The sequence below is a fragment of the Citrobacter amalonaticus genome (assembly GCF_037053465.1).
GTDB lineage: Bacteria > Pseudomonadota > Gammaproteobacteria > Enterobacterales > Enterobacteriaceae > Citrobacter_A > Citrobacter_A amalonaticus_H.
The window spans coordinates 1-115,343 of the sequence record NZ_JBALIF010000011.1; the positions used below are offsets into that span (position 1 = coordinate 1).

The 115,343-nt window shown below is 54.1% G+C and carries 104 protein-coding genes and 2 pseudogenes (1 of these 106 running past the window's edge); 35 read left to right on the forward strand and 71 right to left on the reverse strand.

Annotated features, from left to right (window positions below):
* Both WB371_RS17125 and WB371_RS17130 read left to right on the forward strand, forming a co-directional pair.
* The coding region (locus WB371_RS17125; RefSeq protein WP_336221242.1) for an RHS repeat-associated core domain-containing protein at positions 1-887 on the forward strand (887 nt) is incomplete at its 5' end.
* Positions 888-1,412, forward strand: a complete 525-nt coding sequence (locus WB371_RS17130; protein WP_336221243.1) for a hypothetical protein — start codon at positions 888-890, stop codon at positions 1,410-1,412.
* Positions 1,413-1,521: 109 nt separating this feature from the next.
* Here WB371_RS17130 and WB371_RS17135 read toward each other — a convergent pair.
* The 4 genes and pseudogenes from WB371_RS17135 to xapA form a co-directional block, all read right to left on the reverse strand.
* Positions 1,522-2,514 (reverse strand): annotated as a pseudogene (locus WB371_RS17135) (IS630 family transposase).
* Between the two features lie 698 nt (positions 2,515-3,212).
* Positions 3,213-4,097, reverse strand: a complete 885-nt coding sequence (locus WB371_RS17140; protein ID WP_336221244.1) for a LysR family transcriptional regulator — start codon at positions 4,095-4,097, stop codon at positions 3,213-3,215.
* Positions 4,098-4,194: 97 nt separating this feature from the next.
* A complete protein-coding gene (locus tag WB371_RS17145; RefSeq protein WP_336221245.1) occupies positions 4,195-5,451 on the reverse strand; it encodes a nucleoside permease in 1,257 nt (418 codons plus the stop codon).
* A gap of 64 nt (positions 5,452-5,515) precedes the next feature.
* On the reverse strand, positions 5,516-6,349 hold the full coding sequence (gene xapA, locus WB371_RS17150; RefSeq protein WP_336221246.1) for a xanthosine phosphorylase: 834 nt from the start codon (positions 6,347-6,349) through the stop codon (positions 5,516-5,518).
* Positions 6,350-6,581: 232 nt separating this feature from the next.
* Here xapA and WB371_RS17155 point away from each other — a divergent pair, with 232 nt between their 5' ends.
* Positions 6,582-6,923, forward strand: coding sequence for a FlxA-like family protein (locus WB371_RS17155; protein WP_336221352.1), 342 nt, complete (start codon positions 6,582-6,584; stop codon positions 6,921-6,923).
* On the opposite strand, the gene WB371_RS17160 is transcribed toward WB371_RS17155, so the two are convergent.
* Entirely contained in the window at positions 6,914-7,840 is a 927-nt protein-coding gene (locus WB371_RS17160) for a LysR family transcriptional regulator (protein ID WP_336221247.1), read from the reverse strand. The genes WB371_RS17155 and WB371_RS17160 overlap by 10 nt on opposite strands.
* 89 nt (positions 7,841-7,929) lie before the next feature.
* On the opposite strand from WB371_RS17160, the gene WB371_RS17165 reads away from it, so the two are divergent.
* The gene (locus WB371_RS17165) at positions 7,930-8,928 is read left to right on the forward strand and encodes a bile acid:sodium symporter family protein (RefSeq protein WP_336221248.1); all 999 of its coding nucleotides are present in this window, start codon (positions 7,930-7,932) and stop codon (positions 8,926-8,928) included.
* Here WB371_RS17165 and WB371_RS17170 read toward each other — a convergent pair.
* The 3 genes from WB371_RS17170 to zipA form a co-directional block, all read right to left on the reverse strand.
* The gene (locus tag WB371_RS17170; protein WP_042317684.1) at positions 8,925-9,143 is read right to left on the reverse strand and encodes a DUF3820 family protein; all 219 of its coding nucleotides are present in this window, start codon (positions 9,141-9,143) and stop codon (positions 8,925-8,927) included. The two genes, WB371_RS17165 and WB371_RS17170, sit on opposite strands and share 4 nt — an antisense overlap.
* 1 nt (position 9,144) lies before the next feature.
* Complete coding sequence (gene ligA / locus WB371_RS17175) at positions 9,145-11,160, reverse strand: NAD-dependent DNA ligase LigA (protein WP_336221249.1); 2,016 nt, start codon at positions 11,158-11,160, stop codon at positions 9,145-9,147.
* A gap of 72 nt (positions 11,161-11,232) precedes the next feature.
* Positions 11,233-12,261: a cell division protein ZipA gene (gene zipA / locus WB371_RS17180; RefSeq protein ID WP_336221250.1), complete on the reverse strand. Its 1,029-nt coding sequence runs from the start codon at positions 12,259-12,261 to the stop codon at positions 11,233-11,235.
* A 230-nt stretch (positions 12,262-12,491) separates the two neighbouring features.
* On the opposite strand from zipA, the gene cysZ reads away from it, so the two are divergent.
* From cysZ to crr, 5 genes are all read left to right on the forward strand, one after another.
* On the forward strand, positions 12,492-13,253 hold the full coding sequence (cysZ, locus tag WB371_RS17185; RefSeq protein ID WP_336221251.1) for a sulfate transporter CysZ: 762 nt from the start codon (positions 12,492-12,494) through the stop codon (positions 13,251-13,253).
* A gap of 163 nt (positions 13,254-13,416) precedes the next feature.
* Entirely contained in the window at positions 13,417-14,388 is a 972-nt protein-coding gene (gene cysK, locus WB371_RS17190; protein WP_336221252.1) for a cysteine synthase A, read from the forward strand.
* Between the two features lie 382 nt (positions 14,389-14,770).
* Positions 14,771-15,028 (forward strand): phosphocarrier protein Hpr, encoded by a 258-nt coding sequence (gene ptsH / locus WB371_RS17195; RefSeq protein WP_000487600.1) that lies wholly within the window; start codon positions 14,771-14,773, stop codon positions 15,026-15,028.
* 46 nt (positions 15,029-15,074) lie between these two features.
* A complete protein-coding gene (ptsI, locus tag WB371_RS17200) occupies positions 15,075-16,802 on the forward strand; it encodes a phosphoenolpyruvate-protein phosphotransferase PtsI (protein ID WP_336221253.1) in 1,728 nt (575 codons plus the stop codon).
* A gap of 40 nt (positions 16,803-16,842) precedes the next feature.
* Complete coding sequence (gene crr, locus WB371_RS17205; RefSeq protein WP_000522253.1) at positions 16,843-17,352, forward strand: PTS glucose transporter subunit IIA; 510 nt, start codon at positions 16,843-16,845, stop codon at positions 17,350-17,352.
* 141 nt (positions 17,353-17,493) lie between these two features.
* Here the strand turns inward: crr and WB371_RS17210 are convergent, their stop codons facing one another.
* Together WB371_RS17210 and pdxK are read right to left on the reverse strand one after the other, a co-directional pair.
* Positions 17,494-17,733, reverse strand: coding sequence for a cytoplasmic protein (locus WB371_RS17210; RefSeq protein WP_336221353.1), 240 nt, complete (start codon positions 17,731-17,733; stop codon positions 17,494-17,496).
* A complete protein-coding gene (gene pdxK, locus WB371_RS17215; RefSeq protein WP_336221254.1) occupies positions 17,733-18,599 on the reverse strand; it encodes a pyridoxine/pyridoxal/pyridoxamine kinase in 867 nt (288 codons plus the stop codon). The genes WB371_RS17210 and pdxK overlap by 1 nt, the downstream gene beginning before the upstream one ends.
* Positions 18,600-18,681: 82 nt before the next feature.
* Here pdxK and ptsJ point away from each other — a divergent pair, with 82 nt between their 5' ends.
* The 3 genes from ptsJ (at position 18,682) to WB371_RS17230 (ending at position 21,152) form a co-directional block, all read left to right on the forward strand.
* Positions 18,682-19,974 (forward strand): transcriptional regulator PtsJ, encoded by a 1,293-nt coding sequence (gene ptsJ / locus WB371_RS17220; RefSeq protein ID WP_336221255.1) that lies wholly within the window; start codon positions 18,682-18,684, stop codon positions 19,972-19,974.
* Positions 19,975-19,986: 12 nt separating this feature from the next.
* Positions 19,987-20,706, forward strand: coding sequence for a type 1 glutamine amidotransferase (locus WB371_RS17225; RefSeq protein ID WP_336221256.1), 720 nt, complete (start codon positions 19,987-19,989; stop codon positions 20,704-20,706).
* 77 nt (positions 20,707-20,783) lie between these two features.
* Positions 20,784-21,152: a YfeK family protein gene (locus tag WB371_RS17230; protein WP_336221257.1), complete on the forward strand. Its 369-nt coding sequence runs from the start codon at positions 20,784-20,786 to the stop codon at positions 21,150-21,152.
* Positions 21,153-21,197: 45 nt separating this feature from the next.
* Here WB371_RS17230 and cysM read toward each other — a convergent pair whose 3' ends face one another.
* From cysM to WB371_RS17280, 10 genes are all read right to left on the reverse strand, one after another.
* On the reverse strand, positions 21,198-22,109 hold the full coding sequence (gene cysM, locus WB371_RS17235; protein ID WP_336221258.1) for a cysteine synthase CysM: 912 nt from the start codon (positions 22,107-22,109) through the stop codon (positions 21,198-21,200).
* A 106-nt stretch (positions 22,110-22,215) separates the two neighbouring features.
* Positions 22,216-23,310 carry a sulfate/thiosulfate ABC transporter ATP-binding protein CysA gene (gene cysA, locus WB371_RS17240; RefSeq protein WP_336221259.1) on the reverse strand — a complete coding sequence of 365 codons (1,095 nt, stop codon included), beginning with the start codon at positions 23,308-23,310 and terminating at the stop codon, positions 22,216-22,218.
* Positions 23,300-24,175, reverse strand: coding sequence for a sulfate/thiosulfate ABC transporter permease CysW (gene cysW, locus WB371_RS17245; RefSeq protein WP_336221260.1), 876 nt, complete (start codon positions 24,173-24,175; stop codon positions 23,300-23,302). The genes cysA and cysW overlap by 11 nt, the downstream gene beginning before the upstream one ends.
* Complete coding sequence (gene cysT / locus WB371_RS17250) at positions 24,175-25,008, reverse strand: sulfate/thiosulfate ABC transporter permease CysT (protein WP_336221261.1); 834 nt, start codon at positions 25,006-25,008, stop codon at positions 24,175-24,177. The genes cysW and cysT overlap by 1 nt, the downstream gene beginning before the upstream one ends.
* Positions 25,008-26,024, reverse strand: coding sequence for a thiosulfate/sulfate ABC transporter substrate-binding protein CysP (gene cysP / locus WB371_RS17255; protein ID WP_336221262.1), 1,017 nt, complete (start codon positions 26,022-26,024; stop codon positions 25,008-25,010). The genes cysT and cysP overlap by 1 nt, the downstream gene beginning before the upstream one ends.
* A gap of 159 nt (positions 26,025-26,183) precedes the next feature.
* Positions 26,184-26,975 carry an SDR family oxidoreductase UcpA gene (ucpA, locus tag WB371_RS17260; RefSeq protein ID WP_336221263.1) on the reverse strand — a complete coding sequence of 264 codons (792 nt, stop codon included), beginning with the start codon at positions 26,973-26,975 and terminating at the stop codon, positions 26,184-26,186.
* Between the two features lie 347 nt (positions 26,976-27,322).
* Positions 27,323-28,222 carry a porphyrinogen peroxidase gene (gene yfeX / locus WB371_RS17265; protein WP_336221264.1) on the reverse strand — a complete coding sequence of 300 codons (900 nt, stop codon included), beginning with the start codon at positions 28,220-28,222 and terminating at the stop codon, positions 27,323-27,325.
* A 95-nt stretch (positions 28,223-28,317) separates the two neighbouring features.
* Positions 28,318-28,893, reverse strand: coding sequence for an RpoE-regulated lipoprotein (locus WB371_RS17270; protein WP_336221265.1), 576 nt, complete (start codon positions 28,891-28,893; stop codon positions 28,318-28,320).
* A gap of 60 nt (positions 28,894-28,953) precedes the next feature.
* Entirely contained in the window at positions 28,954-29,403 is a 450-nt protein-coding gene (locus WB371_RS17275; protein ID WP_336221266.1) for a DUF2919 domain-containing protein, read from the reverse strand.
* Positions 29,390-29,815 (reverse strand): GNAT family acetyltransferase, encoded by a 426-nt coding sequence (locus WB371_RS17280; protein ID WP_336221267.1) that lies wholly within the window; start codon positions 29,813-29,815, stop codon positions 29,390-29,392. The genes WB371_RS17275 and WB371_RS17280 overlap by 14 nt, the downstream gene beginning before the upstream one ends.
* Positions 29,816-30,026: 211 nt before the next feature.
* Between WB371_RS17280 and amiA the strand changes: the two genes are divergently transcribed.
* Together amiA and hemF are read left to right on the forward strand one after the other, a co-directional pair.
* A complete protein-coding gene (gene amiA / locus WB371_RS17285) occupies positions 30,027-30,896 on the forward strand; it encodes an N-acetylmuramoyl-L-alanine amidase AmiA (RefSeq protein ID WP_336221268.1) in 870 nt (289 codons plus the stop codon).
* Between the two features lie 2 nt (positions 30,897-30,898).
* Positions 30,899-31,798: an oxygen-dependent coproporphyrinogen oxidase gene (gene hemF / locus WB371_RS17290; RefSeq protein WP_336221269.1), complete on the forward strand. Its 900-nt coding sequence runs from the start codon at positions 30,899-30,901 to the stop codon at positions 31,796-31,798.
* Between the two features lie 117 nt (positions 31,799-31,915).
* Here the strand turns inward: hemF and eutR are convergent, their stop codons facing one another.
* The 18 genes from eutR to maeB form a co-directional block, all read right to left on the reverse strand.
* Positions 31,916-32,968 (reverse strand): HTH-type transcriptional regulator EutR, encoded by a 1,053-nt coding sequence (eutR, locus tag WB371_RS17295; RefSeq protein ID WP_336221270.1) that lies wholly within the window; start codon positions 32,966-32,968, stop codon positions 31,916-31,918.
* A gap of 47 nt (positions 32,969-33,015) precedes the next feature.
* Positions 33,016-33,522 (reverse strand): ethanolamine utilization microcompartment protein EutK, encoded by a 507-nt coding sequence (gene eutK / locus WB371_RS17300; RefSeq protein WP_336221271.1) that lies wholly within the window; start codon positions 33,520-33,522, stop codon positions 33,016-33,018.
* A gap of 12 nt (positions 33,523-33,534) precedes the next feature.
* Positions 33,535-34,194, reverse strand: coding sequence for an ethanolamine utilization microcompartment protein EutL (eutL, locus tag WB371_RS17305; RefSeq protein WP_336221272.1), 660 nt, complete (start codon positions 34,192-34,194; stop codon positions 33,535-33,537).
* A gap of 9 nt (positions 34,195-34,203) precedes the next feature.
* Entirely contained in the window at positions 34,204-35,100 is an 897-nt protein-coding gene (gene eutC / locus WB371_RS17310; protein ID WP_336221273.1) for an ethanolamine ammonia-lyase subunit EutC, read from the reverse strand.
* 21 nt (positions 35,101-35,121) lie between these two features.
* Entirely contained in the window at positions 35,122-36,483 is a 1,362-nt protein-coding gene (gene eutB, locus WB371_RS17315; protein ID WP_336221274.1) for an ethanolamine ammonia-lyase subunit alpha, read from the reverse strand.
* Between the two features lie 11 nt (positions 36,484-36,494).
* Positions 36,495-37,898, reverse strand: a complete 1,404-nt coding sequence (gene eutA / locus WB371_RS17320) for an ethanolamine ammonia-lyase reactivating factor EutA (protein ID WP_336221275.1) — start codon at positions 37,896-37,898, stop codon at positions 36,495-36,497.
* On the reverse strand, positions 37,895-39,121 hold the full coding sequence (gene eutH / locus WB371_RS17325) for an ethanolamine utilization protein EutH (protein ID WP_336221276.1): 1,227 nt from the start codon (positions 39,119-39,121) through the stop codon (positions 37,895-37,897). The genes eutA and eutH overlap by 4 nt, the downstream gene beginning before the upstream one ends.
* A gap of 123 nt (positions 39,122-39,244) precedes the next feature.
* On the reverse strand, positions 39,245-40,432 hold the full coding sequence (gene eutG, locus WB371_RS17330; protein ID WP_336221277.1) for an ethanolamine utilization ethanol dehydrogenase EutG: 1,188 nt from the start codon (positions 40,430-40,432) through the stop codon (positions 39,245-39,247).
* A complete protein-coding gene (gene eutJ, locus WB371_RS17335) occupies positions 40,422-41,258 on the reverse strand; it encodes an ethanolamine utilization protein EutJ (RefSeq protein ID WP_336221278.1) in 837 nt (278 codons plus the stop codon). The genes eutG and eutJ overlap by 11 nt, the downstream gene beginning before the upstream one ends.
* A gap of 10 nt (positions 41,259-41,268) precedes the next feature.
* On the reverse strand, positions 41,269-42,672 hold the full coding sequence (locus WB371_RS17340) for an aldehyde dehydrogenase family protein (protein WP_336221279.1): 1,404 nt from the start codon (positions 42,670-42,672) through the stop codon (positions 41,269-41,271).
* A gap of 11 nt (positions 42,673-42,683) precedes the next feature.
* Positions 42,684-42,971, reverse strand: a complete 288-nt coding sequence (gene eutN / locus WB371_RS17345) for an ethanolamine utilization microcompartment protein EutN (RefSeq protein WP_042317652.1) — start codon at positions 42,969-42,971, stop codon at positions 42,684-42,686.
* Positions 42,972-43,045: 74 nt separating this feature from the next.
* Positions 43,046-43,339: an ethanolamine utilization microcompartment protein EutM gene (gene eutM, locus WB371_RS17350; protein ID WP_336221280.1), complete on the reverse strand. Its 294-nt coding sequence runs from the start codon at positions 43,337-43,339 to the stop codon at positions 43,046-43,048.
* A 36-nt stretch (positions 43,340-43,375) separates the two neighbouring features.
* On the reverse strand, positions 43,376-44,392 hold the full coding sequence (gene pta, locus WB371_RS17355; protein ID WP_336221281.1) for a phosphate acetyltransferase: 1,017 nt from the start codon (positions 44,390-44,392) through the stop codon (positions 43,376-43,378).
* Entirely contained in the window at positions 44,389-45,192 is an 804-nt protein-coding gene (gene eutT, locus WB371_RS17360) for an ethanolamine utilization cob(I)yrinic acid a,c-diamide adenosyltransferase EutT (protein WP_336221282.1), read from the reverse strand. Before eutT ends, pta begins: the two co-directional genes overlap by 4 nt.
* On the reverse strand, positions 45,189-45,878 hold the full coding sequence (gene eutQ / locus WB371_RS17365) for an ethanolamine utilization acetate kinase EutQ (protein WP_336221283.1): 690 nt from the start codon (positions 45,876-45,878) through the stop codon (positions 45,189-45,191). The genes eutT and eutQ overlap by 4 nt, the downstream gene beginning before the upstream one ends.
* A complete protein-coding gene (gene eutP / locus WB371_RS17370) occupies positions 45,856-46,335 on the reverse strand; it encodes an ethanolamine utilization acetate kinase EutP (RefSeq protein ID WP_336221284.1) in 480 nt (159 codons plus the stop codon). Before eutP ends, eutQ begins: the two co-directional genes overlap by 23 nt.
* A 12-nt stretch (positions 46,336-46,347) precedes the next feature.
* The gene (eutS, locus tag WB371_RS17375) at positions 46,348-46,683 is read right to left on the reverse strand and encodes an ethanolamine utilization microcompartment protein EutS (protein ID WP_336221285.1); all 336 of its coding nucleotides are present in this window, start codon (positions 46,681-46,683) and stop codon (positions 46,348-46,350) included.
* A 159-nt stretch (positions 46,684-46,842) separates the two neighbouring features.
* Entirely contained in the window at positions 46,843-49,122 is a 2,280-nt protein-coding gene (gene maeB / locus WB371_RS17380; protein ID WP_336221286.1) for an NADP-dependent oxaloacetate-decarboxylating malate dehydrogenase, read from the reverse strand.
* A gap of 274 nt (positions 49,123-49,396) precedes the next feature.
* On the opposite strand from maeB, the gene tal reads away from it, so the two are divergent.
* A complete protein-coding gene (tal, locus tag WB371_RS17385; protein WP_336221287.1) occupies positions 49,397-50,347 on the forward strand; it encodes a transaldolase in 951 nt (316 codons plus the stop codon).
* Between the two features lie 20 nt (positions 50,348-50,367).
* Positions 50,368-52,362, forward strand: coding sequence for a transketolase (gene tkt, locus WB371_RS17390; protein ID WP_336221288.1), 1,995 nt, complete (start codon positions 50,368-50,370; stop codon positions 52,360-52,362).
* 332 nt (positions 52,363-52,694) lie between these two features.
* On the opposite strand, the gene WB371_RS17395 is transcribed toward tkt, so the two are convergent.
* The 3 genes from WB371_RS17395 to aegA form a co-directional block, all read right to left on the reverse strand.
* On the reverse strand, positions 52,695-53,735 hold the full coding sequence (locus WB371_RS17395; RefSeq protein ID WP_336221289.1) for a DUF1176 domain-containing protein: 1,041 nt from the start codon (positions 53,733-53,735) through the stop codon (positions 52,695-52,697).
* A gap of 125 nt (positions 53,736-53,860) precedes the next feature.
* On the reverse strand, positions 53,861-54,436 hold the full coding sequence (gene nudK / locus WB371_RS17400; protein ID WP_336221290.1) for a GDP-mannose pyrophosphatase NudK: 576 nt from the start codon (positions 54,434-54,436) through the stop codon (positions 53,861-53,863).
* A 173-nt stretch (positions 54,437-54,609) separates the two neighbouring features.
* The gene (gene aegA, locus WB371_RS17405) at positions 54,610-56,580 is read right to left on the reverse strand and encodes a formate-dependent uric acid utilization protein AegA (RefSeq protein ID WP_336221291.1); all 1,971 of its coding nucleotides are present in this window, start codon (positions 56,578-56,580) and stop codon (positions 54,610-54,612) included.
* A gap of 212 nt (positions 56,581-56,792) precedes the next feature.
* Between aegA and narQ the strand changes: the two genes are divergently transcribed.
* A complete protein-coding gene (gene narQ / locus WB371_RS17410; RefSeq protein WP_336221292.1) occupies positions 56,793-58,499 on the forward strand; it encodes a nitrate/nitrite two-component system sensor histidine kinase NarQ in 1,707 nt (568 codons plus the stop codon).
* Between the two features lie 169 nt (positions 58,500-58,668).
* Complete coding sequence (gene acrD, locus WB371_RS17415; protein WP_336221293.1) at positions 58,669-61,782, forward strand: multidrug efflux RND transporter permease AcrD; 3,114 nt, start codon at positions 58,669-58,671, stop codon at positions 61,780-61,782.
* A gap of 91 nt (positions 61,783-61,873) precedes the next feature.
* Here the strand turns inward: acrD and ypfM are convergent, their stop codons facing one another.
* A complete protein-coding gene (gene ypfM, locus WB371_RS17420) occupies positions 61,874-61,933 on the reverse strand; it encodes a protein YpfM (RefSeq protein WP_001386977.1) in 60 nt (19 codons plus the stop codon).
* Positions 61,934-62,322: 389 nt separating this feature from the next.
* On the opposite strand from ypfM, the gene WB371_RS17425 reads away from it, so the two are divergent.
* The 3 genes from WB371_RS17425 to WB371_RS17435 are packed head-to-tail and all read left to right on the forward strand — an operon-like array spanning position 62,323 to position 64,037.
* Positions 62,323-62,679 carry an ArsC family reductase gene (locus tag WB371_RS17425; protein ID WP_336221294.1) on the forward strand — a complete coding sequence of 119 codons (357 nt, stop codon included), beginning with the start codon at positions 62,323-62,325 and terminating at the stop codon, positions 62,677-62,679.
* Positions 62,680-62,682: 3 nt separating this feature from the next.
* Positions 62,683-63,810: a succinyl-diaminopimelate desuccinylase gene (dapE, locus tag WB371_RS17430; RefSeq protein WP_336221295.1), complete on the forward strand. Its 1,128-nt coding sequence runs from the start codon at positions 62,683-62,685 to the stop codon at positions 63,808-63,810.
* 26 nt (positions 63,811-63,836) lie between these two features.
* Entirely contained in the window at positions 63,837-64,037 is a 201-nt protein-coding gene (locus tag WB371_RS17435) for a YpfN family protein (protein ID WP_012906607.1), read from the forward strand.
* Between the two features lie 37 nt (positions 64,038-64,074).
* Here the strand turns inward: WB371_RS17435 and ypfH are convergent, their stop codons facing one another.
* From ypfH to dapA, 6 genes are all read right to left on the reverse strand, one after another.
* Entirely contained in the window at positions 64,075-64,773 is a 699-nt protein-coding gene (ypfH, locus tag WB371_RS17440; RefSeq protein ID WP_336221296.1) for an esterase, read from the reverse strand.
* Between the two features lie 73 nt (positions 64,774-64,846).
* On the reverse strand, positions 64,847-66,856 hold the full coding sequence (locus WB371_RS17445; protein WP_336221297.1) for a tRNA(Met) cytidine acetyltransferase TmcA: 2,010 nt from the start codon (positions 66,854-66,856) through the stop codon (positions 64,847-64,849).
* A 14-nt stretch (positions 66,857-66,870) separates the two neighbouring features.
* Positions 66,871-67,737 (reverse strand): neutral zinc metallopeptidase, encoded by an 867-nt coding sequence (locus WB371_RS17450; protein ID WP_336221298.1) that lies wholly within the window; start codon positions 67,735-67,737, stop codon positions 66,871-66,873.
* Positions 67,738-67,862: 125 nt separating this feature from the next.
* Entirely contained in the window at positions 67,863-68,576 is a 714-nt protein-coding gene (gene purC, locus WB371_RS17455; RefSeq protein WP_103775493.1) for a phosphoribosylaminoimidazolesuccinocarboxamide synthase, read from the reverse strand.
* A gap of 111 nt (positions 68,577-68,687) precedes the next feature.
* Entirely contained in the window at positions 68,688-69,722 is a 1,035-nt protein-coding gene (bamC, locus tag WB371_RS17460) for an outer membrane protein assembly factor BamC (RefSeq protein ID WP_336221299.1), read from the reverse strand.
* 16 nt (positions 69,723-69,738) lie between these two features.
* Positions 69,739-70,617 carry a 4-hydroxy-tetrahydrodipicolinate synthase gene (gene dapA, locus WB371_RS17465; RefSeq protein ID WP_336221300.1) on the reverse strand — a complete coding sequence of 293 codons (879 nt, stop codon included), beginning with the start codon at positions 70,615-70,617 and terminating at the stop codon, positions 69,739-69,741.
* 145 nt (positions 70,618-70,762) lie between these two features.
* Between dapA and WB371_RS17470 the strand changes: the two genes are divergently transcribed.
* Complete coding sequence (locus WB371_RS17470; protein WP_336221301.1) at positions 70,763-71,335, forward strand: glycine cleavage system transcriptional repressor; 573 nt, start codon at positions 70,763-70,765, stop codon at positions 71,333-71,335.
* Positions 71,335-71,805 (forward strand): thioredoxin-dependent thiol peroxidase, encoded by a 471-nt coding sequence (bcp, locus tag WB371_RS17475; protein ID WP_336221302.1) that lies wholly within the window; start codon positions 71,335-71,337, stop codon positions 71,803-71,805. Before WB371_RS17470 ends, bcp begins: the two co-directional genes overlap by 1 nt.
* A gap of 87 nt (positions 71,806-71,892) precedes the next feature.
* Here the strand turns inward: bcp and WB371_RS17480 are convergent, their stop codons facing one another.
* A complete protein-coding gene (locus WB371_RS17480; RefSeq protein ID WP_336221303.1) occupies positions 71,893-72,957 on the reverse strand; it encodes an AI-2E family transporter in 1,065 nt (354 codons plus the stop codon).
* A gap of 223 nt (positions 72,958-73,180) precedes the next feature.
* Here WB371_RS17480 and bepA point away from each other — a divergent pair, with 223 nt between their 5' ends.
* The gene (bepA, locus tag WB371_RS17485; protein WP_336221304.1) at positions 73,181-74,644 is read left to right on the forward strand and encodes a beta-barrel assembly-enhancing protease; all 1,464 of its coding nucleotides are present in this window, start codon (positions 73,181-73,183) and stop codon (positions 74,642-74,644) included.
* A 12-nt stretch (positions 74,645-74,656) separates the two neighbouring features.
* Positions 74,657-75,016 (forward strand): arsenate reductase (glutaredoxin), encoded by a 360-nt coding sequence (gene arsC, locus WB371_RS17490; RefSeq protein WP_336221305.1) that lies wholly within the window; start codon positions 74,657-74,659, stop codon positions 75,014-75,016.
* Here the strand turns inward: arsC and WB371_RS17495 are convergent.
* The gene (locus WB371_RS17495) at positions 75,013-75,858 is read right to left on the reverse strand and encodes an XRE family transcriptional regulator (protein WP_336221306.1); all 846 of its coding nucleotides are present in this window, start codon (positions 75,856-75,858) and stop codon (positions 75,013-75,015) included. The two genes, arsC and WB371_RS17495, sit on opposite strands and share 4 nt — an antisense overlap.
* Before the next feature lie 157 nt (positions 75,859-76,015).
* On the opposite strand from WB371_RS17495, the gene WB371_RS17500 reads away from it, so the two are divergent.
* From WB371_RS17500 to WB371_RS17510, 3 genes are read left to right on the forward strand one after another with little or no spacing between them, the layout of a single operon-like run.
* On the forward strand, positions 76,016-77,335 hold the full coding sequence (locus tag WB371_RS17500) for a PTS sugar transporter subunit IIC (protein WP_336221307.1): 1,320 nt from the start codon (positions 76,016-76,018) through the stop codon (positions 77,333-77,335).
* A 3-nt stretch (positions 77,336-77,338) separates the two neighbouring features.
* The gene (locus tag WB371_RS17505) at positions 77,339-78,295 is read left to right on the forward strand and encodes a N(4)-(beta-N-acetylglucosaminyl)-L-asparaginase (protein WP_336221308.1); all 957 of its coding nucleotides are present in this window, start codon (positions 77,339-77,341) and stop codon (positions 78,293-78,295) included.
* On the forward strand, positions 78,295-79,728 hold the full coding sequence (locus WB371_RS17510; RefSeq protein ID WP_336221309.1) for a leucyl aminopeptidase family protein: 1,434 nt from the start codon (positions 78,295-78,297) through the stop codon (positions 79,726-79,728). Before WB371_RS17505 ends, WB371_RS17510 begins: the two co-directional genes overlap by 1 nt.
* A 47-nt stretch (positions 79,729-79,775) precedes the next feature.
* Here WB371_RS17510 and WB371_RS17515 read toward each other — a convergent pair whose 3' ends face one another.
* The 4 genes from WB371_RS17515 to WB371_RS17530 form a co-directional block, all read right to left on the reverse strand.
* Positions 79,776-80,477 (reverse strand): DnaA inactivator Hda, encoded by a 702-nt coding sequence (locus WB371_RS17515; protein ID WP_336221355.1) that lies wholly within the window; start codon positions 80,475-80,477, stop codon positions 79,776-79,778.
* Positions 80,478-80,570: 93 nt separating this feature from the next.
* Entirely contained in the window at positions 80,571-81,860 is a 1,290-nt protein-coding gene (gene uraA, locus WB371_RS17520; protein ID WP_336221310.1) for a uracil permease, read from the reverse strand.
* 88 nt (positions 81,861-81,948) lie between these two features.
* On the reverse strand, positions 81,949-82,575 hold the full coding sequence (gene upp, locus WB371_RS17525; protein WP_336221311.1) for a uracil phosphoribosyltransferase: 627 nt from the start codon (positions 82,573-82,575) through the stop codon (positions 81,949-81,951).
* A 182-nt stretch (positions 82,576-82,757) separates the two neighbouring features.
* Entirely contained in the window at positions 82,758-84,188 is a 1,431-nt protein-coding gene (locus tag WB371_RS17530) for a 6-phospho-beta-glucosidase (RefSeq protein WP_336221312.1), read from the reverse strand.
* Between the two features lie 270 nt (positions 84,189-84,458).
* Between WB371_RS17530 and purM the strand changes: the two genes are divergently transcribed.
* The 4 genes from purM (at position 84,459) to ppx (ending at position 89,935) form a co-directional block, all read left to right on the forward strand.
* The gene (gene purM / locus WB371_RS17535; RefSeq protein ID WP_336221313.1) at positions 84,459-85,496 is read left to right on the forward strand and encodes a phosphoribosylformylglycinamidine cyclo-ligase; all 1,038 of its coding nucleotides are present in this window, start codon (positions 84,459-84,461) and stop codon (positions 85,494-85,496) included.
* A complete protein-coding gene (gene purN, locus WB371_RS17540; RefSeq protein ID WP_336221314.1) occupies positions 85,496-86,134 on the forward strand; it encodes a phosphoribosylglycinamide formyltransferase in 639 nt (212 codons plus the stop codon). Before purM ends, purN begins: the two co-directional genes overlap by 1 nt.
* Positions 86,135-86,322: 188 nt before the next feature.
* Positions 86,323-88,389: a polyphosphate kinase 1 gene (gene ppk1 / locus WB371_RS17545; RefSeq protein ID WP_336221315.1), complete on the forward strand. Its 2,067-nt coding sequence runs from the start codon at positions 86,323-86,325 to the stop codon at positions 88,387-88,389.
* Between the two features lie 4 nt (positions 88,390-88,393).
* Positions 88,394-89,935, forward strand: coding sequence for an exopolyphosphatase (gene ppx, locus WB371_RS17550; RefSeq protein WP_336221316.1), 1,542 nt, complete (start codon positions 88,394-88,396; stop codon positions 89,933-89,935).
* A 6-nt stretch (positions 89,936-89,941) separates the two neighbouring features.
* Here ppx and WB371_RS17555 read toward each other — a convergent pair whose 3' ends face one another.
* Positions 89,942-92,182: a sensor domain-containing phosphodiesterase gene (locus WB371_RS17555; RefSeq protein WP_336221317.1), complete on the reverse strand. Its 2,241-nt coding sequence runs from the start codon at positions 92,180-92,182 to the stop codon at positions 89,942-89,944.
* Between the two features lie 349 nt (positions 92,183-92,531).
* Here WB371_RS17555 and WB371_RS17565 point away from each other — a divergent pair, with 349 nt between their 5' ends.
* Together WB371_RS17565 and WB371_RS17570 are read left to right on the forward strand one after the other, a co-directional pair.
* Positions 92,532-92,723, forward strand: coding sequence for a YfgG family protein (locus WB371_RS17565; RefSeq protein WP_336221318.1), 192 nt, complete (start codon positions 92,532-92,534; stop codon positions 92,721-92,723).
* A 792-nt stretch (positions 92,724-93,515) separates the two neighbouring features.
* Positions 93,516-93,722, forward strand: a complete 207-nt coding sequence (locus WB371_RS17570; RefSeq protein WP_336221319.1) for a hypothetical protein — start codon at positions 93,516-93,518, stop codon at positions 93,720-93,722.
* A 104-nt stretch (positions 93,723-93,826) separates the two neighbouring features.
* On the opposite strand, the gene vapC is transcribed toward WB371_RS17570, so the two are convergent.
* From vapC to guaB, 5 genes and pseudogenes are all read right to left on the reverse strand, one after another.
* Entirely contained in the window at positions 93,827-94,231 is a 405-nt protein-coding gene (vapC, locus tag WB371_RS17575) for a type II toxin-antitoxin system tRNA(fMet)-specific endonuclease VapC (RefSeq protein WP_336221320.1), read from the reverse strand.
* The gene (gene vapB / locus WB371_RS17580) at positions 94,231-94,461 is read right to left on the reverse strand and encodes a type II toxin-antitoxin system VapB family antitoxin (protein ID WP_336221322.1); all 231 of its coding nucleotides are present in this window, start codon (positions 94,459-94,461) and stop codon (positions 94,231-94,233) included. Before vapB ends, vapC begins: the two co-directional genes overlap by 1 nt.
* 507 nt (positions 94,462-94,968) lie before the next feature.
* Positions 94,969-95,091, reverse strand: a pseudogene (locus WB371_RS17585) (Arm DNA-binding domain-containing protein); the annotation flags it as partial.
* A gap of 213 nt (positions 95,092-95,304) precedes the next feature.
* Entirely contained in the window at positions 95,305-96,882 is a 1,578-nt protein-coding gene (guaA, locus tag WB371_RS17590) for a glutamine-hydrolyzing GMP synthase (RefSeq protein WP_336221323.1), read from the reverse strand.
* Positions 96,883-96,948: 66 nt separating this feature from the next.
* A complete protein-coding gene (gene guaB, locus WB371_RS17595) occupies positions 96,949-98,415 on the reverse strand; it encodes an IMP dehydrogenase (RefSeq protein ID WP_336221324.1) in 1,467 nt (488 codons plus the stop codon).
* 161 nt (positions 98,416-98,576) lie between these two features.
* Between guaB and xseA the strand changes: the two genes are divergently transcribed.
* Positions 98,577-99,956, forward strand: a complete 1,380-nt coding sequence (gene xseA / locus WB371_RS17600) for an exodeoxyribonuclease VII large subunit (RefSeq protein WP_336221325.1) — start codon at positions 98,577-98,579, stop codon at positions 99,954-99,956.
* 5 nt (positions 99,957-99,961) lie between these two features.
* Here xseA and WB371_RS17605 read toward each other — a convergent pair whose 3' ends face one another.
* The 11 genes from WB371_RS17605 to WB371_RS17655 form a co-directional block, all read right to left on the reverse strand.
* Positions 99,962-100,183, reverse strand: coding sequence for a zinc ribbon domain-containing protein (locus WB371_RS17605; protein WP_336221326.1), 222 nt, complete (start codon positions 100,181-100,183; stop codon positions 99,962-99,964).
* Positions 100,184-100,241: 58 nt separating this feature from the next.
* Entirely contained in the window at positions 100,242-101,714 is a 1,473-nt protein-coding gene (der, locus tag WB371_RS17610; RefSeq protein WP_042999836.1) for a ribosome biogenesis GTPase Der, read from the reverse strand.
* Between the two features lie 118 nt (positions 101,715-101,832).
* Positions 101,833-103,011, reverse strand: a complete 1,179-nt coding sequence (bamB, locus tag WB371_RS17615; protein WP_336221327.1) for an outer membrane protein assembly factor BamB — start codon at positions 103,009-103,011, stop codon at positions 101,833-101,835.
* 10 nt (positions 103,012-103,021) lie between these two features.
* Positions 103,022-103,642: a YfgM family protein gene (locus WB371_RS17620; RefSeq protein ID WP_336221328.1), complete on the reverse strand. Its 621-nt coding sequence runs from the start codon at positions 103,640-103,642 to the stop codon at positions 103,022-103,024.
* A gap of 13 nt (positions 103,643-103,655) precedes the next feature.
* The gene (hisS, locus tag WB371_RS17625; RefSeq protein ID WP_336221329.1) at positions 103,656-104,930 is read right to left on the reverse strand and encodes a histidine--tRNA ligase; all 1,275 of its coding nucleotides are present in this window, start codon (positions 104,928-104,930) and stop codon (positions 103,656-103,658) included.
* 110 nt (positions 104,931-105,040) lie between these two features.
* Positions 105,041-106,159 (reverse strand): flavodoxin-dependent (E)-4-hydroxy-3-methylbut-2-enyl-diphosphate synthase, encoded by a 1,119-nt coding sequence (gene ispG / locus WB371_RS17630; protein ID WP_206164453.1) that lies wholly within the window; start codon positions 106,157-106,159, stop codon positions 105,041-105,043.
* A 26-nt stretch (positions 106,160-106,185) separates the two neighbouring features.
* Positions 106,186-107,172, reverse strand: coding sequence for a cytoskeleton protein RodZ (rodZ, locus tag WB371_RS17635; RefSeq protein WP_336221330.1), 987 nt, complete (start codon positions 107,170-107,172; stop codon positions 106,186-106,188).
* Between the two features lie 287 nt (positions 107,173-107,459).
* Entirely contained in the window at positions 107,460-108,626 is a 1,167-nt protein-coding gene (locus WB371_RS17640) for a bifunctional tRNA (adenosine(37)-C2)-methyltransferase TrmG/ribosomal RNA large subunit methyltransferase RlmN (RefSeq protein ID WP_336221331.1), read from the reverse strand.
* A gap of 180 nt (positions 108,627-108,806) precedes the next feature.
* Positions 108,807-109,238, reverse strand: a complete 432-nt coding sequence (ndk, locus tag WB371_RS17645; RefSeq protein ID WP_336221332.1) for a nucleoside-diphosphate kinase — start codon at positions 109,236-109,238, stop codon at positions 108,807-108,809.
* A 135-nt stretch (positions 109,239-109,373) separates the two neighbouring features.
* Positions 109,374-111,686, reverse strand: coding sequence for a peptidoglycan glycosyltransferase PbpC (gene pbpC, locus WB371_RS17650; RefSeq protein ID WP_336221333.1), 2,313 nt, complete (start codon positions 111,684-111,686; stop codon positions 109,374-109,376).
* Positions 111,687-115,343, reverse strand: the 3' portion of a protein-coding gene (locus WB371_RS17655) for an alpha-2-macroglobulin (protein ID WP_336221334.1). Its footprint extends 1,284 nt past the window's final position; the window shows 3,657 of its 4,941 coding nt (coding positions 1,285-4,941); its start codon lies off the right edge, out of view — the gene reads right to left on this strand; it ends in the stop codon at positions 111,687-111,689.

The window sequence follows — 115,343 nt, forward strand, 5'->3', positions numbered from 1 at the left end:
TACCGTTTACGGCCCAGGAGTATGCGGACATGGAGCGTCTGGAGGAAGAGCTGCGGACAGGAAAGCTGTCGGAGAGAAGCCGCGGCTGGCTGGAATTTGCGAACATTCCCGCAAACCTGATGGCGGCGCAGCTTGACCCGCTGCCGGTGGTGAATATCCGTAACGTTCACCTTTACCAGTGTGACCACCGGGGAATGCCCGTTGCCCTCATCAACCAGGAGGGGCAGACAGAGTGGAAAGCCGAAGTGGACCCGTGGGGAAATGTGCTTTTCGAAGACAACCCGCATAATATTGAACAGCCGCTGAGGTTACCGGGACAGTGGTATGATGAGGAGTCGGGGCTGCACTATAACCGGCACCGGTATTATGATCCAGAGCAGGGGCGATATATCACACAGGATCCGATTGGGCTGGTTGGGGGATGGAACCCTTATCTTTATCCGTTAAATCCTGTCACAAATACTGACCCTCTGGGGTTAGAAGCGGTTCTTCCTGGTCCGTTCCCCTTCCCAATTCCATTGCCAAAAAGTCCTGTACAGCAGGAAGCAGATGCAAGTGCAGCAAAAACATTGACAAAATGGTGGAAAAACTTTGGAGATGCCATTAATAATCCACCACCTCCAGGTAATTGTTCTAATGATTATTATGAGCATCTGAAAAATCAAAAAGAAGCTATTTGCAACCAAAAAAGAAAGTGTTACCCAACCGATAGTTGTGAAATTATACTTCAGAAAGGTGTGAATGGTCTTGCTTGTGTATCAACAAGGAATAACATTATGAATCAATGTTTTAATGGAGGTGATTTGCGGCATCAGCTTGAAAGAGAAACGGTCAGGGGAACTATGATGTCATGTACTACATTGGCTGTAATAAAAGGATGTTTATAAATGGGAAAAGACGAGATCATAGATTATATTCAGAAAACGTTTTCTGAATATCCAGATTATTTGAAAAATGGGGTCGTTGATGAAGACAACATTGCATATTGCCATGACGCTATAAAGCTTTTTTCTGGAAAGAGTTGGATTGAATTAATGGCTAGTGATCTTTACCATTCTGAAGATGCTGTCATTTGTCTCACTAAACCAGCATTTTCATATTATATTGCAGCCTATTTAAAACTTTTTATTGAAAGTTATTACGAAGCTGATGCTTTAGTGGATACTATTTTAAATATGCTCACTCCTCCTGTTAAAAATGGTATCCCCAGCACTACTTGGATAGTAAAAAATCTTGATTGCTTTAGTTGTAATAAAAAGGCTATTATATCTTTTACATTTCAATATTTATGTAATGAATATAATGATCAAAATACTGAAAAGGCGTTAAATATATATTGGGGACAGTATCTGAATGAATCATTGCTTATTAAAAATGTACATAACTCTAAAAATAAATGTAAATCACAGTAAGACAGAACCAAGCAGAAATCGTGGGCGTGGTTCGTGTCTTGACGGAGGGTGTAGCGTACCAGATCACAGCGAGCGGCATCAAAGCCTGTCACGCTCTAAATAGCTGCGCCTAATACCGATACACTTTTGCCTGCCCATGTTGTCCTTCCGGGAATGGGCTGGTAGTTTCCATAAAATAACGAACCTTTTTCAGCAACTGCCACATTGAACGGCACTGATGATTACGGGTTATTGTGTCATGAAGTGCCTGCCATAACCGCTCAACGTGGTTCACCCACGGTGAGTAAACCGGCTGATAAATGCCCCTGAATTTTGGATTCGCTTTCAGCCAGCGCTGTGTTTCATGGCTTTTATGGATAATGTCGTTATCCACGATGAGCGTGATAGTTTTTGCCCGGCGATATGTGGCTTTAAGATTTTTCAGCAGGCTGATGAACAGCGTCGAACTATTGCTGTTGCCGCCCACGTAGCTGACTTTGCCCGTTCCGCAGTGCTCCGGCCAGATAGTATCTTTCGTTCTGTCCCGGCGTCACCACACGTTTTTGCTGCCCGCGTAGCTGCCAGTCCGCACCGATTTCAGGATTAAGATGGATATCCACCTCATCTTCATAAAATACCGGATACTCTGCGCTGCATTCGTCCAGTGCTTTGTGGATTGCCGCCATCTTTTCATCCTTATGCGGATCACGGATGCACAGAGTTGGCGCGCCCCTTCGCCACACAAGCCCCGCAGACGGCAACCAGCGGCGAACGGTTCCGGCATGTAACTGGCAGCCGGTTATCTCATTGATTTTTATTGCCCGAAGTTCTGTACTCCAGCGTGAACGCTGGTAGCCAAAATCACCGGAAGCATGTTTTACCAGCTCACGTAGTAACGTGCAGATATGCTCAAAAGGCCAGCGACGGGTTCGTCCGGCAGGTAATAATTTGAGTACTGCAACACCCGACAGCGTGAACCCGTTAATCCAGCATCCGATGGAGGAACGGGCACAGCAGAGCGTTCTGGCAACGTCGCTGACGCGGTCACCCCGGTGCAGCATCAGCATGGCAGTCAGCCTGCGGGCATGATTTTTATCACGCGTTTTATGGATAGTTTCTGCATCAGGCGTCTTTCGCCACGGGGAATAGGTGCTATGATCGACACCGCTCAGTCCGGTTGATGGTTTTGGTTAGTTTGGCGATTGAAAAGACTCGCACAATCCGGACTGAGTTCACTCAAAGTGATCTACTATTCCGCGCAGCTATTTAGAGGTGATTAAGAAACCAGGTGAAGGTACTTATGTTGGAACAGTGCTTTTCACTTACTCTAACGGTAAAGCGATGGCCGTTGATTTGCAATGATAATTGTGAGTGGAAAATCTACTCCTGCACCAGGAAACGCAGCGTCAGTATGCTGAGTATGCACTGACCTCGGCCTAGACCCCGGGCAGGCAGTTCCGGAACTAAAAACTTTCCAGGAACCGCAGGGCGGTTCACTAATCCTCATAGCTCTGACGTTGTTTGAAAATTGCGCACTTAAATCACCAAAATCAATTCCTGCTTGCAGCTTTCCAAAATGGGCCTATAGTTGGGCCCGCAGTGATGGTTGATTATGTTATATGTTTTTTTTCAAAAGGTTAGAGTCTGAAGTAGAATTCTGCACGACCCACCAATGTAAAAGAGGGCGCTGGCGGCGCCTTTTTGCTATGCGCAGAAATTAACGATTCGAACCTGCTTGCCTGATGGCGCGTTGCTTATCAGGCCTACGTCTTCTTGCAGGCCGGATTATACGTGAGTCGCCATCCGGCAATTCATCTCATGTCACGCGGTTAATGACGAAATCAACCTCTCAAGCGCGGGTGTCGCCTGCTGTCGGTCATACACCATGTATAAATCAGCCGGGATCCGTTCTTCTAACGGACGGAATACCACACCAGGCCAGTTCATCTGCGCATAACTATCCGCAATCAAGGTAATGCCAATGCCCATGCTGACCATCGCCAGCACCGTTTGCGGCTCCATAACTTCACGGATAATCATCGGCGAAAATCCGGCACTCTGGCAGACCCGCTGCAAAAAAGCCCAGTCGGTATGAATGGATGGCATCGTGACAAAGTATTCATTGCGTAATGCCTCAAGCGGCACCGCTTCATGGGAAGTCAGCAGGTGTTCTTCCGGCATCGCCACCAGAAAAGAGGACTCATGCAAGCGTAAACTGGAAAACCCTGGCGCAGGTTCAATCGCCATTCGCCAGATACCGGCATCCAGTTCACGCCTTTCCAGCATTGCCATCTGCATCGCGGGCATATTTTCGCGAAACAAGACCTCCACGTTAGGGTTTTCTTTGATGAAATGTCGCATCACCGGGCGCATCTTCCCCCACATTGCGGTCCCAATCACGCCCAGTTCAATTCTGCCTGCCTCACCACGGCCAATCTGCTCTACTCTCGCCAGTACCTGATTCGCACTGGAGAGCAGACGCCGTGACTCCTCCATCAGGATTTTCCCCGCATGCGTCAATGCCACACTGCGGGAATGACGGATAAACAGCAGCGTACCGAGCTCCTGTTCAAGCTCTTTGATATGAAGACTCAGTGGGGGTTGCGACATATTCAGGCGGACAGCAGCGCGTCCAAAATGCAATTCTTCCGCGACAGCCAGAAAATAACGCAGTAGCTTCAGATCGATACGGTGCGTGCGTTCCATGTGTAGTCCGCTCCAGCAGCAAGATAATGCGCCAAACTACCACATTGCATTGCAAAACGGGAAACGGCGGACATGCCCTGTCCGCCGCTGATGCGATCTAATGGGCCAGTGACTTCTGTACTCGTCTTTCAGGCTCATGTTTATATTTAAAACAGAGCGCGAAAATCACCGCCAGCGCGAACGCATATGCCGCAAAAACCAGCCAGATCGTTTGCCAGTCTTTTACGCCATCCACAGAGAAGTAATCAACCGCCATACCACTGAGAATCGACCCTACCCACGCTCCGACACCATTGACCATCGTCATAAACAACCCCTGGGCGCTGGCACGAATTCTTGCGTCCACTTCCTGCTCAACAAATACCGAACCTGAAATGTTAAAGAAGTCGAAAGCACAGCCATACACGATCATCGACATCAGCAGCAGGACAAATCCTGCTGGCGACGGGTCGCCGAACGCAAAGAAGCCAAAGCGCAACGTCCATGCCAACATGCTCATCAACATGACCGTTTTGATACCAAAGCGTTTAAGAAAGAAGGGAATCGTCAGAATAAAGCCCACTTCCGCCATCTGCGAAACGGATAGCAAAATCGAAGGATATTTCACCACAAAGCTGTCGGCGAATGCCGGATTACGGGCAAAATCATGCAGGAAAGGATTACCGAAAACGTTGGTGATCTGCAACACCGCGCCCAGCATCATGGCAAACAGAAAGAAAATCGCCATGCGCGGATTTTTAAACAGCACAAAAGCATCCAGCCCCAGCTTGCTGGCAAGCGAGGCCGTTGTTTTCTTCTCAGCCACCGGAATCTTAGGCAGCGTGAACGCATACACCGCCAGCAGCAGTGACGCGCCAGAGGCAATGTAGAGCTGTGCGCTGCTCAACTCCAGGCCCATCAGACTGACCGTCCACATGGCGACGATAAAACCGATTGTGCCAAACACGCGAATGGGGGGAAATGCCGTCGCCGGATCCTGACCGGACTGTGCCAGGCAAGCATATGAAACACTGTTTGAGAGGGAAATGGTTGGCATATAGGCCATCGCATTGATCAACATCACCCAGAACATGGTATTCGGGTCAGTCACCGTTGTCGCATAAAGCAATACGCCTGCACAAATCAGATGACATAGCATGTAGGCCCGTTCCGCGCGTAACCACTTGTCGGCGATAATCCCCATAATGCCCGGCATAACGATCGCCGCCAGCCCTTTAGAACTGTACACCATACCTACGTTCGCACCGGTAAAACCGAGCGTATTGATCATGTATGAACCCAGGGTGACCAGCCAGCTTCCCCAGATAAAATATTGCATAAACGACATGATCTTTAATCGGGACGCCATACTCATTTTTCTGTTCCTTGCCGTAGGGTACAACCCCCGCCGGGAAGCGGGGTGATTATTATTATGTGCTTCAGGCCAGCTTGCGCAGGAACCCGCAAATCAGGTTGATAAAGTTCTGTCGGGAAAGCTCAGCGGCTGCCAGGGTTTGCGCATGGGAGAGTTTTACATCCCCCAGCCCCTCCGCCAGGTTTGTGATCGCGGAGACGGCAACCACTTTCAGCCCACAATGACGCGCCGAGATCACTTCAGGCACCACCGACATTCCCACTACATCCCCCCCGATAATCTGCATCATGCGGATCTCGGCGGCAGTTTCAAAGTTTGGCCCGGGATAGGACACAAACACGCCTTCGCTGAGGGGAAAGCCCTCCTCGGAGGCAACAGTCTGTAAAATCGCGCGATAATCGGTATCGTAGGCATTCGCCAGCGAGAAGAAACGTTCACCAAAACGGTCGTCGTTAGGGCCAACCATCGGCGTACCCGGCATCGTGTTGATATGATCGCTCAGCGCCACCAGGCTCCCCGGCCCTACTTCCGGACGCAGCGACCCTGCCGCGTTGGTACAAAACAACAGTTCACAGCCCAACAGTTTCATCGTGCGGACTGCGTCGGTCATGATGGTCATACCGCGTCCTTCGTAAAAATGCCCCCGTCCTTTCATACAGGCGACAGGCACCCCGGCCAGGTCGCCCAATACGAGTTCCCCCGCATGTCCGTGAACGGTACTCACCGGGAATCCGGGCAGTTTTTCATAGGAGATCGCCACAGCGTTTTCAATTTGCTCTGCCAGCGCCCCCAGGCCAGAGCCCAGGATAAAGGCCACGCGTGGCGTGAAATCTGGTTTGTGGCGACGAATAATATCCGCGCTGGTCCACGGGTTCTGGGAAAAAGGGGTTTCGGTCATAAGATGTCCTTCAAATGGGCTAATCAGATAAACAGGGCCAAAAGAGGTTATAGCGAGAGTACGCAATCGATTACCAATACTGTTTTCCCTGATGATCGATAGCCAGTCGATATTGAAAGCGCGATTTAAAACCGTGGATAAAAAAGCATATCACTGCCAGAAATGGCAGGTCAGGCTGAAGGTCTGCGTACCTTTGCCGATATGATCGTTTTACTGGCTAAAGGAACGCATGATGACAACCATCAACGTCTCAACCCCCTCCGGACAAAGCGGTAACCCCAGAGCTAAAGCCGCCTCCGGTGATAGCACCTCGGCACAAATTGCGCAGATTGCGCAAAAAATCACGCAACTGACGCAGAAGCTAAAAGATGTGGCGAATGGCAGTGGCAGCACAGAAGAGAAGCAAAAGCAGCAGGAGCTAATTCAGACGCAGATCAAAATGCTACAGGCACAACTTGCACAATTACAGCGCCAGCAGGCCAAAGAGAGTGAACAAAAGCAGGAGCAAATGCAGCTCAAAGCAGAGGGAGTAAATCATCCTTCCGATGAGCATCAGATTGACGTCTATATCTGATAAAGCGGGTCCTGCCTGCGTAACGCCGTTAACTCACCGGCCTGGGTGCGCACCACATCCCACAACGCCTGGGCCGCCGTCGACAAAGAGCGATTCTTACGCCGTGCCAGCATAAGCTGGCGCTCGACCACCGGTGTCAGCCGCTTGACCTGCAAATGGCTTCCCTGCGGCAGCGGTAGCGCCAGCGCGGGAAGGATACTGATACCAATCCCGGCTTCCACCATCGGAAAGAGCGTCGCCGGATGACCAATCTCCTGCACAATCTCCGCTTCAATGCCGAAGTGCGCAAGCGCCGCATCAATCAGCGGTCGGCTACCTGAGGCGTAATCCTGTAGTACCAGACGTTCCTGCTGGAGTTCCTGCCAGCTCACCCATTCCTCCTGCGCCAACGGATGCGACTGATGACAAAGCAGGAGGAAAGGCTCGGAAAGAACCGACTCACACTGCAAATCGCTCACCGCGCCAGGGTCAATGACGATGCCGAAATCCACTTCCCCCTGACGAATGCTTTCCAGTACCCACTGCTGCGGCCGGTCATGCAGAACAAAATCAATCGCCGGGTAGTGCTGATTACTTTGTGCAATGCACTGTGGGATCAGATGCGCGGAAATCGTCTGACTTGCCGCCACGCGAACAGTACCGGTGAGTTGCGTGCCCACCCTGCCCGCTTCCCGCAGCGTAATGTGCAGCTCATCCAGCAACCTTTCCAGCCGACCTGCCAGTTGCTGTCCCGCATCTGTCAGGACCACTTCACGGGTCGTACGATCCAGTAATTTCACCCCCGTCTGGCGCTCAAGCTCTTTGATGCTGTGGCTAACCGCCGACTGGCTCAGGCCAATGCAATCACCAGCCCGGCTAAAACTTCGTTCCTGGGCGACGGTGACAAACACTCGAAGTTGACGCAGAGAATAATTCATCGATTCAATTCATATATAGATGCAATAAATCAATTTTATTTCTCAAAATGAAAAACGCAAAATGAAGGTACTGAATTCCTGGAGTATTTATGACTATTTTTCGCATCCTCGATCCGTTTACTCTGACCCTGGTTTCGGTCGTTCTGCTGGCGTCATTCTTTCCGGCTGAAGGCGATTTTGTGCCTGTCGTTGAGGGCATTACCACCGCGGCTATCGCACTGCTGTTCTTTATGCACGGTGCTAAACTCTCACGGGAAGCCATTATCGCGGGAGGCAGCCACTGGCGATTGCATCTGTGGGTAATGTGCAGCACCTTCGTCTTGTTCCCTGTCCTCGGTGTTTTGTTTGCCTGGTGGGCGCCGGTCAACGTTGACCCGATGCTCTATACCGGATTCCTCTACCTGTGCATCCTGCCTGCCACCGTTCAGTCCGCCATTGCCTTTACGTCGCTTGCAGGGGGTAACGTCGCAGCGGCAGTCTGTTCCGCCTCCGCCTCCAGCCTGCTGGGGATTTTCCTCTCTCCGCTGTTGGTCGGTCTGGTGATGAATATTCATGGCGCAGAAGGGAGTCTGGAGCAGGTCAGCAAAATTATGCTGCAACTGCTGCTGCCGTTTGTGCTTGGTCATCTTTCGCGCCCGTTGATCGGCAAGTGGGTCGCGCGAAATAAAAAATGGATTGCGAAGACCGACCAGACCTCGATTCTGTTAGTGGTCTATTCAGCGTTCAGTGAAGCCGTTGTGAACGGCATCTGGCACAAGGTCGGCTGGGGGTCGCTGCTGTTTATCGTGGTGGTCAGTATTGTGCTGCTCGCCATCGTGATTGCGGTGAACATGTTTGTTGCGCGTAAGTGCGGCTTCAGTAAAGCGGATGAAATTACGATTGTTTTTTGTGGTTCGAAAAAGAGTCTGGCGAACGGCGTCCCCATGGCAAACATCCTTTTCCCGACCCCCGTCATAGGGATGATGCTGCTGCCATTGATGATCTTCCACCAGATCCAGTTGATGGTCTGTGCCATGCTGGCGCGGCGTTACAAACGCCAGAGTCAACAGTTGCAGGCGCAGCAGGACAACCGCGCCGCAAAGGCTTAGAGCGGGCGTTTCAGGGGTTGAACCAACTGGCTAAGCCCCTCTGTTTTAATCAGAAGTGTGATTTGCATCAGTTCACCCAGCTTGCCCGCCGGAAACTCGTCCTTACGGGCAAACCACAGTAAATACTCTTCCGGTACGTCAATCAGCCGACGTCCCTTATATTTACCAAACGGCATCACCGTATTGGCGATCTCAACAAGTTGCTCCTTTTCCATCTCAGACACCCAGCAAGCGGAGCATTTCCGCTTCGTCAATAACCTCGATGCCCAGCTCCTGCGCTTTCGCCAGCTTGGAGCCCGCCGCTTCACCCGCAATAACCAGATCGGTTTTTTTCGAGACGCTGCCCGCGACCTTAGCACCCAGTTCAACCAGCCGCGCTTTGGCATCATCACGCGACATCTGGCTCAGGCTGCCGGTCAGAACGACGGTTTTCCCGGCGAAGGGACTGTCAATTTCTTCAGCATTGATAACCACAGGTGCCGGCCAGTGAATTCCTTCCGCCAACAGTTGTGTAATCACATCCCGATTACTCTCTTCGGCAAAGAAGTTGAACACATGCGTTGCCACCACGATGCCGACATCCGGCACTTTTTGCAGTTCTTCAATGGATGCCGCTTCCAGCGCGTCCAGGGTACCAAAAAAGGACGCCAGACCCGCAGCCGTGGCTTCTCCCACTTCCCGGATGCCCAGCGCATACAGGAAACGCGCAAAGGTCGTCGCTTTCGATTTTTCCAGCGCGTCGACCACGTTTTGCGCCGATTTCGGCCCCATACGGTCCAGGCAGGTCAGTTTACCCGCCGTCAGCCTGAAGAGATCTGCTGGAGTGAGCACATACTCTTTTTCGACCAGTTGGTCGATAATCTTGTCGCCCATACCATCAACGTCCATGGCGCGGCGGGAAACGAAATGCTTGAGGGATTCTTTACGCTGCGCGCCGCAAATCAGGCCGCCGGTACAGCGGGCAACGGCTTCGCCTTCCACGCGCTCAACGTCGGAACCGCACACCGGGCAATGTGTCGGAAACTCCACCGGACGCGTCTCTTGCGGACGCTCGGAGAGCACCACATTGACCACCTGCGGAATAACGTCGCCCGCACGGCGAATCACGACTTTATCGCCAATCCGTAAGCCCAGTCGTTCAATTTCATCCGCGTTATGCAGCGTGGCATTACTCACCAGAACGCCCGCAACCTGCACCGGCTCAAGGCGCGCAACAGGGGTAATCGCCCCGGTACGCCCCACCTGAAACTCCACGTCGCGCACAAAGGTCATCTGCTCCTGCGCGGGGAATTTAAAGGCCACCGCCCAGCGCGGCGCACGCGCGACATAACCCAATTGCTCCTGAAGCGCCAGTGAGTTGACCTTGATAACCACACCGTCAATGTCGAAACCCAGTGTCGGACGGTCTTCTTCTACCTTGTGGTAGAACGCCAGTACCGCTTCCGGGGAGTCACACAGCGTAACGCGATCGCTGACCGGCAGTCCCCATGCTTTGAACTGCAACAAGCGACCCAGATGCGTGTCAGGTAACGAACCGCCCTCCAGCACACCAACGCCATAACAGAAGAAAGTAAGCGGTCGCTTCGCGGTGATTCGGGGATCTAACTGACGCAGCGATCCCGCCGCCGCGTTACGCGGGTTGGCAAACACTTTATTACCGGTGCGCTTCGCTTCTTCATTAATTTTTTCAAAGCCAGCCTGCGGCAGGAAAACCTCGCCACGCACTTCCAGACGGGCAGGAATGTTGTCGCCATGCAGCTTCAACGGAATCGCGCGGATGGTTCGTACGTTTGAAGTAATGTCTTCGCCGGTGGTGCCATCGCCACGGGTGGCAGCACTGACCAGCACACCATTTTCATACAGTATGCTGACTGCCAGTCCGTCCAGTTTCAGCTCACAGCACCAGGTCAGCTTATCGCTGCTCTTCAGACGGTCCTGCACGCGTTTGTTAAATGCCAGAAAACTCTCTTCATCAAAGACGTTGTCCAGCGACAACATGGGCACTTCATGCCGAATCTGGCTAAAAGAAGCCAATGGCGCGGCTCCCACGCGCTGCGTCGGAGAATCCGGCGTGATCAATTCCGGATGCTGCGTTTCCAGTTCACGCAGTTCGCGCATCAGGCGATCGTATTCCGCATCGGGAATTTCCGGCGCATCCATCACATGGTAAAGATACTCATGATGGCGAAGCGTGGTTCGCAGTTCTGTCAGTTGTTGTTCGATTGATTCCATATCGCACCATCAATGATAAAAAACCCCCGACAGGCGGGGGTTCAGAAAGGAAGTTGTCGTACCTTGAGTGTATCAGGCGTTCGCGTCTTTCACTTCGCGGATACGCTCCTGATACTCGCGTAGTTTTTGCGGCGTCATCATCCGACGCTGATCGTCCAGCACCACGCCGCCGACTTCATCAGCAATATGCTGTGCGGATTGCAGCATCAGTTTGAAGTTTTGCAGTTCATCACCGTAAGACGGCACCTGCATGAAAATGGTCACGCCTGGGGTAGTGAAATCGACCATTTCGGGATCAAATGTCCCCGGATTCACCATATTCGCCAGACTGAACAGAGCCGGGCCGCTACCATCCGGACTCAGATGGCGATGGAAAATATTCATATCGCCGAATTTGAAACCGGCCTGCTGGATGCTGGTCAGCAGCACTTCACCATTCAGTTCACTGCCATGATGCGCAGCAACGTTCATGATAATAACCGCTTCTTTGCGCTGCGGTTTTTCCGGCGCGGGCGTCTCTTCTGGCACCGGCTCAGGCTGCGGCTCGGCAACGGGTTCAACGGGCTGGAAAGCCTGTTGCGACGGCTGTGGCGCAGGCTGCTGAACAGGCTGAACCTGCGGCGCAGGTTGTTGTTGAACGGGCTGCTGAGGATGGACAGGCTGCTGCGCAACGGGTTGTTGCACGGGCTGTTGAACCGGTTGCTGAGGCGCAGACTGCGGTTGTTGAACCGACTGCGGCGGGCGCTGGGCATACTGCGGCTGTACCGGTGCTTCCTGCGGCGGCACGGCCGGCTGACGCGGCTGCGCAGACGCATAAGGCGGCTGGTACTGGTGTTGCGGCGACTGGCGAGGAGCCTCATGCTCCTGCGGGTTGCCGGGGGCATGATTCACGCGGTGAACACGGACTTCACCCACGCCTTCGTCTGCTTCAACGTTATCGTCATACAACTCGTCGTCGCGTTTTGATTTCATGCGTTTCAGTGGACGATCGCGGAACATAGAAGATCGTTCTTTACGGCTGGTCCAGAAACCATGTACCAGTAAAGCGATTATGGCGATCGCGCCAACAATGATTAATATCAGACGCAAATCCTGCATCATTATATTCTCTGTTGTTCTAACACCTTGCCACCACGGCAAACATTTACTCACTAAGAGTATTTGCCGATTACGTCAAGTGCAAGTGTACTCTTAACTTTCACAGCATAAAGATGAACGAAATCGTGCTTTTTGCTGTTTTTTCGAACATTTCCGAACTGTCCTGGGTGCAATAACCCGGTAAGATAGCCGCGTTCACATCGGACTTATACGAAAAGGAGCATGTCCTGACTATGGTGTCATCATCCGTCACTGCACCACGCAGCGGTTTATATTACTTCACTCAGGGGTGGAAACTGGTTTCACAACCCGGGATCCGTCGCTATGTCATTTTACCGCTACTGGTCAATATTGTGCTAATGGGCAGTGCATTCTGGTGGTTGTTCACGCAATTGGATGTCTGGATCCCCTCCTTAATGAGCCACGTCCCTGACTGGCTGCAATGGTTGAGCTATCTGCTGTGGCCTGTCGCCGTCATCTCTGTCCTGCTGGTATTCGGCTACTTTTTCTCGACGCTCGCCAACTGGATCGCCGCACCGTTTAACGGACTGCTGGCGGAACAACTGGAAGCGCGTCTGACGGGAGCCACACCGCCAGATACGGGTATTATGGGGATCATGAAAGATGTGCCGCGCATTATGAAGCGAGAATGGCAAAAACTGGCCTGGTATCTACCGCGCGCCATTATCTTACTGATTCTCTACTTTATTCCTGGGATCGGGCAAACCGTCGCGCCAGTGCTATGGTTTCTGTTCAGCGCCTGGATGCTGGCCATTCAGTATTGCGATTATCCTTTTGATAACCATAAGGTGCCGTTTAAAGAGATGCGTAATGCCCTGCGTACCCGCAAGGTCACCAATATGCAATTTGGCGCCCTGACCAGTCTGTCCACTCTGATTCCGGTGCTCAACCTTTTCATCATGCCGGTGGCCGTTTGTGGTGCGACGGCGATGTGGGTGGATTGTTATCGTGATAAACACGCGTTATGGAAATAGCGCAAAATTGTGTAAATAAGGGGTGGCTTATGCCACCTCTTATTCCATACTGATACCCATTATTTCTTCATAGCATATAGATATGCGAAATCCTTACTTCCCCATATCAGCCTGAAGGGTATGCTGGGAAGGTATCCCAATTTCATACAGTTAAGGACAGGCCATGAGTAAGATTTTTGAAGATAACTCGCTGACTATCGGTCATACGCCGCTGGTTCGACTGAACCGTATCGGTAACGGACGCATTCTGGCAAAGGTGGAATCACGTAACCCAAGCTTCAGCGTCAAATGCCGTATCGGTGCCAATATGATTTGGGATGCCGAAAAACGCGGCGTACTGAAACCAGGCGTAGAGCTGGTTGAGCCAACCAGCGGTAACACCGGTATCGCGCTGGCCTATGTGGCGGCGGCTCGTGGCTACAAACTGACGCTGACCATGCCGGAAACCATGAGTATCGAACGCCGCAAACTGCTGAAAGCGTTAGGCGCGAACCTCGTGCTCACCGAAGGCGCGAAAGGTATGAAAGGGGCGATTCAGAAAGCGGAAGAAATTGTCGCCAGCGATCCCGAGAAATACCTGCTGCTTCAGCAGTTCAGCAACCCGGCAAACCCGGAAATTCACGAGAAAACCACCGGTCCGGAGATCTGGGAAGATACTGACGGTCAGGTAGATGTCTTTATCTCCGGCGTCGGTACTGGCGGAACGTTGACAGGTGTGACGCGCTACATCAAAGGGACCAAAGGTAAAACCGACCTGATTACCGTCGCGGTAGAACCGACAGATTCACCTGTCATCACTCAGGCGCTGGCAGGAGAAGAACTGAAACCCGGCCCGCATAAAATTCAGGGTATTGGCGCGGGCTTTATTCCCGGCAACCTGGATCTGAAACTGATCGACAAAGTGGTGACTATCACCAACGAAGAAGCCATCTCTACGGCGCGTCGTCTGATGGAAGAAGAAGGTATCCTGGCAGGCATCTCTTCAGGTGCGGCTGTTGCGGCTGCGCTCAAGCTTCAGGAAGATGAAACCTTTACCAACAAGAATATTGTGGTTATCCTGCCTTCATCGGGTGAGCGTTATCTTAGCACTGCACTGTTTGCCGATCTCTTCACTGAGAAGGAACTGCAACAGTAATGCCAGCATGTTAAAAATGCGTAAAAAAGCACCTTTTCAGGTGCTTTTTTGTGGCCTGCGTCAAATTTTCACCCCGCCTGCCATTGCCTCACCCTACCAGGTCTGGTATTTAACCTGATTAATTATTTTGAAGCGCGAAATTAATCGTTACAGGAAAACTGCTGGCTGAATCGATTTTATGATTTGGTTCAAGTATTGATTTAGCGGCATAATGTTTAATGACGAGCGAAACGTCAGCGGCCAGAGGTTGACTGCAACGGATTGCGTAAAACACCTGGTGTGTCGTGCCCGTTTACGCCGGCACTAACAATACAGGCTAAAGTCAAACCGCCAGGCTAGACTTTAGTTCCACAACACTAAACCTATAAGTTGGGGAAATACAATGTTCCAGCAAGAAGTTACCATTACCGCTCCGAACGGTCTGCACACCCGCCCTGCTGCTCAGTTTGTTAAAGAAGCAAAAGGCTTCACGTCTGAGATTACTGTGACTTCCAACGGCAAAAGTGCCAGCGCGAAAAGCCTGTTTAAACTGCAAACTCTGGGTCTGACTCAGGGTACTGTCGTTACCATCTCTGCAGAAGGTGAAGACGAGCAGAAAGCCGTTGAACATCTGGTCAAGCTGATGGCGGAACTGGAATAAGTTTTTCCGGGTTCTTTTTAAAATCAGTCACAAGTAAGGTAGGGTTATGATTTCAGGCATTTTAGCATCCCCGGGTATCGCTTTCGGCAAAGCACTTTTGTTGAAAGAAGACGAAATCGTCATTGACCGGAAAAAAATTTCTGCCGACAAGGTTGATCAGGAAGTTGAACGTTTTCTGAGCGGTCGTGCCAAGGCATCTGCACAGTTAGAAGCGATCAAAACAAAAGCCGGTGAAACGTTCGGTGAAGAAAAAGAAGCCATTTTCGAAGGGCATATCATGCTGCTCGAAGATGAGGAGCTGGAGCAGGAAATCATAGCCCTGATTAAAGATAAACACATGACAGCCGATGCCGCTGCGCATGAAGTTATCGAAGGTCAGGCCACTGCCCTTGAAGAACTGGATGATGAATACCTGAAAGAACGTGCGGCTGACGTACGTGATATTGGTAAGCGTCTGCTGCGTAACATCCTGGGTCTGGCGATTATCGATCTGAGCGCAATCAAAGATGAAGTGATTCTGGTTGCCGCTGACCTGACCCCGTCTGAAACGGCACAGCTAAACCTGCAAAAGGTGCTGGGTTTCATTACTGATGCGGGCGGCCGTACTTCCCACACCTCAATTATGGCGCGTTCTCTGGAACTGCCAGCCATCGTGGGTACCGGTAACGTCACCGCTCAGGTGAAGAACGACGATTATCTGATTCTGGATGCCGTAAACAACCAGATTTACGTCAATCCAACCAACGAAGAAATTGAAAAACTGCGCGCCGTTCAGGAGCAAGTTGCCACTGAGAAAGCGGAACTGGCTAAACTGAAAGATCTGCCGGCAATCACTCTTGATGGTCATCAGGTGGAAGTGTGCGCCAACATCGGTACTGTGCGTGACGTTGAAGGTGCCGAACGCAACGGTGCGGAAGGCGTTGGTCTGTACCGTACTGAATTCCTGTTCATGGATCGCGACGCGCTACCGACGGAAGAAGAGCAGTTTGCAGCCTACAAAGCCGTTGCTGAAGCCTGTGGCTCGCAGGCAGTTATTGTCCGTACCATGGACATCGGCGGCGACAAAGAGCTGCCGTACATGAACTTCCCGAAAGAAGAAAACCCGTTCCTCGGCTGGCGTGCAATCCGTATCGCGTTGGATCGCAAAGAGATCCTGCGCGACCAGGTGCGTGCCATCCTGCGCGCGTCTGCTTTCGGTAAACTGCGTATTATGTTCCCGATGATCATCTCTGTTGAAGAAGTCCGTGCACTGCGCAAAGAGATCGAAATCTACAAACAGGAACTTAAGCTCGAAGGTAAAGCATTTGACGAATCCATCGAGATTGGCGTGATGGTGGAAACACCAGCAGCGGCGACCATTGCTCGTCATTTAGCCAAAGAAGTTGATTTCTTTAGTATCGGCACCAATGATTTAACGCAGTACACCCTGGCAGTTGACCGTGGTAATGATATGATTTCACATCTTTACCAGCCAATGTCACCATCTGTCCTCACCTTGATTAAGCAAGTTATTGATGCTTCTCATGCTGAAGGTAAATGGACTGGCATGTGTGGTGAGCTTGCAGGCGATGAACGTGCTACACTTCTGTTGCTGGGGATGGGTCTGGACGAATTCTCTATGAGCGCCATTTCTATCCCGCGCATTAAGAAGATTATCCGTAACACGAACTTCGAAGATGCGAAGGTGTTAGCAGAGCAGGCTCTTGCTCAACCAACAACGGACGAGTTAATGACGCTGGTTAACAAGTTCATTGAAGAAAAAACAATCTGCTAATCCACGAGATGCGGCCCAATTTACTGCTTAGGAGAAGATCATGGGGTTGTTCGATAAACTGAAATCTCTGGTTTCTGATGATAAGAAAGACACCGGAACTATTGAGATTGTTGCTCCGCTCTCTGGCGAGATCGTCAACATCGAAGACGTGCCGGATGTAGTTTTTGCTGAAAAAATCGTTGGTGATGGCATCGCTATCAAACCAACCGGAAACAAGATGGTTGCGCCTGTTGATGGCACCATCGGCAAAATCTTTGAGACCAACCATGCGTTCTCAATCGAATCCGATAGCGGTATCGAACTGTTTGTTCACTTCGGTATCGACACCGTTGAACTGAAAGGCGAAGGCTTCAAGCGCATCGCTGAAGAAGGTCAGCGCGTGAAAGTAGGCGACCCGGTTATTGAATTCGATCTGCCGCTGCTGGAAGAAAAAGCCAAGTCTACACTGACTCCGGTTGTCATCTCCAACATGGACGAAATCAAAGAACTGATCAAACTGTCCGGTAGCGTGACTGTGGGTGAAACCCCGGTTATCCGCATCAAGAAGTAATTCTTGCCGCAGGGAAAAATGGCGCCTTCTGGCGCCATTTTTTTATCTACCGGATGGCAAAACCTGCCTGATGGCGCTGCGCTTATCAGGCCTACACGTTTTTTCACCACGGAGTTGGGCTATCCGGCATCGTTGCCGCGGTCATAATGGCGAAGTCACCGGACGATAGCACTTTTCACGCATCAGGATTTTCATCCCTTCCGGCCCGCTCTCCAGCATCCGCTTTTCTGAATCTGAAACCAGCAGTTCACACTGATAGCCGCCCGTAATACCAAACATTGCGCGTGCCACGCAGATATCTTCCAGCGCGTCTAAACCACTGGTCTCGAAATGCCCGACCACACGCCCCTGCTGACGGATAACCAGCCGATAGCTCTTCATCATCGCGTCTCCCCTGCCGGAGGCAGTATTAGTTCGTCGCAACCGCATTGCTGCGTCCAGGTCATCACTTCCAGCACGCGCTCTGCGGCACATTGCGTCGCCACGGTCAGTGCTTTACCTACAACAATGCCGCTTATCAATTCGGCGCAAAACAGATCGCCCGTTCCTTTCAAATCGGTTTTTACGCGGGGATGTTCAATGACATCCACTGATCCGGCGGTCACCACCGCCACGTTGATGGTCTCGCTGGTTTGCCCTGGCGCGCTGGTGATCACTATCCACTGCAACGTATCGGTAAGCAGCGACCTTGCCGCTACAACGGCGTCGTCCAGCGTCTGGCACGGCATACCGCTTAACATCTCCAGCTCGAAGACATTCGGCGTTAACCCTTGCGCCAGCGGCAACAGATGGTGACGATAGGCCTCTGGTATCTCGGCTTTTACATACATACCGCTGTCAGTATCGCCAATGACGGGATCGACCAGAACACAGACATCAGGGCGCGATTCACGAATGCTTTTCAGCCACTGCGCCAGCAGCGCGATTTGCTCCGCGCTCCCCATATAACCGGTCGTCACCGCTTTCAGTTCACGCAACGCGTCGCGCTCGCTTAAGGCCTGCAAATAGCCGTGGAACCAGTCGGCAGGAATAACCCCCCCATAGAACGTTTCATAGTGAGGCGTATTGCTGAACAACACCGTTGGCACCGCCGTCACCCGTAAACCTTTTGCTTTGATAGCAGGGACGGCAATACTGTTGCCTACACTGCCGTACACCACCTGCGACTGAACGGCGACAATGTCGGTCTGTAACGCCCGATGTTTATCGTCGAAGAGCACTGACTGAATATCATTATCCTGCTCCATTAACTCCTCCTCTCACTGGACAGCGGGCTGTCGCCTCACTATTATCGTCATATGCTAAAATTCATTTTGTCATAGGTCAATAATGATCGACGGAAAAACCGCCAGCGAAATCTTTGACTGCATACGCCAGCACGTCACCTGCGGCATGTTGTCTGCGGGCGAAACGCTGCCGCCGGTAAGGGAGCTAGCCGCGCAACTTAATGTCAATCGCAATACTGTCGCGGCGGCCTACAAACGACTCGTGACCTCCGGACTGGCGCAAAGCCTCGGGCGCAATGGCACTGTCATTAAAGGTGCTCTCATTCCCACGGCTCAGGAAGGGGGAAATCCGTACACGCCGTTGACCGATCTCTCCAGTGGTAACCCAGCGCCCGCTTGCCTGCCCGATCTGAGCCGCTACCTCACTCAGCTCACCCCACATCATCGTTTATACGGTGACGCGCCCGTATCGCCAAACCTGAAACAGTGGGCGACGCAATGGATGCAGGATGCTGTTCCTGCTGCGGGAAAAATTGATATCACCAGCGGCGCGATTGACGCCATCGAACGTCTGCTCAACGCCCATCTTCTCCCGGGTGATAGCGTAGCGGTGGAGGATCCCTGCTTTTTAAGCAGTATCAACATGCTGCGCTATGCCGGCTTCAGCGCCAGCCCAGTGAGCGTGGACCATGAAGGGATGCAACCAGAGAAGCTTGAACTCGCCCTGAGCAAAGGCGCACGCGCAGTGATCATTACACCACGCGCGCATAATCCAACGGGATGCAGCCTAAGCGCCGCGCGCGCCGCCGCGTTACAGGAGATCCTCGCCCGTTATCCGCAGGTGCTGGTGATCGTCGATGACCATTTTGCACTGCTCTCATCATCGGCATGGCATCCCGTGATTGCCGTAGAGACACTCTGCTGGGCAGTTGTTCGCTCTATGTCAAAAACGCTGGGGCCGGATCTGCGCCTGGCTATCGTCGCCAGCGATCCCGCAACTTCCGCAAGGCTTCGGCTACGGCTTAACGCCGGCAGCCAGTGGATTAGCCATTTGTTGCAAGATTTAGTCCATGCCTGCCTCCGTGATGAGGAATATCAGCAAACGCTGACGCAGAACCGATTGTTCTACGCTTCTCAGCAGCAAAAACTGGCCAGCGCATTACAACACTATGGTCATAACATTCCCCCTGGCGACGGTCTGAATATGTGGCTTCCGTTAGAAAACCACAGTCAGACGCTGGCCTTTATGCTGGCAAAATCAGGCTGGCTGGTTCGTGAAGGGGAAGCCTTTGGCGTTAGCACGCCCGCGCACGGCCTGCGCATTACCCTGTCGACCTTAAGCGACAACGATATCAACAAGCTGGCGGCTGATATCCATCAGGCGCTGGAACGCTAACTGGAGGAAAAAGTGCGAGTACATTTTGTTATCCATGAGTCGTTTGAATCTGCTGGCGCCTTTCTGCCCTGGGCAGAAGAACGCGGTTATACCCTCTCCTTGTCCCGCGTTTATGACGGAGAAGCGTTACCGGTAAATGCTGACGGTTTCGATATGCTGGTCGTTTTTGGTGGACCGCAATCGCCGCGCACCACGCTCGCCGAGTGCCCTTACTTTGATTCAAAGGCCGAACAACATCTGATCAACCAGGCCATCTCAGCGGGTCGAATTGTGGTCGGGATCTGTCTGGGTTCGCAGTTGATTGGCGAAGCGCTGGGAGCAAAAGTCTGCCAGAGCCCGGAAAAAGAGATCGGCCATTACCCGATTACCCTGACAGAAGCGGGCAAGCGGCATCCGCTTATTGACCACTTTGGTTCTCCGCTCATGGTTGGCCACTGGCATAATGATATGCCTGGTTTAACCGATCAGGCGGTCGTCCTTGCCACCAGTGCTGGTTGTCCGCGGCAGATAGTACAATACGGTAATTTTGTTTATGGCTTCCAGTGCCATATGGAGTTTACCCGTGAGGCGGTTGAAGGGCTGATTCAGCACTCTGAACAGGAGCTGGAGGAAGCCAAAGGAAAGCGCTTTATTCGCTCGAATGCGGAAATGCGCGAATGTAATTACCGTGAGATGAATGAAAAGCTCTGGCTGTTCCTGGACAAACTGACCCAGGCGCATGTGCAAAAATAACACCACCAGGAGTGCAACTAAATTCGATATTCAAAGTCATATAAGCGCGATGGATTACTAACTTTAAGGATAGATTGATGAAAAAGCTCGCATGTGCCCTGTTTGCACTCCTGATGACACTTCCGGCATGGGCAAAGCTCAACGCACACGAAGAAGCGCGCATTAACGCCATGCTTGATGCGCTGGCACAGAAGAAAGATTTAGTCTTTGTGCGCAATGGCGATACGCATAACTGCGAAGAAGCGGTTTCCCACCTGCGTCTGAAACTCGGCAATACCCGCAATCGTATTGATACCGCAGAGCAGTTCATTGATAAGGTAGCATCCTCATCATCGATTACCGGTAAACCTTATATCGTCAAGATACCCGGCAAGAGTGATGAAAATGCCCAGCCGTACCTGCACGCATTGATCGCAGAGACCGATAAGACGCTGAAGCACGACTAACCCCTATTTCCATTCCACAGCTTTTCAAACCGTTGCCAGGGAAGGTTAAATCCCCGCGCCCTGGCTGAAGTGCTCTTCACCAAAGACGCCCGTAGACAGATAACGATCGCCGCGATCGCAAATAATTGCCACCACCACCGCCCCCGGATGAGCCTTTGCGACACGAATCGCCCCGGCTACCGCACCGCCGGAACTGACACCACAGAAGATCCCTTCACATACCGCCAGTTCACGCATGGTGTTTTCCGCCTCTCGCTGGTGAATATCCACCACCCTGTCGACAAGCTGAGCATTGAAAATACCCGGCATGTATTCCGCCGGCCAGCGACGAATCCCCGGAATACTGCTGCCCTCTTCCGGTTGCAGACCCACAATAGTAACCGCACGGTCCTGCTCACGTAAGAAGCGTGATACGCCAGTGATGGTACCCGTCGTGCCCATACTGGAGACGAAATGGGTAAGGCGTCCGGACGTTTGCTGCCAGATTTCCGGGCCGGTGGTGGTGTAGTGGGCGTAAGGATTATCGGGATTATTGAACTGGTCCAGCAGCTTACCTTCGCCGCGCTGGGCCATCTCCAGCGCGAGATCGCGCGCCCCTTCCATCCCTTGCTCTTTGGTGACGAGGATCAATTCAGCGCCGTAAGCGCGCATTGCGGCTCGCCGTTCCTGACTCATATTGTCAGGCATCAACAGCTTCATGCGATAACCTTTAAGCGCGGCGATCATCGCCAGCGCAATGCCGGTATTCCCACTGGTGGCTTCAATCAATACGTCGCCGGGCTTAATTTCTCCGCGTTTTTCCGCCTCGACAATCATGGATAACGCCGCGCGATCTTTCACCGAGCCCGCCGGGTTATTGCCTTCCAGTTTGACCCAGATTTCACTGCCGTTATCCGGCGTCAGACGTTGCAGTTTGACCAGAGGAGTCTTACCGATGGTTTGTTCTAATGTGTTCACATTTCAGTCCGGAACGAAGGCCTGATAAGCGCAGCGCCATCAGGCAAATGTGTATCGCCGGATGACAGCATAAATGCCTTGTCCGGCCTACATAAACGCCCTGAGATTACGCTATTTCTGCAAAAACGGCATCATCATGGCGCTCAATACGCTGATTGCCGTTGTACAACCGCGCATTTTGCAGTCCCACGAACAGGCGCTCACCACGCTGTGGAGCGTCATCACCCTGCATGACCACCGTCAGCGGCTCGTGATACCACCCCAGCGGCTGCACAACGAGTTGGGTATAGTGGCCTTTTGGACTGGCTTCGATGACCTGAACCGGCAGCGGCGAATCCAGGCTGGTTCGCCGGCTGATGTCGATTTCCCACGGACGCAGAAACAGATCGACCGGTCCCTGATATGCCGGCGTATAACCCAACGGCCAGCGGTGGGCCCCCACATGGAACTGCCCGCCACGGACTGTCCCTTGCAGGCGGTTAACCTCGCCCATAAACTCCAGCACGAAGCGGGTCGCCGGCTCGCGCCAGACCTGATCCGGCGCGTCGGCCTGCTCAATATTGCCCTGGCTCATCACCACCACGCGATCGGCCACTTCCGTGGCCTCTTCCTGGTCGTGCGTCACAAAGACGCTGGTGAATTTCAGCTCTTCATGCAACTGACGCAGCCAGCGGCGCAACTCTTTACGCACCTGGGCATCGAGCGCGCCAAAGGGTTCGTCCAGCAGCAGAATTTGTGGTTCAACGGCTAAGGCACGCGCCAGCGCCACACGCTGTTTTTGACCGCCGGACAGTTGCGCCGGGAAGCGATCCGCCAGATGAGCCAGTTGCACCATCTCCAGCAGTTTCGTGACTTTCGCTTTAATCGCTGCGGCATTCGGACGTTCACGACGCGGCAGCACGGTCAGGCCAAAAGCAATGTTGTCGAACACCGTCATATGGCGAAACAGCGCGTAGTGCTGAAAGACAAAGCCCACTTTACGATCGCGCGCGTGCAGACGGCTGACATCGGTTCCGTGAAAACGAATATGCCCGCTGGACTGATGCTCCAGCCCGGCAATAATCCGTAATAGCGTGGTTTTACCTGAACCGGACGGCCCCAGCAAAGCAACCATCTGACCAGAAGGAATATCCAGTGAGATATCGTTCAGCACCTGGGTGCGACCAAAAGACTTCTTAATATTGGCAATCTCAATGCTCATGATGTTCCTCCTGCTGCGCGCGTTTCTCCTGATTCTCCAGGCGCCATTGCAACATACTCTTCAAAAACAGGGTAATAATCGCCATCAGCGTCAACAGCGCTGCGGCGGTAAAGGAGCCGACGGCGTTGTAGTCCTGCTCCAGTAATTCAATCTGTAAGGGAAGCGACAGGGTTTCCCCACGAATCGACCCGGAGACCACCGACACCGCGCCAAACTCGCCGATCGCGCGGGCGTTGGTCAGCACCACGCCATACAGCAGCGCCCAACGAATGTTTGGTAACGTCACGCGGCGAAACATCTGCCAGCCAGAAGCGCCCAGCAAAATCGCTGCTTCATCCTCCTGACTGCCCTGGCTGAGCATCACGGGCACCAGTTCACGCACCACAAACGGACAGGTCACGAAAATGGTGACCAGCACCATTCCCGGCCAGGAGAACATAATTTGCAGGTTATGCTCATCCAGCCAGCCGCCCAGCGGACCGTTGGAACCATAGAACAGCAGATAGACAAGACCCGCCACCACCGGCGAGACCGCGAAAGGAATGTCCAGCAGCGTCAACAGTAGCTGGCGTCCGGGAAAATTAAAGCGGGTCACCAGCCAGGCCAGCAAAATGCCAAAGACCAGATTCACCGGCACCGCAATCAGGGCAATCAGCACCGTCAGCCAGATGGCGTGCAGCATGTCCGGATCGGCCAGATTTTGCAGTACCGGCATCAACCCTTTACTGAATGCATGGACGAAGATGTAAATCATCGGCACCAGCAGAATCAATACGGATACCAGCATCCCGGTGCCAATCAGAAACCATTTTCCCCAGTTGATACGGGGCGCGTCATAACGCTTCAATTGAGTCACTTCCGCCATTAATGACCTACCACTCGTCGACCGAAACGACTTTGCAAGGTGTTGATTGAGAACAGCAGCACTAGCGATGCCGCGAGGATGACCGAAGCAATAGCGCTGGCGGCGGGGTAATCGAACTCCTGCAAACGTACAAAAATCATCAGCGAGGTGACCTCTGTTTTCCAGGCGATATTTCCGGCGATAAAAATAACCGCGCCAAACTCGCCAAGGCTGCGGGTAAACGACAGCGCCACCCCAGCCACCAGCGCCGGGGAGAGTTCCGGCAACACCACTTTGCGAAAGCTTTGCAGACGCGTCGCCCCCAGCGTTTCCGCCGCTTCTTCGTATTCCGGCCCTAACTCTTCCAGTACCGGCTGTACCGTACGCACCACAAACGGAATGCTGGTAAACGCCATCGCCACGGCAATACCAAGCCAGGTGTAGGTCACTTTGATATCAAACTTCGCCAGCCACTCGCCGTAAAAACCATTAACTGAAAACAGTGAGGCCAGCGTCAGACCAGCAACCGCCGTCGGTAGCGCAAAGGGCAAATCCATCAGCGCATCCAGCAGCGTACGGCCTGGGAAACGGTAGCGGGTTAAGATCCACGCCATCAGCAGCCCAAACACCCCGTTAAAAATCGACGCGACAAACGCCGACAGCAGCGTCACTTTATAGGCTGCAACCACCTGCGGATTGGTGATCACCTCCCAGTATTGCGCCCAGCTCATCTGCGCCAGTTGCATCACCAGCGCACTGAGCGGCAGCAGCAAAATCAGGCAGACAAACAGCAGGCTGGTGCCCAGACTTAAAGTAAAGCCGGGCAGCACGCGTCTGGAGGAGACAGCGAACATTACTTACGCCCCGCCGCCAGCAGTTTGTCCAGTTCACCACCGCTGGTGAAATGGGTTTTCATCACTTCCGGCCAGGAGCCAAATTTATCTTCCACGCGGAACAGTTCAGTTTGCGGGAATTTGTCTTTCAGCTTGTCCATCACCTCCGGGTTATTCACGCGGTAGTAGTAATCCGTAATGATGGCTTGCGCCTGCGGGCTATACAGCCAGTTCAGATAGGCTTTCGCTGCTTTCTCCGTGCCATTGGCCTGGACGTTTTTATCCACCCAGGCGACCGGGAATTCGGCAAGAATGTTGGTTTTCGGGATAACAACCTCAAAACCCTGCGCTTCATACTGTTTGCGAATATTGTTGACTTCAGACTCGAAGCTAATCAGCACATCGCCCAGTCCGCGTTCAGCGAACGTGGTAGTCGCACCACGACCGCCGGTATCAAACACTTCAACGTTTTTCAGGAACTGCGTCATGAACTGCTCAGTTTTGGCTTTGTCACCACCGTCTGCTTTATCGGCTGCGCCCCAGGCGGCCAGATAGGTGTAACGCGCGTTACCGGACGTTTTCGGATTCGGGAAAATCAGCTTCACATCAGTTCGGACAAGGTCATTCCAGTCGTGGATATTCTTCGGATTACCTTTGCGCACCAGAAATCCCATCGTGGAATAGAACGGTGAACTGTTGTTGGGCAGGCGGCTTTGCCAGTCCGCCGGGATCAGCTTGCCTTTGTCATGCAGGATCTGCACATCGGTGACCTGGTTATAGGTCACAACGTCCGCTTTCAGCCCCTGCAAAATCGCCAGCGCCTGTTTTGATGACCCGGCATGAGATTGTTTAATCGTCAGTTTGTCGCCGCCGTTATCTTTCGCCCACTGCTGTTCAAACGGCGGGTTGAGAGCTGCAAACAGTTCGCGGGAGACGTCGTACGAGCTGTTTAAAAGCTCCGTCGCCTGCGCCTGACCGACCAGTAACAGTGACGCCATCAGCGTCAGGTATCTTTTTTTCAGTAAGTTAACGGCCATTGCGCACCCTTATAAATTTGATGACTTTCTAATAGCCATAATATTTATAACGCGTGTGAAAGGAGTAACGGTTTTATATACCGTTTGATGATTTGAAAGTTGAAAAGGGAATAAGAGAACCCCCTCCTCATGGTCAGGAGGGGTAAGGGCTGGCGGCAATCAGACGCCGATGCTAACGCTTTCCGGCAAGGTGCTGCCGCCATCTATCACGTTTTGCGTCCCTGTGAGATAGCTGGACTCATCAGAAGCAAGGAAGGCCGCCAGTTCTCCCACTTCCAGTGGGCAAGCCAGTCGACGCAGCGGAATGGCTTTCGCCATTTCAGTCAGCACGGATTCCGGATCCTCCGGATTAGACTGACGCGCAATGCTTTCCGCCATCGGGGTACGCACGTAGCCTGGGCAAATCGCGTTCACACGAATTCCCGACTGGGCATACTCCACCGCCAGCGATTTCGTCAGCCCGACAATGGCCGCCTTCGACAGCGCATACGCGGTTTCACCCGGATCGGCGACCATATCGCCAGTGACCGAGGACATCATCACGATGCGCCCGTCCTTGCGCTTAATCATCTCCGGCAAAACGGCTTTCGTCACGTTCCAGACGCCTTTGATATTCACATCAATGTGGAAATCGCGATCTTCATCGCTCATGTCGAGGAAGCTGCCCAGACGACAAACGCCCGCATTGTTGACCAGAATGTCAATGCGGCCTTCCACTTCTTTCGCTTTCTTCAGCGCCGCCGCCACGGACGCAGGATTAGTCACATCCGCAATCACGGCTGTACAGCGATGCCCACGGCCGCCCAGTTCGTCCGCCAGCTTTTCAATCTCATCGGAGATATCCAGCAAGATTAAGTTCGCGCCATGCCGGGCAAATACTTTAGCGATGCCTTCGCCAATGCCTTTTGATGCGCCCGTAATCAATGCTGTTTTGCCCGTGAGTTTACCCATTTCAATGCTCTCCTTGTGAATATGAAGTCTCACACTCCATTAACATTGAAAATACAGTAAAAACAGATTAGTGCTGAGGAACAGCTCACTAATTAAGGTAAATCTTAGATAAAAATAATCCCCGCCAGGGCGAGGATTGGTATTTTTCGCTGTTGTGCAGAAAAGGCAAAGCCGTCATTTGGCATCATCAATGCGTTCATGCCTGATGGCGCTACGCTTATCAGGCCTACGTAGAGCGGCAAGTTTGTAGGCCGGATAAGGCAAAGCCGTCATCCGACAAACATCACAGCGCAAGTAAACGGTCCAGTTTGTAGGCCGGATAAGGCGAAGCCGTCATCCGACAAACATCACAGCGCCAGCAGACGATCCAGCGACGGCGCAAAATAATACCCGCCGGTCACCGGTTTGGTGAAGCGCAGCATCGCATCACGTTTACCGTCGGTATCACCAAACATGCTCAGCAGTTGCTGTTCAATGTTGTGCAGACGCGCGCAGTAAGCGCAGAAATAGAGTCCGTGCGTGCCGCTGGCGGTGCCGTACGGCAGGCTCTGGCGGACGATCTTCAGCCCTTTGCCGTCCTCTTTCAGATCGACACGGCTGAGGTGAGAGGTGGCGGGACGATCGTCGCCATCGATCTCTTCGTTGGCTTCCTTCGTCCGCCCGATCATCATCTCCTGATCGTGAATGCTCATGCGGTTAAGCTGTTTAAGGTTATGTTCCCAACGCTGGACAAAAACATAGCTGCCGCCAGCGTCCACGCCATCTTTGATCACGGCCACTTCGCGGCGAGTCTCAACGCCTGCCGGGTTTTCCGTACCGTCAACAAAACCGCTCAGATCACGCTCTTCCACCCAACGGAAACCGTGGATCTCTTCTTGCACCTCAACGCAGTCGCCAAAGGCTTCCATTGCCGCCTGAGCGACAGAGAAGTTCACATCATGGCGCAGAGAAAGAATATGGATCAGCACATCGTATTGCGTAGCCGGCGCCAGACCTTTGCCGTAAGGAATAAAGTCTTTCAGCTCCTGAGCGCCGACGCCGCCACTGAGGGCGCGCCAGGTTTTGTTGCCAAACGCAACGACAGCGCCCAAATGGGCATCCGGGAATTTCGCTTCGAAGGTCGCCAGCTTATCGGCGAAGGTTTTGCTGGCCGCGCGCAGGGCATCAACGTCGCCTTTGACATTCGCTTCAATCCAAATCGCTGCGCGGCAATGTTCTGGCAAAATGCCACTTTGAACCTGAGACATCATTCCTCCTGAAAAATGAGAATGCCACGCAATCGTGGCATTGATGGGAACTATTTTACCCTGTTTTGCCGCACGGCGGTTTGTTCAGACGCAAATTAACGACGCCAGATAATTTTGCTGACTTTCCACGTTTTCAACGTATCGTCAGAGGGCATTAATCCTTCCGGGCCTTTCCATTCACCAGTGAAGAGATAGCTAATATGCTGACTGCCTTCAGCTTTACACTCGACGGCGTTTTGCTCATCGCTTGTGGCAGTCTGGCAGTTGCCAAACGCTTTACTGTAAAGATCGCTAAACGGAGTGCCGATTTCGACACCCGCATCGGAAGGAATATCGCTATCCAGCACATCAATGCGGCTGACCGTGCCCTGTTCGCCGTTGATGACCATCGCCACTTTGTCACCCTTCATCGCTTCGAAAAAGCGGACCACATTGCCGTCGGCGGTTTTCATGCCGCTACGCAGGCGATAGTCACCGTCCAGCGCATCGGTGATGGCTTGTTCATTCAGCGGGGTTGATGCGGTTAATGCCCCAACGCCCTGCTCGGTTACGTTGGTCGATGAACCAAACCAGTTCCATGGGTTGGCGGCCGACCAGTTCACCGACGAAAGCGTCGAACAGCCGCTCAGCGCCAGCGGCATCACACATAACAAGACTCGCAGCGATTTCATCTCAATTCCTTTCTTCAATAATCAACGTTACCTGGAGTCCGGCTTCACCAAAAAGTTCCGTTATTCTTTTTCCAGGGCAAAACAGGCGCGCAGTCGTCGGTTTGTCAGCAGCCATAGCAGCGCCACAACATCCGCAATCACCAGCGCCAGTCCAACGCCGTTCACAGGGGAGCCATTGAGCCACAATACGGGCTGCCAGCAGAGCAACACGATTTGCGCGGCAATCAGCAGCGGGCGCAACACGCGCCAGAGACGGGGAAAAGTGTAACGTCGTCCACTTAGCAAAAATGCCACGACCGCCGGGATCCCCGGTAGCAGCCCCAGCCAGAACGAGTCGTGATCGGGGTAAAACAGATTCAGAAGAGTGGCGCCCTGCTCGCGGGACGAGCCCGCAATCACAAATAACACCCAGGTGCGCGCCTGGAGCAGCAACACGAGCCAGAATAAAAAAGGCAGACGCAAATGGCCGTGGCTGTCGTAATCCGCAGGATGAAACTCAGTATTCTTCATCTTCGATCAGACGTTTACCGAGACTCAGCGTATCGGCATGTTCATAACCGAGCCGCTCATACATGCCCAGCACCACATCGTTGTCTTCGTGCACCATGATCTGAATTTTCGGACATCCACGCGCGATCAGTTTTTTCTCAAGCCGGTTAAGCAGCGCATTGGCGATGCCACGTCCGCGAAACTCAGGATGCACACCCAGATAGCAGGCTGAACCACGATGACCGTCATAACCGCCCATCACCGTCCCCACCACTTCGCCGTTCACTTCCGCGACGAGAAACAAACTGACGTCATGATTCACTTTCCGCTCGATATCCATTTCCGGGTCATTCCACGGACGCAACAAATCGCAGCGCTCCCAGAGGGTGATCACCTCTTCGAAATCTTCCTGGCGAAAAACGCGTATCTCCATGGTATTGAGGCCCTTTTCGAGGTTAAAACTCCGATTATGGCGCGAACGGCTAATTTAGCCAATATCTGACGCGAAACGGCGAAAAAAATGGCATAATGCCGCTCTGTCACGTATTGAAATGAAAAGTAAAACAATTCTCAACATCAGACGTCGTAACGGAATACGCGATACGATATAACATCAGGACTTAATTTTTTACAACTCAGGCCGTATGAGCACTTTTAAACCCCTAAAAACACTCACATCGCGCCGCCAGGTGCTGAAAGCTGGACTCGCTGCGCTGACATTCACAGGAATGTCGTACGCCACAGCAAAAGAAGCTCCACTGAAAACCAGCAACGGTCACAGTCAACCCGCGAAGAAAAACTCGGGTGGCAAACGCATTGTTGTGCTCGATCCGGGACACGGTGGAATTGACACCGGCGCTATTGGTCGCAACGGTTCAAAAGAAAAACACGTCGTACTGGCAATCGCAAAGAATGTTCGTTCCATTTTACGCAGCCAGGGGATCGACTGCCGTCTGACGCGATCGGGCGACACCTTTATTCCTCTGTACGATCGTGTCGAAATTGCCCATAAGCATGGCGCAGATCTGTTTATGTCGATTCATGCGGATGGTTTTACCAATCCCAGCGCGGCGGGCGCATCGGTGTTTGCCCTCTCCAATCGCGGGGCCAGTAGCGCTATGGCGAAATACCTTTCCGATCGTGAAAACCGTGCCGATGAAGTGGCCGGGAAGAAAACGACCGACAAAGATCACCTGCTACAACAGGTGCTGTTCGATCTGGTACAGACGGATACCATTAAAAACAGCCTGACCCTGGGTTCGCATATTCTCAAGAAGATCAAGCCGGTGCATAAGTTGCACAGCCGCAATACAGAGCAGGCGGCGTTTGTGGTGCTAAAATCACCGTCAATCCCGTCGGTACTGGTGGAAACCTCGTTCATTACCAACCCGGAAGAGGAGCGACTGCTGGGCACAACTGCCTTTCGCCAGAAAATTGCCACGGCTATCGCCAACGGCGTAATCAGCTATTTCCACTGGTTTGATAATCAGAAAGCACATACGAAGAAGCGTTAATCATGAAACCCGATGCACACCGCGTAAAAGAGTTCCTGCTCACTCTACAGGACGAGATCTGCCAGCAACTCTGCGCCATTGATGGCGAAAAGTTTGTGGAAGATAGCTGGCAGCGTGACGCAGGCGGCGGTGGTCGCAGCCGCGTGTTGCGCAGTGGCGGGATCTTTGAACAGGCCGGCGTCAACTTTTCCCATGTGCATGGTGATGCGATGCCCGCGTCAGCCACCGCGCACCGTCCGGAACTGGCGGGACGCAGTTTCGAAGCGATGGGCGTATCACTGGTTGTGCATCCGCTCAATCCCTATATTCCCACCAGCCATGCCAACGTGCGTTTCTTCATAGCAGAAAAACCGGGTGCTGACCCGGTCTGGTGGTTTGGCGGCGGTTTCGACTTAACGCCCTACTACGGTTTTGAAGAGGACGCCGTTCACTGGCATCGCACGGCACGGGATTTGTGTCAGCCCTTTGGCGACGATGTTTATCCGCGTTACAAAAAGTGGTGCGACGACTATTTCTTCCTCAGGCATCGCAACGAGCAGCGTGGGATCGGCGGGCTGTTTTTCGACGATCTGAACACGCCGGACTTTGACCACTGTTTTAGCTTTATGCAGGCCGTTGGTAAAGGCTATACCGATGCGTATCTGCCGATCGTCGAGCGGCGCAAAACCCTGAACTGGGGTGAGCGTGAGCGTCACTTCCAGCTCTATCGCCGGGGACGCTACGTAGAGTTTAACCTGGTGTGGGATCGCGGCACGCTGTTCGGCCTGCAGACCGGCGGGCGCACCGAATCGATCCTGATGTCAATGCCGCCGCTGGTACGTTGGGAATACGACTGGCAGCCGGAAGCCGGAAGCCCCGAGGCCGCCCTGTACGATTTTATCCAGGTGCGCGAGTGGGTGTAATTGCCTGATGGCGGCTTACGCCTTATCAGGCCTACAATCTGATGGCGGTTTCGACCTGTCCGGCCTACGGGGTCTGGCTTTGTAGGCCTGATAAGCGTAGCGCCATCAGGCACGAAACTACATCCACTGCCGCATTCGCTGATGTAACGTTGATGAGGGTTTCTCGGCAAACAGCTGCTGATAGTCAGTTGCAAATTGCCCTAAATGCCAGAATCCCCACTGCATGGCCGCGTCTTTCACCGTGGTGCTTTGCGACCACGGACTGATTAATTCTCTGCGCACCGCGTTCAGGCGGATCCTTTTCAGCCATGCATTCGGGCCAATGCCCAGAATGGCATGAAACGCATTTTGCAACGTCCGGCGGCTGACGTGGAGTTGATTACAGAGATCGAGCACCGTCAACGGCTCCGACATATTCTCCAGCACATATTCCCGCGCGCGGGATAACAGCTTACGGTAGCTCTGGTGGCTGATGCTCTCCGCCGTGTTAATCGGCTGCGCCTCTTCCAGCATGGTTCCCATCGCCAGCAGCAGGTTATCTCCCAGCACCTTGCGCACGGCGCCTTGATGAAGGTTCTCCGGGTTCTCGCTAAACGTCGCCAGCGCCTGCTGGACGAAGCCCCACAGCGCCGCTTTATGCTGCTCTTTGACCTCCAGCGCCGACTGGTTGCGCAGCATATGCAGCACCCGCTCCGGGTTGTGTAAAAACTGGGCCTGGCGGGAAATAACATCCTCCGAAATCACGACACCAAGAATGGTGTAATCATCCGGGGTGCTCAGTTCAAACTCCGTCCCGCCTGGACGGGTCGCAATCTCAGCGCTGCCGAGACACTGCGCGCCAATAAATCCCTGCTCGCCACGGCGAGCCGGAATGCCAAACCAGAAAGAGTTCGGCCAGACCAGACACGACTGGCGCAGCGCCAGCCCGGTGTATTCCCGAAAAACCTGGATATCGTCGAGCAGGATTTCCGTGAACTCGCCGTGAAATTTTCCCGGGTGCAGTTGATCGTAAATCTGCTGCCAGGCGGTAATCGTCAGCGCGTGTTCATAGACATCCGTGGTCCGCCGCTGGTGAACGTTATCGACTTCAACCTTTGGCGTGAGCTTAACGTCTTCGGGTAACGCTTCATGATAAAGATGGTGCAAACTGGCTGAACGGGTCTTTTTCATGATCTTTTATGCCGGACGCCTGATAAGACGCCCGGCCCTCCGACAGGTTAATTTTTTAAGCGATAGCGACTACTGCGTTTGCGCAACGCCCCGTCAGTAAAGAGCTGCTCCAGCGCGGCTCGGGCTTGCTCCAGCGGCCAGCCAAAGTGCGCGGCGACTTCTCCCGCCGTCATCCCCTGACGCACTGTCGCCAGTTGCGCCAGCAGTGCATCTGCCTGTTCCGAGCGCACTGGCGCTTCAGGTTCCGGCGTTTTTTTGGGTTCAGGTTGCGTCGACGCACGCTTAAATCCACCGATCAGCCACTGGGTGTCATTTTCCGGCCGACCAATTTCTTTGCGGCTGATAACACGGCCTGTCCGCTGTGCCGCAGCACTTCCGGCATCCAGCGCCGCGCGACACGCCGCCAAATCGCCTTCCACCACCAGCGTCACCTTCCCTGGGTCAAGCACTTCATGACTCAGCAGGTTGACGTTAGCGGCTTTCAGCATGGCGTCCGACGCGTCGACTGCGGCGACCATGCCCTCCACTTCCAGTAACCCCAGTGCATTGATCATTGATGACCTCCGTTACGCGCGCTGAATTGGGTTACGGGCGATATCCAGAACCGCATCGGTAAAGGCGTTACAGGCGGCTTTGCAGGCGGCCTGGCTCCCGGTCAAAAACGCCGCGGAATAGTTAGTTTCCGACGGCGGCGGAACATACGTCACCAGTTGAACATCGGCAGATTTCATTGCCGCATCAATACCAAAGGTCGCTTCCAGCGGCGGCGCCACCAGATAGGCAATCGGGTCGCCCAGCGCAATGCCTGCCGTTGACGAGAGATAGGAGCCGGTACGCGACACCACGTGCGCCAGAAACGCCGTGTCCTCGGCATCGTTCGCCCATTGAAACGCCGCGCCGCCTTCAATATGGGCGACCATTGCATCCAGTCCGGCGCGCACTTCCGCCGGGTTCGGCCCGCCTAACATAATCAATACTTCACCGGCGGTCGGCGACGGCCCATGAGCGGCCCCGGCATACAGGGAACGGCCATATACCACTTCAACCATCGCCTGTTTCGTCGCTTCGTCTGCGGCAATATACGTGACGTCATCAGAATCTGCCGTGATGAGACCGAGGCTACGTATATGCGGCGGTAATTTAAGTTCACGCGCAAACCCGTCGTTCACGGAAGCGATCACGCGCATCGCGCTGACCGAGGGTCGAATCAAATCTAATGCTGGCATGATGCCTCCTTAACGGGTCATGTTGATGCCGGACGCTTTTTGCTCCAGCATACGTTTGGCCAAATCCACGATGACGGCGGCGGCTTCTACCGGCGGCGTACCCCCCTGGTGGATGTTGGAAATACAGGTACGATCGGCCTCCACAGTCGTCGCCACGCGTGGTGAATAGACCGCATAGCAGGAGAGACTTTCCGACTGCCCCAGCCCCGGACGTTCGCCCACCAGCAGAATCACCACCTTCGCGCCGAGGATCTCGCCAATCTGATCTTCTATCTTCACGCGGCCATAGCGGACAAAGAATGGCGTCCCGACCTTCAACCCGGCCTGTTTCAGACCCGACAGCAACGGCGGCAGGATCTCTTCGTAGTTCGCGGTGATGGCATCGGTAGACAGGCCGTCAGACACCACTACCTGCACATCCGGACTCATTACGCACTGTGACTTCAGCGCCTCAATCGCTTCCGGGCTCAGACGACGCCCCATATCCGGGCGCGTCAGGTAGAGATTCTTGTCGCTGATTTCCGAGCGCACTTCCAGCAGTCCCTGCGCTTTCACCCACTCTTCCGGCATCTCTTTCAGCACGGTGTCTTTCGAGCGTGAGTGATCGGCGAGAAAACGCAGCAGCGCCTGGGTGCGTGGACGTGGACCCGCCCGTCCAGTGCAGACGCGTGCGGCGGTACTCCGGCGCAGTTCGGTCAGCACCTCGGCGCGGTGCGGATTTTCAACGCCGATCCAGGCTTTCGCTTCTGCGGAACCCAGATCCAGCGCACAGCTTTCTGCCGCCGACGGTGCCGCGCACTGCGGTTTGCTGCAAGTCGGTGTTGATGGCGCTGAAGTCTGAGGTTGGGTCTCTCCCATTGACGCCATTACGCTGCGTACAATTTCTTCAATCTGTTTTTGATCCATGGTTTTGTCATCCCCGCGTCATCAGAAGAACAGTGACGGATCGCCCGCCCGTTTGGTCAGGCGACCATTTGCCATAATGCCCATCGTTTCCAGCCAGCGTTCAAACTCCGGCGACGGGCGCAGATTCAGTAACTGGCGTACGGTCGCGGTATCGTGGAAGGCGGTGGTCTGGTAGTTGAGCATGATGTCGTCACCCAGCGGCATACCCATGATGTAGTTACAGCCCGCGGTGGCGAGCAGAATCATCAGGTTTTCGTTGAGGTTCTGATCGGCATCGGCATGGTTGGTGTAGCAGCAGTCACAGCCCATCGAGATGCCGCTCAGCTTGCCCATAAAGTGATCTTCCAGACCGGCGCGAATAATCTGGCGGTCATTGTAGAGATACTCCGGCCCGATAAAGCCCACCACGGTGTTAACGAGGAATGGGTCATAGTGTCGCGCCAGCCCATAGTTACGCGCTTCCATCGTCACCTGATCGGCACCGAAGTTGGCCCCCGCAGACAAAGCAGAGCCCTGCCCGGTTTCAAAGTACAGGCAGTTTTCTCCGGCGATACGGTTAAACTCCGCCCCTACAGCCCGCGCTTCGTCCAGCATCGCCAGCTCCACGCCAAACTCTTTTAAGCCCTTTTCGCTGCCGCAGATACTCTGGAAGATCAGCCCGCCCGGCGCGCCGCGGCGGATTGCTTCAATCTGGGTGGTGACGTGCGCCAGCACGCAGCCCTGAGTCGGAATGTTGAACTTGTCGATCACCCCGTACACCGTGTCCAGCACGCGGCTTAAGTTCTCCACGTCATCGGTTACCGGGTTCACGCCAATCACCGCATCACCTGCGCCGAAAGAGAGCCCTTCGTAGATTTGCGCGGCAATACTCTGCACGTCATCACGGGTGTCGTTCGGCTGCAAACGGCAACTGAAGGTGCCCGGGATGCCGATCGTGGTGTTGGCCTTTTTGATCACCGGCATCTTCTTGCCGCCGTAGATCAGGTCAGCGTTGGAGCAGATTTTCGCTACCGCAGCGACCACTTCCGAGGTCAACCCTTTGCGCGTAAAGGCAATATCATCCACCGAGGTGTCATCACTCAGCACGTACTCACGCAGCTCACTGATGGTCCAGTTTTTAATGCGGTTGTAGGCCGTTTCGTTGACGTCGTCCTGAATCAGACGCGTGACGCAGTCCTCTTCATAGGAAATCACCGGGTTGTTGCGAATATCCGCTACCGTCATTTCCGACAACACCTGTTTCGCCGCCACGCGCTCCTGCGAACTTTGCGCCGCGACGCCTGCCAGCACATCCCCCGAACGCAGTTCGTTGGCTTTTGCCAGCACCTCTTTTACATCCTTAAACTGATAAACATTGCCGAACAATGTGGTCTTTAGTTTCATAAGTCGTTCCCTCAGGAAGGAAATGCGAGTGATTTCACCGTCACCGGCACAACCGATCCGCCAAAAAGAGGCGTACCAATGTCGATATAGTCCCCCGCCCGGACAACCACCTCATCGATGACCGCCAGCGGGAGTTGCTGTAACTGTGGGCGTAACAGCATGCCCAGGGCTTTACCAAAGTCCTGCTCGGCCACCACCAGCAGGGGATGCGGATTCGGAAAACGCGCGACAAACGCCAGCAGCGCGTCGATGACCGTGAGTAATGCGGCGTAACGCACCGGCAGCGTGGCGGGCAGCGCCAGTACGTAAGCGTCAGTTTGCGGATCGAGATCCAGTTGCATCAGCGCCTGTTGCCACGCGTCAACCAGATCGGCGTCATCCACCGGGATCGCCACCGGCAGATTGCGCAGCGGCAATTGAACGCCCTCCAGCCAGATGGTACTGCCGGAGAGCGACAGCGTGTGCGCCCCCGCGCCAATCACCGTGGCGCGCACGGTTTGCGCCGGAAATTGCACATTCATGGCGCGCAGTCGCGGATTTTCATGCAACGCGGTGGCGAGCAACGGGCCAATATCGGCAAAACAGAACGGATCGGCAGGCAGATTGCGATAGCACTCGCCCACTCCGCCGGAAAGGGTAATCACCTCAGGCTTCATCCCTGCAGGCAGTAATCCGGTCTGCATCAGCGCGTGCGCCAGCGGCGACAGCGTTCCATCAATAACCTCAACAATCAGGTCCGCCATCCGCTGTGCCACCTGCTCCAGTTGCGTGACGGTCAGCGTGCGGGCGTCGGTTCCGGCACCGAACAGCTCGTCAACAATCCTCTGTCCGGGTTGATGGGCATGAACCACGCGTCCCTGGCCGTCGGTTTCCAGCAAACGCCCGCCAACGTTGAGACAAGCGGTTCCCGCGACTTTACCGGCGTCAAACAGCGCGTAATTCGAAGTGCCGCCGCCGATGTCGATATTCAGTACCCGGCACATACGCTGCTCAGAGAGGGTTTGCGCCCCGGCGCCATGACCGGCAATCACCGACTCCAGATGCGGTCCTGCGCTGGCGACCACAAAATCGCCGAGCGATTGCGAGAGCGCCATTACCGCCGGACGCGCGTTGCGGGTCTTCGCACTCTCACCGGTAATGATGATGGCCCCTGAATCCACCGCTTGCGGGGCGATACCCGCCGCCTGATACTGCGCCAGGATCAGCGCTTTGAGCTCAGCCTCCTTCAGCCCGCCCTGCTTATCGACGGGCGTAAAGAAGACCGGACTTTGCCAGCTAATGTCGCGTTTGATGAATTCGTAACGGGGCACCTGCGACACTGCCGCACGGTTAACCAGCTCCAGGCGCGAGAAGATCACCTGAGTGGTGGTGGTGCCGATATCGATACCGACGCTCAGTAGCTGGCGCGTGTTCACGATTGCGCCTCCACTTCCGTTGCAGCCGGGACATCTTCATCTTTAGGCACCAGCATCATCGCCACACCAATCGCCGTCACACCGCCAATCAATTTGCCGACAATCATCGGGAAGATCATGGCGTTCATGTTAGCCGCGGCGAAACCTAAGTGATCGCCCAGCGCGAAGGCGGCGGAGACCGCAAAAGCGCAGTTGATGACTTTGCCTCGGGTATCCATCTGCTTCATCATGCCGAACATCGGGATGTTGTTTGCCAGCGTCGCCACCATGCCGCCTGCCGCCATATTGTTGATTTTCAGCAGGCTACCGACGCGCATCAGCGGTTTTTCAAACCAGCGGGTCAGCAGCAGGACCATCGGATAAGCGCCAAGCAACACGCAGGAGATAGAACCAATGACTTCAATGGCGCGCATCACTTCACCGGGGGTGTCGCCAGGCGCCATGAAGATTGGATCGAGACCCGGAATCAGCTCCCAGCCCAGCAGGAATTTAATAACTGCCGCGGCAAGGCCAATGGTGATCAGCGCCACGAGGAATTTGGCGAAGATCTGGAAACCGTTGATCATTTTTTCCGGGATAAATTTCAGCCCCAGCGCCACCAGCACGGCGACGATGATCACCGGGATCATATTCATCAGGATCAGCGCGAAGGTGAACTCCACCGGTTGACCGTTGATCTCAACGCCCGAGTACATCGCCACCAGACCACCGGCGATACATCCGATAGGGATGGTGACAATACCCGCCAGCACGCCAAGCGCCAGATAACGACGGTCAGACGGCTCGATAATGCCCAGCGCGACGGGAATGGAGAATACGATGGTGGGTCCCATCATCGCCCCAAGAATCAGCCCGGAATAGAGCCAGGCCGCCACATCGCCCCCCGCCAGCTCTTTGGCGAGGAAGAAGCCGCCCATGTCGCACGCCAGCAGCGTGCCGGCGAACATAGACGGGTTAGCGCCAAGCATTTCGTACAACGGAATAATCACCGGACCAAGCAGTTTGGCTAACACCGGCGCCAGCGCGGTCATACCGACCATCGCCAGCCCCAGCGCGCCCATCGCCATAAACCCTTCTTCAAACTGGCCGCCGGAGCCCTCAATGCTCTTACCAAACTTACCGAGGAAGCGCGCCGACCCGCCGAACTGCGACAGGATCCTGTCCACGGCGGCAATCAGCATAAAGAACATCATGATGTACATGATGATTTCGTTAATTCCCATACCCTTATCTCCATTTGCCAGGGGTTTCGTAGGCCAGATAAGCGCAGCGCCATCAGGCAATGATGCCGCGTTATGCCGGATGGCGGCGCGAACGCCTTATCCGGCCTACGTCCTGGTATGCTTTTATTGTGCCGCCGCGTACAGATCCACAATTTGTGCCTGCGTGGCGGTGCGTGGGTTACTGCGAATACAAATATCCTCCAGCGCGGCTTGTGCCCATGCGCTGTAATGCCCGGGCGTTGCCCCAACGTCAGAGAGCCGTTGGGTCTGGCCCACTTCGCTAATTAACTCGCTGACGGCGGTGATGGCGTCGCGATCGTCGGATTTCTTATTGGTTAATGCGCGCCCGATATGGCTGAAACGTTCGCGACACACCAGGCGGTTAAAGCCCATCACCGTCGGCAGCATCATGGCGTTCGCCTGCCCATGCGGAATGTGTAATGTCGCCCCCGGCTGATGCGCCATCGCGTGGCACAATCCAAGCCCTGCGCTGGAAAACGCCATCCCTGCCATACAAGAGGCGAGCAACATGCTCTCCCGCGCCGCCAGGTCGTGGCCGTAGCCCACCGCTTTCGGCAGCGATTTGCCGATCATGGCGATGGCGCCAATCGCCAGACTGTCGGTGAACGGTGAGGCATTCAGCGCGCTATAAGCTTCAACGGCGTGCGTCAATGCGTCGATCCCGGTCATGGCCGTTACATGAGGCGGTACCCCTTCGGTTAGCGCGGCATCGAGGATTGCCAGGTCCGGCATCAGCGAAGCATGCGCCAGCACCTGCTTGCGCCCCGTCGCCGCGTCGATAATCACCGTTACGTTGGTGGTTTCCGACCCGGTTCCAGCGGTCGTGGGTATGGCAATCAACGGCAGACGTGGGCGTAATGCGCTCTGTTCCGTCATCTCCGCCAGCGTCTGCGTCGGATTGGTCACCAGCAGGGCGACCGCTTTTGCCGCGTCCAGTACCGAGCCGCCGCCAAAGGCCACCACGCCGTCGCATTTTGACTCGCGCAATTGCGCCACCGCCGCGCAAACATCGGTAATACAGGGTTCGCCCACCGGACACGGCCAGACCGTCATCGCCACGCCTTTCATCGCCAGGCTGCGTTCAAGACCGGCTGTCATCCCCGCCTGATGCAGAAAACTGTCAACCATCACGAACAGGTGATTCAATCCCCGCGTTTGCGCTTCCTGTCCGCAGGCGCTCAGCGCCCCCAGCCCGCACAGCGTCATCGGCGGTACGCTGAATGTCTTCACGCGTTGCAGATTCAGGGTATCGAATGCCTGAAAGAGCGCCGTCTGCAATTCAGCTTGCATAGATTCCCTCCGCTTTCTCTTTCCCGCTGCTGGCAATCGCCAGCGGTGTCATAAACAGGCTGTGTTGCGGGAGATGCACCTGTAACGCCGGAAAGCGTTTACGGAACAATTCGTCCACGCCCGGCTGCATGCAGGAACCGCCCGCCAGCCATAAATCCGCAATCCCTTGACCTTCGATATGACGGGCGACGATCTCCGCCATTTTTTCGTAGACCGGCTTCACCACTGGCCAAATATCCTGCGCATTACTGCGCTTGACCTGCTCCGCGTCCTCCAGTGGGATGCGGCGGTTACCTGCCAGCGTCAGGGAGATATGATGCCCGCCGGTCGCTTCATCGGCGGAGTACGTCACCTTGCCCTGTCTGACAATGGCAATCCCGGTCGTGCCGCCACCAATATCCACGACGCCGGCGTTATCCAGTTGCAGCAGGGAGGCAACCGCCGTCGGCTCATCCAGTACATGACTGACCTCCAGCCCGGCAGACTCCAGCACATTGATGGAGATGCGCGGGTCGGTTCCCGGCGGGAACGAGGTCGCCGCGTGGGTAAACCGACAGCCAAGCTGTTTTTCAAGCGTATCGAGATGGCGACGCACAATAGTGACCGCACCAAAGAAATCCCAGACGATGCCGTCGCGAACAACATCAGCCCAGTCAAGGCATACCGCCACCGGCTGACCGTCGCCGTCGACCACCATTGACACCACGTCGCAAGTGCCCAAATCGACCCCCAGCCACAGCGCGGAATCGCTCGCGGCGGGCGCCTGATTACACAGGTCAGCGGCTTTTTGCAGTCTGGGGGAGAGCCATTGTTCGTCGAATGCCATCTCTTTTTCCTTAAACGATGCGGAACGCATCCACCAGTACACAGCGACGCAGCCGCACAAAGGTGCGCGCGCTGGTCACCCCTTCTCCGGTTGGCGTGGTGATGGTCATGGTGGTCCAGCCTTCACCGCCCAGCCCCAGCCCGGCGATACAGGGTCCGTTCTTGACGAAAATGCTGGTATCAATGGCGTTCGCCATCTGGTTCATGTTGTCGATATTGCGCGAGTGCATCGCCGCCGTGTGGTGACAGCCACCTTCCAGTTGCACCGCCAGCGCAATGGCCTCTTTAACGTTCGCCACCCGGACAACCGGCAGTACCGGCATCATCAGTTCCGTGACAGCAAACGGATGGGAAGCAGGCGTTTCAACAAACAACAGGCGGGTTTGCTCGGGTACGTTCAAGCCAATTGCCGCCGCGATTTTTGCCGCATCGCGCCCCACCCAGTCACGGCTGACCGTGCCTTTGCCGCGCTCATCGATATTTTTCAGTAACACAGGTTCGAGTTGTTCGGCCTGCGCCGTCGTCAGTTTGACTGCGTGCTGGTCTTCCATCAGACGCATCAGTTCATCCGCCACGCTGTCGACAACAATCAGCACCTTCTCATCAGCACAAATGATGTTGTTATCAAAAGAGGCGCCTTTGACGATGGATTGCGCCGCCCGCACCAGATCCGCCGTCTCATCGACAACCACCGGCGGATTACCGGCACCGGCTGCGATCAGGCGTTTGTTGGTGTGTTTGCGGGCCGCGTCCACTACCGCTTCGCCGCCGGTGACCACCAGCAGGCCAATGCCCGGGTACTTAAACAGACGCTGCGCGGTTTCGATGTCCGGATTCGCCACGGTCACTAACAGGTTTTCCGGGCCGCCAGCGGCGACCACCGCCTGGTTAAGCAATGTGATGGCGCGTTGTGAGACGCCTTTCGCCGCCGGATGGGGGGCAAAAACCACGCTGTTACCCGCAGCAATCAGGCTGATGGCGTTATTGATCACCGTCGCCGCCGGGTTAGTTGATGGCGTCACTGAGGCGACGACGCCCCACGGCGCATTTTCGATAAGCGTCAGGCCGTTATCGCCAGTCAGCACCTGCGGCGACAAACATTCCACGCCCGGCGTGCCGCGCGCCTGCGCCACATTTTTAGCAAATTTATCCTCAACGCGTCCCATGCCGGTCTCTTTGACGGCAAGCTCCGCTAATTCTCTGGCGTGTTTTTCGCCCGCGTTACGAATGGCCGCGATAGCAAGCTGACGCATCGCCACGCTTTTTAGCCCCTGTTGAGCGACTTTTGCTGCCGCCACCGCATCATCCAGGGAGGCAAAGACGCCCATTTCATGAACGGCGGTCGCAGGCTTACTGCTGTCTTTCATTTTCAGCAGTACCGCTTTAACCACCTGTTCAATATCCTGTTGATTCATGATGTTCAGTCCTATTTGTGGAATATCACCTGACCGCCAGCCACCACTTCATCGACGATACCAATCACGCACAGATCGACAGGTGACGCTTCGCTGCGATGCGCCTGACGAGCAGAACTGCCGCTGACCAGCAGCACCCACTCTCCGGTTCCCGCCCCGATGCTGTCGATGGCGACGGCGCACTGACCATCAGGGTTTCCCTGAGCGTCAATCATCTCCACCATCAGCAATTTGTCGTGTGCCAGTCCCTGATGGCGTACGGTACAAACGATTTGTCCTGTGACGACTGCCAGTTTCATACCCGCCTCCGTGGGTTAGGTTGTGCTGCTGTCCTGTAGGCCGGATAAGCGCAGCGCCATCCGGCATTCAGTGATTACATATTGTTGCTGTCGCCTTTGAAGCTGATCGGGAACACTTCTTCCAGATCGCCATGCGGACGCGGGATCACATGAACAGAGACCAGTTCGCCGATACGCTGTGCCGCTGCGGCACCAGCATCGGTCGCCGCTTTGCAGGCCGCGACATCGCCACGCACCATCGCAGTGACCAGACCACCACCAATCTGTTTCACACCAACCAGCTTCACGCGTGCAGCTTTTACCATCGCATCTGAGGCCTCAATCAGTGCAACCAGGCCCCGGGTTTCAATCATTCCTAAAGCTTCCATTGTGTTTTCCTCTCATGGGGTCCAGAACGGGACCATTTATACAACCAGGGTTTGTGAGTCACGTTCGCGGCTCACGTCAGTCTGGCGCGGCACGGCTGCCACCAACGCCAGTTCGATAATTTCCTGTACGCTACAGCCTCGCGAAAGGTCATGAAGCGGTGCGGCAAGCCCCTGAATCAGCGGCCCGACAGCGCGATACCCCCCCAGACGCTGGGCGATTTTGTAGCCAATATTGCCCGCCTCCAGTGACGGGAAAACCATCACGTTGGCGTTGCCCCGTAGCGGACTGGCCGGCGCTTTTTGCGCGGCGACCTCCGGCACAAAGGCGGCGTCAAATTGCAGTTCGCCGTCCACCAGCAGCGTGGGCGCGCGTTCGCGAACGATCTCTGTGGCTTGCTGTACGTTGGCGACGCAAGGATGGCGGGCACTGCCATGGCTGGAGAAAGAGAGCATCGCCACACGCGGCTCTTCCCCGGTGATGGCACGCCAGGTGTCGGCGCTGGCAATGGCGATATCCGCCAGTTGCGCCGCCGTTGGCTGCGGCACCACGCTGCAATCGGCAAACCCTAACGCCGGTCCGACGTACTGCGGCAGCATCAAAAAGATCGACGACAGCGTTTTGCATCCTTGTTGCAAACCAATAATGCGTAAGCCCGCGCGCAGCACACTGGCCGTTGAGGAGAGATTGCCTGCGATACAGACATCCGCCTGTCCGGCGCTGACCATCGCCGCGGCAAACATCAGCGGATCATTGAGTTTCTCAAGGGCATCCGGCGGCGTTTTCTCTCCGGAACGGTCGAGCCAGCGCTGGGCGAACGCTTCACGCATCGCCAGATTGCTGTACGGATCGATAACCTGAATCCCGTCCAGCGCCACCCGATGAGTGAGGGCGAACTGACGCAACGCGAACGGACTGACCACCAGAATCGGGCGTGCCAGACCGTGATGTTGCAGATAGTGCGCCGCTTTCAGCACGCGTTCGTCTAACGCATCCGGAAAAACCACCCGGGCCGGGGTGCGCAGGGCCAGTTCACGGGCGCGTTCAATGATCATTGTTCACCTCCCAGTCGCTGTTGGATCTCACCGACGCTGAGCGGATGCTTTGTAACGCACAGAATCATCATCACGTAGACCGCGCTGGAGAGCCGGTTCAGCGCCTGCAAAATGTCCGGGCGCAGAACGTCAAAACCGCGGGTGATAAAGACCTGAGCGGCGATCGTCTCGGTCTCGCGAACTTTGGTGCGCAGCAGATTCAGGAGTGCGCACTCGCGGCCATGGCTGGCTTCCGGCACCAGGTGATCGTGATCCAGATAGCGCAGCGGCTGATGAGAAAGACGGTGCAGATCCTCTTCGCTCAGCCCGACAATGGACTGCGCCGCCAACGGCTCATCCATCGCATCGGCGCGCATAATGTTGCCCAGCCGCGAACGGATATCCGCCAGCCACGGCTGCCAGGACTCCGCCAGTTCGATTTGCAGCCATACCGCCAGCGCAATCGTGCTGTCCAGCGCGGCGCGAAAGGCCAGACGCGGGTCGCTTTTGGCAACCATTTTCTCCGCCGTCAGGTGGGTCAGCGTGTCGGGCTTTTTCGCCACCGGCTGACGGCACAGTTCGCAGCAGGCCTGCGGATGCGTGTCGCTACTGGTTAAACCGTGTACCGGCTGCGGTTGCTGCTGCGCGTCGTCAACAAACAGACTGCCCTGCTCATCCAGAAACTTGATGCGCAGGTGACGGCTTTCCAGCAGTTCGCGGGCAGAGGGCGTCAGACGCGCGTCAGCGGGGAGATGGATTTCCGCCCCTTCGCTGAGCGTATGGTTCGCTCTGAGCCATGCTTCGGTGATGAAATCGTTCATACCGATTGCCAGTTCGCAGGCCACGCAACGTACAGGAAGCGCACGGTCGTCGGCGTGCCAAATTCAATGCTTGAGCCTTTCGGGATAAACATGACATCCCCGGCTTTGGCAATCATCGTTTCGCCTTCATGACGAACATGCAGTTCACCATCCAGCACCATGTCGATTTCGTCGTAGTTCAGCGTCCACGGGAAGAACGCGTTATCCCACTGCATGAAACCGGCGGCCATACTGCTGCCGTCCTGTTCGGTGACGAGATCCGTCAGCCCGACGCAGTGCGGCTGCGCGCCGTCGAAACGACCAAACTTCACGCTGCTACCGTCAATGACTTTGATGCCGCCTTTGCCGGTAACCGATTTAAAGCCCGGCTGCATTCCACTTTGCTCAAGCGACTGTTTTTCCTTCATCACTTTGTCCATGAGCTGCGAGACCAGGCTCTCGGTGAACTGCCCTTCCGGCAATTGAGCGATGATGGTTTCGCGAATGCGCTGGGTTTCCGATTTGGTCGCATCCGTGCAGGCAGACGCCGAGGTCGGCTCCTCACCTTCCACAATAGTGACCCCCAGCAGTTCCGCGACTTCTCGGGCTTCCGGAGTGATGATGCTGGCGCGGAGTACAACCGATATCTCCTGTTCGCCTCGTGCGTGCGCCGCACGTATATCGTTAGCTGTGATAAGTTTTTTCACCTGCCCCTTCCTCCTTTTGGCTAAGCTCAGTCAGATAGTCCACCAGGTGCTGCACGCTTTGCGGGTCATGGCTGTTGAGTTCGAAAATCGGCTCCTGAAACCCAATCCCGCGCAGTAATTCGCGCGTCGCGGTCACGTCGGCATCCGGCATATCCGTTTTGCTGATAACGGCGATGTGTCGTTTACTGGCACCGATATCTAACAGTCCGGCAGGTAAGCGACTTTCTTTATCATTGGCTGCATGGACATAAATCAGCGTATCGACATCCTGCAGCGTGGTAATTAAGGCGTGATACCAACGGGGATGACTGAAATATTCCCCGGGGGTGTCGATGTCGCCTTTTTCATTAAATTCCACGGCCTGCGTTTTTCTGGCGAGGGAGTAATTTCCCTGTAGCGCATTAAAAAGCGTTGTTTTTCCCGCGCCGACCGTGCCCACAAACGCAATACGTTTCATCCGCGCCTCAAATTAGCTTTTTGTCAGATCGCAAAGGGTGAACTGTAATAAACGCCCCAGCCCGCTGACCGTTTGCAACAAGGCTTCTTCGACCGCACCGACTGAGCCGTAAATCACCAGCGCACCGCTGAACCGGTCGAGAAAACCGATATGAACGTCAGCCGCTTTCATCGCGAGATCGCCCGCTATCATTGCGGTTTCCCCTGGCGTCAGGGTCATAATGCCAATAGCGCCCGCTTCGGGAACGCCGATCTTTTTTGCCAACTCCTCGCCAGGGTGCGCAATGAGATGCGCCAGCGTAACCTGTTTGCCGGGAACAAATTCCTGAATGATGCGTTCTTTATCCATTGCTCACCGCCTGTGTTGAGACTGAGCTTATCGTGGCAATTTTTTGTCAGGGTAAATAACAAAATTCGGCAAGGTGATTTAAAAGGTGAAGTAGATCACTTAGAAAAGAGAAATAAAAAAGCGCGGGAGAAACCCGCGCCGGAATTAATTAAAGTGAAATTACAGCGGTTGTGTTTGCGCTTCCACGACAGCCAGCGCAACCATATTTACGATACGCCGAACGGAGGCAATCGGCGTTAATACATGCACCGGTTTTGATACCCCCATCAGTACTGGCCCCACCGTCACGCCTTCCGAGCTGGAGACACGCAGTAAGTTGTAACTGATACGCGCCGCTTCCATATTCGGCATCACCAGAATATTGGCTGACCCTTTCAGCGGGCTGTCCGGCATCCGGTCATGACGGATACTCTCCACCAGCGCGGCATCACCGTGCATTTCACCGTCAATCATCAGATCGGGCGCACGCATCTTAATCAGCTCCAGCGCGGCGCGCATTTTGCCCGCTGACGGACATTTGGACGAACCAAAATTCGAATGTGACAACAGCGCCACTTTCGGTTCGATACCAAAGCGACGAACGCTTTCCGCCGCCATAATAGCGATTTCCGCCAGATCTTCCGGGGTCGGATCGTCGTTGACGTAGGTATCCGCAATAAAGGTGTTGCCGCTCGGCAGCAGCAACGCATTCATCGCCCCGGCAGTGTGGACCCCTTCACGGTAGCCAAACACCTCTTTCACCACGCTGAAGTGCTCGTGGTAATCGCCGATAGTACCGCAGATCATCGCATCCGCTTCGCCACGTTGTACCATGATTGCGCCAATTACCGTGGTATTCGCGATCACCGCACGCTGGGCCTGCTCCTGGGTAATGCCACGACGCTTCATGATCTGATAATACTCACTCCAGTACTCTTTAAAGCGCGGATCGGATTCGTTGTTCACGATCTCAAAATCGACACCGGCTTTGATCTGGAGTCCCAGTTTCTGAATGCGCATCTCGATGACGCTCGGACGACCGATCAGGATAGGCTTCGCCAGCCCCAACGTGATCAGTTCCTGCGTGGCGTGCAGTACGCGTGCCTCTTCGCCTTCCGGTAGCACGACGCGCTTCGGATCTTTACGCGCCTGCGAGAAGATCGGTTTCATAAACAGGTTGGTTTTGTAGACAAATTCCGTCAGCTTATCGACATAGGCGTCGAAATCGGCAATCGGGCGTTTCGCCACGCCGGACTCCATCGCCGCTTTGGCAACGGCCGGGGCGATTTTGACAATCAGACGCGGATCGAACGGTTTAGGAATGATGTATTCCGGACCGAAGCTCAGATCCTGATCGCCATAGGCTGAGGCCACCACTTCGCTTTGCTCGGCGTGCGCCAGTTCCGCAATCGCGTGAACCGCAGCCAGCTTCATCTCTTCGTTGATCGCCGTCGCGCCCACATCCAGCGCCCCACGGAAGATGAACGGGAAGCACAGCACGTTGTTAACCTGGTTCGGATAGTCAGAACGCCCGGTACAGATGATGGCATCCGGGCGCACCTCTTTTGCCAGCGGCGGCAGGATTTCCGGTTCCGGGTTCGCCAGCGCCAGGATCATCGGCGCGCGGGCCATTCTCTTGACCATCTCCTGAGTCAGCACTTTCGGACCGGAGCAGCCGAGGAAAATGTCTGCCCCGTCGATCACGTCATCCAGCGTGCGTTTGCCATTGTCTTCTACCGCGTAGGCCGCTTTGGTCTCCGCCATGTTCGGTTCGCGATCTTTGTAGATAACCCCTTTCGAGTCGCAAACCACGATGTTGTGCTTCTGCATCCCCAGCGCTACCAGCAGGTTCATACAGGCGATCGCCGCTGCCCCTGCGCCAGACACGACCATTCGCACATCAGAGATGTTTTTCTCTACCACCCGCAAGCCGTTAAGGATGGCAGCGGTACTGATGATCGCGGTGCCATGCTGATCGTCATGGAACACCGGAATATTCATGCGCTCGCGCAGCTTCTGCTCAATATAGAAACACTCCGGCGCTTTGATGTCTTCCAGGTTGATCCCGCCAAATGTGGGTTCCAGCGCGGCAACGACGTTGATAAATTTATCCGGATCGAGTTCATCGACTTCGATATCAAATACGTCAATACCGGCGAATTTCTTAAACAGAACGCCTTTGCCTTCCATTACCGGCTTACCGGCCAGCGCGCCGATATTGCCCAACCCCAGCACCGCCGTGCCGTTTGAAATCACCGCAACCAGGTTGCCACGGGCGGTATATTTGTACGCTGCCAACGGGTCTTTTTCGATTTCAAGGCAGGGAGCCGCGACGCCTGGCGAGTAGGCCAGCGCCAGATCGCGCTGTGTGGCAAGAGGTTTGGTCGGAGAGACCTGGATTTTACCTGGTATCGGGAATTCGTGGAAATCAAGAGCGCTTTGTTTTAACTGGTCATCCATCTTGTTGTTCCTTTCACGTATCGTTCAAAAAAGTCACACGGAGTCTGATGCGTCGCACATTATCACCGCACTGCGGGACGCAAACTTTGAAGGTCACCAAACTATCATGACTTAAATAAAGAATTTGTAATCAACTTATAACAACCATGTTACCTGCCTGAGCCAGCAATACCATGCCTGTCTGCTATGCTTTTTTGTGGCGCACCTCATCTATTTCTCAGAAGTGTGAATTAAAGCACTCACCTAACACCTTACTTTTCAAGGAGTATTTCCTATGAACCAGTTAGACGGCATCAAACAATTCACCACTGTTGTGGCCGACAGCGGCGATATTGAGTCCATTCGTCATTATCAACCCCAGGATGCCACCACCAACCCCTCGCTGCTGCTGAAGGCCGCCGGGCTGGCGCACTATGCCCATCTGATTGACGATGCAGTCCTGTGGGGCAAAAAACACGGCAGAACCCAGGAGCAGCAGGTTGTCCAGGCCTGCGACAAGCTGGCCGTGAATTTTGGTGCGGAAATTCTGAAAAGCATTCCGGGTCGCGTTTCTACTGAAGTGGATGCCCGCCTCTCGTTCGATAAAGAAAAGAGCATCGAAAAGGCACGCCATCTGGTCGATTTGTACCAGCAGCAGGGCGTGGAGAAATCCCGCATTCTGATTAAGCTGGCCTCAACCTGGGAAGGCATTCGCGCCGCAGAAGCGTTAGAAAAAGAGGGGATCAACTGCAACCTGACGCTGTTGTTTTCCTTTGCCCAGGCCCGTGCCTGTGCCGAAGCGGGGGTCTTTTTGATCTCGCCATTTGTCGGACGCATTTATGACTGGTATCAGGCCCGCAGTCCGATGGATCCGTATGTGGTGGAAGAAGATCCGGGCGTGAAGTCCGTGCGTAATATCTACGATTATTTCAAACAACATCGCTATGACACGATCGTCATGGGCGCCAGTTTCCGCCGCACGGAGCAGATCCTCGCCCTGACGGGCTGCGATCGGCTAACCATTGCGCCGAACCTGCTGAAAGAGTTGCAGGAAAAAGATGAGCCGGTTATTCGCAAACTGGTGCCATCGTCGCAAACCTTCCCTCGCCCGTCGCCCATGACCGAAGCGGAATTCCGCTGGGAACACAATCAGGACGCGATGGCCGTAGAAAAACTCTCTGACGGTATTCGTCTGTTCGCCGTTGACCAACGCAAACTGGAAGACCTGCTTGCCGCCAAACTCTAAATCTTGCCATGGAGTTACCTATGTCCCGTAAAGACCTTGCCAATGCCATTCGTGCGCTCAGTATGGATGCCGTTCAGAAAGCCAACTCTGGTCACCCCGGCGCGCCAATGGGCATGGCGGATATTGCTGAAGTGCTGTGGAACGATTTCCTCAAGCACAACCCGAGCGATCCAACCTGGTATGACCGCGACCGTTTTATTCTCTCTAACGGCCACGCGTCAATGCTGCTGTATAGCCTGCTGCACCTGACCGGCTACGATCTGCCGCTTGAAGAGCTGAAGAACTTCCGCCAGTTGCACTCCAGAACACCTGGGCACCCGGAAATCGGCTATACCCCGGGCGTTGAGACCACCACCGGGCCGCTGGGCCAGGGGCTGGCGAACGCCGTTGGTCTGGCGATTGCGGAACGCACGCTGGCGGCGCAGTTCAATCAGCCGGATCACGAGATTGTCGATCACTACACCTGGGTGTTTATGGGCGACGGCTGCCTGATGGAAGGCATCTCGCACGAGGTTTGCTCGCTGGCAGGAACGTTAGGACTGGGCAAGCTGATCGGTTTTTACGATCACAACGGTATCTCCATTGATGGCGAAACCGACGGCTGGTTTACCGATGACACCGCCAAACGGTTTGAAGCCTACCACTGGCATGTGGTTCATGAAATTGACGGTCACGATCCGCAAGCCGTGAAGAGAGCGATTGAGGAAGCACAGCGCGTGAAGGACAAACCGTCGCTGATTATCTGTCGGACGGTGATCGGCTTTGGCTCGCCAAACAAAGCCGGGAAAGAGGAATCTCACGGCGCGGCGCTGGGTGAAGAAGAGGTGGCGCTGACCCGCCAGAAACTCGGCTGGCACCATCCACCGTTTGAGATCCCAAAAGAGATCTACCGCGCCTGGGACGCGCGTGAGAAAGGCAAAAAAGCGCAGCAGCGCTGGAAAGAAAAATTCGCCGCGTATGAGAAAGCCCATCCGCAACTGGCCGCCGAGTTTACGCGCCGCCTGACCGGTGGACTGCCCGACGCGTGGGAAAAAACCACGCAGAAATACATTAATGAATTGCAGGCGAATCCCGCTAAAATCGCCACCCGCAAAGCCTCGCAAAATACCCTCAATGCCTTTGGCCCGCTGCTGCCGGAACTGTTAGGCGGGTCGGCGGATCTTGCACCGAGTAACCTGACCATCTGGAAAGGCTCCACCTCGCTGAAAGAAGACGTGGCAGGCAACTACATTCACTACGGCGTGCGTGAATTCGGTATGACCGCCATCGCCAACGGTATCGCTCATCACGGCGGATTTGTGCCCTATACCGCCACCTTCCTGATGTTCGTTGAATATGCGCGCAACGCAGCGCGGATGGCGGCGCTGATGAAGGCACGACAAATCATGGTCTATACCCATGATTCCATCGGTCTGGGAGAAGATGGTCCGACGCACCAGGCGGTGGAGCAGCTTGCCAGCCTGCGTCTGACGCCAAATTTCAGCACCTGGCGCCCCTGTGACCAGGTGGAAGCGGCGGTTGGCTGGAAGCTGGCGGTTGAACGTCATGATGGACCGACGGCGCTGATCCTGTCACGGCAGAACCTGGCGCAGGTGGAGCGTACACCGGAACAGGTTAACCAAATTGCCCGCGGCGGCTATGTGCTGAAAGACAGCGGCGGCAAACCGGATATTATTCTGATTGCCACCGGGTCTGAAATGGAGATTACTCTGCAGGCGGCGGAGAAACTGACCGGCGAAGGACGCAACGTGCGCGTCGTCTCCCTGCCCTCAACGGATATTTTTGATGCCCAGGATGAGGCGTATCGTGAATCGGTACTGCCGTCGAATGTCAGTGCTCGTGTGGCAGTGGAAGCGGGTATCGCCGATTACTGGTACAAATACGTGGGGTTAAAGGGGGCGATTGTCGGGATGACGGGTTATGGTGAATCAGCACCGGCAGAAAAGCTGTTCCCGTACTTTGGCTTTACGGTCGAGAACATTGTGGAGAAAGCGCATAAGGTATTGAAAGTCTGACGTCCGCAACGCCGGATGACGACGCTAACGCGTCTTATCCGGCCTACAGATAGCATCGCCGGATGACGACGCTCACGCGTCTTATCCGGCCTACAGATAACATCGCCGGATGACGGCGCTGACGCGTCTTATCCGGCCTACAGATAGCAACGCCGGATGACGGCGCTGACGCGTCTTATCCGGCCTACAGATGGCATCGCCGGATGACAACGCTCACGCGTCTTATCCGGCCTACAGATAGCAACGCCGGATGACAACGCTGACGCGTCTTATCCGGCCAACAAATAGCGTTTCGTAGGTCGGATAAGACGCAGTCGCCATCCGACAGAAAATTAACGCGTTATCCACAGCGTGGGCCAGGCATCTGGTCCATGCCAGCCATCACAGCTTGGCTCTTCGGCATAACGCACCAGACGAAATCGCTGGCCGTCAAAACGCCAGCGCGTCTGGATCCCGCAGTCGGTTAACCCTCGCCCCTTTGCCAGGGTGATCAACTCCCGCGACTTCTCGTCAAACACCGCGTTCATCAGCTCCATATCATTGCTTTCCGCACCGCGGTTAAACGGTAAACGTAAGCGCACTGCATGAGAAGCCAGCGGTTTTTTCCGTGACACAATCCAGGCCAAATCAATGGTGTTGTACGCCCCGGCTTCGCAGGCAATCATCATCAGGGCTTTATCATCGGTGAGAGCGGTAACACGAACTTCACGGCGTGAGGGATCCAGCGAACAGCGAATCCCCTCCATGCGCCAGTTACCATAATCAAGCAGATCGTTACGTTCATCGAGAGAGAGCGGCGTGGGCGTGGGGTTGACGACCGCCACGCCTTTCAGCGCCGGAGCAGGAGGAACGCTGAGCGGTGGATCGTCGCCTTTTTCAATCCACGCGGTTTCACTGCCCACACGCTTTTGTTGCGCATCGATAAATAACAGCGCCGCCTTCAGCCCGGTCAGTGAGATCGCCTGTTTGCCCTTTTGCAAAGTCAGCGCTTTCCCTTCCTGAATCGTTTGTAAAAAGCCCGCTATCGTCGACGTGTCGTCGGTCATCAGATGCCACGGCGTGATGCGCCAGCGTTCGCTAGTCAGCGGCAACGGTTTGCCGTCCAGCAACAGGCGTGGGGCAATATCCGCTTCGTTGGCAGGCGCAGTCAATCCGCCGAGATCAATGCGCAAAACGGCATCAGTATGCGCCCCGGCGCTACGGCTTAAGGTCATCACCAGACCGCCATGTTCACCGGTATTACGCGCAACGCAGAAATTTTGGTTATTACAGGTCACCTGCCAGTCAGAAAAAGCCTGTTGCGCGGGCGCGGCCCACAGCAAACGGACCGGAATCAGACCGAGCAGGATAAAAAAAATAACGCGATAGCGCATGGACGGTGATAACCCCAGATGTCAAAGCAACAACACAGGTCGTATCTTCGTTGTGCCGCAGGGCATGCTCAATCGGATTTGTCGGATAGCATTGCGCATAGGTAAAGAAATATAACGTTTATTTATCAATCCATTAAGTGAGATGATTGCAAATAATTGAGCAATAACACGGTCTTACCGTCTCGTATCTCGCCGGATTTAACCATTTCCAGCGCCTGGCTGAACGGCAATTCCAGCACCTCAATATCTTCATCTTCGACGCCGCCTCCGGCATTGGCGCGCTGGTTTTCGCTATATTCCGCAATAAAAAAGTGAATCAGCTCCGTCACGCCGCCGGGCGACATGTACAGCTCAAAGAGTTTGCGCACTTCACCGACTTCGTAGCCGGTCTCTTCAATGGCCTCTTTGCGAATGCAGGCTTCGGGTTCGTCGTTATCCAGCAATCCGGCGCAGGTTTCGATCAACTGCCCGCTTTCGTTGCCGTTGACCCACGTGGCTACGCGGAACTGGCGAATCAGTACCACGGTCTTTTTCTCTGCGTTGTACAACAGGATCGTGGCGCCATTCCCGCGATCGTATACCTCACGCTTGTGGCGGATCACTTCGCCATTCGAACGGGTCAGGTCATAAGTGATATTGCGCAGGATAAAATAATTATCAGAGAGGACTTTATCTTTAACGAGGGTGATTTTTTGCGACATACCGGCTCCACAGCGTAAGAAGAGAAATCATACTACGCCGCGAATCCGGTTTTGTCTGTGTAAGATAAGGCTGATTTATGCCGGATAGCGGTGAATTGTAGGCCTGATAAGCGCAGCGCCATCAGGCGCGGGTAGCCGGATGCCGGCTACGCCTTATCCGGCCTACAGGATAGTTAAACGTTTGTAGCCCCTAACCAGTCGATGATCCCCTGCGCGGCATGGCGTCCTTCCGCCATTGCCGTAACGACCAGATCGGCGCCGCGAACGGCGTCACCACCAGCAAAGATCTTCGGATTGCTGGTCTGGTAGCGATACGTGCTCTCAACATTGGCGGCGATCCGCCCCCAGTTATCCACGGTTACGCCATGTTTCTCCAGCCACGGCATTCCGTGCGGATGGAAACCAAACGCCATGATCACGGCATCGGCGGGCATGACAAATTCGCTGCCCGCGATGGGCACCGGACGCCGACGCCCCTGGGCATCAGGTTCTCCCAGTTGTGTACGCAGGAAGCGAACGCCGCAGACGCGCCCTTCTGCGTTCAGCTCCAGTTCAATCGGCTGAACGTTAAACTCGAACGCCGCCCCTTCTTCGCGAGCGTTTTTTACCTCTTTTTTCGAACCGGGCATATTGGCTTCATCCCGGCGATACGCACAGGTTACCTGGCTTGCGCCATGACGCAGCGCGGTACGCACGCAGTCCATCGCCGTATCGCCGCCGCCCAGCACAACGACATTCAGCCCGGCGGTGTCAATGTAAGGTTCTGCGGGGAGTTCCTGGAGCCCCATCATCTGTTTGGTATTAGCGATCAGGAAGGGCAGCGCGTCGTAAACGCCCGGCGCATCTTCATTGGGCAGATCGGCCTTCATTGAACGGTAGGTGCCCACGCCGACAAACACGGCGTCATAATCCTGTAACAACGCCGCCATTTCGACGTCTTTGCCCACTTCGCAATTCAACTCAAAATGAATACCCATGGCGCTGAAAATTTCCCGGCGACGCGCCAGCAACGATTTATCCAGTTTGAAGGCCGGGATGCCAAAAGTTAGCAGTCCGCCAATTTCAGGATGGCGGTCAAAAACGGTGGCGCTGATGCCATGACGCGCCAGCACGTCAGCACAGGCAAGGCCTGCCGGACCGGCGCCAATAATGGCGACACGTTTATCCACGTTTTGAACCTGGCTGAGATCCGGCCGCCAGCCCTTAGCCAACGCGCGATCGGAGATATAACGCTCAATATTGCCGATGGTCACTGCGCCGTGCTCATCACGCACCGTACAGGCCCCTTCGCACAGCCTATCCTGCGGGCAGACGCGACCGGTAATCTCCGGCAGACAGTTCGTCTGGTGTGACAACTCCACCGCCGCGTCAATATTCCCGGCCTTCACCAGTTCTATCCACTGTGGAATATGGTTGTGCAGCGGGCAGGTCCATTCGCAGATACTGTGCTCACCGCATTTCAGGCAGCGGGAAGCTTCCTGTTCCGCCTGCGCGGTACGAAATGGCAGATAGATTTCGTCAAAGCTGGTCTTACGCGCCTCAATGGCCAGCTTATCCGGTTCGCCTCGCGCAGGTGTCGCGCGCATTTGCTCAATTTTGCTTATCCCACTTGACGCCGACACCGTCGCATCCGCATGCCAGGGTTGACTTTCCTGGCGGGCGGTACGCAAACGCCGCGCCTTTGCCAGGCGGGTTAACGCTCCTTCCGTCACCAGTTGCAGCGCATCAGCCGGGCAGTTTTCCACGCAGGCGGGGCCGTTTTCGCGCCCCAGACAGAGATCGCATTTGTGCGCCGCCGCTTTAACCTTTTCTTTCGCGACAGGCGCCAGCACAATCTGCATGGTGCCAAACGGACACGCCACCACGCAGGATTTGCAGCCAATGCACTTTTGCTGATTGACCTGCACACTGTCGTTAATGTGGCTGATTGCGCCGTTGGGACAACTGCGGGCGCAGGGCGCATCTTCACAGTGGTGACAGGTCACCGCGCTGCGCTGATGCTGATGTTTAATCACGGCGATCCGGGGCTGATAGTGACGTTGGCTCAGGACATGTTGCTCTTGATTGTGGGCCATAACGCAAGCCACTTCGCAGGCATGACATCCCAGGCACTGCTGGCTATTGGCCATAATAAAACGATTCATGGCGACCTTCTTTTTTGGTTGTAAAAACCTTATTCTTTATATGACCGTTGTTATTAACCGACTGTCCGCATGTCGGCAATGTCCATTTGCCCAGGAAGCCCATCTATTTCTACAGAACCTGTGGCAGATCAATTTATTTCAGCCTGGGTGAAATTGCGTTTCGGAACTGCAAGAGATTTTTCACCGTAAGCACTTTAAAGGAAATGACGCGTGTGATTGTCAAACGCCCTGTCTCGGCCAGTCTTGCCCGTGCCTTTTTTTATATTGTCCTGCTCTCCATTCTCTCGACGGGCGTGGCGCTATTGACGCTGGCAAGCAGTTTGCGGGATGCCGAAGCCATTAACGTGGCGGGGTCTTTGCGCATGCAGAGTTATCGCCTGGGTTACGATCTGCAAAGCAACAGCCCACAGTTAAATGCCCATCGCCAGTTATTCCAGCAGGCGCTTAATTCTTCCGCGTTGAACAATCTGAATGCCTGGTATGTCCCCGAGGCGGTGAAAAGCCGTTATGCGCAGTTGCACGCGAACTGGCTGGAGATGAACGCGCGTCTGGTTAATGGCGATTTAAAATGGTATCAGGCCAACATCAACGACTACGTCGATAAGATCGATCTCTTTGTCCTGGCATTACAGCATTATGCTGAACGTAAAGTGATGCTGGTGGTGGGAATATCGCTGGCGGGCGGTTTTGGGATCTTTACCCTCGTCTTTTTCACCCTCAGACGTATTCGCCATCAGGTTGTGCGCCCGTTGAATCAACTGGTGATGGCAAGCCAGCGCATCGAACACGGCCAGTTTGACTCTCCGCCGCTGGATACGCACCTGACCAACGAACTGGGATTGCTGGCGAAGACCTTTAATCAGATGTCGAGCGAGTTACACAAGCTGTACCGTTCGCTGGAAGCTAAGGTCGAAGAAAAAACCCACGATCTGCATGAAGCCAAGCGCCGTCTTGAGGTGCTGTATCAATGCTCCCAGGCGCTGAACACCAGCCAGATTGATGTACACTGCTTCCGCCATATTTTGCAGATCGTCCGCGAGAACGAAGCGGCACAATTTCTTGAGCTTACCGTCGGTGAAAACTGGCGCATCAGTGAAGGGGAAAAGCAGGCCAACCTGCCGATGCAAATCCTGCCGGTAACGATGCAAGAAACCGTCTACGGCGAACTGCACTGGCAAAGCCAGTATGTCGCCAGTGCAATCCCGCTGCTGAACAGCGTGTCGAGCATGTTGGGCCGTGGCTTGTACTACAACCATGCGCAGAAACACTTCCAGCAGTTATTACTGATGGAGGAACGCGCCACTATCGCCCGTGAACTGCATGACTCTCTGGCGCAGGTACTCTCGTATTTGCGTATCCAGTTGACCCTGCTTAAACGCGCGATTCCAGAGGACAATGTTCCCGCGCAAGCTATCATGAACGATTTCTCCCGGGCGCTGAATGACGCTTATCGCCAGTTGCGTGAACTGTTGACGACCTTCCGCCTGACGCTACAACAGGCGGATTTACCCTCTGCGTTGCATGAGATGCTTGACGCGCTACAAGGACAAACCTCCGCTAAACTGTCTCTGGACTGTCGCTTACCGACGCTGGCGCTTGACGCGCAAATGCAGGTGCATCTGTTGCAGATTATTCGTGAGGCGGTCCTTAACGCCATGAAACACGCCAGCGCCAGCGAGATTGCCGTCAGTTGTGTCACGGCGCCGGATGGCGATCACACAGTGTATATTCGCGATAACGGCGTCGGTATCGGTGAGCCTAATGAACCGGCAGGGCATTATGGTCTGAACATTATGCGCGAACGCGCAGAACGCCTTGGCGGAACGCTGAGTTTTTCACAGCCTTCCGATGGAGGGACGTTAGTAAGTATTAGCTTTCGCTCAACAGGATCAGAAGAGGATGCGAGTCATCTGACATAACATCGCACAAAACAGGACAGTTACATACGGAACGCTGACAAACGGGGCTTTCAGGCATGATAATTTACATTTTCTCCTTTTTTTCTCCACGTTTGGCTCGTACCTTCCCGCTACAGTAAAGCACTGTCATACCTATAAAGATAGATAGAATAATGAGGTCCTCTTTCTGATGGCGAATTTCTTTATCGATCGCCCCATCTTTGCCTGGGTGCTGGCTATCCTGTTGTGTCTGACAGGTTCCCTGGCGATTTTCTCTTTACCCGTTGAGCAATATCCGGATCTGGCGCCGCCTAACGTGCGCATTTCGGCGAATTATCCCGGCGCGTCAGCACAAACGCTGGAAAACACCGTCACCCAGGTCATCGAGCAAAATATGACCGGTCTCGATAACCTGATGTACATGTCATCACAAAGCAGCGGGACCGGACAGGCGTCGGTCACCCTGAGCTTCGTAGCCGGCACCGATCCGGATGAAGCTGTACAACAGGTTCAAAACCAGTTGCAGTCGGCCATGCGTAAACTGCCGCAGGCCGTGCAGAACCAGGGTGTCACGGTCCGTAAAACCGGGGATACCAACATTTTGACGATTGCCTTCGTCTCAACCGATGGTTCCATGGACAAGCAGGATATCGCTGACTATGTGGCCAGTAATATTCAGGATCCGCTTAGCCGCGTGAATGGCGTCGGTGACATCGATGCCTACGGTTCGCCATATTCGATGCGCATCTGGCTGGATCCAGCAAAACTCAATAGCTTTCAGATGACTGCAAAAGATGTCACCGATGCCATTGAGTCGCAGAATGCGCAGATTGCGGTAGGACAGCTTGGCGGTACGCCTTCTGTTGATAACCAGGCGCTGAACGCCACCATTAACGCCCAGTCGCTGCTGCAAACACCGGAGCAATTCCGCGCTATCACGCTTCGCGTCAATCAGGACGGTTCAGAAGTGACGTTAGGTGATGTCGCAACGGTCGAAATGGGCGCGGAAAAATACGATTATCTCAGCCGGTTTAATGGCAACGCAGCGTCGGGGCTGGGTATAAAACTGGCGTCGGGCGCTAACGAAATGGCGACCGCAACACAGGTGCTCGAACGTCTGGATGAACTGGCGCAATACTTCCCGCACGGACTGGAATACAAGGTGGCGTATGAAACCACCTCTTTTGTGAAAGCGTCGATTGAAGATGTGGTGAAAACCCTGCTCGAAGCCATCGCGCTGGTCTTCCTCGTTATGTACCTGTTCCTGCAAAACTTCCGCGCCACGCTGATCCCCACAATAGCCGTACCGGTGGTGCTGATGGGCACCTTCTCGGTGCTCTACGCCTTTGGTTACAGTATCAACACGCTAACCATGTTTGCGATGGTGCTGGCGATCGGCCTGCTGGTGGATGACGCCATCGTGGTGGTGGAAAACGTCGAACGTATTATGAGCGAAGAAGGGCTTACACCACGCGAAGCGACACGAAAATCGATGGGACAGATTCAGGGCGCGCTGGTCGGTATTGCAATGGTGCTGTCGGCAGTGTTTGTCCCTATGGCGTTCTTTGGCGGCACTACCGGAGCCATCTATCGTCAGTTCTCCATTACCATTGTGGCGGCGATGGTGCTCTCCGTTCTGGTGGCGATGATCCTTACGCCCGCCCTGTGCGCCACGCTGCTTAAACCGCTGCATAAAGGTGAACATCACGGACAAACTGGTTTCTTCGGCTGGTTTAACCGCACCTTCAATCGTAATGCCGAACGCTACGAAAAAGGCGTCGCCAGAATTCTGCATCGCAGCCTGCGTTGGATCCTGATTTATGGACTGTTGCTCGGAGCAATGGTGGTTCTGTTCCTGCGTTTGCCAACCTCTTTTTTGCCGCTGGAAGACCGGGGGATGTTTATCACCTCTGTGCAGTTACCCAGTGGTTCAACACAGCAACAAACCTTAAAAGTGGTGCAGGAAGTGGAGAAGTATTTCTTCACCCAGGAGAAAGAGAATATCCAGTCCGTCTTTGCAACGGTGGGTTCCGGGCCGGGAGGCAACGGTCAGAACGTGGCCCGCATGTTTGTGCGTCTGAAAGACTGGGGCGAACGCGACAGCAAAACCGGCACCTCGTTTGCGATTATCGAACGGGCAACCAAAGCGTTTAACAACATCAAAGAGGCGCGGGTTTTCGCCAGCAGCCCCCCTGCCATCAGCGGTCTGGGTAGTTCAGCGGGCTTTGACATGGAGTTGCAGGATCACGCAGGCGCAGGTCATGATGCCCTGATGGCCGCGCGCGACCAGTTGATTCGTCTGGCCTCGCAGGACAGTTCGCTGACCCGTGTCCGCCACAATGGTCTGGATGACAGTCCCCAGTTGCAAATCGATATCGACCAGCGCAAAGCGCAGGCGCTGGGCGTCTCGATTGACGACATCAACGATACGTTGCAGACGGCGTGGGGATCGAGTTACGTCAACGACTTTATGGATCGCGGTCGCGTGAAGAAAGTCTATGTCCAGGCCGCCGCAAAATACCGCATGCTGCCAAATGATATCAACCTGTGGTATGTGCGAAATAACAGCGGCGGCATGGTTCCCTTCTCCGCGTTCGCGACCTCACGCTGGGAAACCGGTTCGCCGCGTCTGGAGCGCTATAACGGATATTCCGCCGTTGAAATCGTTGGTGAAGCCGCCCCCGGCGTCAGTACCGGTACGGCAATGGATGTGATGGAATCGCTGGTACGCCAGTTGCCAACCGGCTTTGGTCTGGAGTGGACCGCGATGTCGTATCAGGAGCGGCTCTCCGGTGCCCAGGCCCCGGCGCTGTATGCCATTTCACTGCTGGTGGTGTTCCTGTGTCTGGCGGCGCTGTATGAGAGCTGGTCGGTGCCGTTCTCGGTGATGCTGGTGGTGCCGCTGGGCGTCATCGGCGCCCTGCTTGCCACCTGGATGCGGGGACTGGAAAACGATGTTTACTTCCAGGTAGGATTACTGACGGTTATTGGCCTCTCGGCGAAAAACGCCATACTGATTGTTGAATTTGCCAATGAGATGAATGAGAAAGGACATGATCTGCTGGATGCCACTCTGCACGCGTGTCGCCAGCGTTTACGCCCAATCCTGATGACGTCACTGGCCTTTATCTTTGGCGTGCTGCCCATGGCAACCAGCAGCGGTGCAGGCTCCGGTGGTCAGCACGCGGTGGGAACGGGCGTCATGGGAGGTATGATCTCAGCCACGATACTGGCGATTTACTTCGTCCCGCTGTTCTTTGTGTTGGTGCGTCGTCGCTTTCCGCTGAAGCCGCGTCCGGAATAAGGCATAAAAAAGGCGACCTGCCAACGGGTCGCCTTTTCGGTGTGGTCAGTCCCACACGGTATGTTCTCTTATTGGATATCCTTCCAGAAATTTATTTGCGAAGCATCACTTCGATAAAATCTTTCCAGTTCCCCAGTTCACGTTCAATCATAACAACCTCTGCTTCTTATTATGCGTATTCTACAAAAACATTATCTCAAGGTGAAGACAAATTAACCGATTACTGTAATTACATCCTCCTGGGTATCTGGCGATATCATCACTATGGCGCGGTCTTCATCATTTTTATGTGATTTACAGCAATAATTTGAAACAATCATACCTAATCTCATACTCTTCAATTTCGTTTATGAAACAGCCAGATAACATAGGATAAATTCTTAATTGTGGTTAAGTGTGAGCGGTATGATCTTTCGGGAATTATTATTCACAATACCTCAACAATGTTATATTCCCCGATCACGATTAAATGACAACATGTATTATCACTCGTAACGATATTCATGACTAAATAACCAGTTTCAGATAATAAGGATGCACATGGTTACCCTCTACGGCATTAAAAATTGCGACACCATTAAAAAGGCCCGCCGCTGGCTGGAGGCTCAAAACATTGCGTATCGTTTCCATGATTACCGCGTTGATGGTCTGGATAACGCGTTGCTTGGTTCGTTTATCAAAGAGTTAGGTTGGGAAGCACTGCTTAACACCCGTGGCACCACGTGGCGCAAACTGGATGAGGCGACGCGCAATAACATCACTGATGCAGCGTCCGCCGCCGCATTAATGACTGAAATGCCCGCGATCATCAAACGACCATTGCTCTGCGCGCCCGGGAAGCCTATGCTGCTGGGTTTTAGTGAATCCAGTTATCAGCAGTTTTTTGACGAGGTGTAGTCTATGTCGTGCCCGGTTATTGAGCTGACACAGCAGCTTATTCGCCGCCCTTCCCTGAGCCCGGATGATGCGGGATGTCAGGCGTTAATGATTGAACGCCTGCGCGCGATCGGTTTTACCGTTGAGCGTATGGATTTTGCGGATACACAGAATTTTTGGGCATGGCGCGGACAGGGTGAGACGCTGGCGTTTGCCGGTCACACTGATGTCGTGCCTGCGGGTGATGCCGATCGCTGGATCAACCCACCTTTCGACCCCACCATCCGCGACGGAATGTTGTTTGGTCGCGGTGCTGCGGATATGAAAGGTTCTCTGGCGGCGATGGTTGTCGCGGCGGAACGCTTTGTCGCGCAGCACCCAAACCACAAAGGTCGTCTGGCGTTTCTGATTACCTCGGATGAAGAGGCCAGTGCGAAAAACGGGACCGTGAAAGTGGTCGACGCGCTGATGGCGCGCAATGAGCGGCTGGATTACTGTCTGGTCGGCGAACCATCCAGCACCGAAGTGGTTGGCGATGTGGTGAAAAACGGTCGTCGTGGTTCTCTCACCTGTAATCTGACCATTCACGGCGTGCAGGGGCATGTCGCCTATCCGCACCTGGCCGATAACCCGGTCCACCGGGCCGCGCCAATGCTCAATGAACTGGTTAGTATGGAGTGGGATCAGGGCAATGACTTTTTCCCGGCAACCAGCATGCAGATTGCCAATGTTCAGGCGGGAACCGGCAGTAATAACGTCATCCCGGGCGAACTGTTCGTCCAGTTCAACTTCCGTTTCAGTACCGAACTGACTGACGACATGATCAAAGAGCGGGTTCATGCGCTGCTTGATAAACATCAGTTGCGTTATACCGTCGACTGGTGGCTCTCCGGTCAGCCATTTCTGACTGCGCGCGGTAAACTGGTGGATGCGGTAGTGAACGCGATTGAGCACTATAATGAAATCAAACCGCAGTTACTGACCACAGGCGGCACGTCTGATGGACGTTTCATCGCGCGCATGGGAGCGCAGGTCGTGGAACTCGGCCCGGTGAATGCCACAATTCATAAAATCAATGAATGCGTGAATGCCGCCGACCTGCAACTGCTCGCCCGTATGTATCAACGTATCATGGAACAACTTGTCGCCTGACGACGTTCCTTTAAGAGGTAAAGCGCATGGACTGGCTGGCTAAATATTGGTGGATTCTGGTATTAGTTTTTTTAGTGGGCGTACTGCTGAATGTGATCAAGGATCTCAAACGCGTCGACCATAAAAAATTTCTCGCCAACAAACCGGAGCTTCCCCCGCATCGTGACTTTAACGATAAATGGGATGATGACGACGACTGGCCGAAGAAAGACCAACCGAAGAAATAAGCAAAGGCCGGAGGGGTATCCCATCCGGCCTTCTTTTTTAGATCATCTTAATCACATCGTCATCGTCTGGTGTGCCGCCGCTTAGCGCTTCATCAAAGTAGTGCTTCGGTACGGTATAACGCAGATGGTCGAGCGCAAACTGCATGCTTCGGTCATCAATCGCATGTCCCAGATCGTCCACAATATCCAGCGTGACATCGCCCCCGGCGCTTAACAGCGCGTCCTGTGCGGCTACCGCATGTGAAAGCTCGATAACACGGTCTTCACCACCGTGAATCAGATGCACTGTGGTGGCCGTCGTTGCCGTTTCCGGCAGACTGGCGTAGCGACCATTAAACGCAATCACGCGCGACGCCAGACCGGGTTCAGCTTTGATGCTTTCCAGCGCCATAATCGCCCCCTGAGAGAAGCCAATTAACGCCGTCGCATTGGCCCCGACGCCACTCTGTTTTTGCCAGTAGCGGACGGTTTCAATAAACACAGGCATGATCGCATCAATCCGTTCCTGACGATTGTCCTCCGTCACGCCCTGCACGGAAAACCACTGACGACCCGATGCCGGACCGCTTGGTTCCGGGCCGCCCACGCTGACCACCAGCGCGTCCGGAAAGAGCGGAGCAAACCACGAACCAATCTCGCCCATCGCGACGGGGTTATCGCCCACGCCATGAAACAGCAACAATAACTGTTGAGCGGGTTTAGACGGGCTTTGAACAACAAAATGGTCATGTTTCATGGCGATCTCCTTAACTGATGTCGTTAATTTTACGCCGCTCAATCGCAATGACCATGCCAGAAAATTGAAGGAGTTAGTGAAAAAATTGCCATTGCAGAATGCGATTGCGGTGATGCTCAGTCCGCGTGGGATCCAGCGAAGCAAGCGCCTGGGCCGCCTCTTCCCGTTGACGTTTCAACAATGCTTTGCGCCCGGAAAGGTGCAATTCCAGACAAAGATCCGCGTCATTACGCTGCGACAACAGGCCCCCCCGTAGCGCTGGCAGCGCTTGCGTGCTGGTCATCAGCAGACGGTTCAGACAACCGAGAGAGGTCAGCAACGGGCGATGCGCAAAAGCAAACCCCGCCAGCGTCTGCCAGTCATCTTCATTAAGCGTAGTCGCTTTTAACGGTTCAACCGGGATCGCTTCACCGTTCCACCGCGCGAGAATATCGGCATCCCGGCGTAACCGGTTATGTTCATAACGAGCCAGTCGCGTTCCCGCCTCACTTAATGGCAAGAGCGCCATCGCGGTATAGCAGCCACTGCTGGCTTCTTTGTGATTACCGATACGCACCAGAATAAAGCCACAGCGCTGCCAGAAACGCCAGAGCTCAGGCGTATAGCCAAAACTCACGGAAAGATAGTCACCGTTGGCGGCATGAGCCCCGGCGATCAGCCGCTGCCCGATCCCCTCTCGCTGCCGTGCTGGGTGGACGGCAATACGACTCACCCGGCGACCTTTCAGCGTTGCCGCCAGCGGGTCGCCACCGTGCGCCGCCAGTGACTGCGCAACAAGATTGCCACGCGGTCGTCGAAATCCCGCCCATACCGCCTGACTGAGTTCAGCGCTAAGACCGCCCTCATCCACCAGCCACAGCGCGCCAGCACTCTTCCCCTCACAGGTGGCCTGGAGAAAATGCTGGCCCGGCGCGTCCATCATACGGCGTAAATCCAGGGGCGAAGTACGGTAATGCGCGCCTGAAAGCAGCCGATACGCCGCCAACGGAATTTCCGGCTGTGTCTGCCAGAGATCCTGTTCGAACCGGGAAATCGCGATATTGCCCTGTGGGGGAGTGGCGAAACTGTCATCGTCAAAAACCAGCATGTCGCTGACGATTTTCTCCAGCGGACATCCCTGCGCCCAGCGAACGGGCTGCTGGAGTTCAAAACGCTGCAAATGTGGAAAACGGGCGCAAAACTTCAACAGAAAACCGCGTCCGGTACCTTCATAACCCTGGACGGTCGTAGTCAGTAACGTTCGTGGAAATCGGGACACCAGCCGCAACAGGAGGGGCGCGGGGATCGCCGCCGCTTCATCCACCACCAGCCAGTCAGCACTGACATCCGTTGCTAACAGGGCGTCGGGAGCCATAAAACAAAACTTTTCACCAGCAAACTGCGCCAGCACATCCGTTGCCGCTTTCGCGGGCGCGGTGACGATAGCATTGCCTTTTATGCCCGAGATTAGCTGCCCTGCCAGCGCCGATTTCCCCCGTCCGCGTGCCGCCGTTACCGCCGCTATTCCCTCTGGCATCTGTCGCAGTTGTTGCACGATGGCTTCCTGCTCTGGAAGAGGAGCACCGGTCGCGGGCCCCCACGCAGGACGCTCAGGGAAACGAGGCGCAGTAAACGGCTGAGGCTGTTGCCAGCACACCGTTTGCGCATCGGTCTCAATGATTTGACGGATACGGTGAATAAAATGGGGGGTCGGGATGGGATGTGCGCAATCGCTCCAGCGCACGGAATCGGCATCAGCGCATTGATGCCAGCGCTCAAGCGGCGGGGTCAGTAACACCAGCCAACTGCCCGCACGCAACGTTCCGCTCAGGGCCGCAAAGGCCGAGGCATCAAAGCCTGACAGCGCATCGAAGATGGCATGGTGAAATTCACGTCCGAGCAAGGTCTGGAATGCCTGAGGCGTACAATGAGGTTCTGCGGGAGCTTCGGGTGCCACCCACAGCCAGTCACCGGGTAACGTATCGCGCAGTCTGTGTATTTGTTGATGACACCAGGTGACTTCGCCGCTCAGCACCAGCAAGCGGCGAATCCCCTCCCGGGTCATTTGCTCAGTAAGCGCACGCAGCACGGTAAGACCAGACATCCCTGCCCCAGACGTTAGAAACCTTTGCCAAAGGTATTACATTGATCCGGGTTTCCGCTATCAAAACCGCGTTTAAACCACGTATAGCGTTGTTCCGAGGTACCGTGGGTAAAGCTGTCCGGAACAACGCGGCCCTGACTTTGCTGCTGCAGGCGATCGTCGCCAATCGCTTCGGCGGCATTCAGCGCCTCTTCCAGGTCGCCAGACTCCAGCACGCCCTGCTGCTGCATGCTGTGGCCCCAGACGCCCGCAAAGCAGTCAGCCTGCAATTCCATCCGTACGGAAAGGCGGTTGATGTCAGCCTGCGACGCATTCTGCTGCATCTGGCGGACTTTCGGTTCAATCCCCAGCAGTTTCTGGATGTGATGCCCGACTTCATGCGCAATAACATAACCCTGCGCAAAGTCGCCTCCGGCACCCAGCTTGTTTTTCATGTCATCATAGAAGGAGAGATCGATATAAACCGTACCATCTGCCGGGCAGTAAAACGGCCCCATAATGGATTGTCCGGTCCCACATCCGGTGCGCGTTGCCCCGCGGTACATCACGAGCTTCGGCTGTTGATAAGTGCGCCCCATCTTTTCAAACTGCTGTCCCCAGGTATCTTCCGTTGTCGCCAGAATCACCGAGGTAAATTTAGCCGCTTCATCCTCATTCGGGCTGATGGAGCGTGGGGACTGCTGTTGTGAGATCGGTTGTCCCGTCATCAGCCCCGTGAGATCGACACCATAATACCCTGCCACCAGAACCACGATGAGCAGAATAAGCCCACCTTTGCCACTGGGCAGACGAAACCCAGGGCCACCAAAAGACGGACCGCCCCCGGAGTTACTGCGTCTGTCTTCCACATTGTCACTTTCACGACGCCCTTGCCAGCGCATAATTACCTCAACACTTTGTTCATTATGAAGATGATCGTAGGTGGTTCAGCGCAAGATTACCACAGGAAAGCGCGATCGGAAGGGAGAGAACAGGCCGAAGAGAGCACTCCGGCCCGGAAGGTAGCTTAGTCGAGTTTCACACCCAGACGGCGCGCCACGGTTTCGTAAGCTTCAATCAGACCACCCAGGCTCTGACGGAAACGGTCTTTGTCCATTTTATCGAGGGTCTCTTTGTCCCACAGACGGCTTCCGTCCGGAGAGAATTCATCACCGAGTACCACTTCGCCTTTGTACAGACCAAACTCCAGTTTGAAGTCAACGAGGATCAGCCCTGCGTCATCAAACAACTTTTTCAACACGTCGTTGGCTTTGTAAGTCAGCTCTTTCATACGTGCCAGATTTTCTTTGCTCACCCAGCCAAAGGTTTCGCAGTAGGAGTCATTGACCATCGGGTCGTGCATCGCATCGTTTTTCAGGAACAGATCGAACAACGGTGGATTCAGTTCGATACCCTCTTCAATCCCTAAGCGCTTAACCAGAGAGCCTGCCGCACGGTTACGCACCACACACTCAACGGGCACCATGTCCAGTTTTTTCACCAGGCATTCGGTATCGGAGAGCAGTCGTTCCATCTGCGTTGGGATACCCGCTTCAGCCAGTTTGGTCATGATGAAATGGTTAAACTTGTTGTTCACCATGCCTTTACGATCAAACTGCTCAATGCGCGCGCCATCCCCTGCTGACGTATCATTGCGGAATTCGAGCACCAACAGGTCCGGGTTTTCCGTGCTGTATACGGTCTTCGCTTTACCACGATACAACTCAGCTTGCTTTTGCATCTTATTACTCCTGGGTGTGATCATTTGTGTTCAAAACGAGGAATATTATGCCACGCACACGTTTGCGTGGCACGAAAATAAAAAGGGCCGGATTTCTCCAGCCCTGTTTTTTTACTTGCTAAACGCTGCCTGGAAGATGGCAACCAGCGCGTCGTTCTGGCTCTGCGTCAGGGTATGCCCCTTCGGATCGATAAACTGCAAGCTGCTGCGGTTGTCTAAATCACCGACCTGCAGTTTGTAGTCTCCGGAAGCCAGCCCCGGATCGCGTGCGCCCAGTTCCTGCCAGCCGCTGTCAGACAGCGGTTTGTAAGTCACCGCCAGGCTGCCCTGAGAACGGGTGCTGTCAGTTACTTTCATGCCGACTTTTTCCAGTGCGGCCGGGAGGCGCTGCCATACCACGTTGAACGGACCGCGCACTACCAGCATCGGTAAACCGGTGTCATCGGCGGCGCTCTGGACATCCATGGTGGCACCAGAACGGTTCTGCGCAGCGTTTGCCGCGTTGGTCGCGGTTTTATCGAGGCCGGCAGAAATCACGTTCATCATCTCAGTACTGTAACGTTGAAGCGAAGCGGCATCCGCAACAGGCTTACCCGCCTGCTCAAGGTTAACCAGCTTCACCATCACGGCCTGCTGGTAGCCCTGCGGTTTAACAGAGATTTGATAACGGCCACGATACTGCTCGTCTTCGTCCAGGCGGTTCCAGTCCACCCAACCGGTCGTCAGCGTCTGGCTGGCATCATCACGTTTGTCAATTGTGTAGTTCTTAGACTGAATCACGCTGACCACCTGCGGCCACAGCGTATTGACACGACCATTTTCTACCAGCAGCGTCGCGGTATCCCCGGAAAACTGGGTGCGCGCTCCGCTGACCAGCGCCAGTGGCTGTGCAGGCGGACGAATATCCAGTGCTTTCCCCACGGCACCGCTGCCGTTGGTGACCGGGATATTATAATCACCCGTTGTCACTGGCAGAATCATTCCCGCCGGAGCGTGAAGTTCAGCAAGCGGCGCAGCATCCAGATAGGATTCATCACCACTCACCTGGCGCTTGTAGCGCGAGTCGGAGCTACAGGCCGCGAGCAGCAAAACAAGTGAAACACCCGCAACCCTGGCAAGGCGCGACTTTTGAACTGAGTAAGCCATCAAATCTCCCTAAACTTTACAGCAAACCGGCATGCTTAAGCGCCGCTTTGACAATTTCACGACCACTGTCCGTGATCGGCGTCATCGGCAGGCGCAACGTATCGGTCGCCACAAGGCCCAACGCCTTACAAGCCCATTTCACCGGGATTGGGTTGGGTTCAACAAACAGTTTATTGTGTAACGGCATCAGACGTTGGTTAATCACCCGCGCCTCGGCAAAATGCCCTTCCGCCGCCAGTTTGCACATTTCCGCCATATCTCGTGCCGCAACGTTAGACGTTACGGAGATCACGCCATGACCACCTAACTGCATAAAGTCCAGCGCGGTCGCATCATCACCACTGAGCAGCAGAAAATCATCTGAAACCAGCTCTTTGATCTGGTGAACACGACTTAAGTTCCCCGTCGCCTCTTTAATTGCGACAATATTTTTTAATTCCGCCAGACGGCCAACGGTTTCCGGCAGCATATCGCAACCGGTACGGGATGGCACATTATACAGAATTTGCGGCAGGTCAGTATGTTCCGCGATGGCTTTGAAGTGCTGGAACAGACCTTCCTGAGTCGGACGGTTGTAGTAAGGCGTGACCGTCAGGCAGCCGACAATACCGCTGTCATTGAAGCGCTGCGTCAGACTAATGGCTTCTGCGGTCGCGTTTGCGCCCGTTCCGGCAATCACCGGAATACGCCCATCTGCCAGCTCCAGGGTCATCATCACCACATCGCCATGTTCATCATGGCTTAGCGTGGCGGACTCACCGGTCGTGCCAACGGAAACGATCGCCGAGGTGCCGCTGGCGACATGATAATCAATCAGTTTTTTCAGGCTCGACCGGCAGACATTACCTTTTTCATCCATCGGTGTAACAAGCGCGACAATACTTCCCGTGAACATGGGCCATCCTCTGTGCAAACAAGTGTCTCAATGGTACGTTTGGTACGACAATAAAAGCAAGCGACGAGAACCGTTCTGATTGTTGTATGCCGGTTTTTTTTATGCTTTCCTTATGATTACCCCACCTCTCAAAGGAAGAACAGGTTTGACACCTTCATCGCAACATTACCTGGTTATTACTGCGCTGGGTGCCGATCGCCCGGGAATTGTGAACACGATCACCCGACATGTGAGTAGTTGTGGCTGTAATATCGAAGACAGTCGCCTCGCCATGCTGGGTGATGAGTTTACGTTTATCATGCTGCTGTCCGGCTCGTGGAACGCGATAACCCTGATTGAATCGACGCTGCCATTGAAAGGTGCAGAGCTGGATTTGTTAATTGTGATGAAGCGCACGACGGCTCGTCCCCGTCCGCCTATGCCGGCGACGGTATGGGTTCAGGTTGATGTGCCGGATTCGCCGCACCTCATTGAACGATTTACTGCCCTCTTCGATAGTCATCAGATGAACATCGCGGAACTGGTCTCGCGCACGCAACCTGCTGAAAACAATACGGCGGCGCAATTGCACATCCAGATTACTGCCCACAGTCCTGCGTCACAGGATTCGGCAAATATTGAACAGGCTTTTAAAGCCCTATGTACAGAACTCAATGCACAAGGCAGTATAAACGTCGTCAATTATTCACAACATGATGAACAAGATGGAGTTAAGTAATGAATCCACTGAAAGCCGGTGACATCGCACCGAAATTTAGCTTGCCGGATCAAGACGGGGAGCAAGTAAATTTGACCGACTTCCAGGGACAGCGTGTTCTGGTCTATTTCTATCCGAAAGCCATGACGCCAGGGTGTACCGTTCAGGCCTGCGGCCTACGCGATAACATGGATGAGTTAAAAAATGCGGGAGTGGACGTGCTGGGTATCAGCACTGACAAACCTGAAAAACTTTCCCGTTTTGCTGAAAAAGAGCTGCTGAACTTTACCCTGCTGTCCGACGAGGATCATCAGGTCTGCGAGCAGTTTGGCGTCTGGGGCGAAAAATCGTTTATGGGTAAAACCTATGACGGGATTCATCGCATCAGCTTCCTGATTGACGCGGAAGGCAAGGTTGAACACGTTTTCGATGACTTCAAAACCAGTAACCACCACGATGTGGTACTGAACTGGCTGAAAGAAAACGCCTGATTTTTGTCACGCCAGATAAGCGTTACGCACTCTCCGGCCTACTGATGGCCTCTCAGTAGGCCGGAGATTTTACGATTTCAGCAGTCGTTATGACTCGTCAACCACCTGCGCATCAGGCCAGGCGTGGACCACGGCTTTGATCAGCGTCGCCAGCGGAATGGCGAAGAACACCCCCCAGAACCCCCACAGGCCGCCAAAGATCACCACCGACAGGATAATGACCAGCGGATGCAGGTTAACGGCCTCAGAAAACAGAACCGGCACCAGCAGGTTACCATCCAGTGCCTGAATAATCAGATAGACGGCGAAACAACTCCAGAACTCGGTTCCCATGCCAAACTGAAAAAGCGCGACGCAGACCACCGGAATGGTGACCACAAACGCGCCGATATAGGGAATCAATACCGAGAAACCCACCAGCACGGCAAGCAGCAGCGAATAGTTCAGACCAAACAACAGGAAGCCCAGCCAGGTCGCTACGCCCACCACGATCATCTCAAGAACTTTGCCGCGAATGTAGTTCGTTATCTGCTGGTTCATCTCTTTCCAGACCTGCCCTGCCAGACCCCGATTGCGCGGCAGTACACGGCGAACCGCGTTCAGCATTTGCTCTTTATCTTTGACGAGGAAGAAGACCATCAGCGGCACCAGCACCAGATAGACCGCCAGGGTCAACAGGCCGACCAGCGACGCCAGCGAATATTTCACCACCGAATCACCCATGGTGAGCATGCGCGAACGCATGTTTTCCGCCATTGCATCAATGATCCCCGCATCCATCAAGGCGGGATAACGACGCGGCAGGGTGGCGGCAAACTCGGACAGTTTGTTCAGCATGCCGGGCATATCACGAATCAGCAAAATCCCCTGCTGCCATGCTACCGGCATCACCACAAACGCCATTAACAGTAAAATACCCACAAAGACGATCAGAACGAGAGACGTTGCCCAGCGGCGCGAACAACCGATAGCCTCAAGACGCGCGGTCGGCCATTCCAGCAGGTAAGCCAACACAATAGCCACCAGCAGCGGCGCCAGTAATCCGCTAAAAAAGAAAAGAATGCCAAATCCGGCAACCAGAATAACCAGCAAGGCAATCGCCTCGGGGTCGCTAAAGCGACGGCGATACCATTGCATCAACATTTCGAGCATAAAACCTTCCCTGAACCTCAATACCGGGATTGTGATCCCGAATTGTATCGAAATGTCACAAAAAAGACTTCGCTTTTTATTGCTTATTCAGGAAACTGAAAAGTCATTTGTGCGGGGTATTCACCGACAGAGTTCACCGCTACACTGCCAATGCTGGCGCAATGGGAACGATACGGCCCGGCATCGGTCAAATGACTATCTCAAGGAAAACAGGACAGAGGTTATGTTCAGGCAGTTTAAGAAAAACCTGGTGGCTACCCTCATTGCAGCGCTGACACTGAGTCAGGTCGCTCCCGCGTTCGCCGATTCTGCGGACACGTTGCCGGATATGGGAACGTCAGCGGCAAGTACCCTCTCCATCGGCCAGGAAATGCAGATGGGCGATTATTATGTCCGCCAGTTGCGCGGCAGCGCGCCGCTGATTAACGACCCGCTACTGGTTCAGTATATTAATGGGCTGGGTATGCGCCTGGTTTCACATGCCGACTCAGTAAAAACGCCCTTCCATTTCTTTTTGATTAATAACGACGAAATCAACGCCTTCGCCTTCTTTGGCGGTAACGTTGTTCTGCACTCTGCGCTGTTTCGCTATTCCGATAATGAAAGCCAGCTCGCCTCGGTTATGGCGCACGAAATTTCCCACGTGACCCAACGCCATCTTGCGCGCGCAATGGAAGATCAGAAACGCAGCGCGCCGCTCACCTGGGTAGGCGCGTTAGGCTCCATTCTGTTAGCAATGGCCAGTCCGCAGGCCGGGATGGCTGCACTCACCGGTACGCTGGCGGGATCGCGTCAGGGGATGATTAGCTTCACGCAGCAGAATGAACAGGAAGCAGATCGTATTGGCATTCAGGTTTTACAACGTTCTGGATTTGATCCCCAGGCGATGCCGACCTTCCTGGAAAAACTGCTCGATCAGGCGCGTTACTCCTCGCGCCCACCCGAAATATTGCTGACTCACCCCCTGCCAGAAAGCCGCCTTTCGGATACACGTAACCGCGCTAACCAGATGCGTCCGGTCGTCGTGCAATCATCCGAAGATTTCTATCTGGCGAAAGCGCGAACGCTGGGGATGTACAACTCCGGGCGCAACCAGTTGACCAGCGATATGCTGAGTGAATGGGCAAAAGGTAACGTCCGACAGCAGCGTGCTGCGCAGTATGGACGTGCGCTTCAGGCGATGGAAGCCAGCAAATACGACGACGCGCGCAAAGCGCTGCAGCCCCTGTTATCAGCCGAACCTAACAATGCCTGGTTTCTGGATCTGGCGACCGACATCGATTTAGGACAAAAGAAAACCAGTGAGGCGATTGCCCGCCTGAAAAATGCGCGCGATCTGCGGGTCAATCCGGTCCTGCAACTTAACCTCGCTAACGCCCTGCTCCAGGGAGGTCAGCCGCAAGAGGCCGCCGCGATCCTTAATCGCTATACCTTTAACAATAAAGACGATACGAACGGTTGGGATCTGCTCGCCCAGGCAGAAGCTGCGCTGAATAACCGCGATCAGGAACTGGCGGCGCGCGCGGAAGGATATGCGTTAGCGGGTCGTCTCGATCAGGCTATCTCACTGCTAAGCAGCGCCAGTTCGCAAGTGAAGTTGGGCAGCCAGCAACAGGCTCGTTACGATGCGCGTATCGACCAGTTACGTCAACTGGAAGACCGCTTCAAGCCGTACACAAAAATGTAAAAAGGATCCACCATGTCAAAGGCCGTAAAAATCTACCATAACCCGCGTTGCTCCAAGAGTCGCGAAACGCTGAGTCTGCTGCAATCGAATGGCGTCGAGCCGGAAGTGGTCCTTTATCTGGAAACACCGGCTGACGCGACAACGCTGCGTCACCTGTTGAAAATGTTGGGTATGTCCAGCGCCCGGGAACTGATGCGGCAGAAAGAAGATCTCTACCAGTCGCTGAATCTGGCCGACAGCAACCTGAGCGAAGAAGCACTGATTCAGGCAATGGTGGACAACCCGAAACTGATGGAGCGTCCCATTGTGGTAGCGAACGGTCAGGCGCGGATTGGTCGCCCACCGGAAGCCGTGCTGGACATCGTCGGCTAATCCCCCCGCCGCAGTGCTTCAAGGAAAGCCTGCGGCGTCATTTCCCCCAGCTTTTTCTGCGCTTTCCCCGTGTTATAACTTTCGATTAACTCACCGAGCAGTTGACTGGCGGACTCGCCCATGCATCGTGGGATGATCATCGCCAGCGGAACGGTCACCTGAAGCGCGTTTCGTACGTTATGGTTTTGCTTATGGGCAATTCCATGCGCCTTCAGCACCTGATCCGCACCGGCACGAAGGGCGTCAGAAAAGAAAGTCTCAACAGATTGGATATCAGCAGGACAGGCCGCAAGCAGCGAATCCAGCCACTGACTGACCAGTTGTGGTGAGATCCCGGCATACAAGCGGGCAAAACACCAGCCGCTCATCGGCTCACGCGCCCAGAGCAAATGATGTTCACCGCCATCATCCATATGTAATGAAAGCGGAAGGTAGTGCGCCTCCAGCGAATGAGGGTGATACCCGGCTCTCAGCGCCTTCTTCCCCTGTAACGCTGCCCCCTGACGCTGCGCAATCACTGGTTTCAGATAACGATTAAGCGTCGCGCGCGATACGCGAATTCCCAGCCCCTCGTTCACCAGCGACAAAAGTTCATCTAACGGCACACCGGTCACGTCGCGTAACCCATTTACCAGCGCCACCTGTTCTTGTCTCATCGCTTTGTGTATCACTTTCGGCGTCGTTTTGCGGTCTGAAGTCTGCTCACGCTGACGCCAGCGCCTGACTGTGGTAACGGAGATCCCTAACTCTGTAGCCAGTTCTCTGTCGCTTTTACTGGACTGTTGTAAATAACGACGGATGCGCGGTGTGGTGGTGGCATTAGCATGCAATTTAATGTCCATCGCCATATTCCTTTTCTTAAAAGAAAACCAATCATATGAGATTTATATTTCTCCAGCGAGCACATTGTGACCGGATTCACCTTTCGACTACCGCGCTTCACTGATAATCCACTGGCATAACACAGATACCCTCATCCGATCTTGTACGGAGTTCACAATGAACAATGTTCTGGGATTTCTTGAAGCAAAATTGATGCCACTGGCCGCCAGAACCGCACAACAGCGTCATCTCGGCGCGATCCGCGGCGCATATGTGTCTTTCATGCCGTTTATTATCGTCGGTTCTATTCTGTTGGTGATCTCCTCTTTTCCAAATCAGGCCTACCAGCAGTTTATGGCGGGGACCTTTGGCGAAAGCTGGAGCAGCATTATCGAGATTCCGTTTAACGCGGTGTTCTCAACGATGTCGCTGTTTATCAGCTTCCTCGTCGCCTATCGTCTGGCGGAGCACTACGGCGAAGACCGTATTTCCTGCGGCATTCTGGCGCTGGTCAGCTTTTTGATCCTCACACCTTTTATCAAAGTTGCGGAAAACGGCGGCATCACGGTAATACCGGTGGAGTGGATCGGCAGCAAAGGATTGTTCGTTGCGATGATGGGCTCATTGCTCTGGACAGAGCTGTTTTGTTGGCTGAAGCGCAAACATCTGGTTATCAAAATGCCCGATGGCGTTCCCCCTGCGGTTCAGGAGTCGTTTGCCGCGCTGATCCCGGCCCTTTTGGTCATGGTTCTCGTGCTGATGATTCGCATCCTGTTTGACAATACCCATTACCAGACGATTCACCGCTTTATCTATGAAGTGGTCGCCACGCCGGTCCGTCACTATGGCACCTCTTATTTTGGCGCGCTGATGACGGTGTTCAGTATCACGATTTTGTGGTCAGTGGGGATTAACTCCGGGTCGATGATCAATGGCATTATCCGGCCGCTGTGGATGGAGAACCAGACGGATAACATTGCCGCTATTCAGGCGGGTGTCACGCCGCCGCATATTATCACTGAGCAATTTTTTGACATGATCTGGATGGGCGGCGCGGGCGCAACCCTGTCGCTGGTCATTGCGATGCTGATTTTCGCGCGCAGTAAAAACATGCGCGAAGTCGCGCGACTGGGCGCCGGGGCATCTGTCTTCAATATCAATGAACCGATCCTCTTCGGCCTCCCCGTCATCATGAACCCCATCATGCTGATCCCGTTCAACCTGGTTCCGCTGGTGCTGGTCACCGTTCAGTATGTGGCGATGAAAATAGGCGCAGTTGCCGTCACGACCGGGGTATTCATTCCGTGGACACTGCCCCCGGTGATCAGTGGTTTTATTGTCACCGCTCACCTTAGCGGCAGCATTATGCAAATCATCAACTTACTGATTGGCGCAATGCTCTATCTGCCCTTCATGCGCATCGTGGATAAACAGTACCGCGCTGCTGAGATCGCCTCACTGGCGCAAGATACGAATACACCCGTTAAACAGGAGTAACAGATGTGGGGAATTATCGCCACCTGGCGAATGGCGTTTGAAGGTGTAACAGAGTCCGCGTCCGCGCTGGCGGCAGGGCAACCGGCTGCTAACGCCGTCGTGGATGCCGTTGCCGCGGTTGAAGACTTCCCATGGTATAAATCCGTCGGCTACGGTGGTCTACCAACAGAGAACGGCGACGTGGAACTGGATGCCGCGTTTATGAATGGCGACACGCTGGCGTTCGGCGCGGTAGGTAATCTCGTGGATATCGCCAATCCGGTACGCGTGGCGCAAGCCCTCAGTAACCAGCGTTACAACAGTATGCTTGTCGGTCAGGGGGCTCGCGAATGGGCGTTAAGCCAGGGGTTTGCGGAAAAGACCATGCTTACCGAACGCGCTCTGCAACACTATCGCAAGCGCTGTCGCGAAACGCTTGATAAAGGCTTAAGCCCCTATGACGGACACGACACCGTCGGCATCATCGGCCTGGACAGGCAAGGTTCGATGAGCGTGGCGACATCAACCAGCGGCCTGTTTATGAAAAAACGCGGGCGCCTGGGCGATTCACCCATTATTGGTTCTGGCTTTTACTGCGACAGTCACATCGGCGCAGCGACCGCAACCGGCGTAGGTGAAGATCTGATGAAAGGCTGCACCAGCTATGAAATCGTTCGTCGTATGGCACAGGGTATGACCCCACAACAGGCTGCGGATACGGTGGTGTTTGAGCTTGAAGATACCCTGATGTCCCGCTTTGGCCGGGTGGGCGATCTTTCTGTGGTCTGTATGAACAACCAGGGGGAATTTGGCGCAGCGACAAACATCAAAACGTTCACTTTTACCGTTGCTACGGCCAGCCATCCACTCACCATCTACCTCGCCGAGCGTCGACATGAGAAGACCTGTTACCAGCCTGTCGATGAAGCCTGGATGCAGGCTTACGCCGCACGCATTCGTGCGCCAATAGAGGAAGAATAATGATTACCTTTCAGCTGATTCATTCCCTGTCCACAGTACACCCTGGCGCGCACCTGATTGCCCATCCCACAAGCCAGCCGTTACCAGACACCACGCTCATTGAGGAGATGCGCGCAGCGAATGTCATTGCGGACGCCTGCTTTGGCTGTGCCCCCTTCAAACGCATCACCCTCCTTCCGCAGGCGCTGTGGCAGGACAGCCTGACCGACGGTCTGGTGAATGCGCTACGTCCACTGCTCGCCACGCCAGTCAGTGCGAATGTCGTCATTGACGTCACTGACATCGACTCTACGGTGTTACTTCAGCTACTGCGTTTCCTGTTCAATCAGGCGTATCGCCTTGATGATCTGCAACTGAAAACCGCTGACAGTGCCACGACGCGGCTCTCGCACATTGATGTGCTTTGCTTGCCGGAACAGCGCGAAACGCTTGAGGCGATCGTTCGCCAGCAGCAGGCGATTGCCAATGGAATGATGGCCGCCCGCCGTCTTGCCGATATTCCGTCCGATCGCTGTACGCCACACTTCGTCGCCGGACAGGTACAAGCGTTATGCGCTCCCTACCCGACGTTGCACTGTGAAGTGCTCGATGAACAACAAATTGTTGAGCAAGGTCTTGGTTTGTTGCATGCGGTCGGTAAAGGGGCGACCTGCCCGCCGCGTCTGGTCGCTATCCATTACGATGGCGCGTCCGAAGGGCCCGTCCGCTGCTATGTCGGTAAAGGTATTACCTTCGATACAGGCGGACTTTGGCTGAAAGAAGGCGCTGGTATGTACACCATGAAATACGACATGTGCGGTGCGGCTAACGTGTTGGGCCTGCTGCTCACTGCGGCAGAGTTAAGGTTGCCAGTACGCATGATGGGTGTTCTGGCGCTGGCGGAAAACGCCATTGGCCCGAATGCGATGCAGCCTGGTAATGTGGCGCGCGCCTGCAATGGCATGACGGTAGAAATTAATAATACTGACGCCGAAGGGCGGCTGGTGTTGGCTGATGCCATTGCCTGGGCCAGCCAGCGACATCCTCAGGCACATTACATTATTGATATAGCCACGTTAACCGGTGCGGTGGTAAAAGCGCTGGGATATGAACTTAGCGGGCTGATGACCCAGGATGAGCAGTTACGGGATCATCTCACTTGCGCGGGGAAAATATGTGGTGATGAGGTGTGGTCGCTGCCGCTGGACGCCCGGCTGAAAAAGCAGACCGACAGCGCGATTGCCGATCTCTGTAATACGCCGACGAACAATGCCGCGATCAGCGCCTCGGCAGCCTGGCTGCTGCATCATTTCTGTCCGCCAACGATCCCGTGGGCGCATCTGGACATCAGCGGTACCGCGTTATGGCGCGAAGGAGGAAGAAGCGTGGCGTCGGGCAGACCCATCCCATTGCTGATGCAGCATTTGCTTAACGCTCTGGCCGTTGAGGAGTAACCCTAAGTTACGGCGTTTGTTGGGGGATACGTAACCTTGTATTTCGGCTAGAGCTTAAGAGTCTCTTTCACAAACGGAATGGTTAATTTGCGCTGTGCGCTGATGGAGGCATGATCGAGCTGATCGAGCGTCATAAACAGCGTGCGCATTTCCCGATCGAGCCGTTTAAGCAGGAAACGTCCCACGTCTTCCGGCAGTTCAAAACCACGCAGGCGAGCGCGCAATTGAAGCGCCTGAAGCTTGTCCTCATCCGACAACGGTTGCAGCTTATAGATTTGCCCCCAGTCCAGACGTGAGGCCAGATCGGGCAACCCCAGTTTTAGCTGGCGAGGCGGACGATCGCCGGTTATCAGTAACCGCGTTTTTCCGGACTCCAGAATGCGATTGTAGAGATCGAAAATCGCCATTTCCCACAGCTCATCACCCGCGACGCATTCGATATTGTCGATGCAGACTAGCGACAGGTGTTCCATCCCGTCGAGCACTTCCGGGACGAACCAGGTCCGTTTATCCAGTGGTACATAACCGACAGCATCGCCACGTTGCGATAATTCTGCGCATGCCGCGTGCAGCAAATGACTACGGCCCGCGCCTTCGCGCGACCAGAGATAAATATATCCGCTATGCTCCTGACGCAACACGTTTTGCAGTGCGGCCAGTAAAGAGGCGTTATCCCCCGGCCAGAAACTTGCGAACGTTTCGTCGTCAGGTAGATAAAGTGGCAAAGAGAGCTGTGCCGGTGTGTTCAGAGAGACCTCAACCAGATTTCATTCAATCGCGAGGAGTTTACCACAGAATTCGGTCGTGTTAGAACCGGGCAGCATCACTGCCCGGCTCCCGGGTTACTGCTGCGGCGTCTCCGCATCTTCCGCATCCAGCACCACTTCTTCCGGGCGCAGGACGGAGATCAGTTTGAAGATCAGGCTCAGACCGATACCGACGATGGTCGCCAGCGCCATCCCTTTCAGTTCAGCGGCCCCAATATGGACCTTCGCGCCGCTGACACCGATGATCAAAATAACGGAGGTCAGGATCAGGTTCTGCGCTTTGTTGTAATCCACTTTTGATTCAATCAACACGCGAATACCCGACGCCCCAATCACCCCGTACAGCAGCAAAGAAACGCCGCCCATTACCGGCAGGGGAATGATCTGAATGGCTGCCGCCAGTTTACCCACACAGGAGAGCAGAATCGCGAAAATCGCCGCACCGCCGATCACCCAGGTACTGTAAACGCGGGTGATAGCCATGACGCCAATGTTCTCACCGTAGGTGGTGTTCGGCGTGGAACCAAAGAAACCGGAGATCACCGTCGACAGACCGTTGGCAAACATTGAGCGATGCAGGCCAGGGTCACGCACCAGATCCTTTTTCACGATGTTTGCCGTGACCACCAGGTGGCCGACGTGTTCAGCAATGACCACCAGCGCCGCAGGCAGAATGGTCAGGATAGCGAACCACTCAAAACGCGGGGTGTAGAACGTCGGCAGCGCAAACCAGTGCGCCTGGGCAATTGGAGTGGTATCCACAACGCCCATCGCAAACGACAGCGCATACCCCGCAAGGACCCCAATCAGAATAGGGATAATCGCCAGAAAGCCGCGGAACAGCACCGAACCAAACACGGTTACCGCCAGCGTGACCATGGAAATAATGATGGTCTTTGAATCCGGCGATTGCCCTTCTGCTGGCAGCAGTCCGGCCATACCGGCGGCGACACCCGCCAGTTCCAGACCGATAACGGCAACGATTGCGCCCATTGCCGCAGGTGGGAACATCACGTCCAGCCAGCCGGTTCCTGCTTTCTTCACAATAAAAGAGACCAGGCAGAACAGGAGACCACACATAATGAAGCCGCCCAGGGCCACTTCATATCCCAGCGGCAACAGCAGCAGTACCGGAGAGATAAACGCGAAGCTTGAGCCCAGATACGCGGGGATTTTCCCTTTACAGATAAAGAGATACAGCAACGTCCCGATACCGTTGAACAACAAAACGGTTGCCGGGTTGATATGAAACAGAACTGGCACCAGCACGGTTGCGCCAAACATGGCGAACAGGTGTTGCAAACTAAGCGGGATTGTCTGTAAAAGCGGCGGTCTTTCACTCACCCCGATAGCACGGCGCGTCATAGTGTTTTCCTCTGAGTGTGTTTTGTTATGAGTTGTTTTATTCAAAAAAAAGCCGACTCTTAAAGTCGGCTATTTATTAGTTATTCACTTACTTAGTACCAAAGATCTTATCGCCGGCATCGCCAAGCCCCGGAATAATGTATCCGTGCTCGTTTAATCCCTTATCGATGGATGCGGTGTACAGCTCCACATCCGGATGCGCTTTCTCCAGCGCCGCGATACCTTCCGGCGCGGCGACCAGCACCAGTACTTTAATGCTGCTGCAACCGGCTTTTTTCAGCAGATCGATAGTGGCGATAACAGACCCCCCGGTCGCCAGCATCGGGTCAACGATCAGCGCCATGCGCTCGTCGATATTGGAGACCAGCTTCTGGAAATACGGTACAGGCTCCAGCGTCTCTTCGTTACGGTACATCCCGACGACGCTGATACGCGCGCTCGGAACGTTTTCCAGTACGCCTTCCATCATCCCCAGGCCTGCGCGCAGGATAGGCACAACGGTAATTTTTTTACCTTTGATTTGATCGACTTCGACCGGGCCATTCCAGCCTTCAATGGTCACCTTTTCGGTTTCCAGGCCTGCAGTTGCTTCATAAGTCAGCAGACTGCCTACTTCCGAGGCGAGTTCACGAAAGCGTTTGGTGCTGATATCGTTCTCACGCATCAGACCCAGCTTGTGTTTGACGAGTGGGTGTTTGACTTCCACGATCTTCATACTCTTCTCCTTTCCTCAGACGAGTGGCAACCACAAAAAAAATCGCCGGATTATACCGCTTTTCCTCTCTGGCGCAACATAACGTATGCATGACCTGGATCAAGCAAAGTCTTATACGCCTGGGTGATGAGTATAAAACAAGCCCCGCATTCCGGGCGGGGCTTTGTGTTAACCTACTGAAATCAGAGGGATTCACCGTTACTCTTTATCACCTGTTGATACCAGGCAAACGATTTTTTAGGGTGACGAGCCAGCGTCCCACTTCCATCATTATTTTTATCAACGTAGATAAACCCGTAGCGTTTTTTCATCTCGCCAGTTCCCGCTGAGACCAGGTCGATACATCCCCATGGGGTATACCCCATCAGCTCTACCCCATCTTCAACGACCGCTTTTTTCATCTCACGAATGTGCGCCGCCATGTAGTCAATACGATAGCTGTCATCCACGGTGCCGTCAGGCTGCTGTACATCAATCGCCCCGAAGCCATTTTCAACAATAAACAGCGGAAGCTGATAATGATCCCAGAACCAGTTCAGTGAGTAACGCAGTCCCACCGGATCAATCTGCCAGCCCCAGTCCGATTTCTGTACGTATGGGTTGGAAACCAGACTGGTGGTTTCATCATAATCCAGCTGCGGATTGTCCGGCGTCGCTTTGGTGGCAAACGACATGTAATAACTAAAACCAATATAATCGACACAGCCTTCTGAGAGGGCGATGCGGTCTGCTTCAGTGATATCGAGCGTAAACTGACGGCGTTCGAAATAATTGAGGAGATGCTGCGGATACTTACCGCGTACGTGGACATCGGTAAACCAGTAGCGACGGTGCATGGCGTTCATCGCCATCATCATATCGTTAGGATCACAGGTAAGCGGGTAGATAGGGCACATAGCGATCATGCAGCCAATCTGCAACATCGGGTTGATCTCACGCGCCGCTTTCACTGCCAGCGCACTGGCGACCAGTTCATAGTGCGCCGCCTGGTACATTACCGGTTCCCGGTCTTCGCCCGGCTTGAACTTCAGTCCCGAATTGGTAAATGGCGCAAAATCTTCATGATAGTTCGCCTGGTTGTTGATCTCATTGAAGGTCATCCAGTATTTCACCTTGTGCTGATAGCGGGTGAAAACCACCTTTGCAAAGCGAACAAAAAAGTCGATGAGCTTACGGTTTCGCCAGCCGCCATACTCCGTCACCAGGTGATACGGCATTTCGAAATGCGACAGGGTAATGACCGGTTCAATGCCGTACTTCAGGCATTCATCAAACAGATCGTCATAAAACTGTAACCCCGCTTCATTGGGCTGCGTTTCGTCTCCGTGCGGGAAAATACGCGTCCACGCAATGGAGGTACGAAAACATTTGAAGCCCATTTCCGCAAACAGTGCGATGTCCTCTTTGTAGCGATGATAGAAATCAATCGCTTCATGGTTAGGATAGTTTTTGCCGGGCAGGACGCCATCGGTAATTTCCCGCGCCACGCCGTGGGCGCCCGCCGTCATCACATCAGCAACGCTGACGCCTTTTCCTCCTTCCTGCCAGCCGCCTTCTAACTGATGAGCCGCCACCGCCCCACCCCACATGAAATTCGCGTTAAATCCAGACATAGTTCCCCTCGTCGATTTACAATGGCAAAACAGAAACCGGTTTCATTAAGATACTGAGCAATCCTGGCAATGGTTTCAAGGAAGAAACTGAACCCGGTTTCATTTTCGTGGTACAGGTCATAAAAACGGCGCGGCGGCGAGAAAATGCAGGAAAAATCGACAGATAAAAACGGATGCAACGCAGGCTCGCAAACGTTTGCTATCCCTGTTAGAATTGCGCCGAATTGACTTTCTACCGCAAACCGCAAGTAACGCGTGGGGACCTTAGCAGTGACCGATAAAACCTCTCTTAGCTATAAAGATGCCGGTGTTGATATTGACGCGGGTAATGCTCTGGTGGATCGAATCAAAGGCGTAGTGAAGAAAACTCGCCGCCCGGAAGTGATGGGGGGGCTGGGTGGTTTCGGCGCACTGTGCGCATTGCCGCAAAAATATCGTGAACCGGTACTGGTTTCCGGCACTGACGGCGTAGGAACAAAACTGCGTCTGGCGATGGATCTGAAACGTCACGATAGCATCGGGATCGATCTGGTGGCGATGTGCGTTAACGATCTGGTGGTTCAGGGCGCTGAGCCGTTGTTTTTCCTTGACTACTACGCGACCGGCAAACTGGACGTGGATACCGCAGCCAGCGTGATTCACGGTATCGCGGAAGGCTGCCTGCAATCCGGCTGCGCGCTGGTCGGCGGTGAAACAGCTGAAATGCCAGGGATGTACCACGGTGAAGATTATGACGTCGCCGGTTTTTGCGTCGGCGTGGTAGAAAAATCAGAAATCATTGACGGTTCCAAAGTCGCCGATGGCGATGTGCTGATCGCGCTGGGCTCCAGCGGCCCCCATTCCAATGGTTATTCGCTGGTGCGCAAGATTGTTGAAGTCAGCGGCTGCAACCCGGAAACAACCGAACTGGAAGGCAAACCGCTGGCCGATCACCTGCTGGCCCCGACCCGGATTTACGTTAAATCGATTCTGGAACTGATCGAGCAGGTGGATGTGCATGCCATTGCACACCTGACCGGCGGCGGCTTCTGGGAAAACATTCCTCGCGTTCTGCCAGAGAACACACAGGCGGTTATCGATGAGTCCTCCTGGCAGTGGCCTGCGGTATTTAACTGGCTGCAAAACGCCGGTAACGTCAGCCAGCATGAAATGTACCGTACCTTCAACTGCGGCGTCGGAATGGTCATTGCTCTGCCTGCCGCTGAAGTAGACAAAGCGCTCGCGTTACTGAAAGCAAAAGGTGAAAACGCCTGGAAAATCGGTATCATCAAAGCGTCTGATTCCGAACAACGTGTGGTTATCGAATAATGAATATTGTGGTGCTTATTTCCGGTAACGGAAGCAATTTGCAGGCGATTATTGATGCCTGCAAAGAGAAGAAAATCAAAGGCACCCTTCGGGCAGTATTCAGCAACAAGGCCGACGCGTTCGGCCTTGAGCGTGCCAGAAAAGCGGCCATTCCGGTGCATACGCTAACTGCCAATCAGTTCGCCAGCCGTGAAGCGTTTGACCGCGAACTGATTCTTGAAATCGACGCTTACGCACCTGACGTGGTGGTTCTGGCCGGTTTTATGCGTATTCTGAGTCCGGAATTTGTCGCCCACTACCACGGACGCCTGCTGAACATCCACCCTTCCCTGTTGCCAAAATACCCTGGTTTACATACCCATCGTCAGGCGCTGGAAAATGGCGATGTAGAGCATGGCACATCGGTTCACTTTGTGACTGATGAGCTTGACGGTGGGCCAGTGATTTTACAGGCCAAAGTTCCGGTGTTCGACGGCGATGATGAGGATGAGATCACCGCCCGCGTTCAGGCCCAGGAACACGCCATCTACCCTTTGGTTGTCAGTTGGTTTGTGGATGGTCGCCTGAAAATGCACGACAACGCCGCCTGGCTGGATGGTGTGCGTCTGCCTCCTCAGGGCTACGCGGCCGACGAGTAAAACAGTGCCGGATAACGCTCTTCCTTCCTTATCCGGCGCCTCCTTTTCTTCAGACCAACCGGTCCCCCTTCCTCTTTGCGATCAGACGGTTTATTGTCATACTTTTCTGACACAGTTGGACATCGCAGCGCAATGCTCGCCATAATAATCAGGCAGTGTCCCGTGAATAAAACGGAGTATAAGTATTAATGGGTCAGGAAAAACTATACATCGAGAAAGAGCTGAGCTGGTTAGCGTTCAACGAACGTGTGCTCCAGGAAGCGGCGGATAAATCAAACCCGCTCATTGAACGGATGCGTTTCTTGGGCATCTATTCCAATAACCTTGATGAGTTCTATAAAGTTCGCTTCGCGGAACTGAAACGCCGCATCATCATCAGCGAAGAACAGGGCTCAAATTCGCATTCTCGCCACCTGTTAGGCAAAATCCAGTCCCGCGTTCTGAAAGCTGACCAGGAATTCGATGGTCTGTATAACGAGTTACTGCTGGAAATGGCGCGTAATCAGATCTTCCTGATTAACGAGCGCCAGCTCTCAGTCAATCAGCAAAGCTGGCTACGTCACTACTTCAAACATTATCTGCGCCAGCACATTACCCCGATTTTAATTAACCGCGAAACGGATCTCGTTCAGTTCCTGAAAGATGATTATACCTACCTTGCGGTGGAGATTATTCGCGGTGACACCATTCGCTATGCCCTGCTGGAGATCCCGTCTGACAAGGTTCCTCGCTTTGTGAACCTGCCGCCCGAGGCCCCGCGGCGTCGCAAACCGATGATCCTGCTGGATAATATTCTGCGCTACTGCCTGGACGATATCTTCAAGGGCTTCTTTGATTATGATGCCCTGAACGCCTATTCCATGAAGATGACCCGTGATGCCGAGTACGATTTGGTACACGAGATGGAATCCAGCCTGATGGAGCTGATGTCCTCCAGCCTGAAGCAGCGTCTGACCGCTGAACCGGTGCGTTTTGTTTATCAGCGCGACATGCCTAACGCGCTGGTCGAAGTGCTGCGCGAAAAGCTGACGATTTCGCGTTATGACTCTATCGTACCCGGCGGGCGTTATCATAACTTTAAGGATTTCATCAACTTCCCCAATGTGGGCAAAGCGAATCTGGTAAATAAACCGCTGCCGCGTCTGCGCCACATCTGGTTCGATAAAGAGAAATTCCGCAACGGGTTCGACGCCATTCGCGAGCGCGATGTGCTGCTTTACTATCCGTATCACACCTTTGAACACGTACTGGAACTGCTGCGTCAGGCCTCCTTTGACCCCAGCGTGCTGGCGATCAAAATCAACATCTACCGCGTGGCGAAAGACTCACGCATTATCGACGCCATGATCCACGCCGCCCATAACGGTAAAAAAGTGACGGTGGTGGTTGAGTTACAGGCGCGCTTTGATGAAGAGGCTAACATCCACTGGGCGAAACGCCTGACGGAAGCGGGCGTTCACGTGATTTTCTCGGCCCCTGGCTTAAAAATTCACGCCAAGTTGTTCCTGATTTCGCGTAAAGAGGGTGAAGAGGTGGTGCGTTACGCCCATATCGGCACCGGGAACTTCAACGAAAAAACCGCGCGCCTGTATACCGACTATTCATTGTTAACCGCCGATGCGCGTATCACCAACGAAGTGCGCCGGGTGTTCAATTTTATCGAAAACCCGTATCGTCCGGTCACCTTTGATTATCTGCTGGTGTCGCCGCAAAACTCGCGTCGCCTGTTATATGAAATGATTGACCGCGAGATAGCCAATGCCCAACAGGGCCAGCCTTCCGGAATTACGCTCAAGCTGAATAACCTGGTGGATAAAGGTCTGGTTGACCGTCTGTATGCCGCCTCCAGTTCTGGTGTGGCGGTAAACCTGTTAATTCGTGGTATGTGCTCGCTCATTCCAAATCTGGAAGGCATCAGCGACAACATTCGCGTCATCAGTATTGTCGACCGCTATCTTGAACATGACCGGGTCTATATCTTTGAAAACGGCGGCGATAAGCAGGTGTATCTCTCCTCTGCGGACTGGATGACACGCAATATCGATTACCGAATTGAAGTGGCGACACCGCTGCTCGACCCGCGTCTGAAACAGCGGGTGCTGGACATTATTGATATTCTGTTCAGCGACACGGTAAAAGCCCGCTATATCGACAAAGAACTGAGCAATCGCTACGTGCCGCGTGGAAACCGCCGCAAAGTACAGTCGCAACTGGCGATTTACGACTATATCAAATCACTTGAGCAACCTGACTAACGCTATGCCAATACATGATAAGACCCCACGACCGCAGGAGTTTGCGGCGGTTGATCTCGGCTCAAACAGTTTTCACATGGTGATAGCCCGCGTAGTGGATGGCGCGATGCAGATTATTGGTCGCCTGAAGCAACGCGTGCATCTGGCTGATGGTCTTGGCGAAGACAATATGCTGAGCGAAGAAGCGATAGAGCGTGGATTAAGCTGTCTCTCGCTGTTCGCTGAGCGTCTACAGGGATTTGCGCCGTCCAGCGTCTGTATCGTGGGAACGCATACCCTTCGTCAGGCGGCCAACGCCACCGATTTCCTCAAACGTGCGGAAAAAGTGATCCCCTACCCGATTGAGATCATTTCCGGTAATGAGGAAGCGCGTCTGATCTTTATGGGCGTTGAGCATACGCAGCCGGAGAAAGGTCTCAAGCTGGTGATTGATATCGGCGGAGGCTCGACAGAACTGGTCATCGGTGAAAACTTTGAACCCAAACTGGTTGAGAGTCGCCGTATGGGGTGCGTTAGCTTTGCACAGATTTATTTCCCTGGCGGAGCGATCAGCAAAGAGAACTTCCAGCGCGCCAGAATGGCGGCGGTCCAGAAACTCGAAACCTTAACCTGGCAATTTCGTATTCAGGGCTGGAACGTGGCGATGGGGGCTTCCGGCACCATCAAAGCCGCACATGAAGTGCTCCTCGGGATGGGTGAGAGCAACGGGTTCATCACCCCTGAACGACTGGCTATGCTGGTTGCTGAGGTACTGAAACATCGCAATTTCGACGCGCTGAACCTGCCAGGATTATCGGATGAACGAAAAGCGGTTTTTGTCCCGGGTCTGGCGATTTTGTGCGGCGTCTTTGATGCGCTGGCAATCCGCGAACTTCGCCTTTCCGATGGGGCGCTTCGCGAAGGCGTGTTGTACGAAATGGAAGGTCGTTTCCGCCATCAGGATGTTCGCAGCCGTACAGCCAGCAGTCTGGCAAACCAGTATAACATCGACAGCGATCAGGCCCGCCGCGTACTGGAAACCACCATGCAGATGTATGAACAGTGGCAGACGCAGCAGCCGAAGCTGGCGCATCCGCAGCTCGAAGCGCTGCTGAAATGGGCGGCAATGCTGCATGAGGTTGGGCTGAACATCAATCACAGCGGTCTGCACCGCCACTCAGCGTATATCCTGCAAAACAGCGATCTCCCCGGATTTAATCAGGAACAGCAAACCATGATGGCCACACTGGTTCGCTATCACCGTAAAGCGGTAAAACTGGACGATCTCCCGCGTTTTACGCTGTTTAAGAAGAAGCAGTTTCTGCCGCTCATCCAGTTATTGCGTCTTGGCGTACTGCTGAACAATCAGCGACAGGCCACCACAACACCGCCCACATTGACGCTCATCACCGATGACAACCACTGGACCCTGCGTTTTCCACATGACTGGTTCAGTCAGAACGCGCTGGTGCTGCTCGATCTGGAAAAAGAACAGCAGTACTGGGAGGCCGTCACCGGTTGGCGTTTAAAAATTGAAGAAGAACACTCACCGGAAATTGCCGCGTGAAGCCACTCAGGTGCCAGTCACTGGCACCTGCTCTTTCAGCGTATCCTTCAGGGGTTGCGGTTCGCCGATAAGATATCCCTGCATGTAATCTATTCCCAGCGATATTGCCGCGTGGCGGATCTCTTCGCTTTCGACGAATTCAGCCACCACCTGCATTTTTTTCATCCGGGCGAGATGGCAGATAGACGACACTATCTGGTAATCCAGACTATTGGAGACAATATTGCGGATGAAACTTCCGTCAATCTTCAGGATATCAGCGTTAACATTTTTCAGTCTGGCATAGCTGGCATAACCGGTGCCAAAGTCATCAATGGCAATGTGACACCCCAGCAGTTGCAGATTTTTGAGGGTTAACTCCGCCTGCCCGGTATTCAAAAGCGCCTGACTCTCGGTCACTTCAAAGATCAATTGCCATGCTTCAATCTGATATTTGCTCAGAAGCTTACTGACTTCCTGCGAGAATTTTGCCCGACAAATAGATGGGGCTGAAAGGTTAAGCGCAAAGCGACGAGCCGGTATTATCTCGCGATTTTCCGCCATAAAACGCAAGGTATTTTCAATGACCCAGAGATCAATTTTCGACGACAGGCCAAATTCATGCGCCACTGGCAAGAAGACCTCAGGGTTGATCATTGTGCCGTCGTTATCTTCCAGACGCAGTAAAATCTCATGGTAGACATCGCCACGCAGACCTTCAATTGGCTGCGCCATCAGACAAAAACGATCGTTCTCCAGCGCATACTGCAATCGATTCATCATCAAAACTTTGTCTTTCAGGTTACGCTGTAAATTCACCGCGCCCCGACGCGCCAAATTCTCCGGCGTGTTGGTCATAATAGACAGCTCTGCGATAGTACTTAACTCGCCCAGCAATAAATAAATATGGTTGACGGGAGAGCGCACGTAACAATAGCTCACGCCAACCTGTGGCTGGAAGGTCATTCCATCCCAGACAAAGCGAAACTGCTTAATATGTTCGTCCAGCGCTTCAATACGCTGCTGATGGGACTCTGTGTTTAAGCGCAGTAACAGATCGGGGCCGGACATTTGATAAACGAGTTCATCAGGCCCTAGCTTTTCGGCTATCCAGTGTGAAATTTGTTGTTTGTACTGGATACGCAACATAATCCCGTAATTCTTAACCAGAAATTCAAGTTCAGGAACACGCAAAAAACAGAGGGCCGACCAGGGAGTATTTCTCAACGCACGGTTCAATGCCCGAAGGTTGGGAAGATGTACGACCGGATCAATAAATGCCTGGCGTCGGACGCGGCTACTCACCATTCGCTGACGGGTAGCCAGCACCGCCATGTAATTCACAATAAAAGAAAAAACAAGATAACTGGATGAGGTAATAGCCAGTTGAATATCATACCCCGAATAATATGGCGTATAGCTTCTGTAATTATGAATCGCAATAATGATTATGGGTGCCCACAACAGCGAAATAAAGCGATAACCATAACGCATTGCCCCCCATAACATCACCGGCAGTAATAATGACATGGTGTAGTTAGTGCTGAATATGGAGCTGTTTTCATTCAATGGCATGCACAGCATGATCATTAAAGCTGACAAAATGAGAAACCAAATGGCGATTTCTTTTTTTGATACTTTGCTGTCAAACTCTAACTTCATCCGCGAATAATATCCGCGTAAATGCATAGGATTACGAACAATCCTAATAAGAAAATAGAAAAGCGGTACGCCGACCAAATTACCCACAAGAATTCCCTGGTAATTGATTAATGCGTTGATGTTAAAAGGCGTTGCCCCCATCAGGCTCAACTTACTTTCATATAGCCCTACAAAAGCGGCGAACTGAAAAAGTACCAGCAACAACGTGGCGGGACAAAAAACCTGCCAGAACACTCGCTGAAAGACAAGATGCGATATGCCATGCGAGACATTGTTGCGCCGGGGCACAAAGACACGATAGCCCCCCCAACTCAACACAATCGCAATGAGAATATGAGCAATAATCGGCAACGTTTCCACGAGACCAACTTGTGGATATTTGCGAATAAAAATTGCCAGTATAATTCCTGGCAGTGCCGCCCAACCGAAAAAGAGCATCAGGCTCATCATTAAAGATAAGGGTAAGTAGAGGAGAATGACATCGCCGGTGGCCACATGCGCATAGGTATTCGTCTGGCTTACAAGCGGTAACAATATGGAAGGTAAAACCAGAGGCAGTCCCCACCACTTATCTCTGATTGCAATATAGTTTTTATTCAGTCGCATAGATGCTCAGCAAAACCCCAAATTCCATAAGGGGTTATATCAGACAGGCATCCATCCTGACTTAAAAATTAAGATGAAAAACTCACCATACATATCGCACCGATTTTAGTTATCAATGGAAAGTAAAGCTTGATATATATCAAGTAATTTTACCCACATTAATGATTCATTACCTTTATTTCACTGTGTTATCATTTACATATAATTGACGTAAATAATTAAGCCAACTTTCATAACGCAGAAATATGAATCAACTGACGCAATTTTACATAATCAAGAATTGACCATCTTAGCCCAGTATGCCTTAATGTACATATCGCCCGTGTGGGCATCCTTTAAGGAACCTTTTGTGAGTCAGGCAACCAGTATGCGAAAACGACATCGATTTAACAGTCGCATGACCCGTATCGTATTGCTTATCAGCTTTATCCTCTTCTTTGGACGCTTCGTCTACTCTTCTATCGGTGCCTGGTATCATCATCAGGATAAAAAAGACGCGCAACAGTCCAGCCTCTCAGTCGAAACGCCTGCTCAACGTTAGTTTTTTCTGACAGAAACCCCCTTCAGGTTACCCCATATGCACAGATACAAAAAAACTCCTGTAATACAGTAATGCCGTACAGTTAAGCAAAATAATGAGCATGTATTCATTATTTTGCTTTAAAAGCCCCCCGCTGAAAAACTGTGGAATGGTTCCGTTCACTACACTTCCTCTGCTTCCTGTCAGTTTCACTGCGGTGAACGTGTAAAGGGCGTTCGCCGCCCCGGCCAGAGGCGACATAAGACAGGATGTCGACCAGAGCCGACTGCAGGCAGATGGTCGGGAGATGAGCATAGTGCGAAGCACCGATTTCTCTGCGGAACCACGGGGATCGATAAGGGGCCGTGGTGGCCCCCTTATCCCGTTCACAGAATGTGAAGTAACAGAAGCAACAGGTCATCAGGTGAACGGAACAACCTGCAAAGCTTAACTGACCAGCATTACTGTAATGCTGAGGGTTTTGCCATCATACGTCATTGTAATGGGCAATCATTCCCACTTGAAATGGTTTACTGGATTTGGCCACCTGAACAGAGGTGATATGCTCATCTCAGAACAATACAGGTGCCTCAATGAAAAAAAGAAATTTCAGCGCAGTGAATCGCCACGCTTCCCCCAGTACATGACATGACTCATCCTGCCCCATAAAACCACAAACTATGCTGGTTATTTTTTGAACTTTTTCGCAGTTTAAAAACAGGATTCACAGATAGTGAGCACCGGGTTTGTAAAACCCACAGTCAATTTCAAGGGAACTAATTAACTGAAATTCATAAAATGAGGGTTATCACAATGGAAACTAAGCATGAAGCTATCAATGTCGCTCTGACGATTGAAAACGGAGTTGTTATCAATGTTCGCCAGATCCAGGAGAATGAATTTACAGCCTCTCTGGACACTTTTTTCTGGCTGGCAAAGCGCGCTGGTTACAAAATTATTCCACCCCATAGCCATAATGATGAACCTATGAATGCAGAGGAACCTGCTGAAGTCGAATAAATGTACAGATTACTCACATATCAGAACATTATGGCCACACGCCGGAAAGCCAGGTTCTGAAATAACCGGCTGGAATATAGACAACATATTTTCCAGCCGGCTATTTAGCTGATACTCCAGTCTTCCAGGCGTAAGCCATTAATACGTTCGAACTCACGGGTATTGTTCGTCACCAGAATTAAACCCAGTGCGCGGGCATGGGCCGCAATCATGCTGTCATACGGGCCAACGGGCGTACCTGCTCTTGCCAGTTCTGCACGGATTTGCCCCGTCTGTACCGCCGCATCGATACCATAATTCAGCACCTCCAGCCGGGCGATAAATCCTTCGACCACGCGCAGGTTTTTCTCCGGGCTAGCTGACTTTTCCGCGCCGTAAATCAGTTCCATCAGCGTGACAGAACTGATACACATCCGCCCGTAATGCTGGTTAAACGCCTCCCGGACGGCCTGAGGTTTATTTTTGATCGTATAAATACAAATATTGGTATCCAGCATGTGTTTGAGCATCAGAACCCTTCCCTGTCCTGGTCACCGGGCTGCTCACGGGCAACCATAAAGTCAGACGTCACGCTCTCACCATCAAACCAGCTGTCCCAGCTTTCTCCTGCGGGAGTAATAATGCGCGTTCGCCCCACCGCAACGATATCCACGTGTTTGACATCCTCCGGTAAAGCCACCGCTTTTGGCAGACGCACCGCCTGACTACGGTTACTTTTGAATACGGTTGTCTTTTCCATTCTCGCCTCCAGTGGTGAAGTTTTGTACATATTGTCAGCATAAGGCAATTATGGGATATGTCAATGGGATATACAAAAGAAGGCACTGGCGCGTACAAATATTTTCAGGTCCCCTGAAAAAACAACATTGTGCCCGCAAGTCATCATAAAACAACACACCACTACATGATGGTTAAATCCTTTATTATCATTTAATTACGAATGAAACATAGCTTGACCATCGTATCCACAATGTTATTTTTACGGTAACTGCCGCAGTCCTGGGACTGCACCCGAGACAGCCATGACCTTAGGGACTGTGCCTGGCTGCTATGTCAGGTTGCTACCGCGTCTTTAGACGGGGCGTATCTCTGCGCCAGTAAACAGGTTGCCTGAAACGGCGGCGCGTCACTTTGGAAGCGAAGCAAAACAAAGTGACGCCGACGCACACCGCTGCGCCAGCCGCCGTTTTATCAGGCTTATCGTTGTATTTACCTTCTGGCGCCATCATTTCTGCGACAAAAAGATATAATCATAACGAAATGAGCGAATTCCGGTGGGCGATACGGCCACATAGAGCCCATCACGATCGGTAACTTTGTAGATTTTTTCCTGCGGTTTAAGTCTTCTAAGCTGGATATCGGTAAGCATACGCACTCCGGAAATACCGTCAGAATTGACTAATTACTGTACGTATTGACTAAAGAGGACTGTCTATTTTTTCTACGATTACGTCAAATTTACCGTCAGGAACTGTGCGCCACATAGAAAATTCATGAATGCACATAAATAAAAACCCCCTGTAAAAACAGAGGGTTGATTGCAGTTTTACCTGTTCATGAAAACCCAGGAAGGGTTATCGGCTTATTCCCACTCAATCGTTGCTGGTGGCTTGCCGCTGATGTCATATACCACACGGGAAATCCCGTTCACTTCGTTGATGATGCGGTTAGATACACGGCCCAGGAAATCATACGGCAGGTGCGCCCAGTGCGCGGTCATGAAGTCGATCGTTTCGACAGCACGCAAGGAAACCACCCAGTCATACTTACGGCCATCGCCCATCACGCCAACAGAACGCACCGGCAGGAACACCGTGAATGCCTGGCTGACTTTGTTGTACAGATCGGCTTTGTGCAGTTCTTCAATGAAGATAGCATCCGCGCGACGCAGCAGGTCGCAATACTCTTTCTTCACTTCGCCCAGCACGCGGACACCCAGACCCGGTCCCGGGAACGGGTGACGGTACAGCATGTCGTAAGGCAGACCCAGCTCCAGACCAATCTTACGCACTTCGTCTTTGAACAGCTCTTTAAGCGGCTCAACCAGCCCCATCTTCATCTCTTTCGGCAGGCCGCCTACGTTGTGGTGAGATTTGATGACGTGCGCTTTACCGGTGGCAGACGCGGCAGATTCAATCACGTCTGGATAAATTGTCCCCTGCGCCAGCCATTTAACATCTTCCAGCTTAAGCGCTTCTTCGTCGAACACTTCCACAAAGACGCGGCCGATGATTTTACGTTTCGCTTCCGGATCGTTCTCGCCTTTCAGCGCGGTCAGGAAACGATCTTCTGCCGGAACATGGACAATGTTCAGGCCAAAATGGTCACCGAACATGTCCATAACCTGTTGGGCTTCGTTCAGGCGCAGTAAGCCGTTATCGACAAAAACACAGGTCAGGTTTTTCCCGATCGCGCGATGCAGCAGCATAGCGGTAACGGAAGAGTCCACACCACCGGACAGACCGAGGATCACCTTGTCATCACCCACCTGCTGGCGGATACGCTCAACGGCATCGTCGATGATTTTGGCTGGCGTCCACAGCGCCTCACACTGGCAGATGTCGCGGACAAAACGCTCCAGCATGCGCATCCCCTGACGGGTGTGGGTCACTTCCGGATGGAACTGTACGCCGTAGAAGCGTTTTTCTTCATTCGCCATAATGGCAAACGGGCAGCTTTCGGTGCTGGCAACGGTCACGAAGTCAGACGGGATGGCGGTAACTTTGTCGCCGTGACTCATCCATACGTCCAGCAGCGGTTTGCCGTCTGTCGTCAGGGAATCTTCAATGCCACGAACCAGCGCGCTGTCGGTCAGAACCTCAACCTGCGCATAGCCGAACTCGCGTTCGCTTGAACCTTCAACATGACCGCCAAGCTGCATGGCCATCGTCTGCATACCATAGCAAACGCCGAATACCGGAACGCCGGCTTCAAAGACATATTGCGGGGCACGTGGACTGTTCTCTTCTGTCGTGCTTTCCGGACCGCCGGAAAGAATGATACCGCTAGGATTAAACTCGCGAATCTGTGCTTCAGTCACATCCCACGCCCACAGTTCACAATACACGCCAAGTTCACGCACGCGACGTGCAACCAGTTGAGTATACTGCGATCCGAAATCCAGGATGAGAATGCGATGCTTGTGAATATTGTCTGTCATTGACGCTAATTCCGAGGCAAGTGAAACCAAAAAAGCGCCCGGTGTGAAACCGGGCGCGGAAACTGATCAGGAGCCCAGACGGTAGTTCGGGGATTCCTTGGTGATGGTCACGTCGTGAACGTGGCTTTCCTGAATACCCGCACCGCTGATACGTACGAATTCGGCTTTAGTACGCAATTCGTCGATAGTACCACAGCCGGTCAGGCCCATACAGGAGCGCAGGCCGCCCATCTGCTGGTGAATAATTTCTTTCAGGCGGCCTTTATAGGCAACGCGGCCTTCAATGCCTTCCGGCACCAGTTTGTCAGCGGCGTTATCGCTCTGGAAGTAACGGTCAGAAGAACCTTTGGACATTGCGCCAAGAGAGCCCATACCGCGGTAAGATTTGTAAGAGCGCCCCTGGTAAAGTTCGATTTCACCTGGCGATTCTTCGGTCCCTGCCAGCATGGAACCCACCATCACCGCGCTTGCGCCAGCTGCGATCGCTTTGGCGATGTCGCCAGAGAAGCGGATACCACCATCGGCAATAACCGGAATCCCCATGCCTTCCAGCGCTTCTACAGCGTCAGACACCGCGGTGATCTGCGGAACCCCTACGCCAGTCACGATACGGGTTGTACAGATGGAGCCCGGGCCAATTCCCACTTTTACGGCGCTCACGCCAGCGTCCGCCAGGGCACGAGCACCCGCGCCAGTCGCCACGTTGCCGCCAATGATTTGCAGGTCCGGGTATTTCGCGCGAGTTTCACGAATACGTTGCAGAACGCCTTCAGAGTGGCCGTGAGAGGAGTCGATCAGCAATACGTCAACACCCGCAGCCACCAGTGCATCAACGCGTTCCTCGTTGCCAGCGCCTGCGCCAACCGCAGCGCCGACGCGCAGACGACCATGCTCATCTTTACAGGAATTTGGTTTACGCTCTGCTTTCTGGAAGTCTTTAACGGTAATCATGCCAAGCAGATGGAAGCTGTCATCCACAACCAGCGCTTTCTCAACGCGTTTCTCGTGCATTTTTGCCAGCACCACATCACGCGCTTCGCCTTCACGAACGGTCACCAGACGCTCTTTTGGCGTCATGTAAACGCTAACCGGCTGGCTCAGATCGGTCACAAACCGGACGTCACGGCCCGTGATGATCCCAACCAGTTCGTTACCTTCGGTCACAACCGGGTAACCTGCAAAACCGTTACGCTCGGTCAGTTCTTTCACTTCACGCAGAGTCGTGGTTGGCAGTACGGTTTGCGGGTCGGTTACCACGCCAGATTCATGTTTCTTCACACGGCGAACTTCTTCCGCCTGACGCTCAATAGACATGTTTTTGTGGATAAAACCGATGCCGCCTTCCTGTGCCAGCGCAATAGCGAGGCGCGCTTCAGTCACGGTGTCCATTGCCGCGGAGAGCATAGGAATGTTCAGACGAATCGTTTTCGTCAACTGCGTGCTGAGGTCGGCAGTATTCGGCAGAACGGTGGAGTGAGCGGGAACGAGGAGGACGTCGTCAAACGTCAGAGCTTCTTTAGCAATACGTAGCATGGGCAATATCTCTAACCTGGGGGTGGATAAATATTGCCGAGGCATTATACAGAGCGTAATCGGTTGCATCCACACTTTTTTGCAAAAAATGCTTGCGCTCATATGCAGGCGAGTTACTATCGATTGAATAACCTGCTGATTTAGAATTTGATCCCGCTCACATGTTATCCACTCAGTCCCCCGCAATTTTTACCGTTAGCCGCCTTAATCAGACGGTTCGTCTGCTGTTAGAGCAGGAGATGGGTCAGGTCTGGATCAGCGGTGAGATTTCCAATTTCTCGCAGCCCTCATCGGGGCACTGGTACTTCACGCTGAAAGATGACACGGCGCAGGTCCGCTGTGCGATGTTTCGCAACAGCAATCGACGGGTCACCTTTCGACCACAGCATGGTCAACAGGTACTGGTACGCGCCAACATTACGCTGTATGAACCGCGCGGCGATTATCAGATCATCGTCGAAAGCATGCAGCCCGCCGGAGAAGGTCTGCTGCAGCAGAAATATGAACAGTTAAAAGCCAAACTGCAGGCTGAAGGGCTGTTTGATCAGCAACACAAGCAGCCGCTGCCCTCTCCTGCACATTGCGTCGGGGTGATCACCTCGAAAACCGGCGCCGCGCTGCACGATATTCTCCATGTACTGAAACGCCGCGATCCCTCTTTACCGGTCATTATCTATCCGACCGCCGTTCAGGGTGACGACGCGCCGGGGCAGATCGTGCGTGCTATAGAACTGGCGAATCGTCGGCAGGAATGTGACGTTCTGATCGTCGGACGCGGTGGCGGGTCGCTGGAAGATTTGTGGAGCTTTAACGACGAACGCGTCGCCCGCGCGATTTTTGCCAGCGCTATTCCGGTGGTGAGCGCCGTCGGACACGAAACCGATGTCACCATCGCCGATTTCATTGCCGACCAGCGGGCGCCAACACCTTCGGCGGCGGCGGAAATGGTCAGTCGGAATCAGCAAGAGTTGTTACGTCAGATCCTGTCAGTACAGCAGCGTCTGGGCATGGCAATGGATTATTTTCTGGCCAACCGCAGCCGTCGGTTTACCCAGATTTATCATCGTCTGCAACAGCAGCACCCGCAGTTGCGTCTCGCACGTCAGCAAACGGCCCTGGAGCGATTACACCAGCGTATGAATGCGGCTATCGACAGCCAACTCAAACGCGGTAGCCAGCAGCAATCCCGCCTGCTGCAACGCCTGAATCAGCAAAATCCCCAATCACGCATTCACCGGGTGCAAAGCCGGATTCAGCAACTGGAATACCGTCTGGCAGAAAACATGCGTTCTCGCCTGAGTGCCTCACGCGAACGCTTCGGGAACACCGTAACGCACCTGGAAGCCGTCAGTCCTCTCTCCACACTGGCGCGCGGTTACAGCGTCTCCACGGCGACTGATGGCAAAGTGCTGAAAAAAGTGAAGCAGGTAAAAACGGGTGATGTCATGACCACCCGACTGGAAGATGGCTGGGTGGAAAGCCAGATTACCGATGTGACACCGGTGAAAACCACGCGAAAACACAAACCGGCGCTGAAATAATCGCTTTATCTGTCAGTAACGACAAACTCAACGCGTTTTTTCGAGATTAATCCGTGGCCGTTCTGGCAAAAATAATCCACGGCACCACAGGCTTTTAACACCTGGAGCGGCTTGTGACAGTCAGGGCACTGCGCCTCAACGTGATAGTCTGTATTACAGGCCGCGCAATGTGCGGTGTCGCCATTGTGTTCCAGCGGTTGCTGACAAACGGGACAGCTTAGCGCCATACAATCTCCTCACATTCCTGTTGATAACACCCTCTCCAAACGGAAAGGGCGTGACGGATTATTTGCTTTTCTTAATGTGTTTAATCAGACGCTTACGCTTACGCATCTGGGTCGGCGTCAACGTATTGCGCTTGTTAGCGTACGGGTTCTCGCCTTCTTTAAACTGAATGCGGATCGGCGTCCCCATCACTTCCAGCGATTTACGGAAGTAGTTCATCAGATAGCGTTTGTAGGAATCCGGCAGGTCTTTAACCTGATTACCGTGAATCACCACAATCGGCGGGTTATAGCCCCCCGCATGAGCGTATTTCAGCTTCACTCGGCGACCACGCACCAGCGGCGGCTGATGATCTTCAACAGCCATTGTCATGATGCGAGTCAGCATCGCCGTGCTCACACGACGGGTGGAACTGTCATACGCTTCGCGGACAGATTCAAACAGGTTACCGACGCCACTGCCGTGCAGCGCAGAGATAAAGTGTACGCGCGCAAAGTCGATAAAGCCCAGACGGAAGTCGAGGGTCTCTTTCACCTGCTCTTTGACTTCCTGAGTCAACCCGTCCCACTTGTTCACAACAATCACAAGTGAGCGCCCACTATTGAGGATAAAGCCCAGCAGCGACAGGTCCTGGTCAGAGATACCTTCACGGGCATCAATCACCAACAGCACCACGTTAGCGTCTTCGATCGCCTGCAATGTCTTGATAACCGAGAATTTCTCTACCGCATCGGTGATTTTGCCGCGCTTGCGAACCCCGGCGGTATCGATGAGAACATATTCGCGCTCATCACGCTCCATCGGAATATAGATGCTGTCGCGGGTCGTGCCCGGCATATCGTACACAACGACGCGGTCTTCACCCAGAATTCGGTTAGTCAGTGTGGACTTACCGACATTCGGACGACCGACAATCGCCAGCTTGATGGGCAAATCCTGCGGATTGAAGTCATCTTCCGGCTCTTCTTCCCCATTCTCATCGGCTTCGAACTGCGCCCAGTACTCGGCGTCTTCATCCACCTCTTCCTGTGGCGCGGCATCGTCCATCCACGGCAGCAGAACATGTTCCAGCAGGCTGAGAACGCCACGGCCATGAGAAGCGGCGATCGGGTGGATTTCACCCAGACCCAGTGAGTAGAAATCAACAATCGCCTGATCCGGATCGAGTCCGTCCGTTTTGTTGGCGACCAGGAAGGTGGGTTTTTCACGGGAGCGTAAATGCTGGGCGATGGCTTCATCCGCAGGCATCAGGCCAGCACGGGCATCCACCATAAACAGCACCACATCGGCCTCTTCAATCGCCAGCAGCGACTGTTCCGCCATGCGCGTTTCTACGCCATCTTCGGTGCCATCAATCCCGCCGGTATCAATACAGATAAACTCGCGGCCTTCAATCTCCGCACGACCGTACTTACGGTCACGAGTCAGACCCGGGAAATCCGCAACCAGCGCGTCTCGGGTGCGGGTTAGACGGTTAAATAACGTGGATTTTCCGACGTTAGGGCGCCCGACAAGCGCGACCACAGGTACCATGTTTAAAGCCTCATTTTAAAAATCATCACACAGCAGACGCGATTTTTGCGCCGCTGTTAAAAACAGGAAAACGGCCCCTGTACCAGGAGCCGTTTTTTAAAGCATACGACCGGGACGATTAACGTGTAATGGAATACACAGTACCGTCTTTCGCCTGGATCAACAGTTTGCCATCGGCCGAGACCGGTTCAGTCAGGAAGCCAGAGCTGTCGACTTTCTGCTGAGCCACAAAACGGCCATCTTCGACATTCAGCCAGTGCAGGTAGCCTTCGCTATCCCCAACCACCAGATTACCATTATACAGGGCTGGAGAAGTCAGCAGACGGTGTAGCAGATCGCTCTGCGTCCACAGCGTCACACCACCATCGGTCGTGAGCGCCAGCACGCGATCATCCTGATCAACCAGATAAATACGGTTGCCGTCAATGATAAAGTCATTCACGGATCCCAGTTCACGTTTCCACATGATCTGACCGCTACGCAGATCCAGCGCTGTCAGGTTTCCATTATAAGCCAGAGCGTAAACGACGCCATTGACGATAACCGGAGTCGTATCAACATCGCTCAAACGATCGATTTCGGTAGAGCCTGTCGCCTGAGAAATACGCTGCTGCCAAATCATCTGACCTTGCTGCATCAACACCGCGCTTACGCGGCCGTTATCGCCACCGACAATAGCTGCACCAAAGGCAGTTGCCGGCGCGGATTCGCCACGCAGGGACAGCGACGGCATATCGAGGTTTACCGTCCACTTAATGGCGCCATCGGCTTCGTTAAGTGCCTGGAGCTGACCATTACTGGTGTGAATTAACACCAGACCGTCACTCACCACCGGACGGGACAGCGCTTCACCAGCCACTCGGGTCTGCCATGCAACAGTACCATCCGCCGCGTTCAGTGCGTAAACCTGTGCTTTTTCGCTACCCAGATAAACATGACCACCCGCGACCGTTACGCCCCCCGACAGAAGTGCCGGTGAACGTGAGAACCAACCCTCTTTCTCTCCCAGATTAACCGCCCAGACTTCTTTACCGTCGTCAGCGTTCAATGCCTTCACCACGCCAGCGCGATCGGCTGCATAGACCACGTTATCGGCATACGCTGGATGGAGGTTGGAATAGAAATCACCGATACCATTCCCGACAGAAGTGCTCCATGCGGTGGATGGGGTAAACTGATTTTCAACCACCGGCAATGGGGACATTTTAACAACGTCTTCTTCGCCACTAAACAGTGAACAGCCGCTCAACAGGGTAACGGAAAGCAGCCCTGGCAGAAGTAAATTACGCAATTGCATCGGGTCCCTCTCAGATGGACAAATTATTGATTTTCATCTGCATCATTTCGCTCAGTGCCGGAGAGGCGTTACTTTTCACGCCCGCTTCCCACGCACTACGCGCACCTTGTTTATCACCTTTACTCAGCAGCGCTTCGCCACGCAGATCGGCAACGATGGCTGCCCATCCTTCCCCCTTCACACCTTCGAGGGTTTTCAGCGCCGTATCCGCCTGCTTGAGTTGTACCTGAACCCGGGCAAGACGCAATGTGATCACCGCTTTAAGGTTTTCATCACTGGTTGCAGCCAGTCCCTGTTGAAGCTGAGCTGCAGCTTTCTCCAGTTGATTCTGGTCAACAAACTTCTGCGCCAGTTCCATCGAAGCCAGCGCACCGTATGTATTTTTATTGTCTGCTGCAAATTTCTCAGCCGCAGACAAGTTTTCCTCTTTACCCGCGCTGAGTGAACTCACCACGTTCTGGTACGCCAGAGAAGCAGAGCGTGCGGATTCAGTCTGATGACTGGTCCAGTAGCGCCAGCCGATCAGCGCGCCAACGCCTAAAATGACCCCAACAGCCAGCGCTTTGCCGTTTTCGGCAAAGAAGCGTTTAATCGCCTCAACCTGGTCGTTTTCGTTCTCGTAAATTTCCACGCAGTTCTTCTCCTTAAGCCATTAACGTGCGCAAATGGGCTGCAACGCTATTCTGTGCAACTTCAGTTTGCTCACCGGAGCGCAAATCTTTCACTACAACAGTACCGGCAGCCACTTCAGACTCGCCAAGCACCAGTGCAACGCGGGCACCCCATTTGTCAGCCCGGGCAAACTGTTTCTTAAAGTTGCCGCCGCCATGGTTTGTCATCAGCTTCACCCCCGGGATTTCATCACGAACGCGTTCAGCCAGTGTCATTGCTGCAGACTGCGTTTGCGCACCTGCAGCGACCAGGTATATATCGACAACAGAATCGGCTTTAAATTCCGGATTCACGGCCTGAACCAGTAAAACAAGTCGTTCCAGTCCCATCGCGAAGCCAACCGCCGGGGTCGCACGACCGCCAAGTTGCTCGACCAGCCCGTCATAACGTCCACCGGCACAGACGGTTCCCTGGGACCCCAGACTGCTGGTCACCCACTCAAACACGGTGCGGTTGTAGTAGTCGAGACCGCGTACCAGACGCTGATTGACGGTGTAGGCAATGCCTGCGGCTTCCAGCAGTTTGCACAGACCGGCAAAGTGTTCGCGAGAGTCTTCGTCCAGGTAATCACCGAGCTGAGGGGCATCGTTAAGCAGCGCCTGCACATCCGGATTTTTCGAATCCAGTACGCGCAGCGGGTTGGAATACATCCGGCGTTTACAGTCTTCGTCCAGTTTCTCAACGTGTTGTTCCAGGAACGCCACCAGCGCATCGCGATAGTTCGCACGGGCTTCCAGAGAGCCAATAGAGTTCAGCTCCAGATTCACATGCTCCGCGATACCCAGCGCACGCCACCAACGCGCAGTCAACATGATCAGCTCAGCATCAATATCCGGCCCTTGCAGGCCAAAGGCTTCGGCGCCCAACTGATGGAACTGGCGATAACGCCCTTTCTGCGGACGCTCATGGCGGAACATCGGCCCGATATACCACAGACGTTGTTCCTGATTGTACAGGAGACCATGCTCGATGCCGGCGCGGACACAACCTGCCGTTCCTTCCGGACGCAGCGTCAGGCTATCGCCATTGCGGTCCTCAAAGGTGTACATCTCTTTTTCAACGACGTCGGTCACTTCACCAATCGCACGTTTGAATAACGGGGTCTGCTCTACAATCGGCAAGCGGATTTCACTGTAACCGTAGCTGCCGAGCACGTTTTTGAGTGTGCCTTCAATGCGCTGCCAGATGGCGGTTTCGCCAGGCAGATAATCGTTCATGCCGCGAATGGCTTGAATGTTTTTTGCCACGTTTATTCTCTTTCTGTATATAAAAATGAACCCTCAGCGCTTCCCCGAACGAGACGGGAGCCATGCGGGTTCAATCATACACGGGAAGCAGGCCGCTTCCCATCACGTTATTATTTCTCAACCTGCTGCACATTGATACGCTGCGCTTCGTCGAGCATGGTTGCTTTGGCACGAATGCGGGCTTCAAGCTGGTCAATCATATCGCTATTATCCAGACGATCTTTACGAACACCATCTTCATAGAGACCACTTTTCTTGTTGCCGCCGGTGACGCCCAACGTTGAGACTAACGCTTCACCCGGTCCATTCACCACACAGCCAATGATAGAAACATCCATCGGCGTAATGATATCTTCCAGACGCTGCTCCAGCGCGTTGACCGTACCGATCACGTCAAACTCCTGACGTGAGCAGGTAGGACAGGCGATAAAGTTGATCCCGCGAGCTCGGATGCGCAAGGATTTCAGAATATCAAAGCCAACTTTGATCTCTTCTACCGGGTCCGCCGCCAGCGAAACACGTAAGGTATCGCCGATCCCTTCGGACAGCAGTAATCCCAGACCAATCGCCGATTTCACCGCGCCACTGCGTGCGCCGCCCGCTTCGGTGATCCCGAGATGCAGCGGCTGATCGATCTGTTTTGCCAGCAGGCGATAGGATTCCACCGCGAGGAAAACATCTGACGCTTTCACGCTCACTTTGAACTGATCAAAGTTCAGGCGATCGAGGTGATCCACATGGCGCATTGCCGATTCCAGCAAGGCCTGCGGCGTAGGTTCACCATATTTTTCCTGCAGATCTTTTTCCAGCGAGCCGGCGTTAACGCCAATACGAATGGGGATATTCTTGTCGCGGGCGCAATCCACTACCATGCGGATACGCTCTTCGTTACCGATATTGCCCGGGTTGATGCGCAGGCAATCAACGCCGTACTCCGCCACTTTCAGCGCAATGCGGTAGTCAAAATGAATATCGGCCACCAGCGGAACAGAAACCTGCTGTTTGATCAGTTTGAAGGCTTCTGCTGCATCCATGGTCGGTACGGAAACACGAACAATGTCAGCGCCAACACGTTCCAGCGCTTTAATCTGATTAACCGTCGCGTCCACATCGGTGGTGCGCGTATTGGTCATCGACTGTACGGCGATGGGAGCCCCATCGCCAATCGGCACATTCCCAACGTAAATACGCGTTGACTTTCTACGTTGAATTGGAGCCTGGTTATGCATGAAAAATCTCCCGCGTTACCCGTCTGTTACTGCGCCGGTGATGGTTCGGCATTAAGGGTCAGACGCGCAACCTGGTTAGTTCTGATAAAACGGCTCAGATCGACAGGTTTTCCTTGATACTGGATCTGTACCGCGGCCGGCGCGCCAATTTTAAGCTTATAGGGCGCCTGGCCGATAAGGTTTAGGCTCCCGTCTTTGCGTTGCATACCGCTGAACAGTTTTTTGCCCGTCGCATCGCTCACTTCCAGCCAGCAATCCGCGGTGAAATTCATCACCAGCGCGTTAGGATCGGCTGCCGCCTCAACGCCTGCCGGATTGTTCGCGCCATCTGGCGAGGTAGGTGCTGCGGAGGTCGTCGCGGTATCAACGTTAGCCTGGGAAGGGGCTACCACGGCGTTCTGCTGCGAATCCACTTCCGGGGCAGGTGCTGCGGTCAATGGCGCAGGCGTTTGCGCGTTGTCAGACGGCGCGGCTGGCGCAGGTGTATTGTCCTGACCTGCTGACGCAGTGGTGTCCAACGGTACGCTCTGCGAATTGTCGCTGTTGGCGTTCAGCTCTGCGGAGGATTGATCGGCCATCGTGGAGATCTCTTCCTGTTGCGCCTTGTGGTTTTGCCACCACCATGCGCCCGTCAGTCCCACAACCACGAACAGCACCAGCCAGGTAAAGGTCATCAACCAGCCATCGCGCTTTTTGCGGCGTTTGCCTAACGAAAAAGTCTGCATGGGTGCCACGGTCGCAGCGCGAACAGGTGCCTGCTTCTCCAGTCCTGGCAGCAGTTCTTCCTCAGGAATATGGACCAGACGCGCATAAGAGCGGATATATCCGCGCAGGAACGTTGACGCTAAATCAGCTGGCGCCTTATCGTCTTCAATATCGCGTACAGTAGAAACCTTCAGGCAAAGTCGCTCAGCGACAGCCTGCTGGCTGAGTCCGAGTTGTTCACGGGCATTGCGCAGACGAACGCCGGTGGTTTGTGCTTCATGTTGGTCGTGCGTGGCTTCAGTATTCATTCGCTACAGCTGCTGGTGAAAATTAAGATTCAGGTGCTGGCGAGTCACAATACCCACCCACACCGCGAAATATCTGGTCAGTTAACCTTAGTCAGACAGTATAAACCTGTCAGGTCACACTTAACAAAAACAGCTCTTGCCAGAGGCTAAACTATTGTTGCACCGTACATACTGCCTCAAAGTCAACAAAAACGCACCGTTATTCTTGAGCAGGAAAGTATAACCTCCGCACTCATACAAATAACATTACGCCACAGTACAAAAATCATACTGTGACGCAATCCGCATCAGACTGTTTTCACGTCGATGGATACACCCTGCAAACGCTTACGCAGCGTACGTTTCGTACGATCGATAACGTCTCCAGCCAACTGCCCGCAAGCAGCGTCGATATCATCACCGCGGGTTTTACGCACGATGGTGGTAAAGCCGTAACTCATCAAAACCTTCGAGAAACGATCGATCCGGCTGTTGGAACTGCGGCCATAAGGCGCGCCCGGGAACGGGTTCCAGGGGATCAGGTTGATCTTACAAGGCGTATCTTTCAGCAATTCTGCCAGTTGATGCGCATGTTCTGTCCCGTCGTTAACGTGGTCCAGCATGACGTATTCAATGGTGACACGTCCCTGGTTGGCATTGGATTTCTCCAGATAACGACGAACCGCGCTCAGGAAAGTTTCGATATTGTACTTTTTGTTAATCGGAACGATTTCGTCACGAATTTCATCGTTCGGCGCATGCAGTGAAATCGCCAGTGCGACGTCAATCATGTCACCTAATTTATCGAGAGCCGGCACCACGCCGGACGTTGACAAGGTGACGCGACGCTTGGACAGACCGAAGCCGAAATCATCAAGCATGATTTCCATCGCAGGCACCACGTTGGTCAGGTTGAGCAACGGCTCACCCATGCCCATCATCACTACGTTGGTGATCGGACGCTGACCGGTAACTTTCGCCGCGCCAACAATTTTTGCCGCACGCCATACCTGACCAATAATTTCAGAAACACGCAGGTTACGGTTAAAGCCCTGCTGCGCCGTCGAACAGAATTTGCACTCCAGCGCACAGCCTACCTGAGAAGAGACACACAGCGTGGCGCGATCCTCTTCAGGAATATAGACCGTTTCAACGCGCTGATCGCCCACCGCAATCGCCCATTTGATGGTGCCATCGGAAGAGCGCTGTTCTTCAACCACTTCTGGCGCGCGGATTTCCGCCACTTCTTTAAGCTTATTGCGCAGCACTTTGTTGATGTCCGTCATTTCATCAAAGTTGTCGCTGCAATAGTGATACATCCACTTCATCACCTGATCGGCGCGGAACGGCTTTTCGCCCATCTCTTTAAAGAATTCGCGCATCTGCTGACGGTTCAAATCCAACAGATTGATTTTTCCATTTTTATTGGGAACCGCAGGGGTGACTATTTCGGAGGTGTTAACTAATTCAGACATAATTTTTTCCGGCCTCGTTGTTACACGTTATGGCCCATGGGAGGTTGAAAAGAAACGCCCCGGCAAGCAGTAGCTCATCCGGGGCGTTGCATTGTACAAAGTCTGGCGCAAGGATGCCACGTTTGCACGCGGCTTTTACCGAAAAATTATTCCCGAATAGTATGCGTCAGAAAAAGGGAATTAGCGCGTACGAGCGCACACTTCGCCTTCACCAAAGAAAAACGCGATTTCACGTTTGGCCGATTCCAGAGAATCCGAACCGTGAGTGCCGTTTTCGGTGAAGCTGTCTGCGTAGTCTGCGCGCAGCGTACCTGCCAGTGCATTTGCCGGGTTGGTCGCACCCAGCAGATCGCGGTGACGCTGTACCGCGTTTTCGCTTTCCAGCACGGAAACGACGATCGGACCCGAGGTCATGAACTCGACCAGGCCGTCAAAGAACGGTTTACCGTCATGTTCAGCATAGAATCCACGCGCCTGCTCAACGGTCAGATGGAGCATTTTGGTTCCGACAATTTTGAACCCTGCGGCTTCAAAGCGCATAAAGATATTACCAATAACGTTTTTTGCCACCGCGTTTGGCTTGATGATGGAAAAAGTACGTTCAATAGCCATGATTACCTCTGAAAGATGTTCTGTTGTGTTTTACCTGGCGCGGATTATAAAGAGCATCCTGGCTATTGCATATGGATGAAGGTAACATTTCTTTAAAATAAGATGAGTATTAGCAACAAAAAATGTCAACATAGTCTACTGCAGCGCAAATCTCACCGTAGAAACCTGTCCTCTTTCATCCATCGCCAGTAACTGATAGTCCCCTTTTTCACTGAGACGGAGCGTAATGCTGCTACCACGATCTTTCAGCGGCTCGCCATTGAGGAACCACCAGCGTTCTCCTGCCCCGCCGCTGCTCTGAATAACTAAACTCACTGCGGCGGCCCCCGGCAGCTTTTTCACAATCGCACCGTCGCGGATTCCTGACAGCAGCAGCGGCAGCGTGTGATCTTCTCCCTGTGGCGGGCATTCCGTAGAGGCCAACGATAAGCGCGCGCGACGACGCTCTGATTCGGGTAGCCACGGCTCCAGCGGTAACGGCCAGACAACCAGCGTCTGCTCCCGCGCCTGAGGACAATCGGCGGCCACACGTTTACCCTGCGTGTCCAGCCAGACCGGGAAACGAATGCCGTTCACACCTTCTTGTTCTGGTAGTTGCAGTGTCGGGGGTTGAGCATCCTCCAGCAGCCAAGTGGACAACCGTCGACGGCAATTGCTGTCACCCTCAGGAAGGGATTGGCCTCCGGGCCAGCACACCACACCGCGGGTCACTGACTGTGGACGTGGGTCTTCAGGTAACGATGCGCCACGCGCTAAAAGCAGATTGTTCACCTGATTGAGCAGCGGGATTGCGCTGGCGTAACCGAACTGTCCGGCAACGGGCGTACCATCCGGTCTGCCCGTCCAGATACCGATGACATAGCGCGCGTTCAGACCGATCGCCCACGCATCACGATAACCGTAGCTGGTGCCGGTTTTCCAGGCCAGCGGTGCCACGCGCGGCAGAGCATTATCGGGTAACGGCTGGGCTTCATCGGCTAAAATCCGCCGGATAATCCACGCCGCGCCAGCCGACATCAGGGGGCGTTCAATCAGCGGATCGTCTGGCTGCAGACGAAGTTTTCCGGCCTTGCCGTGGCGGGCGAATGCACTGTATCCCGCGGCCATATCCTCAAGCCGCGCCCCTGCCCCGCCCAGAATCAGTGAGAGATTGGGAGACGCGCCGACGGGCAGATACAGCGGCAGCCCGATGTTGCGCAGCTTCGCCGCAAAGCGTTTCGGGCCGTAGGCTTCCAGCACCTGTACCGCCGGTAAATTCAAGGAGCGAACCAGCGCTTCACTCATACTAACCGGACCATGAAAACCACTGTCAAAATTGCCTGGCCGATAATCCCCGGTTCGCCGCGGGACGTCCTGTAATAAAGACGCCGGATGAATTAATCCATCATCCAGCGCCAGGCCATACACAAAAGGCTTCAGTACCGAGCCCGGCGAACGAATCGCGTTGACCATATCCACATATCCGAAACGCGTATCGTCATTCAGATCGGCCGACCCAACCCAACCGCGCACGCTCATATCGGTGTGATCAACGACGATCATCGCCAGCGAACTACGGGCAGGAAGTCGGGCCTTCCAGTTTTGCGCCAGCTCTTCCAGTTGTCGTTGCAGCCCGGCATCCAGGGTCGTGACGATTTTGTCGCGCTGGCTTTTGCCAAGCATCATCCGCGAGAACAACGGCGCCAGTTGCGGCATTTGGCGCGGGGTGAGCCAGACAGGCTCCTCCATCGACTCCTTAACCTGGCTTTGCGACCAGACGCCCTGGGTGGCCATCCTCTCCAGCACTTTATTACGCGCGATCTCTGCGCGCTCTGGCCAGCGATCGGGACGCAGCCGACTCGGTGCCTGCGGCAGCACGGCCAGTAAAGCGGCGTCAGCATAGCTGAGCTGTGTGGGCGGTTTACCGAGATACGCCCAGCTTGCGGCACCGACCCCCTGCAACGTACCGCCGAACGGCGCGCGATTAAGGTAGAGCGTCAAAATGTCGCGTTTGGAAAGATGCCACTCGAGTTGCAGCGCGCGCCAGAGCTGGCGGAACTTACCGCCAAAGGTGCGGGGATGCGGGTCAAGCAGACGCGCTACCTGCATGGTCAGCGTGCTGCCGCCGGAAATAACGCGCCCGGACGTTAAATCCTGCCAGGCCGCGCGAAGGACAGAAAAAGGATTCACGCCGGGGTGCGACCAGAACCAGCGATCCTCATAGTTGATAAGCGCTTCCAGATAGCGCGGGGAAACTTCGTCGAGCGTGACCGGATAACGCCAGATCCCGTCTGCGTCAGCAAACCGCCACAGCGGCGTGCCATCATAGGCCACCACCACGCGCGCCGGATTTACCTCGCGCAAAGGCAGCGGCCAGATCTTATCTGCCGACCAGGCCGCAAAAACAAGCAAACCAGGCGCGGCGATCAGCCAAAGCCAACCACCGCGCTTACCCAACAGACGCCTCATTTACGGTTTAACAATCAGCGGCCCCTCAGATGTCCCCGTCGCTCGCCACTGCGGAACGTACATTGATTCCACCATCGGTACGGGAACCTGATAGGTGCCAGGCGTCACCGCTCGCGCCAGATAGACCAGCGTAACCGGCTGCCCCTCATTCACTGCCACGGCTGCCACAAAGCGATCGTCACGGAACTCCACATGCTCAATATTGGCCTGTTGCATCTGATTGAGAAGATTTTGTACTTCGCTGCCGCTGTCCTGCAGGCTGGCACTGCCATTCGCCAGATTCTGGTTCTCCAGTTCCAGTCCAGCAGGCAGCAGATCCACCACCAGCGCATCTGGCACATTCTGGCTGGCTTTCACTTCCAGCCAGACCAGCACCAGATCGCCGCTACGCAGCGTTTCCAGCGATTTACTTTGACCATCGGTGCCGAGGATATGACGTTCAATCTGCAATACATTGCTGGCAGATGTCGGTGCTGTTTGCGGATAGCCACTGGCGTCAAGGCGCAGCCACAGCGGTTGATTACCGTTATTTGTCACCTGAAGCGCAGCGAGCTGATCCGCATTCAGATTGCGGGTTTGCGCTTTATCACCTGTCAGCGGCTGTTCAGCCAATGACGTCTGTGCCTGCCAGGTGCCGGGTAAATCCTGCAATGAGCGGGCCGCCAGGAACAGCGCATTATTTTCCTGCGTTGACAGCCAGCGTTGACCAAACGCCTGTTCAGAGAGGGTGTTCAGCAGCGCATTTTGCACATCAGGTTTCAGCTTATTCTCTTCCAGCAGCGCCAGCATCAGGGCGTTATCACGAAGCGAACTGCCGTAATCGCCTATCCACTGATGTTGATCGTTTCGCGCCGTCGACAACGCCAGTGTCACCGCCTCGTCACTGCGTTTCGCATCGCCCATCGTTTTTAACGCAATGCCCAGTTGCAGCAACGGTAAACCGGAAGCCGCCTGATCTCGACGCTCCCAGATCTCACGCAGTGCGCCAAGGGGCGCTTTCTGCTGGCGCGCCAGTACGAGCGCAGCATAAGCCTGCACCGCAAATTTGCTCGCCTGGCTGTTGTCAGAGTAACGAATCGACATCATTCCCGGATCCTGCAGATAACGCAGCAGGCGGGCATTCCCCTGATTGATTTCCTCTGTCGGCACGCTGTAGCCCTGCTCACCCGCGCGGACCAGGAAGTCCATCGCATACGCGGTCAACCAGTACTCTTCCGGCCCATTTTTATCCCACAGGGCAAAGCCCCCGTTATCCCGTTGCATTTGCAGCAGGCGGGAAATGCCCGTTTCAATGGCTGCACGACGTTTCTCATCAGTGTCACCCGCAATACCCAACGATTTTAACTGCTCTGCGTTGGTATAAAGTGACGGGAACAGACCACTGGTGGTTTGCTCAAGACAGCCATAAGGGTAGGCCTTCAGTTCACGAATGTAGCGCGCCAGATTCAACGGCGGTTTACCGCTGAACAGTAACTGCCCCTGCAACGTTGCCGGAGAGAAATTCGCTAACGCATCGGCCGATGGCGTCCACTGTTCACCCGGCTGAAGCATTACGCCGTTATTGACCGTTTCCGCCGGGAAGGCCGGACGTACGCCAATCTTCCACTGCTTTTGCTGCGGCCCGATATTCTCTCCTGGTACGGTTAGCCCACTGAGCGTCGCCTGGAGTTCACCCTCGCCAAACCCTTCTTTCGCGCGGACAGGGATAAACAGAGTGGTGCGCACACCCGGTTTCAGATTAACCTGCGCAGGTTGCTCGCTAACCAGTTCAATCAGCCCGCTGGCGCTCAGGGCGACGTTCAGCGATTGTGGAAGATCGGTGAGGTTGGTGACATCCAGCACCAGCCGTGAAGTATCTCCGGATGCCATAAAGCGCGGCATATTGAGTTCAGCAATAACCGGGGCGGCAACAATCGTTTTGCTTTCATTGCTGCCAAAATCATCTGCCGTCCATGCCTGGGCCATCACGCGCAGTTCGCCGTTAAAATCACCGATCGGCAACGTCACACTGCCTTCGCCCTGCTCATTAAGCATGACCGGTTGCGCCTGCTGGGCAACGATGTTCACATGGTTGACCGGCGGTTTTCCGCCGCGTTTCAGTTCATCGCCATCACCACCAAAGCGCAAGGCCGCCAGACGCCCCTGGCCTTCAATCACCTGACCGTAAATGTCGTAAATATCCGCGCCATAGCGTTTTTGTCCAAAGAATGCCTGCCACGGATCCGGTGTGACGTAGTCGGTAATGTTCAGCACACCGCTGTCGACCGCCGACACCAGCACATTCACCTGTTTTGGCGTTTCGCCATTTTTACTGCTGGCTTTAATCTTCACCGTTAGCGGTTGATTCGGACGCATCTTTGCCGGGCTTTCCAGTGCCAGATCCAGGCGGCGGTTTTCATCTCCTAACGGCAAATGCAGCAAGCCAACGGCGCGTTTCGGCGTGGCGGAACGCGATTTATCCCCCGGACGTACCACCAGCGTGCTCAGGTACAAATCATGACGATTCCAGGATTTATCAACCGGAACAGACAGATCAAGCCCTTCGGCCGGGACATCAATCTCTTGCCACCACAGCGGACCTTCGCTGGATTCCACCATCGCATAGCCTTTGCCTGCGGCGGGTGCCGCAATATGCAGCTTCATCGTGTCGCCCGGGCGATAGGCCGGCTTGTCCAGCTTCAGCGTGACGCGGTCCGGACGCGCAGCTCCGCTACCGTCGCTGTTATCCTGCCAACTGTATCCCGCCCAGAAGCGCACGCTACTGACCGAATCGTTTGGCGCTTTTACTTCGAGGCGGTATGCGCCCCACTCCACCGGGAAGGTCACTTTACCGGTTTCATCGGCCTGCAGATCCAGCGTCTGCTCACCTTCCACCAGATCCTTTTGATCAAAGCGTGACTGCCAGCCTTCGCTCTCTATCCAGTCCCAGTAATAGTCACGACGTTCACGAATCAAACGCACCTGCAGACCGGATACTGCTTTCTTCATGCCTTGCGCATCGACATACACAATATCAAAGGCGGCATTACTGTCTTCATCGACAATCGGTTGATTCACCGTTGTATCGGTGCGGTAGTCGTACACCGCTTTGACGGCAAACTGTGGACGAATGCCCGGCAGCGTGTCTGCGGGCCAGATTGCCTGTTCAGCACGACGCGTCACCGGGCGACCGCCGGACTCCAGCAAACTCCCCTGCAATATGACCTGCAACGGTGAGTGTGTTTCGCTCCACTGGCTGTTGATGCTGACATTGCCACGTCCCGTTTCATCCAGGTTAAGCTGCACTTCATCGAGACTGCGCGACAGGTTTTCTTCCGCAACATCGCCAAACTGGAAGCCCGGCAGCGTCGGTACGGCCTCACGCAGTGGACGCAGGAACAGTTGCCCCTGTAGCGCATTACCGTTCGCCGGTGCGCCATACAGGTAATAACCCACCACCGAGAAATTCACCGGATCGGCCGGGGAAATTGGCGTTTTTTGACCAGTGAGATTCAGCGCCATCCGCTCCGGCATAAAATCTTCAACGTGGAAATCCCACATCCGGGTCTGGTTGTCTCCGGTGTTGGCGCGAATGTGCCACATACCGGTCGGCGCGCTACCGTCCAGCGGGTAGGTAAAGCGATACAACCCGTTGTCCGGTTGACTGACAACCGTACG

What these genes read in the sequence shown, in the direction of transcription:
- WB371_RS17130 (WP_336221243.1), top strand. Translation starts at nt 888, where the DNA reads ATGGGAAAAGACGAGATCATAGATTATATTCAGAAAACGTTTTCTGAA.
- WB371_RS17140 (WP_336221244.1), bottom strand. Translation starts at nt 4,097, where the DNA reads ATGGAACGCACGCACCGTATCGATCTGAAGCTACTGCGTTATTTTCTG.
- WB371_RS17145 (WP_336221245.1), bottom strand. Translation starts at nt 5,451, where the DNA reads ATGAGTATGGCGTCCCGATTAAAGATCATGTCGTTTATGCAATATTTT.
- xapA (WP_336221246.1), bottom strand. Translation starts at nt 6,349, where the DNA reads ATGACCGAAACCCCTTTTTCCCAGAACCCGTGGACCAGCGCGGATATT.
- WB371_RS17155 (WP_336221352.1), top strand. Translation starts at nt 6,582, where the DNA reads ATGACAACCATCAACGTCTCAACCCCCTCCGGACAAAGCGGTAACCCC.
- WB371_RS17160 (WP_336221247.1), bottom strand. Translation starts at nt 7,840, where the DNA reads ATGAATTATTCTCTGCGTCAACTTCGAGTGTTTGTCACCGTCGCCCAG.
- WB371_RS17165 (WP_336221248.1), top strand. Translation starts at nt 7,930, where the DNA reads ATGACTATTTTTCGCATCCTCGATCCGTTTACTCTGACCCTGGTTTCG.
- WB371_RS17170 (WP_042317684.1), bottom strand. Translation starts at nt 9,143, where the DNA reads ATGGAAAAGGAGCAACTTGTTGAGATCGCCAATACGGTGATGCCGTTT.
- ligA (WP_336221249.1), bottom strand. Translation starts at nt 11,160, where the DNA reads ATGGAATCAATCGAACAACAACTGACAGAACTGCGAACCACGCTTCGC.
- zipA (WP_336221250.1), bottom strand. Translation starts at nt 12,261, where the DNA reads ATGATGCAGGATTTGCGTCTGATATTAATCATTGTTGGCGCGATCGCC.
- cysZ (WP_336221251.1), top strand. Translation starts at nt 12,492, where the DNA reads ATGGTGTCATCATCCGTCACTGCACCACGCAGCGGTTTATATTACTTC.
- cysK (WP_336221252.1), top strand. Translation starts at nt 13,417, where the DNA reads ATGAGTAAGATTTTTGAAGATAACTCGCTGACTATCGGTCATACGCCG.
- ptsH (WP_000487600.1), top strand. Translation starts at nt 14,771, where the DNA reads ATGTTCCAGCAAGAAGTTACCATTACCGCTCCGAACGGTCTGCACACC.
- ptsI (WP_336221253.1), top strand. Translation starts at nt 15,075, where the DNA reads ATGATTTCAGGCATTTTAGCATCCCCGGGTATCGCTTTCGGCAAAGCA.
- crr (WP_000522253.1), top strand. Translation starts at nt 16,843, where the DNA reads ATGGGGTTGTTCGATAAACTGAAATCTCTGGTTTCTGATGATAAGAAA.
- WB371_RS17210 (WP_336221353.1), bottom strand. Translation starts at nt 17,733, where the DNA reads ATGAAGAGCTATCGGCTGGTTATCCGTCAGCAGGGGCGTGTGGTCGGG.
- pdxK (WP_336221254.1), bottom strand. Translation starts at nt 18,599, where the DNA reads ATGGAGCAGGATAATGATATTCAGTCAGTGCTCTTCGACGATAAACAT.
- ptsJ (WP_336221255.1), top strand. Translation starts at nt 18,682, where the DNA reads ATGATCGACGGAAAAACCGCCAGCGAAATCTTTGACTGCATACGCCAG.
- WB371_RS17230 (WP_336221257.1), top strand. Translation starts at nt 20,784, where the DNA reads ATGAAAAAGCTCGCATGTGCCCTGTTTGCACTCCTGATGACACTTCCG.
- cysA (WP_336221259.1), bottom strand. Translation starts at nt 23,310, where the DNA reads ATGAGCATTGAGATTGCCAATATTAAGAAGTCTTTTGGTCGCACCCAG.
- cysW (WP_336221260.1), bottom strand. Translation starts at nt 24,175, where the DNA reads ATGGCGGAAGTGACTCAATTGAAGCGTTATGACGCGCCCCGTATCAAC.
- cysT (WP_336221261.1), bottom strand. Translation starts at nt 25,008, where the DNA reads ATGTTCGCTGTCTCCTCCAGACGCGTGCTGCCCGGCTTTACTTTAAGT.
- cysP (WP_336221262.1), bottom strand. Translation starts at nt 26,024, where the DNA reads ATGGCCGTTAACTTACTGAAAAAAAGATACCTGACGCTGATGGCGTCA.
- ucpA (WP_336221263.1), bottom strand. Translation starts at nt 26,975, where the DNA reads ATGGGTAAACTCACGGGCAAAACAGCATTGATTACGGGCGCATCAAAA.
- yfeX (WP_336221264.1), bottom strand. Translation starts at nt 28,222, where the DNA reads ATGTCTCAGGTTCAAAGTGGCATTTTGCCAGAACATTGCCGCGCAGCG.
- WB371_RS17270 (WP_336221265.1), bottom strand. Translation starts at nt 28,893, where the DNA reads ATGAAATCGCTGCGAGTCTTGTTATGTGTGATGCCGCTGGCGCTGAGC.
- WB371_RS17275 (WP_336221266.1), bottom strand. Translation starts at nt 29,403, where the DNA reads ATGAAGAATACTGAGTTTCATCCTGCGGATTACGACAGCCACGGCCAT.
- WB371_RS17280 (WP_336221267.1), bottom strand. Translation starts at nt 29,815, where the DNA reads ATGGAGATACGCGTTTTTCGCCAGGAAGATTTCGAAGAGGTGATCACC.
- amiA (WP_336221268.1), top strand. Translation starts at nt 30,027, where the DNA reads ATGAGCACTTTTAAACCCCTAAAAACACTCACATCGCGCCGCCAGGTG.
- hemF (WP_336221269.1), top strand. Translation starts at nt 30,899, where the DNA reads ATGAAACCCGATGCACACCGCGTAAAAGAGTTCCTGCTCACTCTACAG.
- eutR (WP_336221270.1), bottom strand. Translation starts at nt 32,968, where the DNA reads ATGAAAAAGACCCGTTCAGCCAGTTTGCACCATCTTTATCATGAAGCG.
- eutK (WP_336221271.1), bottom strand. Translation starts at nt 33,522, where the DNA reads ATGATCAATGCACTGGGGTTACTGGAAGTGGAGGGCATGGTCGCCGCA.
- eutL (WP_336221272.1), bottom strand. Translation starts at nt 34,194, where the DNA reads ATGCCAGCATTAGATTTGATTCGACCCTCGGTCAGCGCGATGCGCGTG.
- eutC (WP_336221273.1), bottom strand. Translation starts at nt 35,100, where the DNA reads ATGGATCAAAAACAGATTGAAGAAATTGTACGCAGCGTAATGGCGTCA.
- eutB (WP_336221274.1), bottom strand. Translation starts at nt 36,483, where the DNA reads ATGAAACTAAAGACCACATTGTTCGGCAATGTTTATCAGTTTAAGGAT.
- eutH (WP_336221276.1), bottom strand. Translation starts at nt 39,121, where the DNA reads ATGGGAATTAACGAAATCATCATGTACATCATGATGTTCTTTATGCTG.
- eutG (WP_336221277.1), bottom strand. Translation starts at nt 40,432, where the DNA reads ATGCAAGCTGAATTGCAGACGGCGCTCTTTCAGGCATTCGATACCCTG.
- eutJ (WP_336221278.1), bottom strand. Translation starts at nt 41,258, where the DNA reads ATGGCATTCGACGAACAATGGCTCTCCCCCAGACTGCAAAAAGCCGCT.
- WB371_RS17340 (WP_336221279.1), bottom strand. Translation starts at nt 42,672, where the DNA reads ATGAATCAACAGGATATTGAACAGGTGGTTAAAGCGGTACTGCTGAAA.
- eutN (WP_042317652.1), bottom strand. Translation starts at nt 42,971, where the DNA reads ATGAAACTGGCAGTCGTCACAGGACAAATCGTTTGTACCGTACGCCAT.
- eutM (WP_336221280.1), bottom strand. Translation starts at nt 43,339, where the DNA reads ATGGAAGCTTTAGGAATGATTGAAACCCGGGGCCTGGTTGCACTGATT.
- pta (WP_336221281.1), bottom strand. Translation starts at nt 44,392, where the DNA reads ATGATCATTGAACGCGCCCGTGAACTGGCCCTGCGCACCCCGGCCCGG.
- eutT (WP_336221282.1), bottom strand. Translation starts at nt 45,192, where the DNA reads ATGAACGATTTCATCACCGAAGCATGGCTCAGAGCGAACCATACGCTC.
- eutP (WP_336221284.1), bottom strand. Translation starts at nt 46,335, where the DNA reads ATGAAACGTATTGCGTTTGTGGGCACGGTCGGCGCGGGAAAAACAACG.
- eutS (WP_336221285.1), bottom strand. Translation starts at nt 46,683, where the DNA reads ATGGATAAAGAACGCATCATTCAGGAATTTGTTCCCGGCAAACAGGTT.
- maeB (WP_336221286.1), bottom strand. Translation starts at nt 49,122, where the DNA reads ATGGATGACCAGTTAAAACAAAGCGCTCTTGATTTCCACGAATTCCCG.
- tal (WP_336221287.1), top strand. Translation starts at nt 49,397, where the DNA reads ATGAACCAGTTAGACGGCATCAAACAATTCACCACTGTTGTGGCCGAC.
- tkt (WP_336221288.1), top strand. Translation starts at nt 50,368, where the DNA reads ATGTCCCGTAAAGACCTTGCCAATGCCATTCGTGCGCTCAGTATGGAT.
- WB371_RS17395 (WP_336221289.1), bottom strand. Translation starts at nt 53,735, where the DNA reads ATGCGCTATCGCGTTATTTTTTTTATCCTGCTCGGTCTGATTCCGGTC.
- nudK (WP_336221290.1), bottom strand. Translation starts at nt 54,436, where the DNA reads ATGTCGCAAAAAATCACCCTCGTTAAAGATAAAGTCCTCTCTGATAAT.
- aegA (WP_336221291.1), bottom strand. Translation starts at nt 56,580, where the DNA reads ATGAATCGTTTTATTATGGCCAATAGCCAGCAGTGCCTGGGATGTCAT.
- acrD (WP_336221293.1), top strand. Translation starts at nt 58,669, where the DNA reads ATGGCGAATTTCTTTATCGATCGCCCCATCTTTGCCTGGGTGCTGGCT.
- WB371_RS17425 (WP_336221294.1), top strand. Translation starts at nt 62,323, where the DNA reads ATGGTTACCCTCTACGGCATTAAAAATTGCGACACCATTAAAAAGGCC.
- dapE (WP_336221295.1), top strand. Translation starts at nt 62,683, where the DNA reads ATGTCGTGCCCGGTTATTGAGCTGACACAGCAGCTTATTCGCCGCCCT.
- WB371_RS17435 (WP_012906607.1), top strand. Translation starts at nt 63,837, where the DNA reads ATGGACTGGCTGGCTAAATATTGGTGGATTCTGGTATTAGTTTTTTTA.
- ypfH (WP_336221296.1), bottom strand. Translation starts at nt 64,773, where the DNA reads ATGAAACATGACCATTTTGTTGTTCAAAGCCCGTCTAAACCCGCTCAA.
- WB371_RS17445 (WP_336221297.1), bottom strand. Translation starts at nt 66,856, where the DNA reads ATGTCTGGTCTTACCGTGCTGCGTGCGCTTACTGAGCAAATGACCCGG.
- WB371_RS17450 (WP_336221298.1), bottom strand. Translation starts at nt 67,737, where the DNA reads ATGCGCTGGCAAGGGCGTCGTGAAAGTGACAATGTGGAAGACAGACGC.
- purC (WP_103775493.1), bottom strand. Translation starts at nt 68,576, where the DNA reads ATGCAAAAGCAAGCTGAGTTGTATCGTGGTAAAGCGAAGACCGTATAC.
- bamC (WP_336221299.1), bottom strand. Translation starts at nt 69,722, where the DNA reads ATGGCTTACTCAGTTCAAAAGTCGCGCCTTGCCAGGGTTGCGGGTGTT.
- dapA (WP_336221300.1), bottom strand. Translation starts at nt 70,617, where the DNA reads ATGTTCACGGGAAGTATTGTCGCGCTTGTTACACCGATGGATGAAAAA.
- bcp (WP_336221302.1), top strand. Translation starts at nt 71,335, where the DNA reads ATGAATCCACTGAAAGCCGGTGACATCGCACCGAAATTTAGCTTGCCG.
- WB371_RS17480 (WP_336221303.1), bottom strand. Translation starts at nt 72,957, where the DNA reads ATGCTCGAAATGTTGATGCAATGGTATCGCCGTCGCTTTAGCGACCCC.
- bepA (WP_336221304.1), top strand. Translation starts at nt 73,181, where the DNA reads ATGTTCAGGCAGTTTAAGAAAAACCTGGTGGCTACCCTCATTGCAGCG.
- arsC (WP_336221305.1), top strand. Translation starts at nt 74,657, where the DNA reads ATGTCAAAGGCCGTAAAAATCTACCATAACCCGCGTTGCTCCAAGAGT.
- WB371_RS17495 (WP_336221306.1), bottom strand. Translation starts at nt 75,858, where the DNA reads ATGGACATTAAATTGCATGCTAATGCCACCACCACACCGCGCATCCGT.
- WB371_RS17500 (WP_336221307.1), top strand. Translation starts at nt 76,016, where the DNA reads ATGAACAATGTTCTGGGATTTCTTGAAGCAAAATTGATGCCACTGGCC.
- WB371_RS17505 (WP_336221308.1), top strand. Translation starts at nt 77,339, where the DNA reads ATGTGGGGAATTATCGCCACCTGGCGAATGGCGTTTGAAGGTGTAACA.
- WB371_RS17510 (WP_336221309.1), top strand. Translation starts at nt 78,295, where the DNA reads ATGATTACCTTTCAGCTGATTCATTCCCTGTCCACAGTACACCCTGGC.
- uraA (WP_336221310.1), bottom strand. Translation starts at nt 81,860, where the DNA reads ATGACGCGCCGTGCTATCGGGGTGAGTGAAAGACCGCCGCTTTTACAG.
- upp (WP_336221311.1), bottom strand. Translation starts at nt 82,575, where the DNA reads ATGAAGATCGTGGAAGTCAAACACCCACTCGTCAAACACAAGCTGGGT.
- WB371_RS17530 (WP_336221312.1), bottom strand. Translation starts at nt 84,188, where the DNA reads ATGTCTGGATTTAACGCGAATTTCATGTGGGGTGGGGCGGTGGCGGCT.
- purN (WP_336221314.1), top strand. Translation starts at nt 85,496, where the DNA reads ATGAATATTGTGGTGCTTATTTCCGGTAACGGAAGCAATTTGCAGGCG.
- ppk1 (WP_336221315.1), top strand. Translation starts at nt 86,323, where the DNA reads ATGGGTCAGGAAAAACTATACATCGAGAAAGAGCTGAGCTGGTTAGCG.
- ppx (WP_336221316.1), top strand. Translation starts at nt 88,394, where the DNA reads ATGCCAATACATGATAAGACCCCACGACCGCAGGAGTTTGCGGCGGTT.
- WB371_RS17555 (WP_336221317.1), bottom strand. Translation starts at nt 92,182, where the DNA reads ATGCGACTGAATAAAAACTATATTGCAATCAGAGATAAGTGGTGGGGA.
- WB371_RS17570 (WP_336221319.1), top strand. Translation starts at nt 93,516, where the DNA reads ATGGAAACTAAGCATGAAGCTATCAATGTCGCTCTGACGATTGAAAAC.
- vapC (WP_336221320.1), bottom strand. Translation starts at nt 94,231, where the DNA reads ATGCTCAAACACATGCTGGATACCAATATTTGTATTTATACGATCAAA.
- vapB (WP_336221322.1), bottom strand. Translation starts at nt 94,461, where the DNA reads ATGGAAAAGACAACCGTATTCAAAAGTAACCGTAGTCAGGCGGTGCGT.
- guaA (WP_336221323.1), bottom strand. Translation starts at nt 96,882, where the DNA reads ATGACAGACAATATTCACAAGCATCGCATTCTCATCCTGGATTTCGGA.
- guaB (WP_336221324.1), bottom strand. Translation starts at nt 98,415, where the DNA reads ATGCTACGTATTGCTAAAGAAGCTCTGACGTTTGACGACGTCCTCCTC.
- xseA (WP_336221325.1), top strand. Translation starts at nt 98,577, where the DNA reads ATGTTATCCACTCAGTCCCCCGCAATTTTTACCGTTAGCCGCCTTAAT.
- WB371_RS17605 (WP_336221326.1), bottom strand. Translation starts at nt 100,183, where the DNA reads ATGGCGCTAAGCTGTCCCGTTTGTCAGCAACCGCTGGAACACAATGGC.
- der (WP_042999836.1), bottom strand. Translation starts at nt 101,714, where the DNA reads ATGGTACCTGTGGTCGCGCTTGTCGGGCGCCCTAACGTCGGAAAATCC.
- bamB (WP_336221327.1), bottom strand. Translation starts at nt 103,011, where the DNA reads ATGCAATTGCGTAATTTACTTCTGCCAGGGCTGCTTTCCGTTACCCTG.
- ispG (WP_206164453.1), bottom strand. Translation starts at nt 106,159, where the DNA reads ATGCATAACCAGGCTCCAATTCAACGTAGAAAGTCAACGCGTATTTAC.
- rodZ (WP_336221330.1), bottom strand. Translation starts at nt 107,172, where the DNA reads ATGAATACTGAAGCCACGCACGACCAACATGAAGCACAAACCACCGGC.
- WB371_RS17640 (WP_336221331.1), bottom strand. Translation starts at nt 108,626, where the DNA reads ATGTCTGAATTAGTTAACACCTCCGAAATAGTCACCCCTGCGGTTCCC.
- ndk (WP_336221332.1), bottom strand. Translation starts at nt 109,238, where the DNA reads ATGGCTATTGAACGTACTTTTTCCATCATCAAGCCAAACGCGGTGGCA.
- pbpC (WP_336221333.1), bottom strand. Translation starts at nt 111,686, where the DNA reads ATGAGGCGTCTGTTGGGTAAGCGCGGTGGTTGGCTTTGGCTGATCGCC.